The 115343-nt window shown below is 40.6% G+C and carries 105 protein-coding genes, 2 tRNA genes and 2 other annotated features (1 of these 109 running past the window's edge); of the genes, 32 read left to right on the top strand and 75 right to left on the bottom strand.

The genetic code is table 11. The features are described 5' to 3' along the window. The 16 genes from CXF88_RS08195 to CXF88_RS08120 all read right to left on the bottom strand — a co-directional run. Positions 1-277, bottom strand: the 5' end (the start) of a protein-coding gene (locus CXF88_RS08195; RefSeq protein WP_101086422.1) for an exopolysaccharide biosynthesis polyprenyl glycosylphosphotransferase. Its footprint begins 662 nt before the window's first position; the window shows 277 of its 939 coding nt (coding positions 1-277); its start codon is at positions 275-277; its stop codon lies off the left edge, out of view. Positions 278-320: 43 nt separating this feature from the next. Then, positions 321-1289: a Wzz/FepE/Etk N-terminal domain-containing protein gene (locus CXF88_RS08190; protein ID WP_101086421.1), complete on the bottom strand. Its 969-nt coding sequence runs from the start codon at positions 1287-1289 to the stop codon at positions 321-323. 74 nt (positions 1290-1363) lie between these two features. Continuing rightward, positions 1364-4111 carry an SLBB domain-containing protein gene (locus CXF88_RS08185; protein ID WP_101086420.1) on the bottom strand — a complete coding sequence of 916 codons (2748 nt, stop codon included), beginning with the start codon at positions 4109-4111 and terminating at the stop codon, positions 1364-1366. Between the two features lie 462 nt (positions 4112-4573). Further along, positions 4574-5083, bottom strand: a complete 510-nt coding sequence (gene rfaH, locus CXF88_RS08180; RefSeq protein WP_101086419.1) for a transcription/translation regulatory transformer protein RfaH — start codon at positions 5081-5083, stop codon at positions 4574-4576. 670 nt (positions 5084-5753) lie between these two features. Then, a complete protein-coding gene (locus tag CXF88_RS08175; protein WP_101086418.1) occupies positions 5754-6311 on the bottom strand; it encodes a DUF4136 domain-containing protein in 558 nt (185 codons plus the stop codon). 318 nt (positions 6312-6629) lie between these two features. Then, the gene (locus CXF88_RS08170) at positions 6630-8375 is read right to left on the bottom strand and encodes a sugar phosphorylase (RefSeq protein WP_101086417.1); all 1746 of its coding nucleotides are present in this window, start codon (positions 8373-8375) and stop codon (positions 6630-6632) included. A 27-nt stretch (positions 8376-8402) separates the two neighbouring features. Next, on the bottom strand, positions 8403-9623 hold the full coding sequence (locus CXF88_RS08165) for a glycosyl transferase (protein ID WP_101086416.1): 1221 nt from the start codon (positions 9621-9623) through the stop codon (positions 8403-8405). A gap of 1 nt (position 9624) precedes the next feature. Further along, entirely contained in the window at positions 9625-10485 is an 861-nt protein-coding gene (locus tag CXF88_RS08160; protein WP_157822787.1) for an HAD-IIB family hydrolase, read from the bottom strand. Between the two features lie 1984 nt (positions 10486-12469). Then, positions 12470-12889 (bottom strand): Holliday junction resolvase RuvX, encoded by a 420-nt coding sequence (gene ruvX / locus CXF88_RS08155; protein ID WP_059744132.1) that lies wholly within the window; start codon positions 12887-12889, stop codon positions 12470-12472. 230 nt (positions 12890-13119) lie between these two features. Then, complete coding sequence (locus CXF88_RS08150; RefSeq protein ID WP_101086414.1) at positions 13120-13680, bottom strand: YqgE/AlgH family protein; 561 nt, start codon at positions 13678-13680, stop codon at positions 13120-13122. A 33-nt stretch (positions 13681-13713) separates the two neighbouring features. Beyond that, entirely contained in the window at positions 13714-14043 is a 330-nt protein-coding gene (gene yciH / locus CXF88_RS08145) for a stress response translation initiation inhibitor YciH (RefSeq protein WP_059744130.1), read from the bottom strand. Positions 14044-14407: 364 nt separating this feature from the next. Beyond that, positions 14408-15421 carry a ferrochelatase gene (gene hemH / locus CXF88_RS08140; protein ID WP_101086413.1) on the bottom strand — a complete coding sequence of 338 codons (1014 nt, stop codon included), beginning with the start codon at positions 15419-15421 and terminating at the stop codon, positions 14408-14410. A gap of 276 nt (positions 15422-15697) precedes the next feature. Next, positions 15698-16231: a glutathione peroxidase gene (locus tag CXF88_RS08135; RefSeq protein ID WP_101086412.1), complete on the bottom strand. Its 534-nt coding sequence runs from the start codon at positions 16229-16231 to the stop codon at positions 15698-15700. A 127-nt stretch (positions 16232-16358) separates the two neighbouring features. Then, complete coding sequence (locus CXF88_RS08130) at positions 16359-17462, bottom strand: hypothetical protein (protein WP_101086411.1); 1104 nt, start codon at positions 17460-17462, stop codon at positions 16359-16361. A 281-nt stretch (positions 17463-17743) separates the two neighbouring features. Further along, positions 17744-18856: a PilT/PilU family type 4a pilus ATPase gene (locus CXF88_RS08125; protein WP_101086410.1), complete on the bottom strand. Its 1113-nt coding sequence runs from the start codon at positions 18854-18856 to the stop codon at positions 17744-17746. 12 nt (positions 18857-18868) lie between these two features. Beyond that, complete coding sequence (locus CXF88_RS08120; protein WP_059744125.1) at positions 18869-19906, bottom strand: type IV pilus twitching motility protein PilT; 1038 nt, start codon at positions 19904-19906, stop codon at positions 18869-18871. A gap of 27 nt (positions 19907-19933) precedes the next feature. Between CXF88_RS08120 and CXF88_RS08115 the strand changes: the two genes are divergently transcribed. From CXF88_RS08115 to CXF88_RS08080, 8 genes are all read left to right on the top strand, one after another. Then, on the top strand, positions 19934-20620 hold the full coding sequence (locus tag CXF88_RS08115) for a YggS family pyridoxal phosphate-dependent enzyme (protein WP_101086409.1): 687 nt from the start codon (positions 19934-19936) through the stop codon (positions 20618-20620). Positions 20621-20976: 356 nt separating this feature from the next. Beyond that, positions 20977-21795 (top strand): pyrroline-5-carboxylate reductase, encoded by an 819-nt coding sequence (gene proC, locus CXF88_RS08110; protein WP_101086408.1) that lies wholly within the window; start codon positions 20977-20979, stop codon positions 21793-21795. Positions 21796-22030: 235 nt separating this feature from the next. Then, positions 22031-22579: a YggT family protein gene (locus CXF88_RS08105; protein WP_101086407.1), complete on the top strand. Its 549-nt coding sequence runs from the start codon at positions 22031-22033 to the stop codon at positions 22577-22579. Between the two features lie 20 nt (positions 22580-22599). Beyond that, on the top strand, positions 22600-22899 hold the full coding sequence (yggU, locus tag CXF88_RS08100; RefSeq protein WP_101086406.1) for a DUF167 family protein YggU: 300 nt from the start codon (positions 22600-22602) through the stop codon (positions 22897-22899). A 113-nt stretch (positions 22900-23012) separates the two neighbouring features. Continuing rightward, a complete protein-coding gene (locus tag CXF88_RS08095; protein ID WP_242445147.1) occupies positions 23013-23411 on the top strand; it encodes a DUF4426 domain-containing protein in 399 nt (132 codons plus the stop codon). A gap of 408 nt (positions 23412-23819) precedes the next feature. Further along, positions 23820-24506 (top strand): RdgB/HAM1 family non-canonical purine NTP pyrophosphatase, encoded by a 687-nt coding sequence (rdgB, locus tag CXF88_RS08090; protein ID WP_101086404.1) that lies wholly within the window; start codon positions 23820-23822, stop codon positions 24504-24506. After that, a complete protein-coding gene (gene hemW, locus CXF88_RS08085) occupies positions 24507-25646 on the top strand; it encodes a radical SAM family heme chaperone HemW (RefSeq protein ID WP_101086403.1) in 1140 nt (379 codons plus the stop codon). 201 nt (positions 25647-25847) lie between these two features. Beyond that, positions 25848-27704, top strand: coding sequence for a DUF885 domain-containing protein (locus CXF88_RS08080; protein ID WP_101086402.1), 1857 nt, complete (start codon positions 25848-25850; stop codon positions 27702-27704). Positions 27705-28158: 454 nt separating this feature from the next. Here CXF88_RS08080 and CXF88_RS08075 read toward each other — a convergent pair whose 3' ends face one another. The 5 genes from CXF88_RS08075 to trmB all read right to left on the bottom strand — a co-directional run bounded on the left by CXF88_RS08075 (position 28159) and on the right by trmB (position 32797). Beyond that, entirely contained in the window at positions 28159-29100 is a 942-nt protein-coding gene (locus CXF88_RS08075; RefSeq protein ID WP_101086401.1) for a LysR family transcriptional regulator, read from the bottom strand. A gap of 410 nt (positions 29101-29510) precedes the next feature. Beyond that, positions 29511-30323: a YggN family protein gene (locus CXF88_RS08070; protein WP_101086400.1), complete on the bottom strand. Its 813-nt coding sequence runs from the start codon at positions 30321-30323 to the stop codon at positions 29511-29513. A gap of 474 nt (positions 30324-30797) precedes the next feature. Next, the gene (gene glsB / locus CXF88_RS08065) at positions 30798-31712 is read right to left on the bottom strand and encodes a glutaminase B (RefSeq protein ID WP_101086399.1); all 915 of its coding nucleotides are present in this window, start codon (positions 31710-31712) and stop codon (positions 30798-30800) included. 6 nt (positions 31713-31718) lie between these two features. Next, positions 31719-32045 carry a YggL family protein gene (locus CXF88_RS08060; RefSeq protein WP_101086398.1) on the bottom strand — a complete coding sequence of 109 codons (327 nt, stop codon included), beginning with the start codon at positions 32043-32045 and terminating at the stop codon, positions 31719-31721. Positions 32046-32080: 35 nt separating this feature from the next. Then, positions 32081-32797, bottom strand: coding sequence for a tRNA (guanosine(46)-N7)-methyltransferase TrmB (trmB, locus tag CXF88_RS08055; protein ID WP_101086397.1), 717 nt, complete (start codon positions 32795-32797; stop codon positions 32081-32083). Between the two features lie 234 nt (positions 32798-33031). On the opposite strand from trmB, the gene mutY reads away from it, so the two are divergent. Together mutY and CXF88_RS08045 are read left to right on the top strand one after the other, a co-directional pair. Further along, entirely contained in the window at positions 33032-34105 is a 1074-nt protein-coding gene (mutY, locus tag CXF88_RS08050; RefSeq protein ID WP_101086396.1) for an A/G-specific adenine glycosylase, read from the top strand. A gap of 34 nt (positions 34106-34139) precedes the next feature. Then, positions 34140-34418: an oxidative damage protection protein gene (locus CXF88_RS08045; RefSeq protein WP_101086395.1), complete on the top strand. Its 279-nt coding sequence runs from the start codon at positions 34140-34142 to the stop codon at positions 34416-34418. Positions 34419-34508: 90 nt separating this feature from the next. On the opposite strand, the gene CXF88_RS08040 is transcribed toward CXF88_RS08045, so the two are convergent. Both CXF88_RS08040 and CXF88_RS08035 read right to left on the bottom strand, forming a co-directional pair. Further along, entirely contained in the window at positions 34509-35084 is a 576-nt protein-coding gene (locus tag CXF88_RS08040) for a YceI family protein (RefSeq protein ID WP_101086394.1), read from the bottom strand. A gap of 118 nt (positions 35085-35202) precedes the next feature. Further along, entirely contained in the window at positions 35203-35760 is a 558-nt protein-coding gene (locus CXF88_RS08035) for a cytochrome b (RefSeq protein WP_101086393.1), read from the bottom strand. A gap of 956 nt (positions 35761-36716) precedes the next feature. Here CXF88_RS08035 and CXF88_RS08030 point away from each other — a divergent pair. Further along, a tRNA-Phe gene (locus CXF88_RS08030) sits at positions 36717-36792 on the top strand. A 6-nt stretch (positions 36793-36798) separates the two neighbouring features. Next, positions 36799-36874: transfer RNA gene (locus CXF88_RS08025), tRNA-Thr, on the top strand. Between the two features lie 148 nt (positions 36875-37022). Here the strand turns inward: CXF88_RS08025 and CXF88_RS08020 are convergent. From CXF88_RS08020 to glnB, 3 genes are all read right to left on the bottom strand, one after another. Next, positions 37023-37724 (bottom strand): SapC family protein, encoded by a 702-nt coding sequence (locus CXF88_RS08020; protein WP_101086392.1) that lies wholly within the window; start codon positions 37722-37724, stop codon positions 37023-37025. Positions 37725-37964: 240 nt separating this feature from the next. Continuing rightward, positions 37965-39251 (bottom strand): NAD(P)/FAD-dependent oxidoreductase, encoded by a 1287-nt coding sequence (locus CXF88_RS08015; RefSeq protein WP_101086391.1) that lies wholly within the window; start codon positions 39249-39251, stop codon positions 37965-37967. 78 nt (positions 39252-39329) lie between these two features. Continuing rightward, positions 39330-39668 carry a nitrogen regulatory protein P-II gene (glnB, locus tag CXF88_RS08010; protein ID WP_101086390.1) on the bottom strand — a complete coding sequence of 113 codons (339 nt, stop codon included), beginning with the start codon at positions 39666-39668 and terminating at the stop codon, positions 39330-39332. Between the two features lie 228 nt (positions 39669-39896). Between glnB and CXF88_RS08005 the strand changes: the two genes are divergently transcribed. Then, positions 39897-40412: a GspH/FimT family pseudopilin gene (locus CXF88_RS08005; protein ID WP_101086389.1), complete on the top strand. Its 516-nt coding sequence runs from the start codon at positions 39897-39899 to the stop codon at positions 40410-40412. Positions 40413-40528: 116 nt separating this feature from the next. Continuing rightward, positions 40529-41041: a GspH/FimT family pseudopilin gene (locus CXF88_RS08000; RefSeq protein ID WP_101086388.1), complete on the top strand. Its 513-nt coding sequence runs from the start codon at positions 40529-40531 to the stop codon at positions 41039-41041. Positions 41042-41112: 71 nt separating this feature from the next. Here CXF88_RS08000 and CXF88_RS07995 read toward each other — a convergent pair whose 3' ends face one another. The 11 genes from CXF88_RS07995 to murJ form a co-directional block, all read right to left on the bottom strand. Next, complete coding sequence (locus CXF88_RS07995; RefSeq protein WP_101086387.1) at positions 41113-41508, bottom strand: type IV pilin protein; 396 nt, start codon at positions 41506-41508, stop codon at positions 41113-41115. Beyond that, a complete protein-coding gene (locus CXF88_RS07990) occupies positions 41508-45047 on the bottom strand; it encodes a PilC/PilY family type IV pilus protein (RefSeq protein ID WP_101086386.1) in 3540 nt (1179 codons plus the stop codon). The genes CXF88_RS07995 and CXF88_RS07990 overlap by 1 nt, the downstream gene beginning before the upstream one ends. A gap of 2 nt (positions 45048-45049) precedes the next feature. Further along, positions 45050-45499 (bottom strand): PilX N-terminal domain-containing pilus assembly protein, encoded by a 450-nt coding sequence (locus tag CXF88_RS07985; protein ID WP_101086385.1) that lies wholly within the window; start codon positions 45497-45499, stop codon positions 45050-45052. Positions 45500-45525: 26 nt separating this feature from the next. Next, positions 45526-46506 (bottom strand): PilW family protein, encoded by a 981-nt coding sequence (locus CXF88_RS07980; RefSeq protein ID WP_101086384.1) that lies wholly within the window; start codon positions 46504-46506, stop codon positions 45526-45528. Between the two features lie 8 nt (positions 46507-46514). Beyond that, positions 46515-47066 (bottom strand): type IV pilus modification protein PilV, encoded by a 552-nt coding sequence (pilV, locus tag CXF88_RS07975; protein ID WP_101086383.1) that lies wholly within the window; start codon positions 47064-47066, stop codon positions 46515-46517. A 283-nt stretch (positions 47067-47349) separates the two neighbouring features. Further along, a complete protein-coding gene (ispH, locus tag CXF88_RS07970; RefSeq protein ID WP_182744784.1) occupies positions 47350-48279 on the bottom strand; it encodes a 4-hydroxy-3-methylbut-2-enyl diphosphate reductase in 930 nt (309 codons plus the stop codon). Between the two features lie 42 nt (positions 48280-48321). After that, positions 48322-48765, bottom strand: a complete 444-nt coding sequence (fkpB, locus tag CXF88_RS07965; protein WP_101086381.1) for an FKBP-type peptidyl-prolyl cis-trans isomerase — start codon at positions 48763-48765, stop codon at positions 48322-48324. Positions 48766-48767: 2 nt separating this feature from the next. Then, a complete protein-coding gene (lspA, locus tag CXF88_RS07960) occupies positions 48768-49271 on the bottom strand; it encodes a signal peptidase II (protein WP_041413659.1) in 504 nt (167 codons plus the stop codon). Between the two features lie 22 nt (positions 49272-49293). Further along, positions 49294-52116 (bottom strand): isoleucine--tRNA ligase, encoded by a 2823-nt coding sequence (gene ileS, locus CXF88_RS07955; protein ID WP_101086380.1) that lies wholly within the window; start codon positions 52114-52116, stop codon positions 49294-49296. A gap of 33 nt (positions 52117-52149) precedes the next feature. Then, positions 52150-53085, bottom strand: coding sequence for a bifunctional riboflavin kinase/FAD synthetase (gene ribF / locus CXF88_RS07950; RefSeq protein ID WP_101086379.1), 936 nt, complete (start codon positions 53083-53085; stop codon positions 52150-52152). Positions 53086-53220: 135 nt separating this feature from the next. Then, the gene (gene murJ / locus CXF88_RS07945; RefSeq protein ID WP_101086378.1) at positions 53221-54780 is read right to left on the bottom strand and encodes a murein biosynthesis integral membrane protein MurJ; all 1560 of its coding nucleotides are present in this window, start codon (positions 54778-54780) and stop codon (positions 53221-53223) included. A gap of 261 nt (positions 54781-55041) precedes the next feature. Here murJ and rpsT point away from each other — a divergent pair, with 261 nt between their 5' ends. Beyond that, complete coding sequence (gene rpsT, locus CXF88_RS07940) at positions 55042-55308, top strand: 30S ribosomal protein S20 (protein ID WP_059744082.1); 267 nt, start codon at positions 55042-55044, stop codon at positions 55306-55308. A 509-nt stretch (positions 55309-55817) separates the two neighbouring features. Here the strand turns inward: rpsT and CXF88_RS07935 are convergent. Then, positions 55818-56114 carry a metalloregulator ArsR/SmtB family transcription factor gene (locus CXF88_RS07935; protein ID WP_011638342.1) on the bottom strand — a complete coding sequence of 99 codons (297 nt, stop codon included), beginning with the start codon at positions 56112-56114 and terminating at the stop codon, positions 55818-55820. A gap of 132 nt (positions 56115-56246) precedes the next feature. Between CXF88_RS07935 and CXF88_RS07930 the strand changes: the two genes are divergently transcribed. Next, positions 56247-57692 carry a M20/M25/M40 family metallo-hydrolase gene (locus tag CXF88_RS07930; protein WP_101086377.1) on the top strand — a complete coding sequence of 482 codons (1446 nt, stop codon included), beginning with the start codon at positions 56247-56249 and terminating at the stop codon, positions 57690-57692. 92 nt (positions 57693-57784) lie between these two features. Here the strand turns inward: CXF88_RS07930 and yaaA are convergent, their stop codons facing one another. Together yaaA and CXF88_RS07920 are read right to left on the bottom strand one after the other, a co-directional pair. Continuing rightward, positions 57785-58561, bottom strand: a complete 777-nt coding sequence (yaaA, locus tag CXF88_RS07925; protein WP_101086376.1) for a peroxide stress protein YaaA — start codon at positions 58559-58561, stop codon at positions 57785-57787. A 101-nt stretch (positions 58562-58662) separates the two neighbouring features. Then, positions 58663-60099, bottom strand: a complete 1437-nt coding sequence (locus CXF88_RS07920; protein ID WP_101087192.1) for an alanine/glycine:cation symporter family protein — start codon at positions 60097-60099, stop codon at positions 58663-58665. A 522-nt stretch (positions 60100-60621) separates the two neighbouring features. On the opposite strand from CXF88_RS07920, the gene CXF88_RS07915 reads away from it, so the two are divergent. The 5 genes from CXF88_RS07915 to CXF88_RS07895 all read left to right on the top strand — a co-directional run bounded on the left by CXF88_RS07915 (position 60622) and on the right by CXF88_RS07895 (position 67767). Further along, entirely contained in the window at positions 60622-62988 is a 2367-nt protein-coding gene (locus CXF88_RS07915; protein ID WP_101086375.1) for a phosphoketolase family protein, read from the top strand. Between the two features lie 392 nt (positions 62989-63380). Continuing rightward, the gene (locus tag CXF88_RS07910; protein WP_101086374.1) at positions 63381-64499 is read left to right on the top strand and encodes an OmpA family protein; all 1119 of its coding nucleotides are present in this window, start codon (positions 63381-63383) and stop codon (positions 64497-64499) included. A gap of 296 nt (positions 64500-64795) precedes the next feature. Next, complete coding sequence (gene tal / locus CXF88_RS07905) at positions 64796-65749, top strand: transaldolase (protein WP_101086373.1); 954 nt, start codon at positions 64796-64798, stop codon at positions 65747-65749. A 15-nt stretch (positions 65750-65764) separates the two neighbouring features. Beyond that, the gene (pgi, locus tag CXF88_RS07900; protein ID WP_101086372.1) at positions 65765-67402 is read left to right on the top strand and encodes a glucose-6-phosphate isomerase; all 1638 of its coding nucleotides are present in this window, start codon (positions 65765-65767) and stop codon (positions 67400-67402) included. Between the two features lie 179 nt (positions 67403-67581). Further along, positions 67582-67767 (top strand): DUF3545 family protein, encoded by a 186-nt coding sequence (locus tag CXF88_RS07895; protein WP_101086371.1) that lies wholly within the window; start codon positions 67582-67584, stop codon positions 67765-67767. Between the two features lie 132 nt (positions 67768-67899). Here CXF88_RS07895 and CXF88_RS07890 read toward each other — a convergent pair whose 3' ends face one another. The 4 genes from CXF88_RS07890 to thrA all read right to left on the bottom strand — a co-directional run bounded on the left by CXF88_RS07890 (position 67900) and on the right by thrA (position 73381). Continuing rightward, positions 67900-68442 (bottom strand): hemerythrin domain-containing protein, encoded by a 543-nt coding sequence (locus CXF88_RS07890; protein WP_101086370.1) that lies wholly within the window; start codon positions 68440-68442, stop codon positions 67900-67902. Positions 68443-68626: 184 nt separating this feature from the next. Further along, the gene (thrC, locus tag CXF88_RS07885; RefSeq protein ID WP_101086369.1) at positions 68627-69910 is read right to left on the bottom strand and encodes a threonine synthase; all 1284 of its coding nucleotides are present in this window, start codon (positions 69908-69910) and stop codon (positions 68627-68629) included. 46 nt (positions 69911-69956) lie between these two features. Next, the gene (gene thrB, locus CXF88_RS07880; protein WP_101086368.1) at positions 69957-70916 is read right to left on the bottom strand and encodes a homoserine kinase; all 960 of its coding nucleotides are present in this window, start codon (positions 70914-70916) and stop codon (positions 69957-69959) included. Next, positions 70913-73381, bottom strand: a complete 2469-nt coding sequence (gene thrA, locus CXF88_RS07875) for a bifunctional aspartate kinase/homoserine dehydrogenase I (RefSeq protein ID WP_101086367.1) — start codon at positions 73379-73381, stop codon at positions 70913-70915. The genes thrB and thrA overlap by 4 nt, the downstream gene beginning before the upstream one ends. A gap of 62 nt (positions 73382-73443) precedes the next feature. Further along, positions 73444-73566, bottom strand: a sequence feature (Thr leader region). Positions 73567-74109: 543 nt separating this feature from the next. Here thrA and slyD point away from each other — a divergent pair. Next, the gene (gene slyD / locus CXF88_RS07870) at positions 74110-74676 is read left to right on the top strand and encodes a peptidylprolyl isomerase (RefSeq protein ID WP_011638355.1); all 567 of its coding nucleotides are present in this window, start codon (positions 74110-74112) and stop codon (positions 74674-74676) included. Between the two features lie 247 nt (positions 74677-74923). Beyond that, positions 74924-75301 (top strand): hypothetical protein, encoded by a 378-nt coding sequence (locus tag CXF88_RS07865; protein ID WP_101086366.1) that lies wholly within the window; start codon positions 74924-74926, stop codon positions 75299-75301. A gap of 273 nt (positions 75302-75574) precedes the next feature. Here CXF88_RS07865 and trpR read toward each other — a convergent pair whose 3' ends face one another. Next, entirely contained in the window at positions 75575-75853 is a 279-nt protein-coding gene (trpR, locus tag CXF88_RS07860; protein WP_101086365.1) for a trp operon repressor, read from the bottom strand. A gap of 315 nt (positions 75854-76168) precedes the next feature. Here trpR and CXF88_RS07855 point away from each other — a divergent pair, with 315 nt between their 5' ends. Then, entirely contained in the window at positions 76169-76618 is a 450-nt protein-coding gene (locus CXF88_RS07855) for a cytochrome c (RefSeq protein WP_101086364.1), read from the top strand. 103 nt (positions 76619-76721) lie between these two features. Here the strand turns inward: CXF88_RS07855 and CXF88_RS07850 are convergent, their stop codons facing one another. Continuing rightward, the gene (locus CXF88_RS07850; RefSeq protein WP_101086363.1) at positions 76722-77387 is read right to left on the bottom strand and encodes a cytochrome b/b6 domain-containing protein; all 666 of its coding nucleotides are present in this window, start codon (positions 77385-77387) and stop codon (positions 76722-76724) included. Positions 77388-77882: 495 nt separating this feature from the next. Between CXF88_RS07850 and raiA the strand changes: the two genes are divergently transcribed. Together raiA and pheA are read left to right on the top strand one after the other, a co-directional pair. After that, a complete protein-coding gene (gene raiA / locus CXF88_RS07845) occupies positions 77883-78236 on the top strand; it encodes a ribosome-associated translation inhibitor RaiA (protein ID WP_101086362.1) in 354 nt (117 codons plus the stop codon). Between the two features lie 123 nt (positions 78237-78359). Then, positions 78360-78481 (top strand) — a sequence feature (Phe leader region). 58 nt (positions 78482-78539) lie between these two features. After that, positions 78540-80486 carry a prephenate dehydratase gene (gene pheA, locus CXF88_RS07840; RefSeq protein ID WP_101086361.1) on the top strand — a complete coding sequence of 649 codons (1947 nt, stop codon included), beginning with the start codon at positions 78540-78542 and terminating at the stop codon, positions 80484-80486. Between the two features lie 126 nt (positions 80487-80612). Here pheA and CXF88_RS07835 read toward each other — a convergent pair whose 3' ends face one another. The 8 genes from CXF88_RS07835 to ffh form a co-directional block, all read right to left on the bottom strand. Then, complete coding sequence (locus tag CXF88_RS07835) at positions 80613-80957, bottom strand: hypothetical protein (protein ID WP_011638362.1); 345 nt, start codon at positions 80955-80957, stop codon at positions 80613-80615. Positions 80958-81087: 130 nt separating this feature from the next. Then, complete coding sequence (gene tyrA, locus CXF88_RS07830; RefSeq protein ID WP_101086360.1) at positions 81088-82227, bottom strand: bifunctional chorismate mutase/prephenate dehydrogenase; 1140 nt, start codon at positions 82225-82227, stop codon at positions 81088-81090. A gap of 11 nt (positions 82228-82238) precedes the next feature. Continuing rightward, the gene (locus tag CXF88_RS07825; RefSeq protein ID WP_011638364.1) at positions 82239-83330 is read right to left on the bottom strand and encodes a 3-deoxy-7-phosphoheptulonate synthase; all 1092 of its coding nucleotides are present in this window, start codon (positions 83328-83330) and stop codon (positions 82239-82241) included. Positions 83331-83972: 642 nt separating this feature from the next. Continuing rightward, positions 83973-84326, bottom strand: coding sequence for a 50S ribosomal protein L19 (rplS, locus tag CXF88_RS07820; protein ID WP_011638365.1), 354 nt, complete (start codon positions 84324-84326; stop codon positions 83973-83975). A gap of 33 nt (positions 84327-84359) precedes the next feature. Continuing rightward, the gene (trmD, locus tag CXF88_RS07815) at positions 84360-85106 is read right to left on the bottom strand and encodes a tRNA (guanosine(37)-N1)-methyltransferase TrmD (protein ID WP_011638366.1); all 747 of its coding nucleotides are present in this window, start codon (positions 85104-85106) and stop codon (positions 84360-84362) included. A gap of 15 nt (positions 85107-85121) precedes the next feature. Next, positions 85122-85652 carry a ribosome maturation factor RimM gene (gene rimM / locus CXF88_RS07810; RefSeq protein ID WP_011638367.1) on the bottom strand — a complete coding sequence of 177 codons (531 nt, stop codon included), beginning with the start codon at positions 85650-85652 and terminating at the stop codon, positions 85122-85124. A 21-nt stretch (positions 85653-85673) separates the two neighbouring features. Further along, positions 85674-85925, bottom strand: coding sequence for a 30S ribosomal protein S16 (gene rpsP, locus CXF88_RS07805; RefSeq protein ID WP_011638368.1), 252 nt, complete (start codon positions 85923-85925; stop codon positions 85674-85676). A gap of 229 nt (positions 85926-86154) precedes the next feature. Then, entirely contained in the window at positions 86155-87528 is a 1374-nt protein-coding gene (gene ffh / locus CXF88_RS07800; RefSeq protein ID WP_101086359.1) for a signal recognition particle protein, read from the bottom strand. A gap of 281 nt (positions 87529-87809) precedes the next feature. On the opposite strand from ffh, the gene ccsA reads away from it, so the two are divergent. Beyond that, complete coding sequence (gene ccsA, locus CXF88_RS07795) at positions 87810-88598, top strand: cytochrome c biogenesis protein CcsA (RefSeq protein ID WP_101086358.1); 789 nt, start codon at positions 87810-87812, stop codon at positions 88596-88598. Positions 88599-88750: 152 nt separating this feature from the next. Beyond that, on the top strand, positions 88751-90031 hold the full coding sequence (locus CXF88_RS07790) for a CNNM domain-containing protein (RefSeq protein ID WP_101086357.1): 1281 nt from the start codon (positions 88751-88753) through the stop codon (positions 90029-90031). 61 nt (positions 90032-90092) lie between these two features. Here CXF88_RS07790 and CXF88_RS07785 read toward each other — a convergent pair whose 3' ends face one another. From CXF88_RS07785 to rpoE, 12 genes are all read right to left on the bottom strand, one after another. Next, on the bottom strand, positions 90093-90617 hold the full coding sequence (locus CXF88_RS07785) for an Mpo1-like protein (protein ID WP_101086356.1): 525 nt from the start codon (positions 90615-90617) through the stop codon (positions 90093-90095). A 304-nt stretch (positions 90618-90921) separates the two neighbouring features. After that, on the bottom strand, positions 90922-91302 hold the full coding sequence (acpS, locus tag CXF88_RS07780) for a holo-ACP synthase (protein ID WP_101086355.1): 381 nt from the start codon (positions 91300-91302) through the stop codon (positions 90922-90924). Then, positions 91302-92039 (bottom strand): pyridoxine 5'-phosphate synthase, encoded by a 738-nt coding sequence (gene pdxJ, locus CXF88_RS07775; protein ID WP_101086354.1) that lies wholly within the window; start codon positions 92037-92039, stop codon positions 91302-91304. Before pdxJ ends, acpS begins: the two co-directional genes overlap by 1 nt. Before the next feature lie 109 nt (positions 92040-92148). Continuing rightward, on the bottom strand, positions 92149-92862 hold the full coding sequence (gene recO, locus CXF88_RS07770; protein WP_197708423.1) for a DNA repair protein RecO: 714 nt from the start codon (positions 92860-92862) through the stop codon (positions 92149-92151). A gap of 45 nt (positions 92863-92907) precedes the next feature. Further along, positions 92908-93912: a GTPase Era gene (gene era / locus CXF88_RS07765; protein WP_101086352.1), complete on the bottom strand. Its 1005-nt coding sequence runs from the start codon at positions 93910-93912 to the stop codon at positions 92908-92910. Then, positions 93909-94589 (bottom strand): ribonuclease III, encoded by a 681-nt coding sequence (rnc, locus tag CXF88_RS07760; RefSeq protein ID WP_101086351.1) that lies wholly within the window; start codon positions 94587-94589, stop codon positions 93909-93911. Before rnc ends, era begins: the two co-directional genes overlap by 4 nt. Next, complete coding sequence (lepB, locus tag CXF88_RS07755) at positions 94589-95503, bottom strand: signal peptidase I (protein ID WP_101086350.1); 915 nt, start codon at positions 95501-95503, stop codon at positions 94589-94591. The genes rnc and lepB overlap by 1 nt, the downstream gene beginning before the upstream one ends. Positions 95504-95966: 463 nt before the next feature. Beyond that, on the bottom strand, positions 95967-97757 hold the full coding sequence (gene lepA / locus CXF88_RS07745; RefSeq protein WP_101086349.1) for a translation elongation factor 4: 1791 nt from the start codon (positions 97755-97757) through the stop codon (positions 95967-95969). Between the two features lie 417 nt (positions 97758-98174). After that, positions 98175-98645 (bottom strand): SoxR reducing system RseC family protein, encoded by a 471-nt coding sequence (locus CXF88_RS07740; protein WP_197708439.1) that lies wholly within the window; start codon positions 98643-98645, stop codon positions 98175-98177. A gap of 199 nt (positions 98646-98844) precedes the next feature. After that, the gene (locus CXF88_RS07735) at positions 98845-99777 is read right to left on the bottom strand and encodes a MucB/RseB C-terminal domain-containing protein (RefSeq protein WP_101086347.1); all 933 of its coding nucleotides are present in this window, start codon (positions 99775-99777) and stop codon (positions 98845-98847) included. Positions 99778-99817: 40 nt separating this feature from the next. Beyond that, the gene (locus tag CXF88_RS07730; RefSeq protein WP_101086346.1) at positions 99818-100435 is read right to left on the bottom strand and encodes an anti sigma-E factor RseA C-terminal domain-containing protein; all 618 of its coding nucleotides are present in this window, start codon (positions 100433-100435) and stop codon (positions 99818-99820) included. A 26-nt stretch (positions 100436-100461) separates the two neighbouring features. Further along, the gene (gene rpoE, locus CXF88_RS07725) at positions 100462-101040 is read right to left on the bottom strand and encodes an RNA polymerase sigma factor RpoE (RefSeq protein ID WP_011638383.1); all 579 of its coding nucleotides are present in this window, start codon (positions 101038-101040) and stop codon (positions 100462-100464) included. A 234-nt stretch (positions 101041-101274) separates the two neighbouring features. Here rpoE and nadB point away from each other — a divergent pair, with 234 nt between their 5' ends. Next, on the top strand, positions 101275-102891 hold the full coding sequence (gene nadB / locus CXF88_RS07720; RefSeq protein ID WP_101086345.1) for an L-aspartate oxidase: 1617 nt from the start codon (positions 101275-101277) through the stop codon (positions 102889-102891). Between the two features lie 20 nt (positions 102892-102911). On the opposite strand, the gene CXF88_RS07715 is transcribed toward nadB, so the two are convergent. From CXF88_RS07715 to nhaA, 5 genes are all read right to left on the bottom strand, one after another. Then, on the bottom strand, positions 102912-103385 hold the full coding sequence (locus tag CXF88_RS07715; protein WP_101086344.1) for a protein YgfX: 474 nt from the start codon (positions 103383-103385) through the stop codon (positions 102912-102914). Beyond that, on the bottom strand, positions 103366-103614 hold the full coding sequence (locus CXF88_RS07710) for a succinate dehydrogenase assembly factor 2 (RefSeq protein WP_101086343.1): 249 nt from the start codon (positions 103612-103614) through the stop codon (positions 103366-103368). Before CXF88_RS07710 ends, CXF88_RS07715 begins: the two co-directional genes overlap by 20 nt. 31 nt (positions 103615-103645) lie before the next feature. Beyond that, positions 103646-104569: a transcriptional activator NhaR gene (gene nhaR / locus CXF88_RS07705; protein WP_101087191.1), complete on the bottom strand. Its 924-nt coding sequence runs from the start codon at positions 104567-104569 to the stop codon at positions 103646-103648. Positions 104570-104753: 184 nt separating this feature from the next. Then, a complete protein-coding gene (locus CXF88_RS07700) occupies positions 104754-105140 on the bottom strand; it encodes a hypothetical protein (RefSeq protein ID WP_101086342.1) in 387 nt (128 codons plus the stop codon). Next, positions 105137-106312 (bottom strand): Na+/H+ antiporter NhaA, encoded by a 1176-nt coding sequence (nhaA, locus tag CXF88_RS07695; protein WP_101086341.1) that lies wholly within the window; start codon positions 106310-106312, stop codon positions 105137-105139. Before nhaA ends, CXF88_RS07700 begins: the two co-directional genes overlap by 4 nt. A gap of 216 nt (positions 106313-106528) precedes the next feature. Between nhaA and CXF88_RS07690 the strand changes: the two genes are divergently transcribed. After that, positions 106529-107380, top strand: coding sequence for a thymidylate synthase (locus CXF88_RS07690; protein ID WP_101086340.1), 852 nt, complete (start codon positions 106529-106531; stop codon positions 107378-107380). 81 nt (positions 107381-107461) lie between these two features. Here CXF88_RS07690 and CXF88_RS07685 read toward each other — a convergent pair whose 3' ends face one another. The 3 genes from CXF88_RS07685 to rppH all read right to left on the bottom strand — a co-directional run bounded on the left by CXF88_RS07685 (position 107462) and on the right by rppH (position 111133). Beyond that, positions 107462-108262: a sulfite exporter TauE/SafE family protein gene (locus CXF88_RS07685; protein ID WP_101086339.1), complete on the bottom strand. Its 801-nt coding sequence runs from the start codon at positions 108260-108262 to the stop codon at positions 107462-107464. A gap of 87 nt (positions 108263-108349) precedes the next feature. Then, entirely contained in the window at positions 108350-110590 is a 2241-nt protein-coding gene (gene ptsP / locus CXF88_RS07680; RefSeq protein ID WP_101086338.1) for a phosphoenolpyruvate--protein phosphotransferase, read from the bottom strand. A 24-nt stretch (positions 110591-110614) separates the two neighbouring features. Then, a complete protein-coding gene (gene rppH / locus CXF88_RS07675; RefSeq protein ID WP_011638393.1) occupies positions 110615-111133 on the bottom strand; it encodes an RNA pyrophosphohydrolase in 519 nt (172 codons plus the stop codon). 762 nt (positions 111134-111895) lie between these two features. Here rppH and mutH point away from each other — a divergent pair. Both mutH and CXF88_RS07665 read left to right on the top strand, forming a co-directional pair. After that, on the top strand, positions 111896-112564 hold the full coding sequence (mutH, locus tag CXF88_RS07670; RefSeq protein ID WP_101086337.1) for a DNA mismatch repair endonuclease MutH: 669 nt from the start codon (positions 111896-111898) through the stop codon (positions 112562-112564). 520 nt (positions 112565-113084) lie between these two features. After that, on the top strand, positions 113085-114107 hold the full coding sequence (locus CXF88_RS07665) for an adenylate/guanylate cyclase domain-containing protein (RefSeq protein ID WP_220487333.1): 1023 nt from the start codon (positions 113085-113087) through the stop codon (positions 114105-114107). A 201-nt stretch (positions 114108-114308) separates the two neighbouring features. Here the strand turns inward: CXF88_RS07665 and oxyR are convergent, their stop codons facing one another. Further along, a complete protein-coding gene (oxyR, locus tag CXF88_RS07660; protein WP_101086335.1) occupies positions 114309-115226 on the bottom strand; it encodes a hydrogen peroxide-inducible genes transcriptional activator OxyR in 918 nt (305 codons plus the stop codon). Between the last annotated feature and the right edge of the window lie 117 nt (positions 115227-115343).

Genomic DNA, 115343 nt, shown 5'->3' with positions numbered 1-115343 from the left:
GTCCATCTAAATAACTGACAAGCGGTTCAACCCATGCACCTAACTCTGTTGCGACAACCAGAAAGTTTCGCTGCTCTTTGGTTAAGCTGGATGCCTGATAATGACAGATCACTTTTTTGCTGAAGTCTGTAATAGTGAAATCATTGATTATCATATCAAATGAAAAATCGTCGATTATTTGACCTATCGTAATCTCTAATTCGACTGGACAGTAAACATAGATAACCTTCTGTGTTAGAGCCTGACGTCTAGATTTAAATCTGTTTGTTATTAGCATAAATTTGGATACTTCAATTTAATAAGGACTAAATCGCTAAGATTTATTTTTTGAAAAAATAACGAATAATGCTGATAAACAACCCTAGAAAAATACCAGAAAAAACACCTAATAATACAATTAATCCTCTTTTAGGTTTAGCTTTTTCTTGTGTTACTTGCGCTGGGTCAATCGTTTTAAAGACATATTCATTACGAACTTCAGCAAACATAATGGTTTTTGCTTGTTCTTCAACTAGTTTATATAGAATTGAGCGAATATCGGCAACATTGGTTTGTTCGATTTGCTTTTTTAGGAAAGCAATACTGCGCTCAGCTTCATTAACATCACGGTTTTTCATGTCTGCGTTTATGTCAGCAATTAACCATGTTACCCATTTTTGTGCAACGATTGGCGAAACATGCTCGATTGATAATGATGTCATTCCAGTGTCTTTGGATGTTGAAACTATCATCTTAGCCACAAATTCTTTGTATGCTTCTTGTAATGACGGTTTGGCTGCAAATGGTCCAGAGACATCACGAGTCCATGAGTTACTGGCAACGTCGTAATCATCTGAATCATAGTTCAACTCTTTACTATTATAGTCCCATGATTTAGCTGCCATCACATCGGCTAGAATATCGTGCTTTTCAATAAAGTTTTGAATAAAAAAACGTGAGGTTAGCACCTCTATTGCCAGTTTACTTTTATCACTACTTCCAGAATTACCTAAATTGATACCAGCCATGCTAGCCAAACCACCAAATTGACCAGCCAAAGCAGCTAAACCACCGCTACCTTGCTCTGCTTCTGCTGGTGCCAACAATGCATCAGAACGATAAATATTAGGTTGATATAGAGCAAAAATAACTGCTGCTACGGACAATAGTAAAGTTGTGACTGCAATTAACCATTTATCTTTCCATAATGATTTTACTAGCAAGCGAAAGTCAATTGCATCATTTTCTGTTGCTGCAAACGCTTGCTGTTCTGGCTTATAAACATCGTCATATATGTTTAGTTTGTTCATATTATTATCTTTATCTTTTTATTCATTCGAGAGATTCAGTATAAAGCTATTTTTACATACTAGACTGAACGAGATTACAGACCTGAAATTGCGGCAAATGCTACAGCTGAGTTGTAGATGATCTGCGAAACTTGTGACCAGAGAGTTAAGTTATCTTTGTATTCAGTGTCTAAAGGAATGATAACCGTGTCGCCAGCCGAGATTTGAGAGTCGGAACTAAACCAGATGCTCTTTGTTGGCATCATCACTGAACCATTGGCTTTTATAACATAAATTCGGTCTTCGTCTCCGCGCTCTCTAGAGCCACCAGACAGTTGTAAATATTCTTCTAACGTTAAGCCTTCTTTAAATCTATGCGTTGAAGGATGCTGAACCTCACCCATTACTGCAACTGTTTGCTTGGTCGTTGGAACATACAATACGTCACTGTCTTCAAGTTGAAGATCGGCTTCTGGGATACCTAATTTAATTGCATTTAAATCAACAACCAAACGACCTACCGCTTTTATGTTTTCCAAATCAGTTAACATTAACTGTACTTCTGAATAACTACTGGCTAAACCGTCTTTTGATACACCACGAGTCGCAATGTCTCTGCGAAGTTGATCGGCTAACTTCTTAATTTCGAGCTGCTCTTGTAAACGAACGGATTCACGCACAAATACTGACGCTGAAGGATATGCAAATTCAGTAAACCCACCTGCTCTAGCAATCACGTCTGATAGCCTTTCACCACGTCTGATGTTATATGTACCTGGAAACTTAACTTCACCTTTAATTTCAATAACTTTTCTTTCTTGCCACTCTGGAGTCGTCAGAATAGTGACCATATCACGACCTTTTAGCTCGAGATTGTCTTCTTGACTGCCATTAATTGCTGCATGAAGGTTAATGGTTTTATGGATAATATCCGATACTATTGACGTAGTATGTGTGCGTGTTAGTTCTGCTCGCTCAATGTAGGCACCTTCTAACAACCCACCAGCGGCTTTAAGCAAGTCGGTTACGTTAGCGTTATTTGTTAAAGGATAAACACCTGGATGGCGAATTTTACCTGCTATAGCGACAATTCTTATGCCTTGTTGTGCGTTACCCTGAAGAGTCAGTTTGGTTACGATAGGATATAATAACTCTTTTCGCGACATCACATTACTGAGCTTGATTAAGTCGCGGTCTTCAAAAAGATTTGATAGCATTTTGGCGACTTCGCTACTGACTAGCGACTGTTCTTCAGATTCTTTTTCACTTAAGACAACGCCCGCAATTTCGTTGGTATATTTTTTTGCTACTGAATTGTCTAATGTTTCGAACCCTACTTTGAAAAGATCTGCATCCAGTAATGAATCACCTTTCAATGCTTCAACTTTATTCACTCGTTTCTTTACTAACGAGTTTAATTCAAAGCGATTTTGAGTATCGTCATTAAAATTAAATATCATCACTTTATCACGAGGCTGTAAAGCCAGGTTTTGTACAGAATTAGGAGAAGTAATGGCTTCACCAGGGGCAAACTGTAACGTCTCGATATCGCCGTGCTTATTTATTTCTCGAATGATTAAGCCATAATCTAAATCAGCAGATATGAGTAAATCCCCCCAAATTGATGGCATAAGATCGCTAATACGCTGTTGCTTCCATTGATATTTACCAGGGCGAACCACTGCACCAACTACCGTAATGGCATCTTCGTACTGATTAGAGGCATTTTTAACTCGAATGTAATCGCCAGCTTTAGCTAAAGTGTTGTTACCTTTGGCAGAAGTTAAATCGACATTAACTATGGTTTTTAATCCATTAGTATTATAGCGCTCAATACTGCTATTTTTCGGATAGGCACCTTGTTTAATACCAGCAGCCATATTGATCACGTCTGCAATGGTTTCGTTCTTTTTTAGTTCATAAATAGCTGGGCGCTGTACTTCACCAGCAACACTGACTAAACCACCGATTGATGGGATGAATACCACGTCACCAGAACGGAGATTAATGTCTCCAGAAGCATCACCACGAAGTAATAAATCATATAAGTCGAATGAGCCAATAAGCTTACCACTACGCTTAACTTGCACGTTACGAAGACTACCAATTTCATTTACTCCACCAGCAACGAATAACGCCTGAGTGATGGTTGATAAACTTGATACGGTATATGAGCCTGGTTTGTAGGCATCACCAGCGATGAAAATGCGAATTGAACGTAATTCACCCATGGTGATATTTGATTCAATGCCAATCATTTGCTGCTTTATGCGCTTAGACAGTTCTTGACGTAAATCGGAAAAGCTTAATCCGGCAACAGATACAGGGCCTAAATCAGGAATTTGTACTGTACCATCACGATTAATGGTTAAACTGTATTCGTTGCTTTCTTTGCCGTATAACTGAACTTTAATAACATCACCAGGACCGACCATATAATCACTTGGTACAGGAACATCTGTTACTGGTGCAAAAGTTGTTGGTTCACCTTCAAACATTTCGTAACCGAAACGTTTTAGTGCGTCTTTGTCACTGTCTTCTTTAAAATCAAATTCATTCTTTTTATTTTTTTCTGTGTATTGATCTTTATCTTCTTTGTTGCCTTTATCATCACGGGGTTCAACTACGTTAGGATTAGTAACGTTAACAGAATTATTAGAGCTACCTGAAATCATTGATGGATCGATACCATACTGACGGGCGATTCGTTCCTGTTCTGCTTTAGGTAATTGTTTAAACTGTTCAAGCATCTGCGGTGTAGGTGTAACAGCATTTGCTTGTGTTGTTAAAATAATAAGGGCTGATAAGCCAGCTATTAACACGTTTTTGGTTTTATGTAACACCAGGTATCTCCAATATTATTTTTGTAATTAAAATGGTTCTAGGTACTCGCAGGCTCGCCAGAGGACGGACTTCGTCCTACTAGTGTTGCTGCGCTACTAGGGACAGCTTTGCTGTTAAGATTTTATAGCTTCTAGCAGCGAAGCGCTCTCGCATCTAGATTTTTGATTATCGATTTTAAGACACGCTACCGCCCATGGATTACGGCTTCCAACATGCCCTTCGCTGTGCGAAATATATCTTTATCGCCGATATAATCTAAATAATCGGCGCGAAATTATACCTAAACGATAACTTTAATGTTGTAAGTAAATTGTTTTTTACTTACCTACAAATAGTAAAGTATATAAAAACATTAATATTGGTTCTTTTTACCGACCAATTGGTCAAATAACAACCAAAGTTAAATATGTGAATAGACAATATCCTACAAGATCTAGGGCGGAAGTCTTAACATACTACTATTATTCTGTTTTGCTACCAGAAACAGGCGTTAGATTCGTCAACTCAACTAAAATCCTTTTCTGTTGCCCCATGATGTTAAATAACACATGGCAACGTTTATCTGGATTATTCTCGTCGAATATTGCTTCAAGGTCTTTAAACGGTCCATCGACAAATTTGACTTTATCGCCTTTGCCTAACGGTTTTACCTCTTCTGGTACATAACCTTGAACACGTCTTTTAAGCGCTGAAATAATTCTGTCGTCAATGGGAGTCATATCTTCTCGGCAGCCAACAATACGATTAGCACCACGTGTATTGTGGATTTTGCTGACGCTGGTGATAAGAGGATCAAAATAGATAAACAGGTAGCTAGGGAAAAGTGGTGCCGTAACCATTTGTGGTTTATTGCGGACCATTTTTTGCTGGGTGATCACAGGTAAATAACTCTCGACTTCTTGTAAAGCCAAATTTTGCTGTGCACGTACTTCATGACGTGGTTTGCAATACAGTAAATACCAAGATTTCATTATTACTCGCTTGTTTAGATTTGCTCATCAGTTTGAGCAAGTGACATCCCATTCACGACTTGGGATATTAACAAAATTACTTACTTATTTGAATGTGTTTTTGAGCCTTAATGCCTATAAATACAGCGTTTAAATCATTGTCTGGTTTTATATTAAGCAATAACACCATCATTTATTATCTACTTTCAGAAGTAACTAATTGATTTATCATTCTACATTGACTTAACACTTTTAGCGCACAGTACTCGGTTAATTTTGCTTTATGTATAATAAAAAGTGCTTAGTAATGTCAATCTGCTTACGTTGGCGGTTACCAAATGCAAACGCACAGTCTCAAAATCCGTTGATATTTTGTATACCTAAACAGATTTAACAACTAATTGACTGTCTTTTATCATGTTATTTTGCTTCCAGTTATGACAATCCAAATCTGACTTAACCGATTATTAAATGATTTACTCCATCGATACATTATTGATCGACTATCGATCGATAATTTATAAATTCTGTTTGATGTTAGTCATTAATGTCAGTTTAAGGCGCTATAGATATAGATATAGATATAGATATAGATATAGATATAGATATAGATATAGATATTGCTAGCCTACAAAAAAAGAAAGCCTCGATAAACGAGGCTTTCTTTAGATATTTTATGTTGACGTAAAGATTACTTATTCGGCTTGGGTGGATAATTCATCATTACAGTACCAATTGCTTGATTAATAGTGTTAATTCGCTCTTCTGGAGTGCTTTGTTCACGCACAGTATCGGCCACTGTACCACGCCAAATTAACTTACCGGTTTTGTTGTCAACTAAGTCGACCATTAATGTGCCAACATCATATTCACGCACAGTCGTTTCACTATGAAGACTGCCTCCGAATCCCCAACGAGGGCCATAATATGGGTTATAGCCGAAGTTACTGTTAAAGGTGTCGATATTGATTTTTTTATCAACTTTGGTGATGTAGTTAACTAATAAATCGGCATTTTGTTTGTCGGCTTTGCTGATGCCTTTTTGGCTTAATTGAGTTTCGACAGCAGCACGAACACGTTGGTCCATGAGTCCGTCTAAATGATAGCCTGCATCTTCATTTTTTTTCTCTACCCATGAATAGGTTTTATATTGTTCAAATGATACCGATGGATCGAAGTCTGAAGTAGATTTCAAGGTGCTACATGCGCTCAATGCTAATACTGCCGCAGCGATAAATAAGGTTTTCATACAGGCTCCAAAAACAAGATGTTAATTCTTATTAGCTTATAGAGAGCAAAGGCGTTGTCAAGTTAACAAGATTTTATAAAATAAAGAACGCTAGACTCTAGGACGCTTCGCGGCTAGATACTATAAAATCAACAGCCTAGTATCGCAGCGAGTCAATCTGAGCTGCGAAGCTGTTTTAGCAGGACGTAGTCCGCCCTCTCGCGAACCTGCGAGCAACTAGGACGCTCCGCGGCTAGATGCTATAACATCTTAGCCGCAAAGCGGTCCCTAGAAGCGAAGCGCACTATCCGCGTAGCGGCCTAGCGGACATAGTCCGCCCTAGATACGTACATTGCTTATCCACACTGTTTGGTAGGGTTGCAGTGACATTGTTTGGGTGATGTCTTCTATTGGTTGTCCGCTTAATAGATCAACCCAGTTTTCCGCAATAATAAGGTTCAGTTCGTTAATGGGGAGATCGGTGATTTGGTCAGATACGTTACTGATGCAGAAGATACTTTGTTTACGATTACGACTTTGACGCCAAAAACCAAATAGCTGTAACCCTAGATGTAAGGTGAATTGAGTGGCATTGGGATGAAATGCAATTTGTTGAGTACGGATATTGATTAAATTAGTCAGCTCGGTTAGCACTTGGCTATGATCGCTGTTGGCATCATTTAGTTGTTCCGTTAATTGATTGAGATCCCAACGATGACGGTTAATGGCCCGATTATGGGAAGTATTGGCCAGTTTTTCATAGTCGTTGCGGGTTCCCAGTAAACTGTGGATATAAATACCTGGAATTCCTTCGAGCGCTAACATGATGGTATGAGCACATACAAAACGTTGCATTCCCCATAGGTCTTTACCTTTAGTGGTCCCTTGTAACGCATCAAACAAGGCTATGTTCATTTCGTAAGGTTTTTGCAGGCCATCTTCTGTGGTTCTTGATGAAATTTGGCCACCGAACTGCTTCATGGTGTCGACCAGAGTTTCAATCTCATCTTCATCGAGTAAACCCTCTGCCGGGCGCAAACCAATGCCATCGTGAGAAGCAATAAAATTAAAGTAAGTTGTGCCGTCTTGTGCGGGCGGCATACTCATAAGCCAGCGCTTTAAGTATAAGCAACTGCCGGTAATCAGGCTGTTGATCAATAAAGGCGGCAACGAGAAGTTATATATGCAATGTGCCTCGTTTGCATTACCAAAATACGTTAAGTTTTGGGTGTTGGGAATGTTAGTTTCGGTAATGATAATGGCATCTTGTTGGGCGTGTTCAATTAATGTCCGCAATAAACGTACAACTTCATGGGTTTGCGGTAAGTTAATTGATTTATTACCGACTATTTTCCATAAAAAAGCCACCGCATCGAGGCGAAAAATACTCACACCCGCATCTAAATATTGACGAATGATGCGGACAAACTCGATTAATACTTGTGGATTACGAAAATCAAAATCAACTTGATCATGACTAAAGGTACACCACACATGCTGAGTTCCGTTAGGTGTCTCTGTTGGTCTTAATAGTGCTGACGTTCTTGGCCGAACCACCGCACTTAAGTCATCATTTGGATTGGCAGTAAAGAAATAGTCATGTCCTACACCCTCACCTTTACAGAAATTATCAAACCATAAGCTTCGACTAGAACAATGATTGATCACTAAATCTGACATCAATCGTCGTTTACTGGCGATGGCACTGATGTCTGCCCACGACCCAAGCCCTTCGTTAACACTTGAATAGTCGATAACCGAGAAACCATCGTCTGAACTGTAAGGGAAAAACGGTAAAATATGCACAGCATTGATGCAACTTAAATAGCTGTCGATAAATTGTGCCAGCGTGGTGAGTGGCCGCTCACCTTGTTGGATCACACTGTCACCATAAGTGATCATAATAATGTCTTTTTCAGACCAATGATTTACAAAGGGTTCGGGCACTTGACAATACTCGGTGATACGCATGATATCGATGAGCTGATCAGCCAATGCTGGCACACTTATGCTAATGTCGACATCGTTGTAAATACAGCTAAGTTGTTGCTGCAGCTTTTGCTGTAATCCTTCCATTACTGACATAGGGTGTCCTCTTGGTCGATTTTGATATTAGCTAAACTCGGCATTATCGGCTTCTACAGCAGCTTTAAGCTGTTCAAGCACGTCGGGCATGGCACTCACGACTCGGCTCCATGTTGGCATAAACGGGGTTTCCATTGGATTATCTAAAAAGCGTTGCCCTGCCGTGACAATATTTTGGGCAAACATTTCAACCGCTTTTTCTTCTAGATGTATATCGGTGGTTAAGCCATTCATTAATGCATCATTATGATAGGTTTCGACATAATCGAGGGCAATACGGTAATACGTTGCCTTAAGGGTTCGGAAAGATTCGGTGCTAAAAGTATTACCTTGAGTGGCTAATTTTCGGAAAAATGCTTTGGTGATATCAATCGACATTTTAGACAAGCCCGCTTCTTCATTATCCAATGATAAGTCTTGATGTTTATGATCGTAATTGTCGGCAATATCGACCTGACAAATGCGATTATGGGCATAATTACGCTGCATTTCTGATAACACCCCAATTTCTAAGCCCCAGTCACTTGGAATACGTAGGTCGTTGAGCACGTCTCGTCTAAATGAAAACTCACCCGCTAATGGATAACGAAAACTGTCCATGTATTCTAAATATTCGTTGTAACCAACCACTTTTTTAAGCGCTTTAATTAACGGTGTTACTAATAGACGTGACACTCGGCCATTAATTTGCCCATTAGACACACGTGCATAATACCCTTTGCTAAATTCATAGTTAAACTGTGGATTAGCGACCGGATAAAGCAGTCTAGCGAGTAATGATTTTTCATAGGTCACGATGTCACAATCATGCAATGCAACCGATTCTGTTTTGCCTGAAGCCAAAATATAGCCCATGCAGTACCAGACATTTCGACCTTTACCCAGCTCTTTAGGGGCTAAGCCTAACGCTTGCAATTTTGCATCCAGCGCTTGTAAACGTGGGCCGTCATTCCATAGTATTCGGTGATGCTGCGGTAACTCACCAAAAAAGCTTAGCGCGTGTTTGTACTGCTTCAGATCGGCCCTATCTAATCCAATTACAATTTCGGATAAATACGGCACCTGTTTTAATTTACTGACAATATCTTTAAGTGCGGCGCCTTCTAGCTCTGAATACAGAGATGGCAAAATTAATCCTAACGGACGCGTTTTTGAAAACTTGATTAAGTCTTGCTCAAGCTCTTCATGGGTACGTCGGGTTAAATTATGCATTGTGGTGACAATGCCATTTTGATAAAAGTCGGCCATGTTACGCCCCTCCAAATGGTAGTTGGTTTAGCTGCGATTCAGCCGATGAAGACAATAGCGTTTGCTTAATGCATTCGGCCCAACCTTTAGGGCCGCACTCACTGCTTTGAATACTTTGTTTTTGGGTCGTTAATATGGGAAATGGATGAACAGGTGACTTAATTTGTATTGCAAGATCAGCGGCTTCGAGCATGGCATTATCATTACCACTGTCGCCGAGTGCAATGGTAGTCACTGGAGCGCTATATTGCTTGGAATAGATATCGGCTAACCATTTCATTGCCTTGCCTTTATCGCTATCTCCGCCCACATGTAGAAAACGTCCCCCCTGCAGGGTATGTGCACCAACGCTTGTCATCAACTCAATAAAGGCTTGTTTATTAGCTTCATTGCCTTGCCAAAGTACTGGCTCGGCATAATGCCTAATCAAAGCCAATTTGGCATTATCGGGTGACAAATCGGTTATCTCACATAACTCTTCAACTGATAAAGATGAAAAACCAATAAAGTCATCGTTAAATGCCTGTGCATGTTGGTTTAATAATTCAAGCCAGTATTGTCGCGGCTGACAAAACTCTTTTATCCAATAATATCCTTGGGTAAATGTCCCCTCTGGCTGTTGGTCAAAATACCCAATTGGAATATAAACGACTGCACCATTTTCAGATATAAACGGTGAGTTAAACCCGATGGTTTGTTGTAGCTTCACCATTTCAGCAAAGGTTTTACTGGTATTAGCGATAATAGGAATATGGCGTTCATTCAATGCTTCAATCACTTCAATTGCATGACTAAAACTATAGTCAAAATGGTCCAGTAAAGTGCCATCGATGTCGGTAAAGATAAGTGGTCGTGTTGTCATATCGTATCCCTTTTCAATCATTGAACGCTGACTATCAAAAATGTTATCAAGCGGTATAAACGGTGACGAGCGATAACAAGCGATATCAAGCGATATCAAGCGATAGCGAGCGGTGACGAGCGTAAAGCCTAGAAGCTAATTCGCTGCGCGGCTAGATTCTATAAAAGCTGAAAGCCAACGTTCACCCGTTTCCACACCATCCGTTTGTTATCGCCCTCACTTGTTATCGTCTGTCATCACTAAATTCGTAAGCACAGCATTCGCTTGTTATCGCTCGTCATAGATCTATCAGTAAGCGCAGCGTTCGCTTGTTATCGCTTGTTATCGCTCGTCATAGCTCTTCAGTAAGCGCAGCGTTCGCTTGTTATCGTCTCATAGCTCTATCAGTAAGCGCAGCGTTCGCTTGTTATCACCCTTCATAGCTCTATCAGTAAGCGCGGCATTTGCTTGTTATCGCCTGTCATCACTCTATCAGTAAGCGCAGCGTTCGCTCGTTATCGTCTGTCATCACTAAATTCATAAGCACTGCATTCGCTTGTTATCACTAAATTCGTAAGCGCAGTTCGCTTGTTATCACCTGTCATAGCTATTTCTGTTGTTGCTGTTACTCAATTAACTGATTAGGTAGATTCAGGATATGTGCCAAACGTAATAACTTTGCACCTTAATGGCACAAATAGACCTTACCCATTGATATTCTTGATATTATCTTTAGAATAAAAACGATGATGTGAAAAGGTGTATTGACCAGGATAAGAAGATATGTGCAACAATGAATAAAAACTGCACCATTTTAGGGCAGAAAAAGAAGATGATGAGAGGTAACGAGCGATAGAAAGAGATGGCGAGCGATAAAAAGCGATAGAGCCTAGATGCTAGAACGCTACGCTGCTAGATTCTATAAAATCTTAGCAGCGAAGCTGTTCCTAGAAGCGCAGCGCTCTATCCGCGTAGCGGCCTAGTACTTAGAATCTAGATCACTAGAGCGCTACGCTGCTAGATGCTATAAAAGCTAAAAGACCTAGTAACTCGAACGGTACTGGAATCTGGTGACTAAATCTTAGCAGCGAAGCTGTTCCTAGAAGCGAAGCGCACTATCCGCGTAGCTGCCTAGTATTTAGAATCTAGATGACTAGAGCGCTACGCTGCTAGATACTATAAAAGCCAAAAGACCTAGTAAATCGAACGATACTGGAATCTGGTGACTAAATATTAGCAGCGAAGCTGTCCTTAGAAGCGCAGCGCACTATCCGCGTAGCGGCCTAGTATTTAGAATCTAGATCACTAGAGCGCTACGCTGCTAGATGCTATAAAAGCTAAAAGACCTAGTAACTCGAAAAGTACTGGAATCTGGTGATAAAATCTTAGCAGCGAAGCTGTCCTTAGAAGCGAAGCGCTCTATCCGCGTAGCGGCCTAGAATCTAGCATCTAGATGACAAGACCGCTACGCTGCTAGATGCTATAAAAGCAATAGACCTAGTAACTCGAACGGTACTGGAATCTGGTGATTAAATCTTAGCAGCGAAGCTGTTCCTAGAAGCGAAGCGCTCTATCCGCGTAGCGGCGTAGTATTTAGAATCTAGATGACTAGAGCGCTACGCTGCTAGATGCTATAAAAGCTAAAAGACCTAGTAACTCGAACGGTACTTGAGTCTGGTGGCTAAATCTTGGCAGCGAAGCTGTCCTTAGAAGCGCAGCGCACTATCCGCGTAGCGGCCTAGTACTTAGAATCTAGATCACTAGAACGCTACGCTGCTAGATGCTATAAAAGCTAAAATACCTAGTAACTCGAACGGTACTGGAATCTGGTGACTACATCATAGCAGTGAAGCTGTCCCTAGAAGCGCAGCGCTCTATCCGCGTAGCGGCCTAGAATCTAGCATCTAGATTAATACTGGAATCTGGTGACTAAATCTTAGCAGCGAAGCTGTTCCTAGAAGCTAAGCGCTCTAGCCGCGTAGCGGCCTAGAATCTCGGCATTAAGTTAGAATTGGTTTTCGAAATAGCTTTCAATAATTAACACCGCTGACACCGCATCAATTTGACCTTTGGTTAACGCTTTAAAACCACCCAATTCAAATAAGCGGGCTTTAGCATCTGCAGTGGTTAAACGTTCGTCTTGGGTGGCAATTTTAACGCCAAAACGACCGTTAATTCGATTAGCAAATTTTCGAGCCCGTTGAGTCATCTCTTGCTCGGTGCCGTCCATATTTAACGGTAAACCGACGACGACAAGATCTGGTTGCCATTCTTTCAATAATTTGTCGATATCATCCCAATTAGGGATCCCATCAACCGCTTTAATTGATAATAAAGGTGTGGCGCTAGCTGTAATGGCTTGACCTATAGCGACACCAATACTTTTGGTGCCGTAGTCGAACCCTAAAACGGTTTGTGGTTGCATGTTTATCTCTTGGTTTAATCTTTAGAGGACGCTTTAAAAGCAACAGCCTAGAGCGCTACGCTGCGAGGACGCTTCGCGGCTAGAGGCTATAAAATCTTAGCAGCAAAGCAGTTCTTAGCAGGACGTAGTCCGTCCTAGCAGCGCAGCGACCCTAGCAGGACGCAGTCCGCCCTAGCAGCGCAGCGACCCTAGCAGGACGCAGTCCGCCCTAGAAGCGCAGCGACCTATTTTTAAGCATGTCCGACTTGGCTCGACATTTGCCAAATATCAAACCCGAGCTGTTGGGTAGCCATTAGCCACATTTGTTCAGGCTCAACGTTAAATAATAACTCTGGTGTCGCTTTAATCGTTAACCAGGTGTTGTCGGCAATTTCTTGTTCAAGCTGGTCTTTACTCCAACCGGCATAACCTAGCGCAACAATAAAATTTTCGGGTGATTTATCAGAACCAATCGAGGCTAATATATCTCGCGAGGAGGTTAACATAGTCTCTTCGCTAATTTCAGTGCTGTTAACCCAGTGCTTTTGAGGCGTGTGTAATACAAAACCACGTTCGGGGGCGACAGGGCCGCCAATGAGCACTTGACTGTCTAAGGAGAATAAAAACTCTGGCGATAGATAGAGTTCCATTTGTTCAAGCAGATCTTCAACCTCAACACCGATTGGACGGTTAACCATTAAGCCCATGGCACCTTTTTTATCATGCTCACAAATGTATATCACCGAGCGCTCGAAAAATGTGTCATCTAATGATGGCATTGCAATTAAAAAGTGGTCTTTGAAATTATCCATATGCTATCCCCAATAGTGTTTTAGCGTTTTGTATTATCCACCCGCTAATTTCACAGTGAAATTTAACTTTTCTAATATGGATTTTATTTGTTCGCGATTGTCAGTTTGTACTTCAATGCAGAAGTCTTTCACTGTACCACCGCAGCCACATTGTTTCTTCAATTTTTGCGCAAGGTCTTTTAAGGCTTTTTCATCTAATTCGAGCCCTTTGATCACACTTACGCCCTTACCTTTACGCCCTTTACTGTCTTTATGGATCCGCACTATACCGTCGCCAGTGGGTACTTCAGCTTGTGGCTTTGGCTGATCAATACGACCTTTATCAGTGCTATAAACTAATGCGATATTGGGATCTATTCTCATATTATTTCTTTAGCAGTAAAACATTATTTGAGTTTAACAAATCATAAAAGCAGAGGCGAGGATATAAAGCTAAAAGCGTAGGGACTGGGACGCTTCAAAAGCAACAGCCTAGAGCGCTGCGCTGCTAGGACGCTACGCGGCTAGAGGCTATAAAATCAAAATATACAGCAAAGAAAGAGCCGGTAACAAGCGATGACGAGCGAAACGAGTAACAGCCTAGCCGCATAGCGGCCTAGGATCTTAGCAGCGAAGCTGTCCCTAGCAGTGACGAAGTCACGCCCTAGAAGCGCAGCGCACTATCCGCGTAGCGGCCTAAGATCTTAGCAGCGAAGCGCCCTAGCAGTGACAGAGTCACGCCCTATAACTATAGAAAAGGTTTTACCAGATTTGCCATCATATTGATGTGGTCGTCGTTGTCATTTAAACATTCAATGTATCTGAAGTTTTTGCCGCCGGCATCTTCAAATACGTGACGATTTTCGCCTTTGATTTCTTCTAGGGTTTCTAGGCAATCGGCGCTAAATGCTGGGCAGATGACGGCGATGTCGGTAATGCCTTTGGCTGGTAGGCTGGCGATTGTTGCGTCGGTATAAGGTTGTAACCATTTAGCCTTGCCAAAGCGAGACTGGAATGTTGCAACGTAATCGTCTTCACTTAAGCCTAATTTTTCGACCACTAAACGAGTCGTTTTCAAGCAGAAACAGTAATAGGGATCGCCTAAATGCAAATTACGCTCAGGCATACCATGGTAAGACATCACTAGTTTTTGCGGTTTACCGTGCTGATCAAAATCTTTTTGGATAGATGCTGCAAGCGCATCAATAAGATCAGGGTTGTCATGGTAGGTGTTTATAAAATGCAGTGCAGGGATATATCGCCATTTCATTAATTCTTTAGCTAAAGCATCAAATGCTGAACCCGTTGTTGGCGCAGCATACTGCGGATATAAAGGCAGAACAACTAGGTTATCTACGCCTTGTTTATGCATAGCTTGTAAGGTGCTCGACGTTGATGGCGAACCATAACGCATCGCTAAATGTACACTTGCATCGAACCCTTGCGCTTGAAGATGTTTGGCTAGTTTGGCTTGTTGACGTTGGCTGATAGCCAGTAAAGGAGAGCCCTCGTCGGTCCAGACTTGTTTGTATAAGGCTGCTGATTTAGCAGGACGAATACGTAAAATAATCCCATGAAGAATAATCATCCATATCAGCTTTGGAATTTCGACTACTCGAGGATCCGCCAAAAACTCAGCTAAATAGATGCGAACAGCTGATGCAGTAGGTGCATCTGGTGTACCTAGATTCAATAATAATACACCAGTTTTGCCACGAGCTTTGTGGCCGGTGTCTTTATCTAACCCTGAAAATCTAGCCAAAGTATCTTCTCCGTTATTGATATGGATTTATAAATACAGCTCACTTTGGATATCTCATGAGCTTAAATCAAAATTGTATCGCATTCATTTAAAACAAAAAGAGCGCTAGGTATCGATTTTATCATCAAATTAACCCGCACTCGGCAAATATTTATTTACCCTAGCTAACTCGCTTAGGTCATTCTATTTAGTCGCTCTATTAAGTCGCTCTATCTAGTCGCTTTATTTATCCGCTTTATTTAGTCGCTAAGCTAAACGGCCCTGTTTAGCTAACGATTACAAAACTGATTCAATCGCTTTTTTCAATTCTTCGCTATCAGGTTTCACACGAGAACTGAATTGTTGTACGGTTTGGCCATCAGCGGAAACTACGTATTTGTAGAAATTCCATTTAGGTTCGCCAGTTTTGTCGCCTAAGTATTTAAATACTGAGTTAGCCTCACCGCCTCTAACAGGTGATGTTGCCACCATGGTAAACGTAACACCATAATTAATGAAACAAACATCGGCAGTTTTAGCTTCGTCTTTTTCTTCTTGGAAAAAATCATCTGATGGAAAGCCAATCACTACTAAACCTTTGTCGGCATATTGTTTGTGTAATGCTTCAAGTGCTTCAAACTGAGGGGTAAATCCACAATGGGATGCAGTATTAACGATTAATACGGCTTTGCCTTGGGTGAGTTCACATAAATTGACGTTTTCTGTTGAGTGTAATTTACGAGCGTCAACATTGAGATAATCAGGACAATTTGCAGCCACGGAGCCAAAACTTAATCCCAATAAGCCAATTGCCGTTAGGTATTTAATCATTGTTAGTTTGTCCTTTACTCAAAGTTTATAAGAATAGATAGAAATAGGCACCGATAAACGAATTTATCGATGCCTATTAGGTATCACAGGACTGTACGAAGTACTGCTTTTTTCAGATCATAAATGATTAGAAATAAAAACCAATATTAATATTTAAACGTGAATGCCATGATGTATCACCGTTATCGATACCAACACCTGCACCATCAACAAACCACATATTTTTACCGGCAATCCAATCTACATAAGAATAAAATTTACCTGCAGTGATGGCAACACCAGTCACATTCTGGATAGAATCATCAAGTCCTTGACCCGATGCCATTACCTGGCTGTAATCGTTGTAAAAATTCAAATTAGTGATTGGTCCCCAATCAACGTCAAACGATTTAGCAATGTTAACGGTAGCAACATCGGCTTCAGCAGCAATTTCAAATGGATATTGAAATGCACTCAACGCAATACGTTCACTGTTGTCTATATCATAGTCATAATGAATATATTGTAATTGTAATTGCCATTTTTTCCAGTCAAGTTGCCAATGCGCTGCAGCGGCAAGGCCATTGGTGTCTTCACCCACTACGGTAGCTGCATCAGCCATAAAATCTAATTGGCTGTATTGTAATGAACCACCTAACTTATGAGTGACTTCACCAGAAGTAAATTCACGTTCAACTCGAGCGTTGATTTGTCCTGCCTCTTCATATGGTGAATCGGCTGTTGTGGCAGCATCAAATGAGTAACGATCATAATTAGAACCGTCGCCAATTTCGTCATTAACAAAATAAGCTAAATCATAGCGCCAACCATTTTGTTCATTTTTGTAATGAATACCAGCATCGTAATCATCTTCAAAACCAAGATAATAGGTTGCGCCGAACCAAAATGAATGAGCAGCATAAGGCAATAAACCAAATGGGACTTGGGTTACACCCACTTGCACTGATTGGGCGTCATCAAATTGATAACCCATGTAGGCATGATGCACTACGTCCATGTTTTCATACCAACGATACTGAGCTGAGGCGAATAAGCCATCTTTGCTCTTGTAATTAACGTCAGCACGGAACAATTCAAACTCAAGCTTGGCGTTGTCGTCGTAATCTTTCCAACCGTAGTTCACCCGAACTGCACCGCCAATATCAACTTCATCGGTGACAGGTACAGCCGATGCCGAAAGCGGAAGTAAGATTAACGAAGAAAAGACGGTGATTTTTTGCCATAACTGCATGAAACATCCTTGAAAGAACAATGTTATAAAGCGTGATAAAAATGAGTAACGTATAATGTGTTTATACGGATAAGGTTACTGAATAAAGGTTTTAATGTACTTTTGTCATCGAAATGTCCACGACAACAGGAGTAATTATAACAATGATAACGGCCATGATAACAAAAAAAGGCCGTAAGATGTTACTTACGACCTCTCATAACCAATGGTTCGATTGATAATCCACTCATTTATTGGCTCAAAACATCACTAATTCACTCATTTATTGGCTCAAAACATCACTAATCCATGTCGAGAGTAATACCTTCCATTGATCCTGAAGAAGCCGCTTCATTATTTCGCAATTTAATCATTAAACGTAAATCGTTTGGCGAGTCGGCATGATGTAATGCATCGGCGTAACTAATCTCACCCTCTACATATAAATCTAGCAATGCCTGGTCAAAAGTCTGCATGCCTTGCTCGCGTGACTTCCCCATGGTTTCTTTCAGTAAATGCAATTCATTTTTAGCAATCAAACTGGCCACTCGAGGGGTATTAATTAACACCTCAATGGCGGCGCGGCGCCCGGTGCCGTCTGATTTCGGAATAAGCTGTTGCGCTACAATGCCACGTAAATTTAACGACAAATCAAACAACAGTTGATTGTGCTTACTTTCCGGTACTAAATGCATAATGCGATCGAGTGCTTGGTTAGCGTTGTTTGCATGCAAGGTTGCCATGCATAAATGACCCGTTTCGGCAAATGACAACGCAAATTCCATGGTTTCTTGAGTACGGATTTCACCAATCAGAATGACATCTGGCGCTTGACGCAAAGAGCTTTTAAGCGCGGCATCAAATGAGTCGGTATCAATACCCACTTCACGCTGAGTAACAATACTTTTACGATGGTTATGTACAAACTCGACAGGGTCTTCAATGGTCAGAATATGTCCGCGAGCATGAGCATTTCGATATCCCACTAGCGCAGCCAACGAAGTCGACTTACCAGTACCGGTACCACCCACCATAATGATAAGACCACGCTTACTCATGACCAAGTCTTTCAAAATAGGGGGTAGCTTTAGGTCATCAACTTCAGGTATTTGGGTTTCGATACGGCGCATAACACAACCGGCTGATTCGCGTTGCCAAAAGGCACTGACACGAAAACGACCTAAATCTTTGGCTGCAAATGCAAAGTTACACTCACTAGTGTCGTGAAATTCTTTCTTTTGAACGTCACTCATCAACGACTCAACAAACACTAATGATTGCTCTGGTGTTAATCGATTATCGGATAGTTGACGTAGCTCTCCGTCGATTTTGGCACTGGGTGGAAAACCAGCAGTGATAAATAAATCAGACGCCTTTTTTTCCACCATCATATTTAAAAACGGACGAACATCCATGATCCCAGTTCCTTAGAAATTAGCTTGCTTATTCGAACTCTTCTGCATCGCATCTTCACGGGTAATTAACCCACGATTAACTAAGTTTTGCAGACATTGATCAAGGGTTTGCATACCGTGAGACATACCCGTTTGAATAGCTGAATACATTTGTGCGACTTTGTCTTCACGAATAAGATTTCGAATCGCTGGGGTGCCCATCATAATTTCATGAGCAGCCACTCGGCCACCACCAATTTTCTTGATCAATGTTTGTGAAATAACCGCCTGAAGCGACTCTGACAACATGGTACGAACCATGCTCTTTTCACCTTCAGGGAATACATCGACTATACGGTCAATAGTTTTGGCAGCTGAAGTAGTATGCAAAGTACCAAATACTAAGTGACCCGTTTCAGCAGCCGTCATGGCTAAGCGAATGGTTTCGAGGTCGCGCATTTCACCCACAAGAATAACATCTGGATCTTCACGTAATGCACTTCTTAGAGCTGCATTAAAGCTATGTGTGTGTTTGTGAACTTCACGCTGGTTAATAAGGCATTGTTTGTTCTGATGAACGAATTCTATCGGGTCTTCAATGGTTAAAATATGGTCATGTCGGTTTTCATTTACATAATCGACCATCGCAGCCAATGTGGTTGATTTACCCGAACCAGTAGGCCCGGTGACTAATACTAAGCCACGTGGGAAACTGGCAATTTTCTTAAAAATTTCTGGCGCGCCCAATTGCTCAAGCGACAAAATGTCAGACGGAATGGTACGGAATACCGCGCCAGCGCCACGCGACTGATTAAAGGCGTTAACACGAAAACGCGCTAGATTAGGCACTTCGAATGAAAAATCGATTTCTAGATGTTCTTCATAGTCTTTACGTTGTTTATCATTCATGATGTCATAGACAAGACTATGAACGCCTTGATGATCTAACGCAGGTAAATTAATTTTTCTTACCTCACCGTCAACGCGGATCATAGGAGAAACGCCTGCTGAAAGATGTAGATCTGATGCTTTGTGTTTTACACTAAAGGCGAGTAATTCAGTGATTTCCATTGTAGAGACATCCATTTAACCAACATTATGACAACAATAGCAGACAGAATATCAATCGCCCAGAGTAGAATTAGTCAAGCGGCGCAAAAGTGTTCACGTTCATCGGCCGAAATAAGCCTATTAGCAGTGAGTAAAACCAAACCGATCAGTGACATCATTGCTGCTTATCAAGCGGGGCAACGTCTATTTGGTGAAAACTATGTCCAAGAAGGCGAAACTAAAATTACTGCCTTGCAGGCTGATTACCCAGATATCGAGTGGCATTTTATTGGCCCGTTGCAATCGAATAAAAGTAAAATTATTGCCGAACATTTTGATTGGATGCATACCTTAAGTCGTGACAAAATTGCCCAACGTTTGCATGAACAACGTCCAAATAACAAGCCGCCATTAAACGTGTGCATTCAAGTCAATATTAGCCAGGAACAATCAAAGTCGGGTGTTAATCCTGAGGATGTCGCCACGTTAGCACTTACTATCGCCTCCTTAAGCAATCTTAAGCTGCGCGGATTAATGGCTATCCCAACCGCGACTGATGACGTACAACTTCAACAACAAGAATTTAGCCAATTAAAGCAACTTTTTGACCAACTTAAGCAGCAATATCCTAGCGTCGACACCTTATCAATGGGTATGAGCGGCGACATGGACATCGCCATCGCCAACGGATCAACCATGGTACGCATTGGCAGTGCGATCTTTGGTGAAAGATAAAATCAACAGCCTAGAACGCTTCGCTGCTAGGTCGCTATAAAATCTATAGCAACAGCCTAGAACGCTTCGCTGCTAGGTCGCTTCGCGGCTAGATGCTATAAAATCTATAGCAACAGCCTAGAACGCTGCGCTGCTAGGTCGCTTCGCGGCTAGATGCTATAAAATCAACAGCCTAATCGCGAAGCGACTCAATCTTAGCAGCGAAGCTGTTCCTAGAAGCGAAGCGCTCTATTCGCGCAGCGGCCTAGCAGGATGCAGTCCGCCCTAGAATCTAGAAGCGTAGCGTCCTAGGGCTGAATTAGGTAACATACACTGCAATTGGACATAAATTCACTCTTTAATTGGATACAGACTTAATGACTCAAGCAAAAGTATGTTTTATCGGTGCGGGCAATATGACTCGTAGCATTATTAGTGGCTTAGTTAAGCATGGCTATCCTAGTGACCTTATTCATGCAACCAATCCAAGCAAGGGTAAATTGGATGCGTTGCAGCACGATTTTGCGATTCAAGTTTCCCACGATAATCATGCAGCTGCACAAACTGCCGATGTCATCGTGTTAAGCGTAAAACCTCAATTAATGGCAACGGTTTGTGAAGACTTAAGTTCACTGGATTTAGCCAATAAGTTAATCATCACTATCGCTGCAGGTATTCCAGCATCTCGTTATCAAGTCTACTTTAAGCAACCTATTAAACTTATTCGCACCATGCCTAATACTCCGACTCAAATTGGCTATGGTATGACAGGTATTTATGCTGATAACAGTATTTCTGCCGAGCACAAAGGGATTTGTGAAACTTTAATGCAAAGCGGCGGTAAAGTGGTTTGGGTTGATAAAGAAGCGGAATTAGATCAAGTGATAGCCCTTGCAGGCAGCTCTCCTGCTTATTTTTTCTTGTTTATCGAGTCTATGATCGCCTCTGGCGTCAACATGGGTATGGCTGAAGACAAAGCAAGACTCCTTGCTGAGCAAGCTGCCTTGGGTGCTGCGCAGATGGTGATACAAAATCAACAGTTATCAGTAACCGAACTGCGTCAAAATGTTATGTCAAAAGGCGGTACTACGGCTAGAGCTGTAGAAACATTCCAACAAGGCGGTTTAGTCGAATTGGTCGATAAAGCCATGACAAACTGCGTTGCTAGAGCCCAAGAAATGGCTAAAACATTCTAACGTTATGAGATGAACGATTATTTAACTTACGGTTAACCTCTTTGGTGTAAAATAGTTGCGTAAAACTAAGCTTATAAACACCAAATCTGAGTGATAATCCGTTATATTGTTAACTCAGTTAGTCGTACAGTTAAATATTGACGCAGTTAATTTCAGTGCTAATTCACACTCTAATCTGCGATCTAATGTAATTACAAGATTAAGCACTAAATCACATCAACGTAAGGCAACATACATGAATGCAATGAGTTTTTTAGTCAACACTCTGTTTGACTTATACCTAATGATCGTCATTCTTCGTTTTTGGCTACAGCTTGCAAGAGCGGATTTTTATAATCCATTTAGCCAATTTGTGGTTAAAGCGACACAACCGATTATCGCACCAATGCGTCGACTATTACCGTCTGTAGGACGTTTTGATACTTCATCAATGGTACTGGCACTGATTGTCGTGTTGGTCAAAATGTTAGTGCTTACTTTCATTGCAGGGGCAACTGTAGATATTGTTACCTTGTTATTATTCTCAGTGATCTCTGTCGTAAAACAAGCTGGCGTGTTACTTTTTTGGATGTTACTTATCCGCGCAGTATTGAGTTGGTTCAACCAAGGTTATAACCCAATTGTGATGGTGATGACCCAATTAACAGAACCTATTTTAGCGCCAGTACGCAAAGTGCTACCCGCTATTGGTGGCTTAGATCTATCTGTATTAGTGGTATTTATTGCGATGAATTTCATTAATATGTTGTGCGCGCAATATATCCCGTTTTGGTCAATTATTTAGATGTCGAACAAATCTAACTAATGAATCCAGTCAGCTATATTAACGATGAGCAGCAAGGTGACTTGCTGCTTTTTGTGTATGTACAACCCAAAGCCAGCCGCGATCAAATTGTCGGTTTGCACGGTAACGAATTAAAAATAGCTATCACAGCGCCACCGATTGACGGTAAAGCAAATGCTTATCTGTCTAAATACCTTGCAAAAGCCTGTAAAGTGGCTAAAAGTCAGGTTCATATCCTTAAGGGTGAACAAGGTCGTCATAAGCAAATTAAAATATGCCAACCGCAGATTATTCCGCCTGAAATAGCCGCCCTTTTGTGACTGTTTCTCCTATAATAACGTTATAGCTCATGCCCGCTAAGGACTAAATTATGTTCCAATCATTGCGTTTATGTCGCCCATTATTACAAATATTATTGTTGTCACTGATAACGATGACCAGTATCGGCTACGCTCAAGCAGAACAAAAACAACAAGTTGGTAATTTTGATATTCATTACATGGCGCTTAGTAGCACCTTTATTACCCCAGAAATAGCAAAAACCTACGGAATAGAACGCAGTAGTTACAATGGATTGGTGAACATTACCGTGCTCAATACGAATCTAGAAGGACACCCAGCTGTCCCAGTTGAAATTTCAGGAATCGCCAATAACTTAATTGATGCCCGCGTAACTCTGGATTTTAAAGAAATTCGCGAAGGGAAATCCATCTATTACATCGCAGAAGTGCCTTATCGTGATGATCAAGATGTTAATTTTACCATTGCCATTAAGCACGGCAACCAGCTAAACACCTCATTGAAATTCAAACAAAAATTCTATGTAGATTAAATCATCGATAAAAAGCCTAGAGCGCTGCGCTGCTAGGACGCTTCGCGGCTAGATCCTATAAAATCAACAGCCTAGTCGCCCAGCGACTCAATCTTAGCAGTGACGAAGTCACGTCCTAGAAGCGAAGCGCACTATCCGCGTAGCGGCCTAGGATCTTAGCACCAAAGCTGTCCTTAGCAGTGACGAAGTCACGTACTAGAAGCGCAGCGCACTATCCGCGTAGCGGCCTAGGATCTTAGCAGCGAAGCTGTCCTTAGCAGTGACGAAGTCATGCTCTAGAAGCGAAGCGCACTATCCGCGTAGCGGCATAGGATCTTAGCAGCGAAGCTGTCCTTAGCAGTGACGAAGTCACGTCCTAGAAGCGAAGCGCACTATCCGCGTAGCGGCCTAGGGGGTAGTTAGAGTATAATGACGGCAAATTTACCCTCATCTAAAAAACTTATGCATACCTTAGTCAAACAACAAATTGTTCTTGCCAGTGGCAACAAAGGCAAACTTGCCGAATTTGATCAAATGCTGACAGCATTTAATATTGAAGTATTACCACAGAATCAATTTAACGTGACAGAGGTTGCAGAGACAGGCACTACATTTGTAGAAAACGCCATCATTAAAGCTCGCCATGCCGCTGAAATAACCGGTAAAGCTGCAATTGCAGATGACTCAGGTATTGAAGTTGATGCACTACAAGGCCAACCAGGGATTTACTCTGCCCGTTATTCAGGAGCCAATGCAACCGAAACCAGCAATTACCTCAAGCTACTTGATGCATTGCAAGGCGAAACACTTCGAAGTGCCCGTTTCCAATGTGTACTGGTTTATATGCGTCATGCAAAAGATCCTACGCCTATTATTTGCCAGGCTTCATGGGAAGGGACAATCAACCATGCTCCACAAGGCGAGCAAGGCCATGGTTATGATCCCGTATTTATTCCGCAAGGTTTTGAGTGCTCGGCAGCAGAGCTAACTCGTGAACAGAAAAATGCCCATAGCCATCGAGGCAAAGGACTTGAGTTATTAGTGAGTGCCATGAAAGCTCAAGGTATCATTTTATCGAACAGTACATCGAACAATACTTCTGGCGGCCACCAATAAATGATATTGCAATTACCCCCACTTAGCTTGTATATCCATATTCCTTGGTGCGTGCAAAAATGCCCTTATTGCGATTTTAACTCCCACGGCCAAAATGGTGAGTTACCACAGCAACAATATGTCGACGCATTATTAGAAGATTTAAAACAAGACTTGGCGTATGTTCAAGGTCGAAAGGTGCATACCATTTTTATCGGCGGTGGCACGCCATCGTTATTTGATGCTAGTCAAATTCAACGCATACTTGAAGGCGCGCAAGCGTTAATCCCTTTTGAAGATAATATTGAAATCACCATGGAAGCCAATCCTGGCACATTAGAGCACGACGACTTTAGTGCTTACCGCGCAGCGGGTGTCACGCGCTTATCTATTGGGGTGCAAAGTTTTTCAAAAGAAAAACTTAATCTGTTGGGACGCATCCATAATGAGGATGAAGCCAAAGTGGCGGCAGAAAAAGCCAAGCAAGCAGATTATTTAAGTTTTAATCTCGACTTAATGCACGGTTTACCAAACCAAAGCTTTGACGAGGCCATGCATGATATCGACACAGCAACGGCTTTAGCTCCACCGCATCTTTCTTGGTATCAACTCACCATTGAACCCAACACCTTGTTTCATTCAAAACCGCCACAATTACCAGACGATGAAAACCTGTGGCAAATATACGAGCAAGGTCAGCAGCGCTTAGCGGCATTAGGTTATGAGCAATACGAAATATCAGCCTATGCAAAACCTGGATTCCAATGTCGCCATAATCTTAATTATTGGCAATTTGGCGATTACCTTGGCATCGGTTGCGGCGCCCACGGTAAAATCACCCTGCCCGGCTCAAATCGGATTGTACGTACGGTAAAAATAAAGCACCCTAAAGGCTACCTCGCTGCGGATAAATATACCTTTGAAACCACAGATGTCGTTGAAGAAGACCGCCCATTAGAATACTTAATGAACCGTCTAAGGTTGATGACTCCAATCCCTAAAACTGAATTTGAGCAGCGTACAGGCCAATCAGCTGAGGTAGTAAAACAAGGAATGCAAAAATCAATTGAACGGGGATTATTGACAGAAACCACAACGCATTGGCAATTGACGTCTAAAGGCCACATGTTTGTAAATGATTTGCTGTCTCAGTTTATTTAATTTACCAGTCGATTGAATAAAATAATATGACTCGCGGTTTTCTTTTTAAACCGTTAACTGTGAGTCAATAATCAAAAATCTGCTTCTAGCGCCACAATTTACTTACCTTAAATACACACTTTCTAACATTTCTATTCACACATTTAGGCAAAGCTTGATTAGGATATGCGCTTATAACTTAGGTACTTTGGGAAGATATCAATGTCTATTAAAACTAAAACAACTCTCGTTGCTGTCGCGTTATCAAGCTTATTAAGCGCATCAGCCATTGCGAACTTGCACAACATGCCGCAATTGAGCCAACAAGAAAGTACAGCGACATCAAGCCAACAAACTGAATCAGAAAAAGCCAACGTATTGTTTGAAGCCATTTTTATGGAAAATGTGATGGCAAATCCGGTTAACCAAACTTACCTGGGTATCAAACAAGATTACGGCAAGTGGAATGACTTGTCTGATGCTGCTGCAGATGCTGATTTAGCCCGCAGTAAACAGCAACTAATAAGATTAACTCGCCTTGATGCCAATAAACTAAATGAACAAGCTGCGCTCAGTTATGAACTGTTGAAGGCCAGCTTAGAGCACAGTATTAGCGACGATAAATGGCGTTATCACACCTATCCGATTAACCAAATGTATGGCGTCCATTCTGTGGTGGCTTCATTATTGATTAACCAACATCAAATAACCGATGAAAGTGATGCTAAAGCTTATATTAGTCGTTTGAACGGCATACCAACACTACTTGCACAATTAGAGACCTCATTAGAAATTCGCGCTAAAAAGCATATTATCGCGCCAAAATTTGTTTTCCCATATGTAATTTCCGATAGTAAAAACATTATCACTGGCGCCCCATTTACAGATACAGGAAAAGACAGCGCGTTATGGGCTGACGCGAACCGTAAGATAAATAAACTCGATATAACCGATGGCAACAAACAAGCCTTATTAGTCGAAGTAAAACAGGCTCTGCTTACTAAGGTAAAACCTGCCTATGAGCAGTTAATCACCTATACCAAGTCACTTGAAGCTCGAGCCGATACTCAAGATGGAGCTTGGAAACTGCCTGACGGAGAAGCGTTTTACAATAACGCCCTCGCCCGCACCACTACAACCGATATGACCGCAGACACTATCCATGATCTTGGCTTATCTGAAGTTAAGCGTATTCATGATGAAATGCGGGTCATTATGAAAAAGGTACACTTTGCCGGCAGCTTACAAGAGTTTTTTGTGTTCATGCGCGATGATAAGCAATTTTATTACCCAGAAACTGATGAAGGCAAAACGGCATATCTCGCCCAAGCAAAATCGCTGATCGATACTATGGAGTCTCGTTTAGACGAAGTGTTCACGATTAAGCCTAAAGCCGAATTAGTGGTACGAAAGGTAGAAGCGTTTAGAGAAAAGTCCGCAGGTAAAGCATTTTACGACCAACCAGCACCAGATGGTTCTCGCCCTGGAAGCTATTACGCTAATTTATACAAAATGGAAGCGATGCCAAAGTATCAGATGGAAGCGCTTGCTTACCATGAAGGGATCCCAGGACATCACATGCAAATTGCTATTGCACAAGAACTGCAAGGCATTCCAAAATTCCGTAAATTTGGCGGTTACACTGCTTATATTGAAGGTTGGGGACTTTACTCAGAATATTTCCCGAAGGAAATGGGCTTATATGCCGACCCATACTCTGACTTTGGTCGTTTATCGATGGAGCTATGGCGCGCATGCCGTTTAGTGGTTGATACTGGGATACACGCTAAAAAGTGGACTCGTGAGCAGGCTATTGCCTATTACGTTGAGAATACTCCAAACGCGGAGTCTGATGCGATAAAAATGGTCGAACGCCATATTGTTATGCCATCACAAGCGACTGCGTATAAAGTAGGTATGATTAAAATATTACAACTACGTGAGCAGGCTAAAAAGGCGCTAGGAGCCAAGTTTGATATTCGCGAATTTCATACTGTAATCCTTAAAAATGGACCATTGCCATTAGACATACTTGAAGAGCAAGTAAATAAGTGGATTAAGCAGGTTCAATCGCTGTAATTTTAAATCATTAATCCACTCGAAACATAAAACGGCAACCTGAGGTTGCCGTTTTGCTTTATCAATTTCCACAAAAAAATAACCCCAGAACAAAGTCTGGGGTAAACCAAATAAATTAGGATGATGGTTTTAAGGTTGGCATTATTTTAGTTCGAAAACCATTGCCAACACTGACTCAAAATTTGCTACCTTGCCGATTTGTACATCTCACTGAAAAGGGGTCATTTCTCAGAAAAACGTAGGGTTCAAATCATTTCGAATCAACTGAGTACTATTGTATTGATATCAGAACAGAGTTCAACTAGTTAACAAATGTAAATTGCTAAACCCTTGATTAGCAACTTACTAATAAACTAATCAATCAACACCTTAAGCACTTTAAAATCAGCAACTTAATACAAAGCCGCAAGGTAAGTTGCGGCTTTGTTCTAAATTTGAAATAATGTTTCCACTTTTACTTACGAAGTTTATACAAATGATCGAACTTAGCATCCCAATAAGGTGGGCTGCTGATGTGCGTTTTAATAAAATCAATGAACGCACTGACTTTTGGAGCTAGATGTTTACGACGAGGATACACTGCTTGTAATGGAAGATTGTGAGTCAACTGCCAATCAGGTAACAAAGGAATCAATGTCCCTTGAGCGATTTCATCTTCCATTAAGTAACTGGCTAAATAGACAATGCCTAAACCACTTACTGCGGCCGATTTCAATGCTGGCGCATTATCGACACGGAAATTGCCTGATACACCTATTTCGCAATAATCTTCACCCTTTTTAAATTGCCACATGCTGTGCTCATGCCACTCACCTTGATACACCAAACAATTGTGTTCAACCAATTGCTCTGGGCGGCTAATGTTACCATGTTGGGCAATATAACCCGGTGATGCGACTAACAAGAACTGACATTTCATTAACGGTCTTGCCACCATACCCAGCGGCAATTGCTCAGACATGGTTAACAATAGGTCTAAGCCTTCACTGACAACATCGACTTTATGATCAAGTAAGCTCACTTGTAGTTCAAGCTCTGGATGCCTTGCCATAAATGCTGGTAAAGCTGGAATAATGTGCATGGTGCCAAATGATTGTGATATCCCAACTTTTAGTACACCACGAGTTGCATCATTTAAGTTGTGAACACTTGAAACGGCCTGCTCTGCATCACGAAGAAGTTCTTCGCCTTGTAGATACAATAAATTGCCGGCTTCAGTAAGGCTTAAACTGCGGGTTGTTCGCTGAATAAGTTGCACACCAAGTTTATGTTCAAGATCTGCAACTTGAGTACTTACTTTAGATTTAGAAATGCCAAGACGTCTGGCTGCAGCACTAAAACTTCCTGCACGTGCAACATGAGTAAAAATTGCGATAGGTTCTAACAGTTCTAACATGAAAGTCGCCTTAAGCTGGTTACGACATTAATAAAAATTTCAGATATCTGTTAGCCATTGCTGGTAACTAAACCTTGCTTAGCATCAATATCGACACTCAGATATTATGATTGTTGCTGCCAAATGAGCATCAAAACAAACTAATATCTTTAATCAACACTAACAAATGAAGATTCTGAAATATAACCACATCTAAAGTAGAGTGTAATTTTGTAATAATTCTCAAGAGTATAACAAAAAAAGCCTCTATGGCTCTATATTTATAATTGACAATTTTTTTATCAGAACAAAGCAACACGAGCTATAGCGGTAAAGCAGCTAGAATTGGCCCCAAAAAAAAGCCCCTGTGTCTTCAAAAAGAGCACAGGGGAAGGTCAGGTGTCCGGGAAGACAGGTTGAACAAAATAAATTTACTCTTTTAGCTCGCCTAGCTTGGCCAATGTATAAGGTGCAAGTTCTGGTATGGATTTACGCACTTGGCTTTCTAACACTAATAATCCTTCAAAATTATCACAAATTTTATCGGCTCGTTGTTCAAGGCCTTGTGATTGCGACTCAAGTTGTTGCTCGATGTCTTTACCGACATTGTCCATTTTTTGTGAAAAGGTATTCATTTTTTCTTCAAATGAACCGCCTTCAGAAGACATGATCTGGCTACCTAATGTCATCATTAATGATCCCATTGAGTTGGTGACCATTTGTTCTATCTCTTGTTCAAACTCTTCATTAAATGCATGTTCAATTGAAGAGTCTGTTGAACCTAAATAAAACTTATCGCCTTGCTGATACGCCATGGTGTCAATGCGTGTTTGAATCCCTGTCATTAGCTTATCAATTTGGCTACCAGTGGCGTCGCCAAATATTGGGGTTAATGCCATATTGACTGCTTGAGATGCCATTACGACAACATCACCAACCAAATCAATTACCTCAGGTACTTGACGAGATAGCTCATCAGAATATTGAGTGAGTAGCGTTTGTTGTTTAGCGGTTAAGGTGACTTTTTTACCGTCTACATATAGTTGATCGAGTTCAACGCGATATTTCTCGGATCCATTATCACTAATCTGCAATTTTTTTGGTTCAACAGTAACGTCATAGTTTAATGTCACATTGCACTTTTCATCATTAATGGACATTTTTGCCATGGCGGGAGTTAGCGCCCCTACTGTGAATAACATGCTGGTTAACGCTACACTACAAATCAACTTCTGTTTGGTCATGATAAAAATCCTTTTGCTATACATATATCAATAATTAGCTCGTATATGAGCTTTATAAAGCACAAGCTATGCCAATAGTTATAACTACATGACTTTTAATAGATTAATGATAAAATAAGACAATATATAAGCTAATGAATATACAATAGCGGAAGTGTATTCGTAAAATAAACCAATAAATAGTCTATTTTACCAATCTCAATAATAATTAATCTATCTAGGGCCAGCTGAGCTTCAGGATGAATTTTACTGCAGTTTGTATTTTGCTAGACAAGTAAGCGTATACGACGTGTGGTTGTTCTAGATAAGTAAGCAATAACCTAGGCGAAAAGAAGCCACTAAAACTGCCCAAGTGGGCAGTAAAATGACTTTTAAACGTTTTGAGTCAATATTATAGATTCAGATTTGATATACAAAGAGTGAGTACGTTAAGGTCGAACAACGTTAACCGCGAAAGATTAGCCCTTGTATAAACTAAAAAATTGAACGGCCTAACTGTTGGCTTAAATGTTCTAACATGGCTGTGCCCGCAAGCGAGTTACCATTATTGTCTAGCTCAGGTGACCACACACAAATAGACATATCACCAGGAATAACCGCAATAATGCCGCCCCCCACGCCACTTTTACCCGGCATACCTACTCGATAAGCGAACTCTCCTGCGCCATCGTATAATCCAGATGTCGCCAGTAATGCATTGAGTTGTCGAGTTTGCACCGGCGAAACTAAGCTGTCGCCATCGAGTGTCTTACCGCGATTAGCCAAATAGAACATCGCGCGGGACAAGTCAGCGCAATTCATTCTTAATGCACAATAATGAAAATAACTTTTAAGTACGGTATTGACGTCGCCTTCAAAATTACCAAATGACTTCATTAAATAGGCAATAGATGCATTACGTGCACTAAACTGGAACTCAGAATCCGCCACAACTTTATCGTAGGCTAACGTCGGGTTCTGGCTCAATTGACGCACAACCTCAAGCATACGATGCTTAGGCGCCCCTAAACGGGCTTGCAACAAGTCAGCAATAACTAGCGCACCGGCATTAATAAAAGGGTTGCGAGGTTTACCGCGCTCTAATTCGACCTGTACCAGCGAGTTAAATGAATGCCCTGAGGGTTCTTTACCCACACGACTCCAAATTTCATCTTCGGTATATAAATTAAGTGCCTGAGTAAGGCTAAAGACTTTAGAAATACTTTGAATTGAAAAAGGCTCAAGGTAATCACCGGCACCAATTGTTTGGCCATCAAGGGTAGTAACGGCAATCCCTATTTTGTTAGGGTCAACGCAGGCAAGCGCAGGAATATATCCTGCAACCTTGCCTTTACCCAATAGCGATCTTACTTTATCGACGGCTTGTTGAAGTAATAATTGCTCAGGCAATTTAGCTTAACCCCACCAGATATCGTACAAATCACTCACTTCGAGGTTAGAAACAGGCTTGTCTTTCCAGAACGCATTCACTGCAGCGGTATCTTCATCAGTACATTTACCGATAGCTTGGGTAGCAATAATACCTTCCCATTGCTTGTGTCCACCACCGTGGAAACCTAATTGACGAGGTTCAATGACCTCAACAAGAAACTGATCAACTAAGTTATCAATATCTTCTTCAGATACAGACTCATCAAAAGTCCAGTTGATTTCAAAGCCTAATTCTTGAAACTCATCAACTCGTAATTTTTTACGTAAACGACGACTACGATTTTGCGCCATGGTGTATTCTCCGATTGCTGAAAGTGTAGTTGTGATTAAGCAGTACGCTCAAACATGATATCCCATACGCCGTGACCGAGTCTGTGGCCTCTTGCTTCAAACTTGGTAAGCGGACGATGCTCTGGACGTTCGACAACTGTACCAGTTGTTGATTGATTTTTATAACCTTCTGCTGCATTCATTATTTCTAACATATGCTCGCTGTAATTTTCCCAATCGGTTGCCATATGAAATACACCACCGATTTTAAGCTTACGGCGGATAAGTTGTACAAATTCAGCTTGTACAATCCGGCGCTTATGATGACGTTTTTTATGCCATGGGTCAGGGAAAAACAATTGTACGCGCTCGAGTGAACCATCAACAATGCTGTGCTCTAGCACTTCCATTGCATCATGATGATATACACGTAAGTTAGTCACTTCAGCTGCACCGGCATCAGAAAGACACGTACCAATACCAGGTTTATGAACTTCTATGCCAATAAAGTTTTGCTCTGGGGCAGCTTTTGCCATTTGGACTAATGATGCCCCCATACCAAAACCGATTTCTAACACGGTATCAGCATCGCGACCAAACACTTGAGTTAACTCCAATGCTTGTGGAGTATAATCAAGTCCCATTGCTGGCCAATGTGCTTCAATTGCTTGAGATTGGCCTTTGGTTAAACGGCCTTCGCGTAAAACAAAACTTCTGATTTTACGAATATACTTACCGTCTTCGTTAAATTCAGCTGTGGTAACGTCGCTCATCTTTGCCTCATTGTCTGCGTACTTTGTTGTGCTGTGTTACTAAATGTCTAACCGTTAGGCAGCCACTCTTTATCAACACATTACGCATTTGCTATCTGTGATAGATCAATTTTAAAATCAGTTGGGCATTATACCTAAACTCATTGCACATGTTTACGCTAATTTAGTGCAAACGTGTGATTTAAAATAGCAGTGCCACTTGTGTAATAAAATGGCTATGGCTACACTGCGCCCATGAAAAATCTGACTCCATTTTCTGAGCGTATCATCGCTTGGTATGACCTACATGGTCGTAAATCACTGCCTTGGCAGATCAATAAAACGCCTTACCGTGTTTGGGTGTCGGAGATCATGCTCCAGCAAACCCAAGTCGCGACGGTTATTCCCTATTATGAAAAATTTATGGCGCGTTTCCCCAGCGTGGTAGATCTTGCTAATGCTCATCAAGATGAGGTGCTGCATTTGTGGACTGGCCTAGGTTATTACGCCAGAGCACGCAATTTACATAAAGCAGCCCAACATATTCGTGATGCTTTTAATGGCGAGTTTCCTACTCAGTTTGATGATGTGCTCGCGTTATCTGGAATCGGTAAATCAACTGCGGGTGCTGTGTTATCGTTGTCCCTCGGGCAACACCACCCTATTTTAGACGGTAATGTAAAGCGCGTATTAGCCAGACATGGTGCTATTGAAGGTTGGCCAGGACAAAAAAACGTTGAACAACAGTTGTGGCAATTAACCGATACGTTCACACCTGCCAAAAACGTTGAAAAGTTTAACCAGGCAATGATGGATATTGGTTCAAGTGTTTGCACTCGCAGTAAACCTAATTGCGCAGCCTGCCCTGTAGCAATTGATTGTGTGGCTCAACAGACGGGTCATCAAAGTCTATATCCCGGTAAAAAACCTAAGAAAGTGACGCCAGAAAAATCAGCTTTTATGCTGGTATTAGTCGACAACAGCGGAGATTCTGTAAAAGTTCAGCTTATCCAACGCCCACCAGCAGGTATTTGGGGGGGGTTATGGTGTTTTCCGCAATTTGAACAGCAAGCAGAATTAGAAGATTATTTAACGCTGCATAATTTGGCAGAGTCAGAACAAGGGCTTGCAGGGTTTAGGCATACATTCAGTCATTTCCATCTTGATATTCAACCAGTATTAGTTGAACTATCTGTCGATCAAGCAACAGGCATCATGGAACAAACCTCGGCTCTCTGGTATAACATAGAGCAACCTGCGAAAGTCGGGTTGGCAGCCGCCACAGAACGTATTTTGGCTAATTTAGCCGTACTTTTCGCGACATATTAGTTTTTAGTGTAATTAAAGTTAGTAAGGAATCATCATGGCTCGCACAGTTCACTGTCAACACCTAAACAAATCAGCTGACGGCTTAGATTTTCAGCTTTACCCAGGCGAATTAGGTAAGCGTATTTTTGACAATATCAGTAAAGAAGCTTGGGGCTTATGGCAAAAGAAACAAACCATGCTCATTAATGAGAAAAAGCTCAATATGATGAATGTTGATGACCGCAAATTTCTTGAAGAGCAAATGACTCACTTTTTATTTGAAGGTAAAGACGTTGAAATTGAAGGCTATGTTCCACCTGCTGAAGATGAATAACCTAGTAATATAATAGATAACTATATTAAACAACAAAGCCGCTTAACTTAGCGGCTTTGTTTTTGGTTATCAATGACTAAATCCGACAGATTATTGTTTAACGCCTTCCACTACCAATGCTAATTCAACGTTAGCAGAAGCTGGACCTAAATCCATTTTGACACCAAAATCTTTCATCGCAAAAGTGGTTGTGCCGCTAAAACCAGCACGATATCCACCCCATGGATCTTTACCTTCACCAATAGCAACGGCATCAATGGTTAACGGCTTTGTCACACCATTTAAGGTAAAGTCACCATTAATCACAAACTGGTTATTGCCTTTATCAACAATCGAGGTTGATGAAAAAGAGGCTTCAGGGAATTTACTGGTATTTAAAAAGTCTTCGCTGCGTAAATGCTTGTCACGCTCGGCATGATTAGAATCAACACTGTTAGTATTAATTTTAACATTCACTTTGCCATCTGCGACTTTGTCAGCATCGAAACTGAAGTCGCCAGAAAACTCATTAAAGCGCCCAACCACAAAGCTATAACCCAAATGGCTTACACTAAATTGAATTGATGCATGCGCACCTTGAGTGTCGATAACATAGTCGGCAGCATTAACAGCTACAGGTAACATAAACGTTGCACTGATAAGTGCTGCTATAAGGTGTTTTTTCATGGTTTTTTATTCCTTTAAGTTAATAACAAGTAGATATATAAAGAGGTATTGATATATTCATCAAACATAACGGTTAATATATTCAACGGTTAAACAATTCAACGGTTAAACAATTCGATTATTTGCTAATACGATTTGGCATCAGCATTCTTTTAAGGGTGTTATCTTTATCAATAAAATGATGCTTAATCGCACCAGCTGCATGCAACACAACCAAGCCAATTAAGCTATAGGCAAGGTATTGATGTATTAACCCCGCTATATCAGCTTGATCATCAATAAAAGCATTAGGAAATGGCACGGCAAACCAGTCAAAAATCCAAATATCTCGACCATCGGCTGTCGAAATCATAATTCCTGAACTCATAATGAGTAACATTAGCGTATAAAGAACAGTATGAGCCCACTTTGCCAAGCGTTTTTCCCAAGGCTGATGATTCGATAATGGGCTAGGAGTGTGTGATATCCCTCGCCAAGCTAGCCTTAATAGCGTTAACCCAAGTAAAAGCAAACCGACACTTTTATGCAGATGCGGCGCAGTTTGGTACCAACTACTGTAGTAGGTAAGATCTACCATCCAATAACCAGCACTAAATAGACCAATAACTGCGATGGCGGACAACCAATGGAAAAAAATGGTTACTAAGCCATAGCCAGCTGAAGTGTTTTTTAACATGTCTTACTTTCCTCTAAAAAAGTCACAACATTTTAACGTTAATTTTAGGAAAGAAAATCAGTAAAAATAGCCGAAATCGTTCTATAAAATAGAAGTAACAGGTATTAAAATAGAGAACAACCAAATAATTAAGCAACTACTCATTAAACATGTCTCAATTGTAGTCACTAATTATCAAATAGCATCTAGGATGTGTTGATCTTTCTTGGCTAAATATTTTCAAAATAAACGGCTTAGTTTTTTATATTAAAAGACGGCGCAGTGTTAGACATTAAGTCTCTCACTACGCTTATGCACTGTAACAAACATATTCTATAAAGATTAAGCTGAACTCTTCGGGCAGCGTTTGTGGCTTCTTTCTACTGCGTTATAGCCTGCGCATTTAAAATCACTGCATCTAATAAACTCTGCCTTTATAAAATCGTCACAAATATCCGCACTATTCATCTTTAAAGTTCAATCGATTTTAAGCTTGCCTTACAGAATCGATTCTATTGTGCTAAATAGATGTCTTGGTTACTCAGTTAACGTTAACTAAGATAATTCACTCGACCGAAAGTTCACTCATTTACATGTAAATGAGTATTTATCAGCGCAAAAAACTTGAACTTACTTTTAAAACGAAGACACCAATCATATGTTAAAAATAAAACCAACCCAATATCGCTCAAAAAACAAACAAAAACTCAATTATCGAACTACTCTTTAGTTATTTAGCTAATCATCAGTAAGATTCTATGACTTTATTTTTGTCGATTAGCGCTTATAAACGACTTTTAATGATGAAAATAGATAAAAAACCACCAGTTTGCACATTAACTAGCCGAACGAGTAAAAACATTTAAAAACCACTTGCACGATAAAAACCATCACTATATTATGTGCGCACTCCAGACGAGACAGGCATTGATTACCAAGTTAATACCTAGTCTGCAGTAACTAACAGTTAGTTAGTTGCCCGAATAGCTCAGTCGGTAGAGCAGAGGATTGAAAATCCTCGTGTCCCTGGTTCGATTCCGGGTTCGGGCACCATATTTAGCCGGCATAGCTCAGTTGGTAGAGCAACTGACTTGTAATCAGTAGGTCCCGAGTTCGACTCTTGGTGCCGGCACCATAAAAACAAAAAAGCCACTCAATGAGTGGCTTTTTTGCATCTGCTATCTAGTAAAATCTAAACATCTCAATTCAGATATTGTATTTAGCCTCCCCAAACAAAACAGGCACTCAATTGAGTGCCTGTTTTGTTTGGGGAGGCCCGAAGATTATCTACCGAGTACTTCAACACGGGCTAAACGATTAACTTGGTTTAAAGAACCCAAATGACCATAAATTGGGCCTAGTAGACCGCGCTTTTTAAGCTCGATAAACTCTTCGTCGCTTAGTGCATTTAATTTAGCTTCATCAATAAGGTATAAACCATTGATATTACGCTTCTCACCCGCTACATCAACAGTGAGAGTCTGATTAATCAACAGCCCTTTTTCATCTAGAAACCCTAAAATACCGCGAGTAGCTTGATCTTGTTCATAGTGGCTAATCAAAGCATGCTTACGCGCTTCTAAAAATGGAGTTTCTTTACCATCTTCAAATAATGCTTGGCCGTCTGTTTTAGTCACTTCTTTGGCATCTTCGCGTATACCAATCCATACTTTATCTTTAACGTCTGGATTAACCACTAAACCAAGGGGATAGTCACGAACAACAGCTGGAATATACAAACCTTGCCACTTACCATCTTTCACACTTAGATTTTGACCTGGTTTTAGGCCTAACATCGCAACTGATTGAAATTCGTTAGTGTCACTGTTTTTAACAAATACGATTGGATACTCAGTGGCAGCACGGTTAATTTCATGCAAGGTAACCGGCACGATGTGCTGCTCCGCCACGTGAGAAAAATCACTTGGAGTCAGTTTTAAATCACCATGCTTGGTTTGTTCTAATAATGTAATCTGGTTAGGCATCTTGGCTCCTTGAAGCACTGATTATCTTTTATGGTATAAGTACAACATCATTGTCATACGTTGTGTTAACAAATAATTAATAACTGAAACTACCAAGTTAAATCTTAAATTCAAGTAGATTTAAGTTAAATTGCGTCAATAAACGTCAAATGACCAATTCTTGAGCAAAATAGGCTTTGTGTTTAACAAAGCCTATTCGTTTATATTGATAGTAGCTCAACTCTCTATGTGATTACTCGCCTAGTGTAACTTGAGCTTAGGGCGTTGCCAGCGCAGTAGCTTTTGGGCAATACGATATACAGAAGCCGAGAACCAGCCATACAAGCTGGCTAAATGACGCTGATACAGAGAGATGTACATCAAACGAGCAATGTGTCCTTCAACAAAAAAATCTCCTGAGCGAAGGCTTCCCATTAAGTTCCCAACCGCCGAAAAACGACTCAGTGATACTAGTGATCCATAGTCTTTATAAACGAAAGGCTTTTCTGGCTGCTGTTTCATCTTCAAACAAATATTGGCATAGAGACGATCTGCCATTTGAGCCGCTGCTTGGGCTCTTGGTGGTACCGGCTTACCTGATGGTAAGATTAATTGAGCACAGTCGCCTAAAGCATAAATATCATCAATGCCTTTTACACGCATGCAATCATCTACATCAATTTGATTACGTGGAGTGACGGGAAGTTGAGTGAAATTTTCAAATACTTTGGGACCTTTAACACCTGCCGCCCACACTTTGATATTGGCTTTTATCGTCTCGCCCGTCGCAGTAACAAAGCCTTCTTTGGTTACTTCTTTAACCTGCACACCTAAATGCAATTTAACCCCTAACTTAGACAGTACAGTTTGCGCTCTTGTACTGACTTGCTCTGGCAATTGAGGGAGTATTTTTGGGGATGCTTCTATTAAATTTATATCTAAATGATCTTTAGAGATGTTTTGATAACCGTACTCTCTTACTGATTCAATAACATGATGGAGCTCAGCGGCAAGCTCGACACCTGTAGCACCCGCACCAACAATGCCGATACCTAATTGATCTTGGGTTTCATTAAGCTGTAACAGTGCATCCATCAGCTTATGATGAAACAGATTAGCACTGTCTAGACTGTCTAAAAAAATACAGTGTTTTTCGGCTCCTGGTGTATTAAAGCTGTTTGATACGCCCCCTAAGGCTAGAACAAGAGTATCGTATTCAATATTGCGCGCGGCAATGATCATCTCGCCTTCATCGTTATACACAGGAGCAAGTTGAATTTTCTTAGTAGTCGGATCGCATTGCTCAATGGCACCTCGAATATACCGGTAACCATTCTTTAATCCGTGATCTCGATATTGTAGGCCTTCGATTGATTGATCAATTACACCAACAGCGACTTCATGTAATTTAGGTTTCCATATGTGGACGGTATTTTTATCAATCAAACTAATGTCGATTAACGGATTTTTACCAAATTTCCGGCCCAATTTTGAAGCCAATGCTAGCCCTGCAGCCCCACCACCCACGATAACAATTCGTTGCACCATACACTACCTCGGAATTACCTTATACCAACAACATAATCACACAATATTTACAGTTATAAAAAAAGGCCCTTATGGGCCTTATACTGCTTCTTCATTTTCTTCGCCAGTGCGAATACGAATCACGCGTTCGATATCAGTTACAAATATTTTACCGTCACCAATTTTACCTGTTCTGGCTATATCAACGATAACATCAATCGCACGTTCCAGAATGTCATCTTGGATCACTAATTCAATTTTTACCTTAGGTAAAAAATCAACCATATATTCTGCACCACGATAAAGCTCTGTGTGGCCTTTCTGACGCCCAAAGCCTTTAACCTCTGATACCGTCATACCCGTAATGCCAATTTCAGCAAGTGCCTCACGCACGTCATCAAGTTTAAACGGTTTAATAATCGCTTCGACTTTTTTCATTAAATACTCCAGGGCTTATTTATAAAATTCGCATTAAACAAGTAATAATTGAGCATAAATTATCGTTTCATACTTTTATGTAAATATATTACTAGAAAGTGTAGCAACTTACTGCTGCTATTTATGACTTTTTCAAAATAGTCCCTTTTGTGCACAATTGAAAACATCAACTACAATTGATTAAATAATACACAATTAGATTAACTGTATTTAATCAAGGATGATGTAATGAATAATGCTAAAGGCTTTAATCTTATCGAGTTAATGACTACCCTTTCAATTTTTAGCTTGCTAACGCTGATAGCCCTACCCTCAATGTTAGCGATAAACCAAAACGTACGAGCTAACAGCAATATTAGATTAATTCAAAATACTTTATCTTTTGCAAGAAATACTGCCATAAACTACGGCACAAGAGTAACAGTTTGCCCGATATCGTCAGGTAAATGCAATACAGATTGGTCTATTGGTTTAACGGTATTTATTGATTCTGGACAGAAAAATGTAATAGATGGAAATGATATTTTATTACGTGAAACGAATGAATTTAATGAAAATGATATAATACAGTACAACCGTAAATCGATAAGGTTCCAACCAGACGGGCTAGCATCAGGTACCAATGGTACACTCGTATACTGTCCTGATGACATTAACAATCAATACTCTAAAGCTGTAATAATCAATCAAGCGGGAAGAATACGCTTTTCTAAGAAAAAAAATATTGTATGCAAACCTGAATAACCAAGACTTAATTGATAAGTACATGATGCTAAGTAAAAAACATCAGGTATTTAACCTAATCCTTAGTTATACTTAGTGATGTTAAACTAACCAAGTATCGCTATAGGGTGAACAGTATGAAGCGTTTAGAAAATGGATTTACTCTTATAGAACTAATGGTAACCGTTACCATTGCGGTTGTACTCGTAACAGTGGCAATACCTTCGTTAAGTTCAGTATACGATAAAGTAAGATCATCTAATTCGATAGATTCAATCGAGAACTCGTTCACTTTCGCTCGCTCTCAAGCTGTCAGTTTAGGAGTTCGGGTTACAGTTTGTCCTTTATCTGGCTCTACATGTAACACTAATTGGATAAATGGATACAGTATTTTTATTGATAACGCCCCATTCGGATCAAAAGAGAGCACTGACACGGTATTAAAAGAAATTGGCGCGTTCAACACGAATGACTTTATAAAATCCAGTTTCTTGAGCTTCAGCTACACTCCCGATGGAATGTCGACTAACTCCGCAAGTAACACTATAAACTATTGCCCAACATCTAAAACAAGCAACGATTCAAAAGGTTTTTCTCTCAGTGTTTCAGGGAGGCTTCAAACCATAACAACCTCGGTAAATTGCTCATAAAACAGTGGAAGTAAAGCATATACTTTACTTCCATCTATCATTTCATATTATCATTGATTTTTGACTAATAATCACCAACAAGCTGCAGGCGTTTTAGCTCCTGTTGAGCTTAATGTAATAGAAGCACATGCAGTATCCCTTGTTGCCTGAACACCTATAGCTGTAGCAATAATAGAATAACCACCAACAGTTAAAGTAGTATCTATTTCAAAAAAGCCATTTTCAACTTTCCAAGGATCTGCATTTAATCCTAATTTAGTCATGTCATTAGTAAATACACGATGATCTATATAATATTGCTCTTGAAGATTAGCGACATGCATTGAACCCGCAAGCGCATCTGCTCGCGCACCTTTAGCCACAAACTGTGTGTAAGAAGGATATGCAATTGCAGCTAAAATACCAACTATTGCAACTGATATCATTAATTCAATAAGTGTAAAACCTTTTTTTGCTGAATGATTCATTATTGATTCTCATTAACATGATAATAAATTCGGTTAACACCTAGACCACCACCTATACATTTTTCATCACCTGCGGCACAGCCATCGTTTTTATATTCATCTTTTTTAATCATGTCATTGGCTGCATCACCAATCCCGATTAAATACATATAACTTTCGTTTGTTCCATTGTTAGGAATTACTAGCGTTGGCGTATCAGGAACTTGCTCACCGGTTTCAAAATAATCCTCCGTATGCACATAGGTACGAGTACCTTTATGTAAATCATAAGGATACAAACGGCCTTGACCTGGCACAATACAAGCGTTAGCTGTCGCGCCTGTTTCCGGTACGTATGAGGTAAAAAACACTTTTCCGTTTGCAATGGTTGAAGCTGATAACGATTTCTCACCCACAGATTTAAAATTATAGTACCAGCCCCGTTTTTCACCAAAAGCAAGATTTTCGGTATCTGTTACTGGTGAACTAGTGGTGACATCGTAAAGATTGCTTAACTGTAATGTTGTTGGTGCCGTATTACCTGCAGCACTACTAAATGATTTAGACACAATATTTCGGTCTTGTAATACAAAGAAACGGTCTTTTCTAACCTTATCTAACGGATGAGGTCTGTGTCCAGAACCAATCGTTACCGCATCATACGGCACGTTTTGATACTCATAAGTTGTCGTACCAGTTTGTGCACCTGTTGTATGAGTATATGCTTGTACATTGCTAAACGCAGTTTGAGCTATGACAGGTTCGGAGAAAAATCGTATATCAGTTTCAGTTGACCCCTTACTACCTAAGCTAGCAAATTTAAATGCACTCCAAGGACTTGATGAAGAAGTCGGTAAACTTGGCATATCAATTCGCCATACATTAGCGCCGGTATCTGTAGCATAAATACGGTCTGTCAACTGATCGCTATTGCTATCTAATACTGCAACTGAGTTAGGTATGCTATCAGCTAAACCTGACATTACCGTATTAGTTCCAGATGCACCAAAGCTATGAACCCTGACGCCCGTGTCTGCATCGATAATATATAATCCTGCACCAGAGCCAACACCACTATCAATTGCACCAACACCTGGACCATCTTTTGTTGTCGGATTATATCCAGCGCCCACAATCAAAACTGGTTTTGCGCTGTTTGCAGTTACAGCTCCTGACGGCCAACCTGGCACTTTTGTTACCACAGGTTTAGACCAAGATTGCCCCATTAATGGGAAGTCTGCACTTTGTGATATCCATTTCAAAATTGGAGCATCGGGAGCAGAAATATCAAGTGCATAATAAGATGAGCCACCACGTCTCATACCAAAAAACAACCAAGCTTTTGTTATCAACCCGCTAGAGTTTCTCTCAATATACGGTACAGGCGTACCATCAAAACCATAAATGGAATGGACACCCGTTTTTGGGTTATCTCTTAATCCTTTGATATTTTTTAAAAGCTCTGTGGGTAAGAATGCCCAAGACTCAACAACACTATCACTTTTACCATCAGCACTTTCTATGTCTTTAAACATATGCAAATAGCCATGATTTGTTCCAACAATTACTCTATTATTGGGGGATAAAACCGTACCAAAATTAATCACTAAAGGCCTAGAGTGTAAAGGGTCTCCCATAATATCATGGCGAATATAAGGTGCGGTTGTGTCATTAGGGTCTATTTTCTCTTGATCAATGTTTACCCCTTTGGCCCAATCCAACGTGCTTTCAATATTGCCATCTGTGACACCCATTAGTGTTGCAAGTTTAGTATCTGTGTTTACAGCACTGTTTAGTTGGATGTTACTTTTTGATAATGGGACTAAAGCACCTGTAGAACCGATATTAGTCAATACCTTACGTGTTGATACAGAAGAATTATAAGTCGATCTTAACTTGGCAGCGACACCACCAACTGACGCATCGGCAGCATTATATGTTGTTGCAGAACATACTGTTGGGTCTGTCCAAAGTGAACAAGCTGTCTTAGATATAGCACCTGTATCATCAATAGCTCTTGCACCATTTCGATCAACTATCGAGCCATCAGCCTCTACCTTAAATTTTTTAATATTACCAGACCATCGAGGCCCAGTTGTGGGTAGAAACATGGCAAAATATGCTGCATTACCCGTTTGAGTTTTATCTAAAACAACCGATGGCGATGAGAAACTAGCACTGTCCTCTTGAATCGCAGCAAGAGCAGAAAGAAGGGAAACTTGTAATGCTGCAGCCGAGTTAGCTTCATAAAATTTCCCTCCGCCTAACAATGCCGTTTTTTCAAGCAGCGGTTTCGCTTCAGTGGCTCCCTCACTAAACCCAATGGTATAAGTCGTTACAGTTTGATCACCTGATATATTAGGATTAACGTCATTTCTATACATCCACCCAGCCAAAGCTGGCAATAAGTTCGTTGTGGTACGTCTATTCCAAACAACATCTATACCATCGGTCACTTTGATCCCAGGCAGTAAACCAATGTCCGAATCAGCAGCCACATCATTATTGGGTATACCATCAGTTACATAAATAATAGAAGCTTTAGACTGACATTTTTTATCGACAAACGGCGAGATATATTTAGTGTTGTTATTATTTTCAATACTGGTATCAAAGGTTGGATTACCCGTTGAGCCACCGGTTTGTCGACTAAACTTTATATTTTTTCCATAAAGGTAACTATAGGCTTCAAATAAAGTTTCACACAGCGGTGTGTAATTACCGTTGATTGATATTGAATCTTTTACTTTATCGATTAAACTATTCTTATTTGCAATAGTTCCTGCCTTGATACCAGAAATAATGCGGCCTCCGTTTTTACTATTATCACTATTTTTATTAAAAATAGCTAAACCAAAATCTACTCCTGGCGTATTGACTATCATTTCTTCAATAACGCGCTTCGCCACATCCATTCGAGTATAAGATAAACGATTACTCACACCATTCGGCTTACTCGTATCGTGATACCAATCAATATAGTCTTTGGTGTAAATATATATGGGTTTGCCTAAACCTAACTCGGTTAATTTAGCTTTTTCAATGTCGGTATCATATGGCGATGTTAAACCATCGACAGGAAAACCATTGGAATAAGAGGATGCATTACTATTATTGTTTTCTGCAATATCCTCATAACAATCAATTGCTGTCATTCCGGTTCCATCGGTCAACGGAAATAAACTCCATTTCGAGCTATTATATTGACGAAAATACCCTGTATAAACCCCATAATCGGCTAAAAAACCTTTCGAAGAAGCACATCCATTCTTAGAGTATTCAAAATATTGAGTGCTCGAAGCTAAAGGCACATCAGCTGCATTGTAGGAGTAATAAATCTTTGTATTGTTCTTGATATTACCTTGGGCGTGAAATCGAGGAGCTGTAAAGTCGTTATCACCCATACTCCCAGAAGTATCTAAAATAACCAGTACTTGGGGGTTGTCTTGGCTTCTAATAGATGCCTCCAAAACATACAACTCAGTGTCGTCTGCCAAACTGTTAGCAGAGGCGCCAATAAAAGCAAATCCAATTGCGAAACATATATGCTTAATTAACATAATTAACTCCCTGCGAGCACTTCTTGCTCAATACCTGATGTAACTGTTAGTTGGCCTAAACCACTGCGGCCAAAAGTTGCTGAACTGGATATTTCTAAACGACGGCAATTAACTAAATTAGCAGCGGTCGCTTTTTCTGAGCGCTGACAATTAACTTCAATACCTGGATTGCTTATTGGTAAGGCTGTTATCACTTGTGTCCCCGTTAATTCAGCACTATTTGTAAAAACTGTATCCGTTGCAAACTTTTTCGCCACGCTTTGTGAAATAACTAGATCCAACGCACCGTTAGCTTGTGACATAGCCGCTAAACGATCTGTTCCAGCACCCGCCATTCGTAGTGATTGAGTCGAATTAACAGCCAATGCGACGCCTATAATGGTCATTAATACCAAAACAATTAGTGAAAAAAACAACACTATTCCATGTTGCTTCTTTAAAGATCTAATCATTATATTTACCTTTCAGGTGAGTAAAATTAACTATTTATTAAAACTGGGTTTTCCAATACTACTGTCGTTGACATAACTTTTCGACGATAATGGTCATTCAAGGGTCCTATGGTTTTATCACCTAATTTGTAGATTATTTTATTATCATAGCTTTTATCTTCTTGGCTTGTTCGAACCATTACAAACAGTTTTAATGCAACTAACCTTTGGAAACCCTGGTTATCCCACATAAACGTACTTACAGCACTAGCGGGTATAAATCGATCCGGAGATGAATCACCATTATTATCGAAACCATAAAGAATTCTTATATTCTCGATACCTTCAACTAATTGATCTTCATTATTCATTCCATTTGTAATCGTCAGTGTTTTTCGTCTTAAAACAGGGATCGAACCATCGTTTTTGATGAAATAAACATGATGCTGATATTCCCACAGCCTACTGTTTAACATATTGGGTACAGCACCATTGCCGTCAAAAAAATTAATTGCGTTTGATGTCACAGCCGCATAATATCGGGTAGCTTGTCTATTTGCTGCAAGCACTGAAGGGCCAACAAGTCTTTTTATTTGAATAACATCTGTATTATCTTGAGGGGTAAAAGAACTGCCACAACTCAGCGCTGGACCTGAAGCTATTTTCTCATATCCCCATAATCGTCTGAAATGTGCAGGGACGTTTAGTGGAAACGTTGAATTATTTAACCCTGCACCGATACAATCATTAGTTATAGCGGTTGCACTAACTGCTGCGTTCACGTTAAAGATCAAATCAGTTCCCGTGATGTCTCCCATAAAACCGAGTTGGCTAATATCTTTTTCCATTAACACAAGCGCAATACGACCGTTTTCTTGAAGTTCACTAAACTGGCTCGTTGTTGTAACATTACTCGAAGACATATTAAACATGGTAAAAAGACCAGCAGTTAAAAATAAACTGATCAGCATGGCTACCATCAACTCGACCAGTGACATACCGCTATGTTTATAAATATTTAATTGCATTTAATCACCTAAATTATAGCCGTTTTTACTTCGAACACTCGACGTTTTTTATCACTTGTTCCACAACTAATCGCTTCAGAACTATGTCCTGTGCTATCGGTAGACATATCTCTAATCCCTTTCCATGTGAAGACAACAATAACTTCTCTAGGTTTTACAAAAATACAAGCGACGGGAGTGTCTAAACCGCCAACATTTACACCTGAATATTTCTCATATGAACCAATAAATTCTGTTTGCCAATCATACACATCCCATACTTTCAATTCTGCTGGTGAACATAAACTAGCGCCAGTACAGAGTTTAGAAGGCACTGTTAATGATGTACCAGAATAACTGATGCCACTTGCTGTACCATAGGAACTTAACTGACTTCGATTCAATCGCATTCGGTTAATAATGTCATTAGCATAATACGAGGCTTGAGTTTGCTGAAAAGACTCAAAACTGCCTTGCTTTGATATAATATGAAGATTAAAAATGCCAATAAGGCCTATCACCAGAATAACCAGTGAGACCATAACTTCAATCAAGGAAAATCCATTCCTTTTAGGTGACATAAGCGTCAAACCCCCTGCAAAGATCAATATTAGAGAATACGACCTTAAATTTTGTTACGCCAAGCTAGTATTACTTAATATATAGATGATAGCTGAGTTAAATGTAATCAGATAGTATCAATTTTGTATATTAAGCATGATTAATAGCTCAAAACAATTTATCGGTATTATACTCGGTTTATTTTTCAAGTACAAAAAACCCGCAACCTAAATTAAGTTGCGGGTTAATATCTTTAACATATTGAAATAAAACAAATAACTAACGTGATTGTGAACGTAACAATTAACGTAATTCAGCTGGAACTGCAAATACAGTGTCTTCTTTACGGCCTTCAACTTCAGTAATAATACTCGGTGCAAGTTTAGCTATCGCGTTAACAACTTGTTGCACTAACACCTCAGGCGCTGAAGCACCAGCAGTTACTGCTACTTTTTTCACACCATCAAACCACACAGCCTCAACGTCAGCAGCGGTATCAACGAGATAAGATTGCGTACCTGTTTTTTCAGCCAGCTCACGTAATCGATTTGAGTTAGAGCTATTTTTAGAACCGACAACAATCAATAAATCGACTTCGGAAGACATACTACGTACAGCATCTTGTCGATTTTGCGTCGCGTAGCAAATATCATCTTTACGCGGCCCCTCAATTGAAGGAAAGCGCTTTTGCAATGCAGTAATAATATCTAAGGTGTCATCAACAGAAAGTGTTGTTTGAGTGACAAAGCATAAGTTGTCTGGGTTATTGACCTGAAGATTATTAACATCCTCTGGAGACTCAATAAGATAAACACCACCTTTAGGATTATCATATTGTCCCATGGTGCCTTCAACTTCTGGATGGCCTTCATGACCAATCAAAATGCACTCAATACCTTTACGACTTGCACGAGTCACTTGTAAATGTACTTTTGTCACTAAAGGACATGTCGCATCGAAGACTTTTAAACCACGATTTTTAGCTTCTTTACGCACAGCTTGTGATACACCGTGAGCACTAAAAATAACAATACTGTTGTCTGGTACTTGGTCAAGTTCATCAATAAAAAGAGCACCACGCTGTTTTAGGTTTTCAACCACATATCGGTTATGTACCACTTCATGGCGTACATAAATTGGTGGTTCAAATAACTCTAAAGCACGCTCAACAATACTGATAGCACGGTCAACACCGGCACAAAAACCACGAGGGTTGGCCAATAAAATACTCAGTTCTGGAGACGTCGGATCAACTTTTAGCATGTGATACCTTTTTTACTCAGCTATGACACTAATAACTTCAAGTTCAAACGTAAGCGTGCGTCCTGCGAGTGGATGGTTTAAGTCGACGGTAATTGAATCACCAGCAGTATCGCGAACGATACCCGGTATTTCACTGCCACCAGGACCCGCAAAACTCACAATAACACCGTCTTCAAGCTTCATATCTGCAGGAAATCGACTTCTGTCCATATAGTGAATCGCATCAGGGTTTGACTCACCAAAAGCGTCTTTTGCCGCTAAGGTAAATGTGTGCTTATCACCTTCTTTCAAGTCTTTCAGTTCGTCTTCAAAAGCCGGACTTAGGCTACCGTCACCAATATTTAAACGTGAAGGCTTGCCAGATGATTTTGTACTGTCGGCTGTGGACCCGTCTTCCAGTACAATATTCATATGACATATTAATGAATGACTGTCTTGCTTATTTAAATCTGTCACAGTTAATCTTGCTCCTTCGATGGCTTTGCGTCGGGTCTAAATGATTCCCAAATGATCAGTACCGCACCAATAAAGATGCCTGCATCGGCAATATTAAATGCAGGGTAATGGCTGGTATTCCAGTAAAAATCGACAAAATCAATTACAAAACCATGCATTAAACGATCAACCAAATTACCTAATGCGCCGCCAATAACTAAGGTAAAGGCTAAATTACTGCGCCATAACGAATAAGATTGTTTACGCAACCATATTGTTAACAAGGTACTAAAACCGACCGCAATAATGGTAAACAACCAACGTTGCCACCCACCAGCTTCACTTAAAAAACTGAATGCTGCACCGTAATTTCGCACGTAAGTGAAATTAAAAAACGGCAAAAGCTGTATAGACTCATACAATTCAAAATTGCTCAGGACCCATTGTTTAGATAGCTGATCGGCTAAAAACACCAATGCAGCTACCCAATACCAACGCAAGCCACTGTCTTTCCAAGTTAATGGCACAGTACTCATTATCAATGTTTCCTTAAGCGAATTCGCGTTTCTCGCCTTCACCTTCAATATTGGTCACACAGCGTTGACACAATGTTGGGTGAGCTTCAATGGTGCCAACCTCTTCACGATAGTGCCAGCAACGCTCACACTTCTCGGCGCTACTTTTGGCTACCACTAGTTTAAGCGAACTTAGTTCAGTTTCGATGGCATCACTACCCGCTTGTGACATATCCGCAACAGCTGCTTTAGAGGTAATAAGGATAAATCGTAACTCATCACCCACTTTAGCTAACTCAGCCGCTAAATCGGCATCAGCGAATAATGTCACTTCAGCTTCTAATGAACCACCAATACGTTTATCACGACGCGCTTGTTCGAGTACTTTATTAACTTCATTACGGACAGTTAATAGTTTTTCCCAATAATCATCGCTTAAATCACTTTCAAGAGTGACGGCTTCTAAGCCTTGATACCATTCTTGGGTAAACACATACTTTTCACGTTTACCTGGTAATAATTGCCACACTTCATCAGCGGTAAAGCTTAAAATTGGCGTCATCCACCGAACCATTGCCTCGGCAATATGATAAAGCGCAGATTGACAGCTACGACGTGCATGCCCTTCTTGCTTAGCGGTGTACTGGCGATCTTTAATAATATCAAGATAGAAACTGCCTAGCTCTACAGAACAAAACTGCATCAGTTTTTGAGTCACTAAATGGAAGTTGTATTGATCATACGCTTCGATGATTTCTTGTTGCAGTACTGCTGCACGGCGAACAACCCAACGATCTAACGCGACCATGTCTTCAGATGCGATCATGTCCGTTTCTGGGTTAAAGCCATTCAAGTTAGCAAGCAAGAAACGGGCAGTATTACGAATACGACGATATGCATCAGCACTACGATTTAAAATCTCGTCAGATACCGTCATTTCGCCACTATAATCAGTTGCAGCAACCCACAGGCGTAAAATATCAGCACCTAGCTTATTGATTACTTGTAATGGAGCTATCACGTTACCAACAGATTTTGACATCTTACGGCCTTTACCATCAACGGTAAAACCATGAGTCAACACTTGCTTATAAGGTGCTTTACCATTCATAGCGGTTGAGATCATCAATGATGACATAAACCAACCACGATGCTGATCGCTTCCTTCTAGATACAAGTCAATGTCATGCCCATGAAACTCTGGACGCGCTGCGACAACAGATGAGAATGATGAACCTGAGTCAAACCATACATCCAATGTATCAGTCACTTTGCGGTATTGATCTGCCTCATCACCTAACAATTCACTGGCATCTAAATCCCACCAAGCTTGAATGCCTTGTTGTTCAATGCGATGCGCTACACGTTCCATTAATGAAACACTGTCTGGATGTAATTCATCCGTTTCACGATGTACAAACAACGTAATAGGCACGCCCCAAGTACGCTGACGTGAAATACACCAGTCTGGACGGTTTTCTACCATTTTTTCAATACGGCTTTGGCCCCAATCAGGGATCCACTTCGTTTGTTCAATTTCTTTTAACGCTTGTGAACGCAAACCATGATTATCCATAGAGATAAACCATTGTGGCGTGGCACGGAAAATAATTGGTGTTTTGTGGCGCCAGCAATGTGGATAGCTATGGCGTATAGCAACATGCAGAAGTAATGCGCCCTTTTCTTCTAACAGCGCAACCACATTGGCGTTGGCTTTAAATACATGCTGACCAGCAAAAAACTCAGTGTCTGGCTTATAAACACCATTGTCGCCAACAGGGTTAGCGACTTCCAAACCGTATTTTTGGCCGACAATAAAATCGTCCTGACCGTGGCCTGGTGCTGTATGTACAATACCGGTACCTGCGTCAGTAGTAACGTGATCGGCTAAAATAGCAGGCACGTCAAACGCATAAAATGGGTGATTAAAACGCATTAACTCAAGTTCTGCGCCTTTTACTTCACCTAAAATAGTGTGTGACTCTGCACTGTAACGCTCAAGACATGACTCAACCAGAACTTGAGCTAATATCAAGGTAGTCGTTTCACCATTCTTAACAAATTCAACCAGGCTGTAATCTAACTCAGGGCTTAACGCTAATGCACGATTTGCAGGAATCGTCCATGGGGTCGTGGTCCAAATTGCCATTGCTACTGGTTTAGCATAATTTTCTACGCCAAATTTAGCTGCAACGGCTTGGCTATCAACCGCCACAAAAGCGACATCGATGGCTGGAGATGTTTTATCTTCGTATTCCACTTCAGCTTCAGCAAGTGCTGAACCACAGTCGGTACACCAATGCACAGGTTTAACACCTTTGTGTAAATGACCGCTTTCAATTACTTTTGCCAATGAACGGACAATATTCGCTTCGGTTGAAAAGTCCATGGTTAGGTAAGGGTTTTGCCAATCACCTAATACACCTAAACGAATGAAGTCATCACGTTGGCCATCAACTTGGATAGCGGCATATTTACGACATTCTTCACGAAACTCTGCCGCAGAAATTTTGACACCTGGCTTACCGACTTTTTGCTCAACTTTAAGCTCAATCGGTAATCCATGACAATCCCAGCCTGGAATATAAGGCGCGTCAAAACCTGACATGGTTTTAGACTTAATAATGATGTCTTTAAGGATTTTGTTTACCGAGTGACCAATATGAATGCTGCCATTGGCGTATGGAGGGCCATCATGAAGAATGAAAGGTTTACGGCCAGCACGGCTATCACGGATCTGTTGATACAGTCCGTCTTGCGTCCAGCTATTTAACATTTCTGGCTCGCGATTTGCCAAATTACCGCGCATCGGAAACTCTGTTTCCGGCAAGTTCAAAGTAAATTTATAGTCGCTCATTGATCCCATACCATTATTTAAAGCTGATTCATTTCAGCTAGCATCGTTGCTAAATAAAGCGCGAGCTTCATTTGCATCATTTAAAATCTGTTTTTTTAGCGCGTCCAATGACTCAAAAGGTTGTTCATCACGGATCTTTGCTACTAATTCTACTTCCACTCGTTTGCCGTATAAATCACCGCTAAAATCAAACAAATGGACTTCTAATCTGCAAGTTTGACCATTTACAGTGGGTCTAAAACCCACATTAGCCACACCGTCATAAATATCGCTGCCATCCCAGTACAAACGAACCGCAAACACCCCTCTTACAGGTACTACGTGTCGTTTTAAGGCAATATTTGCTGTTGGAAAACCAATTGTACGGCCTAATTTTTGCCCGTGTGCAACCTTACCACTTAAAATGAAAGGATGACCCAATAACCGCCTTGCTTGCTCTAAGTGCCCTAACGCTAGTTGTTCTCTCACTGCAGTAGAGCTTACTCGCAACGAACCAACAACAAAGCTTTGTGTACTGACCACAGTAAAGCCAAATTCTTTACCCGCAGCAACGAGCATATCGAAGTTGCCTAAGCGACCTTTACCAAAACAAAAATCATCTCCAACAACGAGATATTTAACCCCGAGTTTTTTAACCAGTAACTCTTCAATAAACGCTTCAGCAGGTTGACTAGCAAAGGCTTCAGTAAAATTGATACAAAGTAGCTGATCAATTTTAAGCTCATCTAACAATCTAATTTTATCACGTAGAAGACTCAAACGTGCCGGCGCATCTGTACCACGAAAACGTTCTTGCGGTTGCGGTTCAAAGGTCATTAACATTGCAGGCAGTTGAAAATGATGCGCTTTATTAACCAAGCTGCTGATCACCTGTGCATGGCCACGATGGACACCATCAAAATTCCCAATGGTCAAAACGCAACCATGATGAGAAGGTAAAATATTGTGTATACCGCGGATTAATTCCATTACGCTCAATACTGCCTATTGCAAATCGGCAGATTATATACCCAAACCAATGTCAGATGCGAGTTTCAACCTCAGATTATTACAGCGAATTTTGGATAATCAGCCGATATGCCTAAGTCTCTCACGTAGGATAAATTATCCCTGACGTTTAATTTTCCAAGGCCGTACACCCAATGCGAGTAAACTCAACAAATAAATAACCGCGCCACCAACAATGAGCTCAATCAACATAAACATCCGTTCAAAGGTGTGCCATTCGAGCCATGTACTTTGTTGCGGCATAAAATAAACAATGCCAATGGCCATTAAGGCTGTAGAAATAATCACTTTAAACGAGAAAAATAACGTTTGTCGGCTCATTTGATAAACGCCCGCTTTATGCAAACCTCGATATAACAAACCCGCATTTAATAGCGCAGACATTGAGGTCGCAATGGCTAAGCCCACATAACCAAATGGAATGGCAAAAATAAGGTTAAACACCATATTACTAACCATGGCAATAATGCCATATTTAACCGGAGTTTTAGTGTCTTGACGCGAATAATATCCTGGAGCTAACACTTTAATCATCATGAAACTTAACAAACCACAGCCATAAGCAACCAAGCTATACGAAGCCATTTCAACGTCATTTAGGCTAAATGCACCACGCATAAACAACACCATCAGCATTGGTTTAGCAAGAATAATCAGTCCTAACATAGCCGGTGTGCCTAAGAGTAAAATGGCTTTTACTCCCCAATCCATCGTTTGGTTAAAGCCACTGCCTTGGGCATTAACATGTTTTTGCGATAATGCAGGCAAAATCACTGTCGCGATGGCAATACCAAATAATCCTAAAGGGAACTCCAATAGGCGGTCTGCGTAATACAACCAACTAATCGATCCGGTCATCAGGAAACTGGCTATAAAAGTGTCGAACAATAAATTAATTTGCGACACAGACACACCAAATAAAGCTGGGATCATCAAGGTTCTAATTTTTACCACACCAGGGTGATGCCATCCCCACGTAGGCATAACAAGTGCTTTCTCACGAATTAAGAAAGGTATTTGGAATAAAAACTGAATCAATCCACCAACAAATACCCCCCAAGCCAAACCAATTTCAGGGTTTTCTAATGTGTGCGCATACCATAAAGCCACGGCAATAATCGCCACATTCAAAAATACTGGCGTAAAGGCTGAAACTGCAAAGCGTCCACGAGTATTAAGGATTGATCCTGCTAGGGCTGTGAAGGTGATAAACCATAAGTACGGAAAGGTAATTTTTAACATGACAGAAGCCAGTTCAAATTTTTCTGCATTAGGCCCGTCATTTAACCAATCGACAAACCAGCCACCACCAAAAAGAGCAGCTAATACTGGAGAACCAACAACACCAACCAAAGTAACAATTGTCACTAGTACACCTAAGGTACCAGCGACTTTACTTAATAACTCGCGTGTATCTTCTGGGGTCATTTTTTCCTGGTACTCGGTCAGTACCGGCACAAATGCCTGCGCAAAAGCCCCTTCGGCAAATAAACGCCTTAAAAAATTAGGTATCTTATTTGCAAAAAAGAACACGTCAGCACTACTGCCTGCTCCCATTAGGTTCGCAATCACTACATCTCGAACTAAACCTAATACTCGTGAAATCAGCGTCATAACGCTGACAATCAAGCCTGATTTAAATAATTTTTTGCTCAAACAGCCCCCCAGGCACAAACACACTTCAACGAAAATTAATGGGATATATTAATAAATATTCTATTATGGCCCTGTCACACAGACCAAAGAGCTGGTAGAATTGCGCCACATATTACACGAGTGGGTTGAAGTTAGGCATGTTAGGTTGGATTAATTTATCTTTATGATGATTATTCAACTGTAGTCGTTGACAAGACGACAAAAAGCAGGCATATTCCTCGGCCTTTAAAAGTATCAAATCCAGTTTTTAGGAGTTGCACCTTGGCTAATAGCAAGTCTGCAAAGAAGCGCGCGCTTCAGTCTGAAAAGCGTCGTCAGCATAATGCTAGTCGTCGCTCTATGTTACGTACATACGTTAAAAAAGTCATCGCTGCTATCAAAAGTGGTGACCATAAAGCGGCTACAGAAGCGTTCGCTATTGCACAACCAATTGTTGACCGTATGGCGACTAAAGGTCTTATTCATAAGAATAAAGCCGGTCGTCAGAAGGCTCGCTTAAATGCAAAAATCAAAGCTATCGCAGCTTAAGTTTTTGTAGATTAAGATTCAAAAAACCGGCTTAGGCCGGTTTTTTTATTACTAAATTTTACCTATCTATCTTTTTCATCTGCAACTTCCCCTATCTCAGCTCAACTCAACTCAACTCAACTCAACAGATTAGTATCAATATAATAATGTCAAAATTATTAATGATCTGACCCTGAAAAATAGTCTGATTAAAAGCAAGTTGCGCTTGAGAGCTGTTTTAACGGTTAATTTAATACTATTAATATTGGCGACTAACTAAGCCTGTAGAAAGACAGTATGAAAGCTTTCACTCATTTCAACGGGAGAACGATCAATTTTATGAAAGTTGAAAGTTGAAAGTTGATTGTTGGTGGTTTTGAAAATATTGATACATTGCAGGTTTGTGGTTTGAAGTGTCTTAATTGCGGCCAGTAAGCGGCATATGGCGTGTATATAATTTACAGAACTAAACGTCTTAACTTAAGACATCATCAATGAGATGCATCAGTTAAGACGTTTGTGGAGTCAATTTAATAACAATACATATTATTTAATACTTGAATTAACTCTTTTACCTCATTACTTTTTAATGAATAAAAAACGGTTTGTGCTTCTTTTCTAGTACAGACTAAATTGTCTTTACGAAGCCATGCCAAATGTTGAGATAATGCCGATTGACTCAACCCCAACTTCTTATTCATTTCACCAACACACATTTCACCTTCATTAAGAAGATGACACAAAATAAACAATCTACGTTCATTTGCTAATGCTTTTAGCAATACGACCGCATGATCTGCTTGCTGCTGCATTTTTTCTATATTCATCACGCGCTCTTCTCCTCATCTAACCCCGCTCTAATATAGCGTTCCCTTACAAATAGAGTCGGGACATAAAGCACACTTTTTGGTAGATTGTTGTAAAAAATGAGACTTAGCTAAAATAATCAAAGGAAACTCATGAAAAACTATCAAAGAGCCACTCTCGTCGGTGCCATTTTTGCAGCACTTATTGGCTGTCAAACAACGTCACCAACTAAAGCCACTGCACCACAATTAGTGATTAATGATTCTGATGATGCAAAAATCAGTCAACAATTAGCTAAACAAGCTTTATCGTCTCGCTTAAGTTATGACATAGTCGAATCACTCACCGTTGAAGTTGGACCAAGATTAGCTGGCACGGATAAAGATATAGTTGCGGTTGATTGGGCAATGGAAAAATTGTGGCTGCTCGGATTTGATAAAGTGTACAAGGAGTCTGTTCAAGTTCCTGCATGGTCAAGAGGTAGCGCCCACGCAAGTATCGTGGCGCCTTATGATCAGCCATTAGTCGTTACCGCCTTAGGTGGAAGCGTGGCAACACCGGTTAACGGTATTCAAGCATTAATTGTACGCTTTGACAGCTTAGAAGAGTTATCTAATGCATCACCTGGACGCATCGAAGGCAAAATTGTATTCATCGACCACAAAACTGAACGCCATATTACAGGTAAAGGTTATGGCGAAGCTGTAGGTGGTCGCTCTCAAGGAGCTATAGTTGCTGCACAAAAAGGAGCGGTTGCCATCGTTATCCGCTCTATTGGGACGGATCATGACAGAATGGCCCATACTGGTATGATGCGATATGAAGAAGGAACGCCTAAAATTCCTGCGGCAGCAATGTCGAATCCAGATGCCGATTTAATTAATGCGATGTTAAAGCGCGATCCAAACATCACACTATCATTAAATTTGACCTCAGAAAATCTAGGGATAGCCACATCTTATAATGTCATTGCAGAAGTCACAGGTAGCAGTAAGCCTGACGAAATCGTCCTTATTGGTGCTCATCTTGATTCGTGGGATGAAGGTACAGGTGCGATTGATGATGGCGCTGGTGTGGCGATTGTCACCACCGCTGCTAAACTTATCCAAGACTTACCACAAAAGCCAGCACGCACTATTCGAGTGGTATTATACGCTGCAGAAGAAGTCGGTTTAGTTGGCGGTAAAGCCTATGCGGCACAACATGCTGATGAATTAGATAAACACTATATTGCCGCAGAATCTGATTTTGGTGCAGGACCCGTATATAAAATTGATTTTAACGTTAATGCCGCGACATTTGAGCAGGTCAAACAAGAACATTCAGCTATGAGCTTAAACGGCGTTGAGCTAGGCAATAATGAAGCGTCTGGTGGCCCAGATGTTTCAATTCTACCAGCATTAGGCGTTCCAGTTGCGTCGTTAAATCAAGATGGTTCAGATTATTTTGATTATCACCACACTCCTAACGACACCTTGGATAAAATTGATCCCAAGAAACTAGCGCAAAGTGCCGCTGCTTATGCACAATTTGCTTATATGATGGCGCAATCAGAAATCGATTTAAGGCCTGTTACTCAGCAAAAAGAACAACACTAATCGGTTTATCTCAATCGAGCTTAACACTCAGACATTAAAAAGCCCTTATTCAAGGGCTTTTTATCAAGCTGGTTTTATTATTTCAGAGAGCGTTATTTTTGTTCGTCTCGTAAAAACACTGGCGCTGTAGGGGTCGATTGCACTTCGTTATAATAATAACCTTCAAGATCAAACTCGGTTAATTGTTCAACACTAGTAGGTTTAGTATCCACAATGTAACGAGCCATCAATCCGCGCGCTTTTTTAGCATAAAAGCTAATCACTTTAAATTGACCTTTTTTACAGTCTTTAAATACTGGTGTAATCAACTGTCCTTCAAGCTGCTTAACGTTGACCGATTTAAAGTATTCATTCGACGCTAAATTGACAATGATATCGTCACCCTGCTCTTTCAAGGCCTTATTCACTTCAGCAGTGATAGTCTCGCCCCAAAAAGCATATAAATTGCTACCCTGTGAGTTTGTTAGTTTGGTACCCATTTCTAACCGGTACGGTTGAATTAAATCCAACGGTTTAAGTAAACCATACAAACCAGACAAAATACGCAGATGCTTTTGACTAGAAGCTATTTGTGACTCAGATAAATGATCGGCATCAAAACCGGTGTAGACATCACCTCGAAATGCGAATATAGCTTGTTTAGCATTATCAAGGCTAAACGGTGGCTGCCAGTCAGCAAAACGAGCAGCATTAAGCCCGGCAATTTTATCGCTTACTTTCATTAAACTGGCAATATCCATTGGTGTTAATTCACGGCATACATCAATCAATGCTTGGCTTTGTTTAAGTAAACACGGCTGAGAATGGGTGTTAGTTATAGGTGGATTTTCGAAATCTAATGTTTTCGCGGGTGAAACTAAAACCAGCATAAGTACGCTCCAAGTAAAATCATAATGTCATCATACTGAACTGATAAAAAAAAACCATGCTGCTGTAGCATGGTTTTTTCGATTACCCTAATAGGTAAATGCTATTTTTTTACAGGCTCTGCTGAGTTAGGCCAAATTTTTTCTTCTAATTGATCGGCTAACTCCGGAAACTTACTAGTATCAAATACCGGATCAATACCAGCGTCTATCTGTTCACGGTAGTCATTGATCACTCTAACCGCCAAACCAGACAACAAGACTAATGCCACTAAGTTAACAATGGCCATTAGCCCCATCGACACATCTGCTAAATCCCAAACCAAACTAATTTTAGCGAGAGAACCAAACATAACCATACCTAAAACCACTAAACGAAATAAAGGTAAGGCTTTTTTACTATTGCCAGACAAGAACATTACATTGGTTTCTGCATAAGAATAGTTGGCAATAATAGACGTAAAGCAGAAGAGTAAAATGGCAAAAGCAATAAATGCTCCACCCCAATCACCCACATGACTGGTTAATGCACTAATGGTTTTGGCAATACCATCCGAGCTAGAAGCTGCATCTCCAGATAATAAAATAATCGCTGCGGTTGCGGTACAAATAACAATGGTATCAACAAACACGCCCATCATTTGCACAAAACCTTGCGATGCTGGATGGTTAGGATTTGGAGATGCACTTGCAGCAACATTTGCGGCACTCCCCATACCCGCTTCGTTTGAAAATAATCCTCGGGCAATACCAGCTTGCATTGCTTGCGAAACACTAAATGCAACACCACCAGCAGCAGCTTCTTGCCAACCAAATGCACTATTGATAACCAACATGAATATGTCGGGTAATTTTTCAATGTTCATACCCACAACGACAAAAGCAATGGCAATATAAGCAATAGCCATCACGGGCACAATTAACTCAGACGCTTTAGCAACCTTTTTAAGGCCTCCAACGATCACAAAGGCACTGCAAATAACAATACCAATTCCAATATAGACAGGCTCAAAACCAAACACCTGAGTCATAGCACCAGTTATGGTGTTAGCCTGGACTGCATTAAACACTAAACCAAAGGCTATAATTAAAAATATCGAGAACAGCACACCCATCCAGCGTTGACCAAGACCTTTCTCCATATAATAAGCAGGCCCGCCACGGTACTGACCATCACCATCTTTCACTTTATAAACTTGGGCAAGGGTCGACTCAATCATTGCGGTAGCCATACCAAGTACCGCAATAGCCCACATCCAGAACACGGCACCTGGTCCTGCGGTACCAATTGCAACAGCCACACCAGCCATGTTACCAGCACCTACACGTGCTGCCATACTGGTACAAAAAACCTGAAATGATGATAAGCCATGCTTACCTGGACGACGGCTAATAGCCAATACTTTAATGCCATGAACAAAATGAGTGGCTTGAATAAAACCGAGACGAATGGTGAAAAATAACCCAGCGCCTACTAGTCCATAAACTAATAGCTTGCCCCAAAGTAGGCTATTCATAAAATTAATAATCGTTTCTAACATTGCCATATTGTCTAATCTTCCCCGTTATAAGGTTATTTTTTTGTATCAGGCTATTGCGCTGAATGTTAAAGCACATAATGGACAGACCTGGCACTTCATATGCAAGCTGCTATGTGTCAAACGGTAAAACAAATAAAAGTGCCAAATAAAGGCGCCATTATAAAAGCTAATGATGGTGGATTAATAGGTATAGATCACCAAGGGCTGTGAATGCTAAAACAACGTTACCTACCTGATACATTGCCTAAGTAAATAACACGTTGAAGCAACACAAATAAAACAAAAAGCAACAAGTGACATCCATCACACTTTATCACTTCTATTATTAATGCTCTATGCTTAAAGCACTGGCAAATCGTTATTAAATTTCAAGTAATTATCGACATATCAACCAAAAATGCGATCTGAACTAAAAGTGACTCGTCAAAAATCAGATAAAGGCCACATTATTGTAATAAAATTACAGATACAGTGTTCTCAAAGAAAGTTAAATAATTATTTTCACTTTTAATCGAGGTCACAATGACTAACTCAAATGAAATAACTGCACTAAAAAAATACGTACGAGCGACTAACTTCTTGGCGACATCGCAAATTTATCTGAAGCAAAACGTACTTTTTAAGCGTCCTTTACAACATACTGATATCAAGCCTCGTTTACTTGGTCACTGGGGAACGTGTCCTGGTATCAACTTTGTCTACGCTAACGTTAACCGTCTTATTGTTAAGCATAATCGTGAATTCATTTACCTTGTTGGCCCTGGCCACGGTTTCCCAGCAGTACAAGCTAACTTATTTGTAGAAGGTTCATTAAGCCATTTCTACCCAGAGACCATACCTTATACAGAAACGGGTATCGAAGATATCTGTAAAAAATTCTCAGCAGCTTACGGTTATCCATCACATGCGAATCCTGAAGCACCAGGTCAAATATTAGAAGGTGGTGAGCTTGGTTATTCACTTTCAGTTGCTTGGGGCTCTGTATTAGATAACCCAAATCTTATTGCCGCCTGTTTAATTGGTGACGGTGAAGCAGAAACAGGTCCATTAGCTGCATCTTGGTATGCCAACCGTTTAGTCTCACCAGATAACAACGGTGCAGTGCTACCAATCGTACATATTAACGGTTACAAAATTTCAGGCCCTACTCGTATGGGCCGAATGAGCCATGAAGAGCTAGATTTAGAATTCCGTGGTCTTGGTTATCACCCAATCATCGTTGATGATGAAATGGAAACCGATATTTTTGAACAAATGACCGCAGCAATGGACTTGTCATATGACATGATCAATGACATTCAACGTCGCGCACGTTCAGGTGAAGATGTCGTTAAACCACGCTGGCCAGTTATTTTAATGAGAACCGCAAAAGGTTGGACTGGTACTTCTGAATACGATGGTAAGAAACTTGCTGGTAACTGTGAATCTCATCAAGTAATAGTGAGCAACTGCGCCAAAGATAAAGGCCATCTTGAAGCACTTGATAAGTGGTTGGCTAGCTATAAGTTTGACGAATTAGTGCAAACCACTGAAAGCGGTGAATTGATATTTGATAAAGACATTATGTCTTTGATGCCGCCAAAAGAGTTATGTTGTGGTCGTCAACGTCTGAGTTACGGCGGTGAAGTTGTACGTGCTTTAGCAAATCCAGATTTAAACAAATTGGGTTACGGTTCAGAAACAGCTCGTGGTCAACGTGGTTTCTCAATGTTGAAAATGGGTGAGTGGATGCGTGATGCTTTCAAACTAAACCGCGATCAACGTAACTTACGTATCTTCAGCCCTGATGAAACATACTCAAACCAACTACAAGCTGTGTTTGAAGAAACCGACCGCGCATGGCAGTGGCCAATCGAAAGCTGGGATCAAGATATGTCTCGCGATGGCCGCGTGATTGAGCTCCTATCTGAAAATTTACTTTTCGGTATGTTACACGGTTACACAGTAACAGGTCGTCACGGCATGTTCCCTACCTACGAATCTTTCTCTCAGGTAGTGTCATCAATGGCAGATCAATATTGTAAATATGTTCATGCAAGCCAAGGCATCCATTTCCGTAAGCCTATCCCTGCATGTAACGTCGTATTGTCTTCACTATTAGAACGCCAAGATCACAACGGCTATTCTCACCAGAATCCGTCTTTCCTAGGCGCTATGTTAGAGAAACATCCGAACATTATTTCTGCTTATTTACCTGCAGATGCTAACAGTACCTTGGTTTACACTGAACGTGCTTACGCTGATCGCGATAAACTGAACATTATTGTTGCGGGTAAAAAGTCGTTACCACAGTGGTTATCACTTGATGAAGCCCGTAAGCAAGCTAAAGACGGTATCATGGTGTGGGATTTCGCCTCTGATGACAAACCAGATGTAGTACTTGCAGGTTGTGGTGACTACGCGACGCAAGAATGTATGGCCTCACTGGTATTAATTCGTGAGATTTTACCAAGAGTGCGCATCCGCTTTGTAAGTGTCTCAGAACTTCACAGCAGCGGTTTAGGTAGTCTTAAGTTTCAAAGCAAGCCTTGGATGATGGATGAAGTCTTCACTGAAGATAAAGGTGTGGTATTCAACTACCATGGCTACCCAAACACCATCAAAAAGCTTGTATTTGATTATAAAGGTAACCGTCGCTTCCGTATTAAAGGTTATGAAGAAGAAGGTTCAACGACTACACCATTTGATATGGGTGTGCGTAACGGTACTTCTCGCTACCATTTAGTTATCGATATGGCATACAAGTTGTTCCAGCAAGGCGTAATTGATGAATCACAACATGTGACCATCACGACCGATATGTTACAACGCTTGGTAGACCACAAAAACTACATCAAAGCAAACGGTGTCGACCCTGAAGAGATCGAAAACTGGGTGTGGACACGTTAACAGAGCTACCACTCACGTAAAATACGTCCTAATTGGACGTATTTTTGTTTTTAACCCTCAAAAAAAATAACTAACCATGTTTCTTGAGTAACTCATTAAAAATATTAACAATATTTTTATAATAAATCTAATCGTTCAGAGCGTCAAACAATTAACATTACCTTCTGTTTTTATTCATATTTTTAAGATTTCACTTATATGGCAACGAGGTAGCATAGTGAACTATTACAAAATATTAATCCTTTTTACTATGGAAAAACATCTAATTACCGACCATAATTGCGCCGCTGACTAAAATACAAAGAAACACCACATTAAGCGTCAGTAATGCATGAAAATAACAACTCCGTTACATGCATATTTGGTGGAGTAAAATAACAATGGATGTATATATGATGAAGAACACATTAAAAGTAGTATTACTCACCTCTATGTTGCCTTTTGCTGCATCAGCTGCAGAAGAACTAACACCTTGGTATATCGGTGGTGGTGTAGGCGTCAATAACTATGAACCTAGCTGCGACCAAAAAACCATGAAAGTATGTGGTGAAGATGACCCATATGCTTGGGACTTGTTCGGCGGTTATTTATTCAACGAATACATTGGTATCGAATTAGGTTATCGTGACCTAGGCCGTGCTGAATGGACTAATTACGATACTAAAAGCTACGATGTCGGAGCTACCGGCGTTAGTCTAGGTTTAGTTGGTTTTTACCCACTTGCTGACAAGTGGAGCTTATCATCAGAAATAGGTACTTATAGTTACCTATTAGAAAACCAACAAACAGTTAATGGTCAGAAATTAAGTGATTCTGGCGTAGGATTATTTGCTGGCGCTGGTGTTGGTTATAACTTTACCGACAATCTTAAGTTAGAAGCGAAATATCGTCGTTACGAAAATTTAGACGCTGACGCATTAAACAACTTAAAAATGGAAAGTAACTATTGGGGTCTAGCTCTAAGCTACCGTTTTGGTACGATTACTCCAGCTCCAGTTGCTGCTCCAGTTGTTGTTGCACCCGTTGTTGTTGCTCTAGGTGATGATGACAAAGATGGCGTAACAAACAACATCGACAAATGTCCAGACACACCATCAACTCACAAAGTTGATGCGACTGGTTGTAGTGTTTATGAAAACGTTACAACTAAGTATGACTTAGGTGGTATTTTATTTGCTAATGATTCAGCTGAAATCCGTGCTGGTTCGTTTGCTGATTTAGAAAAACTTGCTGACCACTTAACTAAATACCCACAACACACTGTATCTGTTCAAGGCCATGCGTCTAACGTAGGTAAAGCAGAATACAACATGAAGCTTTCTGAGCGTCGTGCGATTTCTGTTGCTAGTGCACTAAATAAAAAGTATGGCATTAGCATGAGCCGTATCAATTCTGTTGGTTACGGTGTCACTAAACCAGTTATGCAAGGTAGCTCAGCTGAAGCTAACCGTGTTAACCGTCGTATCGAAGCTATCGTGACGGGTACTGAAAAGCGCGTAGTATTACGTTAATTGTAATATAGATACGCTATACTTTAGAAGTCGCTGCTTGCAGCGACTTTTTTATTTTCAGAACAACGTAAAAACTAGTACACCAGTGGCTGCCACTGACGTAGCGGTAATAGAATTGGAAGTATGTACCGTATAAACTGACCAATTCTGTCTATTTAGCAACAATAATGGCTTTAAATAAGCGAAAACAGCGGATAATTTCGTAATTTTTTTACAAATAAAGTTGGAATAATTCCTAAAATCGCTTCTAATAAAGGCATTGATCTATATTCATTGCTTAACGAGAGGAAATTTCCATGGCCAATGCACTCGCGCAACTCAAATCATTCACGACCATCGTTGCTGATACCGGCGACATAGAAGCTATTAAGCGTTACCAGCCTGAAGATGCAACAACCAATCCATCACTCATTTTAAAAGCTTCTCAGATCCCTGAATATGCTTTTCTTATCGAGAATGCAATTGAATGGGCTAAAACTCAAAGCCAAAGTATTGAACAACAGATTGAAGATGCAGGCGACAAACTTGCAGTCAATATTGGCGTAGAAATTTTAAAGCTAGTACCAGGTCGTATCTCAACAGAAGTCGATGCTCGCTTATCATTTGACAAGCAACGCTCAATCGACAAAGCTCATAAGCTAATCAAATTATATAAAGAAGCCGGAATTGATAAATCACGAATTTTGATCAAACTAGCTTCGACTTGGGAAGGTATTTGCGCAGCAAAAGTACTTGAACAAGAAGGCATCAACTGTAACCTAACATTGCTATTTAGCTTTGCTCAAGCAAGAGCCTGTGCAGAAGCTGGCGTATACCTTATTTCGCCTTTTGTGGGTCGCATCCTAGATTGGTATAAAAAAGACACAGGCCAAGATTACACTGCAGAAACCGATCCTGGTGTGGTCTCTGTTACTGAGATTTACAACTACTATAAGCAACATGGTTATAACACTGTTGTAATGGGTGCGAGTTTCAGAAATATTGGTGAGATTATTGAATTATCAGGTTGCGACCGTCTAACGATTGGCCCTGCATTACTAGAAGAATTAGCCAATACTGATGTAGAAATCATTCAGAAATTGGTTGCGACACCAGCAACACAGTCGGCTCCAACAGCACTCACTGAAGAACAATTCCGCTGGGCATTTAACGAAGACCCAATGGCAGTAGATAAGTTGGCAGAAGGCATTCGTAATTTTGCCATCGATCAAGGCAAACTAGAAGTTATGCTAAAAACAAACTTAAGCTAGTTGGAGGCTTTACTCGTGACTACACTGACTCAAAGCACGACTTGGAAGGCGCTACAAACCCATTCAAGTCAACTACCTCACATGCGCGAATTATTTGCCCAAAACCCACAACGTTTTGAGCAAATGAGCGTTGCGGCTTGTGGTCTGTTTTTAGATTACTCTAAAAACCGTGTGAACGATGAAACACTTAAGCTGCTATTCTCTCTCGCTAAAGAAGCAAAACTGAGTGAAAAAATTACTGCAATGTTTAATGGTGATGTGATTAACAACACCGAACAGCGCTCAGTATTGCACACTGCATTACGCAGTAAAGCAACTCAAACGATTATTGCTGAAGGAGCGAATATCGTTCCTGAAGTGCAACAAACATTAGCTAAAATGGCTAAGTTTGTTGGCACGGTGCAATCAGGCGAGTGGAAAGGTTATACCGGTAAAGCGATTACAGATATCGTCAGTATCGGCATTGGAGGTTCATTTCTTGGACCTAAAATTGTTTCACAAGCGCTTAGACCATATTGGCAAGCAGGGCTTAATTGCCATTTTGTCGCCAACGTTGATGCAACTTCAATCTGTGAAAAATTAAAAAATCTCAATGCTGAGACCACATTGTTTGTGATGTCGTCAAAATCATTCAGTACTCAAGAGACTCTTACCAATACCCTTAGCGCTAAAGATTGGTTTTTAGGCCAAGGTGCAAGTCAACAAGATGTGGCGAAACACTTTGTTGCTGTAACATCAAATGTGGCTAAGGCAACTGAGTTTGGTATGGACGCTAACAACATATTCCCAATGTGGGATTGGGTTGGCGGACGCTACTCATTATGGTCAGCCATTGGTTTACCAATCGCGCTACTTATTGGTATGGATAACTTTAAAGACTTGTTAGATGGCGCGCATCAAATGGATGAGCATTTTACTAACACGCTTATCGAACAAAATATGCCCGTCATCATGGCTATGTTGTCTGTATTGTATGGTAATTTTCATGGTGCTCAATCACATGTCATTTTAACCTACGATCATTACTTACGTGGTCTTCCGGCTTATTTTCAACAACTCGACATGGAAAGTAATGGTAAATCAGTGACACTCGATGGCACTGACGTCGATTACAGCACCGGTCCCGTCATTTGGGGCGGTGAAGGTACCAACGGTCAACATGCCTATCATCAGTTGCTACATCAAGGCACAGCACTTATTCCTGCCGACTTTATTATGCCGTTGCAAAGCCACAATCCGTTGGGTGAACATCATGACCAACTTGCATCAAACTGCTTTGGGCAAACCCAAGCCTTAATGCAAGGTCGTACCTACGATGAAGCACTGGCTGAACTAAGCAATAGCCAGCTTGATGAGCAACAAAAACCGCTTATAGCAAAACATAAGGTAATGGTTGGTAACAAGCCAAGTAATACCTTATTGATGGATAAGCTAACGCCAACAACATTAGGTGCGTTAATCGCGCTATATGAGCACAGAACCTTTGTTCAGGGTGCTATATGGCAGATAAACTCATTTGATCAATGGGGTGTAGAGCTAGGTAAGCAATTAGGCAATGATGTGCTTGAACGAATTGGTGCCGACCAAGATGCTACCGATTTAGATGCATCGAGCAATGCATTAGTGAACCTGTATCGTAAAGGTAAGCTATAGAACAAATACTAGCCTTAAATAAAAACCTCAGCTTGCTGAGGTTTTTTTATGCGTTTTTGATATCAAATTCACTAAACTGTGATTTATTAGTAACGTAAATGCAACACAACTATTGCACCCTATAGCTGAAATATGGTACTTATTTGTGCAGAGACATCATAATAACAAGGGAGGTTACCATGGATCGATTAGACTATGGTGGTGCGCTAGACGAAGTTGTTGAAAGACCAACCCGCTCAAAAAGCTCGTCAAAAAAACGCAAATGGCGTGAAATTGAAACCATTAAGGATAAACAGCGTTTACTCAAGGAATTGCAAGATATTGATGATTCATTCGATTTTGATGTTAATACATTAGTGCTTTAATTGAATCCCACCACATTTAACACTTAACGATAAAATCGATTAAAAGAGCGCATAGAGCGCTCTTTTTGTTTGCCAAAATTTATAGGTTGGTTATGAATGTACATCACAACCCTCTAGCCCAGAATAATCACATCATTTGTTATCTGAATGTTCAATATAGGTCCGTAAATCTTCAAAAATCGTTTTATCATTATCATTAAATAACGGATCTTCAATTAAGCGATTTTGACATAACACGTTGATTTTTTGCCAATCGTTATTGTCTAATGCCTTAACAAAATTAGGAAATACTTCCCGTTCTTCATACTGCATATGCAATTGTTGTAGGTCAATATATTCTTGCAGATCGTTAATCAACTTGTCGCGCGAGATAACCACATCCGAAAGAATCATATTCAAGCTATAAACTAAAGCACCCGATGCCTCAGCCAAACGATGATGTTCATTATAAAGTTGGCCACAATTCGCTAAACCCGTTTTATTACTGTAATAATCGAAAATAATATCTTCCAACGGGTGATGACTATGCTCAGCATAGCCTTGCATATACTCAACGATATCCCTAACCAGATTAAAATTAACTCCGTTACCTTCAGCCAATCGAGTCAATTTATTCGAAAGGATATTCAACAAAATGGCAATATGCTTATGATCGCGCATTAAACGTTGCAACATAACCTTCTCCCGTCATCTATCTACAAAACACCAATGTATAAATAATAGCCAATAATGCGTCTTTTACTAATCTACACTGTGATAAGCATTATGAGGTATGACCAAGATCATAATATTGAAATATAAAAAAACACCTAATGCCAATCTCATTGATATTAGGTGTTAGATATTTGAAGCTAAGGGGTTACTTTAACACAGCAAACATATGAGCCTTAAGCTGACCAAAATCAGCATCTAATTCTGCTGACAGAATCGTTTTGTGTGCCACTGCAGCTAATTCAGGAGGTAACGGCAAATTAATGGCCAACTCACGGTCAACCACATCTTTAAACTTCGCAGGATGCGCTGTACCTAGAAATACACCAGTTTCGTTACCTCTTAGGCCAAGCGTTAATGCATGAGCTGCAATCGCCGCATGAGGCTCTGATTGATAACCCAACTGATAAAGTTCTGCTAAAGCGCCAGCGGTATCATCTTCAGAAAGAGCCACGCCAGCTACCAATGATAACGGCCAGCCCATTTGCTCACAAATCGCTTCAACACGAGGCCAATTACTTGGCTCTGACACATCCATAGCATTTGACATAGTCGCTACCGTTTTATGTGGCTGCCATTCTCCACCAGTGAGATAACGCGGTACAGTGTCATTGCTATTGGTTGCTGCAATAAAACGTTTAATAGGTAACCCCATGGCTTTAGCAAATAACCCGGCCGTTAAGTTACCAAAATTACCGCTGGGTACAGACATCACAAGCTCATTATGTCCAGCTTGCTTTGCTTGCGCTACCGCTTCAAAGTAATAACATATCTGAGCTAATAAACGGCTGATATTAATCGAATTAGCAGAATTTAACGCTAAGCCATCGCGAACATCACTGTCATCAAAAGCTTGTTTTACCAGATGCTGACACGCATCAAAGTCAGACGTTACTGCCACAGTATGAATATTTTTACCTAAGGTGGTAAACATCTTCTCTTGTAGTTCGCTAATTTTACCTTTTGGGTATAACACCATTACATTAACGTTATCTAAACCATAGAATGCATCCGCTACTGCAGCGCCAGTATCACCCGATGTTGCGGTTAAAATGGTCAGTTTTTTATTGCCAGCAAGTAAATCAACACATTGGGCCATAAACCGTGCGCCAAAATCTTTAAACGCTAATGTAGGGCCATGAAAAAGCTCTAAACAAGCGCGTTTATCATCAACCTTAACGAGTGGTACATCGAAGGTAAATGCCTTATCAACGAGCTTATCAACACTTTCCTGCCCTAGTTCATCCGCTAACCAAGCACCCAAGACTTTTTTGCTTCGCTCAGCAAAGGGTAATGCCAGCAATGCATCTATATTGGATAGTACAGGAATGGACTTTGGGAAAAACAATCCTCTATCTTTACCTAAACCCAGCTGAACCGCTTGACTGAAGTTAACTACCTGCGATGGGTGTTTTAAGTTATATAATTCCATTGCGACTGCCTTTTAAATTTCAATATCAATAATGTGAAAGAGAGCGTTACACGCAGCGCGTGCCTAGTTTATCTAATTTACAAACGTGTGCAAAACCACCTTGCTCCGAAATATAATGCTGCATCAACCAGTTTTTGGCTTTTTCTGCAGTGGCTAAATCGTCGGTTACACTAAACAATGTTGGGCCGCTGCCAGAAATACCACTAGTCAGCATGCCTAATTCAGCTAATGCTGATCGCGCTTCGGTATAACCAGGAATTGCGGATGCACGATAAGGTTCAGCCAAAACATCTTTTAGCATCTCAATCGCTAATGCGGCATCTTGCTGATAACTCGCGTGAACAAATGCACTTAAGTAACGTCCAAAATCGATGGCTACAGACTTATCATATTGCTGCGGCAGCAATTCGCGCATTTTGGCAGTAGATAATGAAATTCCCGGGTAAGCGATAACCCAATACCAGCTATCAAAACTTGGAATAGCAGCGCATGCTTTGTTGCTGGCATTAAGCATTAGCTGCATGCCGCCTAAATAGCATGGCGCTACATTGTCATAATGCACGCTGCCAGATATCTTCCCTTCAAACTCGCCCATCAATGCTAATAAGGCTTGCTGGTTAAAAGGCTGTCCAAAATGTTCATTTAAGGCATATAACGCAGCGACTACAGAGCTGGCACTAGAGCCTAACCCACTGCCGACTGGCAGGTTTTTCTCTAGACAAACAGTGACACCATCTTGTCGTTGTAATTTATTTAAAAAAAACTCAGCACATTGGTAAACAATATTATCCTTACCATCGCTCGGTAATTTATGTGCCCATTCACCTGTTTGGCTATATTCAACCCCGCTGGCAGCAGCGCTAATCATCACTCTATCGCCCAATAATGAGCCATCAATTGGCGCTAATGCTGCGCCAAGCAAATCAAAGCCAACACCAACATTGCCCATAGACGCTGGAGCATACACAGTAAGCGTGTCTTGGCTTACTTTTAACGTTTGATTCATAACCCAACCTCACGAGTCCAGTTTAAGGTTCTTAATACGTCAGCAAAGGCCCCAGCAGCAGTAACATCGGTACCGGCACCATAGCCTCTTAATACAAAGGGAATTGGTTGATAATATCGGCTATAGAATGCCAGCGCATTCTCGCCACCTTTTACGCTGTATAATGGATCAGTTGCATCGACTTCAATAATTCTGACATGGCATTGCCCCTCTTCAATTTGGCCAACATAACGCAGTACTTTACCTTCGGTTTTAGCCGCCGCTACTCGAGCTGAGATAACCTCATCTAATGAAGCAAGATTGGCCATAAATTGATTAACATCGCCAGAGTCATCAAAATCAGCAGGCAATACCGATTCCACATTAATGTCGTCTAACTCCAAAGGTAAACCCACTTCGCGAGCAAGAATTAAGACTTTACGGGCGACATCCATACCACTTAAATCATCACGAGGATCAGGCTCAGTAAAACACTTATCACGGGCAATTGCTGTCGCTTGCGATAAACTCATACCGTCATCTAACATACCAAAAATGTAAGATAATGACCCAGATAAAATACCATTAAACTTATGTAGCTTATCACCGGCATACATTAATTTTTTCAAGTTATCGATAACCGGTAAACCAGCTCCTACCGTCGTTTCATACAAAAACTGTCGACGCTGAGTTAAAGCCGTTTTACGCAATGCTTGATAGTAAGCATAATCACGAGTGTTCGATTTTTTGTTTGGGGTGACGACATGGAAACCGGCATTCATCACATCAAGGTAACGGTCTGACACTAACTCGCTTGATGTACAATCAACCAGTACAGGATTAAGTAATTGCTGCTCTTGCCCCCACTCAAGTAGCTTAGCTAAATCATACGCTTGACCCTTCTCGGCCAACAATGACTGCCACTCACTAAGTTCAATGCCTTCACTATTCAACAACATTTGGCGTGAATTGGCGATACCACAAACTCTGACACTAATGTGCTGCTCTTTTAACATCGCACTTTGCTGCTTGATTTGATCGAGTAATCCAGCCCCCACATTACCGCTACCGACTAAAAAAACATCAAGATACTGCTGAACATCGAAAAATGCTTGATGGCATGCTCCAATAGCATGTTTGGTTTTTTTCTGTTGAATAACAGTAGAAATAGAACGCTCAGATGACCCTTGCGCAATGGCAACGATGTTGACACTGGCTTTAGCTAGCGCAGTAAAAAACTTAGCCGCTACGCCCTTGTGGGTTTTCATGCCATCACCGATCAAAGACACAATCGACAGGTCATGACGTAACTCAATCGGTTCAAGTAATTCACTCTTAATTTCTAGCTCGAACTCCTGCTCTAATGCCCATTTCGCTTTATTGGCATCTAAAGTTGCCACACAAAAACTGATACTGTACTCAGATGAGCTTTGCGTAATAAGAGAAACCGAGATGCCACAGCGAGAGATAACCGCTAATGTTCGGCTTGCCATACCGACCATGCCTTTCATACCAGGGCCCGATACGTTAAACATGGTTTGATTATCAAGATTGGAAATTGCTTTAACTTGTAAACCAGTTTTATCATCGTCATTAGACACTAGCGTGCCGGGAGCGGATGGATTAAAACTGTTTTTGATATAACAAGGAATTTGATATTGAGCAATTGGCGCAATCGTTTTAGGATGCAACACTTTGGCGCCAAAATATGAGAGTTCCATCGCTTCTTGATAGCTTAATTGTGACAATAATTTAGCGTCGGCCACAACACGTGGATCAGTGTTATAAACTCCATCCACATCAGTCCAAATTTCACAACTAGAAGCGTCTAAACAAGCGGCCAACACTGCGGCAGAATAATCAGAACCATTACGACCTAATGTTACGACTTTGCCTTGAGCATCTGCAGCAGTAAAACCAGGCATCACCCATACTCGATATTGATCAAGCGGTAATAAGGTAAAGCGAGGTTTGCTCACCGCAATATCAACGACCGACTCCAACGGCTGACCATGCGCTAAAAATAACGCCACTGGATCTAATTGTGCTGAAGTGATGTCTTTCGCTAACATAACTTGTTCCATTAATGCCGCAGATAAACGCTCACCCGTCACCACTATTTCAGCACGAACACTATCAGGGCATTCGCCTAGCAGTTTAATACCGTAAAGTTTATCTTTCCAAACTTGCATTTGTGCCGTTAATTTCCCAATCAGCAGCTCATGTTGAAGAGCCGTAATAAGTGATGCCGCCGCGTCAGAAAACAGCCCGCTATAGACCAAATGAATATGATCTAATACCGGTTGATAATCATGTTGTTCAACTGCTATATCTACCATTTCTAAAAGCGCATTGGTCACTGTGGCAGGAGCTGAAAGCACTGTAGCAACAGATTCTGTCAAAGCCGTATCAGCAATAATATCTGCCGCCATCGAAAAACGAGGCCAATTCGCTAGCGATGTTCCACCAAATTTCATTACTTTCATGTCGCTCTCCTTGTCACTCATAAAGTGACAACATTAAATTAAAATCAAATGATTAGAATAAAAACAAAAAAGCCCGCTTCAGTTGTTAGAAGCGGGCTTTTTATGCAAAATCTTTTAGGGTGTAATCAGCCCGCCCCCACTATTGTAATAGTGGTGGTTGTAATGGTTGTAATTACAACGAGCATGAGGGTAAACATTTGATGATTCTCTTCGTTAAGTTAAATGTTAACTGCCGATAATATTTAATTAGATTAAATAGCTGATCCACGTTGGCTAACAGAATTGCTTTTTTAACCTAAGGTTGTCAACCCCTCATTACAGTTTATTTACTAGTTATTTTTTAAGTTGAGTTGATTTTTTTAATAATTAAGTTGTTAAAAATCGATAATGAGTAGTGATAACCATTATTGATTGCCTTATCCAACGTTAACGTAGACGTAAGAGTAATAAACAAAGTTAAGTAAATACAACAATTTCATAATGATAGAAGTAGTAACTTAATATGTATTCATAAAAAGATTGCCAATAAATGTGTAACCAAGATGATTTATCCGCCTTAGCTATTTCCTACACCAATTAAATGATTTATTTTCACCATCAGTCGATGTAAAACATGCAGCATAAGACAAAACAAAAAAAGCTGTGATTCAATAACCAAAAACTGATGTTAGTCATCGCAGCCTTATATCAAAATACGGTATGATACTCACATCACAATTGGAGGCGATATGAAAATTACAAAACATGCGGCGGTCACTATTCATTACCGCTTATCTGATGAGCAAGGTCTATTAGTAGAAAGTTCATTTGAAAGTGAACCAATGGTTTACTTACATGGCACTGAAAATTTAATTCCTGGACTTGAATCAGTTTTGGAAGGTAAAACTGTTGGTGAAAATATCGAGGCAAAGATCCCTGCGGAACAAGCCTATGGCGAATATCACCCAGGTTTAAAGCAAGAAGTTCCTGTCAGTGCATTTGGTGATGTCGAAGATATCGTTCCAGGTATGCGTTTTATCGCTGAAACTGAAATGGGTCAACGCCCTGTTCAAGTAATTGAAGTGAAAGATGATGTCATCGTTGTTGATGGTAATCACCCTCTAGCGGGTCAGTCACTGCATTTTAGTGTCGAAGTTATTGCTGTAAGAGAAGCAACAGCAGAAGAGCTATCTCATGGACATATCCATGCAGAAGGCGGCTGTGGTAGCCATGGACACGATCACGGACACGACCATGAATCATGTGGCACAGAGAAACCTGGCTGTGATGGAAATGGCGGCTGTGGCTGTCGTTAATTCATTATTGATTAAATAGATAAGTGACTCATTCTATCTTTCATGTCTATTTGTCAGTAGAAAGGTTGAAATATCATAAGGTATTGTCTATTCACTAGGCGATACCTTTTTCTTTAGGTTAATCTTAACCAGTTAATTACATCAATTAGTCAGATTTATTGTATCGACCGTTAAGGATAACTTGGGTGATGCAATCCTCACTAATTGACACCCAATATAATAATTAATAACTAGCGACGGAGTGCTTATGTTAATTAAACCGCTGTATGAATTACTGCCGTTCACTTACATGCTTGTAGGCAGTGTCAGTATTTTTCTTCTTGAACCTAATTATGCACTTATTGCTTCAATTGTAGTGTATTTATATGGTGCACATATTTACAACTTACGTTCCAAGAACCGTAGAACCGATCCCAAACGTAAACGCAAATCAGGATTAATCCCCGAAACGATTTATGGTCTATTACCCTTTATTTACGTATTAAGTGCCGTGAGCCTTTATCGTTTTTACCCTAGAGATTCGAGCACACTTTTTGCTCTGTGCCTAACCACGTATGGTGGATACCTATTTTTAAGACGTTTAAGTTATCGTCATCACAGATTACCGCGGGGAGTTAGCCAATAGTCAGATTTATTATTGCAATGAGGATCAAAAAGGTTAACTGAACAAAACAGCATAATGAATTGATTAGCAAGTGTTAATAGTGAACCTAATGTAATTAAAATCGATGGGTGTCTATTTGATTTTATGAGCAATGCTTTAGGCTCGATAGGTAATAAAAGACACCTATCGAGTCAGTTATATTGGTGATTTATCAGCACTGAATTATCAGCATTGAGGACTGAAATATTGTGTCGATGCGAATCGATGACCAATTACTTAGCTTAGAATCAATTGTTAATCTAGAATCAATTTTTTAACTAAGTCTCTTTGATTTACTGGCATATTTTTTAAATAATTTGAACACCGTGTAATCGTTGCAATACTCACTTGATGTTCTGCAGCAATTTGTCTCTGACTCAATTCCCCTGCTAATAACGTTTGGAACACCTGTAAACGCCCAGAAACTGCACTTCGCTCTTCTTCGGTTAATAATAAATGAAACAACACCGACAAATCATCTTCATTTGCATGGGTTAATATTTTTTCTACCACTAAATTCCAATTGGCACGCATTGTTTTTTCTCTTTTTAGTAATGCCCAGACATTACAAGTGTACCAAGGAAAGACGTCGATTAGCAAAATTGCTACCGATAAACTTGTAATGAAAAATGAAAAATAACTGCGGGATGCTATTGATGAAAGATATCGCAAAATGCTTATAAAATTGTGTAGAATGAGATGTAATACCCTCATAACTAAGCGCTAAAAACTCGACTAAGCAGTAGGCTGAACACTTAATGGTTAGCACTTTAGTTAAAATTTAGCATAATTATGTGGATATCTGTGCTTATGGAACCGGTACCACCCACAAAAAAGTGAAGGATGACGATGAAAAAGATATTACTAACGGTTGCGGCAACCGCAATGATGATCCCTGCTGTGTTTGCGAATAATTTTGAAGAACCTGCAGATGCCATTGAATACCGCCAAGCTGCTTTCGGCTTAATTGCTTATAACTTTGGTGATATGGGCGCTATGCTAAAAGGTAAAAAACCTTTTGATGCTGCTGTATTTAGTGCTCGTGCAGATAATGTTGCAGCGCTATCAAAAATACCACATGAAGGTTTTATTGCTGGTTCAGATAAAGGTGATACCGAAGCACTAGCTAAAATTTGGCAAGATAAAGCCGATTTTGATAGCAAAATGACTGCATTTCAAGATAATGCCGCGGCATTAGCTGTTGCAGCTAAATCAAGCGATAAAAATAGCATTAAACAAGCTTTTGCTAACACTGGTAAAAGCTGTAAAGGTTGTCACGACGTTTACAAAAAAGACTAATTTGATTAGTTAGCTCTGGTGAGTATAAGTAGCTCTACTCAATAGTGAAAATGATAAAAGCCCATCTTTATGGGCTTTTATATTGGCTTTAATTAACCTGGAATTATAAAAAACTGACCACAGGTTCGAGTAACAACCACCAAATAGCAGCAAAAATAACTGACACGATAACTAACGCCATCCAAGGCGAACGCAACATAGGTGAAGTGACCTGCTCGGTAACTTGTTTATAACCGCTGAACATGGCTTTAAGTACATTGTCACCCTTAAAAACATGCACTAACACGGCAATAATATGTACCGCAGCCAAAACCAAAATAAGATTGAAATTAATTTTATGCAGCCAGGTTAGCCACCCCGCAGTATCTGACGAAACGAGATATATCAGCGGACCTTCAGTAAAAATATCATCTGTTGCAAATAAACCGGTACTTAACTGCAACACAAGCGATCCCAGCAACACAATCACCATATAACCACCTAGTGGATTATGCCCAAGTGACGAAGGTTTAGGCTGGGCTTTCGCGTAAGCGATAACTTTTTTAGGTGCAACAAAAAAATGTGTAAACTTAGCGGTGTCACTTCCGATAAAGCCCCAAATTAATCTAAATGTAATCAGAGTCATCAATAGATACGCCAATATCTGATGCCACTGCATTTCACCTATTTCGGCTGTCCACCATAATCCGCCAATTAAACACACCATAGCCCAATGGAAAAAACGTGTTGGAAAATCCCATACCTTTATTTTTTGTTGTTCTATACTCATTAATAACCTGCTTATTACTATTCTTTACTGACAAATTATAAACTCATCAGTAATAAATAAAACAAGAAGGTTTACAAACTAATACAAATAAACATGCTTACGCAGCTAAAAAAGACAACCAAAGAAGCTTTGCTTTATAAAGAGGATGAACCTAACGAGAAGTAATAAATCAATGTCAGCTAAGTAACCAGTAACATAGGATAAAGGAGCATGCTTGTAGAGCGTTTATGAATAAGACAACCCCATACAAAATCGTGCTTGAAATTGTATGAAAAAACCTCAGAAAGGCTAATTAAGTATTAACTTATCCATACAAATATGAGCCTATATTGACAGCATTACAAGCATATTTAATGGCTTTTTTGTTCAAAACGTCTAAGAGATCAAATATGCAGCACTCGATATATAAAGTCGGTAAAAGTGTGATATAGATCACGAATTTTATGGTTAACCTTGGTAATCTGGAGTTAAGCAAACAACAAGAAGGTTCTAAATATGCTGAAAATCACTAGCAAACAACTTGAAGTCACTGCCCTTATCCGTGAACGTATTGAAGGACGATTAGAAAAATTAAGTCGACATGATATTCAATTAATTAACCCGCACGTCATTATTACTCAAGAAAAGCAGTTGTTTAAAATAGAGGCATCAGTTGGATTACCTAGTGGAGATTTATTCGCCCAGGCAAAAAGTGAAAACCTATACGCAGCAATTACTGCAATGGGACAAAAGCTGGAAAAACAGCTAAATCGCCTGACCCACAAACCCCAGGCTCAACGCCATGTATCATTACCAAATGACACAGAAAGCGAATTTGAGTATGTTTATAAGGAGGAAAACGCCGCTTGATATTATTTATCTCTCACCAGCGCACCTTCGGGTGCGCTTTCTTTTGTCTATAATCCAATACTCAAGCCTTGATGAGTAAATTTACGTTGACAGTCGCCTGTCAGAGCTTTAGTTTTACTCCATGAACAAAAAAATATTCAGCCTTTTTATTTTCTTTTTTATTCAGCCCACCTCTGGAGGCGGATTTTCTGTGTAAAAACGAAAATGAAAATTCTAAAGCCTCCCAACTGGGAGGCTTTTTTGTCTTATAAACTCTGCCGTATCTAGTCATGCGCCAGTATGTAGCGTCACATTGAGGTCAATATGCAAAAACCACCTGAGTTAAGTCAAACTCGTGAACAGATAACTGCCTTGGATAAATCCTTATTAGCGTTATTATCTCAGCGCCGCCAATTGAGCCTAAATGTTGCACGCAGCAAAGAAGTTGATGTTAGACCTATACGAGATACACAACGAGAAAAAGAACTACTTGAAAGACTGGTACAGCAAGGGCGCGACCAAGGACTTGATGCACATTTTGTGATATCACTTTATCAAAGCATTATTGAAGACTCGGTTTTATTTCAACAAACGTATCTTCATGGTAGAGCTAACCCAGACACTCAAAAGCAGCAATATACTGTGGCTTATTTGGGTGCTAGGGGTTCTTACTCTTACTTAGCTGCAAGCCGTTACTGTTCACGCCGTCAAGTCGAAATGCTTGATTTCGGCTGCAAAAGTTTTGATGAAATTGTTAATGCCGTTGAATCTGGTCATGCCGATTATGGTTTTTTACCGATTGAAAATACCTCTTCAGGATCTATCAATGAAGTGTATGACGTACTGCAACATACAACGCTGTCAATTGTTGGCGAAACAACTATTGAAGTGAGTCATTGTTTACTCACTAAACCCAACAGTAAACTATCTGATATCAAGACTATTTACGCTCACCCGCAGCCGATCAGTCAATGCAGTCGCTATTTAAGTCAACATCCTCATATCAAACTTGAATATTGTTCTAGTAGTGCTGAAGCCATGACAAAAGTTGTCGAGGCGGACAGCAATACTGTCGCAGCCATAGGCAGTGCTGAAGGCGGAGCCCTGTATCAGTTAATTGCGATGGAGCAAGGTTTAGCTAACCAAAAAATCAATCAGAGTCGTTTTATTGTTGTCGCTAGAAAAGCCTCTGCGGTGCCTTCTCAGCTGCCAGCAAAAACCACCTTGATCATGGCGACAGGACAGAAGCCAGGAGCATTAGTAGAAGCATTATTGGTACTTAAAGCTCATAATTTGAATATGAGTAAGTTAGAATCTCGTCCAATACCTGGAACACCATGGGAGGAGATGTTTTACCTCGATATTGATGGCAACTTGGCTACTACCGAAGTACAACAAGCGATTAAAGAGTTAGAGCGCCTTACTCGTTTTATCAAAGTATTAGGCTGTTATCCATGTGAAACCGTTAAACCTACACAACTATCGCAAGCTCAATTATTAATTGAACCCGGTAGCTCTAAACAAGAGCTAATCAAACCTATACCAAATAGCCAAGCTAAGCATTCACGCGACTATAAATCACAAGATACTCAATTGTTCTGTCAGCACTTACAAATAGGCGCCGGACAATTTAGCGCATTACAGCAAATTAACTTACCGATAGATAATACCGAACTGGCTACGCAAGCAAAGCACATCAAAGAATCAGGCTTTCAAGCCATTGTGCTCAATGATTTAAAACAACAACTCAATGAACAACAATTAAAACAGCATGCACAGGTCATCGAACAAGCTGGTTTATTATGTGTAATGCAAATAGATCAAGAACAAGAGTTTATCGTTGCTAGCCAATTAGCAGATATGCTGATATTAAGTGGTAAACAAATGTACAACCCGGACATGTTAACCTTAATTGGTTCCGTCAATTTGCCGGTAATATTAGAAAGAAATACCATGGCTAGTATCGATGATTGGCTACAAGCTGCCGATGCAGTCCTTAGTCACGGTAATCAACAACTCGGGCTATGCGAATCAGGTGTACGTAGTTTCACGCACCCAGAGCAGTTAAGCCTCGATTTAGCCGGATTGGTTGAAGTGAAATCCCGCAGTCATTTACCTGTAATCGTTAACACGAGCTTCTGTATTAATGCTGCACTGTTAACTACTCATGCAAATGCCGTTAAGCAACTTAATGCTGACGGAATTATATTGTTACATCAAGATGGTGTATCGCAAGCTGATATTATTCATGGTTTATACCAAGCAAAGTAACGATTAAATAACCGGGAATGACACACATAAAAATGCCGAGAATATTCTCGGCATTTTATTACTCGTAATTGTAAAAGGTAATTAGTTATTCAAGGCTATTCAAGGCTATTCAAGGCTATTCAATAATCATACTGCTAGGCCATCATTTAAACTTATCCAGCCTTTAAAAATACGATAACTGAACCAACTAACACCCAGTAAGTACATGGGTAAACTCAGCCATAAAGGACTAAGCCAATATCCTGCAATAAAAAATGGGCATAGGCCAATAATACTCATACGTTGCCAACGTAGATGACTACCCAACACAGAGTCTGGATTGACGTTCTTTTGGATCAAATTAAGCCAAAAACTCAATAATACAGGCACAAAAAATAATGGAAAAGCACTCATTAAGCCGTAAAGAAAATGCCCTAAGGAATTATCTTCAACCTGTTGAACAGGTAGCATATTCGATGGCATCATCGACATGGGGTATCCTCCAAAGGTAACTAAGTTTACTGAGCTAACACAGCGTTATTTGGCTACCGTATTAACTAAACATAAGCTTTGTGTCACTATTTCGCAATAATTAGTTCAATTAATAATGCTTCATTTAGCGTTATCCAGCTTTCATATCATTAACAGATTGCAACATGGCGCGACTTTCATGTTGGAACTGCGGCGCAAAGTCACCAAACCATTTAGCGACACGCTGGAACTGCTCCACAAAGGCTTGCCTATTACCGGTTTGCAACATTGTTAATGCACCACGATAATTATCTAGATAATCACTAATCGCGTGTTGGCTGCCAGGTTGGGCAAAAATAATATCGGCATAAAGCTCGGGATCTTGAGCAAATAAACGACCAACCATGGCTAACTCTAAACGATAAATCGGTGAGCTAAACTGTAATAAGTTACCAATATCAGCTTCTTCTTTGCACAAGTTGACGCCATATACGAATGTTGAAAAGTGACGCATAGCCTGTACAAGTTGCATCGCTTTATCATGACGCTCTGCTTCAGCTTCAACTATTCGCGCCCCCCAAATTTCAATCTGTTGTAGTAACCATTGATACGCTTCTTGATGACGGCCATGACACACCACCACCACCTGTTTAGCGAGACTACCAACATCTGGGCCAAACATAGGATGCAGACCCACTACAGGGCCTTTATGCGCAGCTAACATTGCCGCTAAAGGTGCTTCTTTAATCGAGGTGAGATCAGCTAGAATACAATTTTCAGGTAGCTGGGTTAACTTGTCACGGATCACTTCGCAGGTCACATTTATGGGTACGGTAACAATCACTAATCCTGCACCATCAAAAATGGCAGCGGCATCTTGCCAATCATTTTTATCTATACTTTTAACTTCATAGCCAGAAAGAACCAACATTTGACTAAATAACTGTCCCAGCTTGCCCTGACCACCCACAACGACCACATGACCCAGATCTTGCTTAATCTGCTTAAACCCAACATCTTTTTCATTTAAGTAAGATTCGCGCATAAGTCGACGTAAAATATCTTCGATTAACTGTGGTGAGACATTCATTTTTTGTGCTTCGTCTCGACGTTTAGCTAACATCGATGCTTCACGTTGTGGGGCATAAATAGGTACTCCAGCCGCATGTTTTACGGCACCAACTTGCGCCACTAAATCGAGACGTTTACGTAATAAATGCAGTAATTGTTGATCCACGCCATCAATTAAATCACGAAGATGCTCTAAGCCTGCTGTGGTTTTTTCATTCATCTGTTTATCCATTAACCGTTAACAACCTGCAGCGTCTCAAAACGCGTTGGTAATACTGCAGACAACTGGTTAGCGCCTTGTCTTAAAATGGTTTCAGTAGTTTCCCAATCAATGCATGCGTCAGTGACAGAAACACCATATTTTAGCTCTGCTAACGGTTTATCTGAACTCTGATTACCTTCATTGAGGTTACTTTCAAGCATAACACCGATGATAGATTTATTACCTGCTTCAATTTGGTTAAATACATCTTCGCAAACGTTTTTTTGACGTTGATGATCTTTTGATGAATTACCATGACTGCAGTCAACGACTAAACGAGCACTGAGTTTCGCCTTATGAATTTGGGCTTCACTCTGAGCAACACTGTCTGCATCATAGTTAGGTGCTAAACCGCCACGTAAAATAATGTGTCCATCTGGATTACCGGCCGTTTGCAACAAAGAAACTTGACCTTCTTGGTTAATGCCCATAAAGCGGTGGCTGCTGGCAGCTGATTTTAATGCATTAATAGCCACTTCCAACTTACCATCTGTGCCATTTTTAAAACCAACAGGCATCGACAAACCTGAAGCCATTTCTCGATGAGTTTGCGATTCTGTGGTTCTTGCGCCAATTGCAGACCAAGTAACTAGCTCGGACAAATATTGCGGACTGATCGGATCCAGCGCTTCTGTCGCGATAGGTAATTCAAGTTCAGCAAGCCAAATCATGAGTTCTCGAGCCATTCTGAGTCCTTTCTCGACATCAAATGACTCATCCATATCAGGGTCATTAATCAACCCTTTCCAACCGACAGTTGTGCGAGGCTTTTCAAAATACACGCGCATTAAAATGTAGAAATCATCACTGAGTTCATCATGTAACTTTTTCAGCTTTAATGCATACTCTTTTGCCGCGGCAATATCATGAATAGAACATGGCCCCGTCACCACAAGCACCCGATTATCACGTTTATGGACTATATCTGAGACTTGCTTACGAGCATTTAGAATATATTGATAAGCATGAGTTGATAATGGAAGTTCTTGCTTTAACTCTGCAGGAGTCACTAGCACTTGTTCTGAACTGATGTGCACATTATTAATGGTATCTTGTTGCATACTTATCACTCTCTTTTGACGACAGACCAAAGGTCACTAATAGATTTATTTTTTAGGTATTGGATAGTACAATCTGTATTTTTGTAACGCTACACCATTACACCTTAAAAGCAACTATGCCTGCGCAAAGGTCCTAGAGCAAGGCTTATTTACACAAAGTGTAAAAAATCATATAACCGATGATATTTCGTACAAAAAAATAACCCCAGTCATACATCTTGTACGCGCTCTGCTCACTGTTACCGCTCTACTCGTCGTTACCGCTCTACTCGTCGTTACCGCTCTACTCGTCGTTACCGCTCTACTCGTCGTTACCGCTCTACTCGTCGTTACCGCTCTACTCGTCTTTACCGCTCTATTAGCTATTACCGCTATACTCGTCGTTACCGCTCTACTCGTCGTTACCGCTCTACTCGTCGTTACCGCTCTACTCGTCGTTATCGCTCTACTCGTCGTTATCGCTCTACTCGTCGTTATCGCTCTACTCGTCGTTATCGCTCTACTCGTCGTTACCGCTCTACTCGCTATTACCGCTCTATTCGCTGTTATCCCTTTATTATTTTTAAAAGCCCCACAAACAAAAACCCGCCTTTCGGCGGGTTGTTGTGCGAACACTGCATCTTTATTCTGTATTGGTAACTATTACTTAGTTGCCAATTTTTCACGGATACGTGCAGACTTACCTGAACGCTCACGTAAATAGTACAGTTTAGCACGACGTACACGACCGCGACGCTTAACTTCGATGCTAGCAATTAGCGGGCTATGCGTCTGGAAAGCACGCTCAACACCTTCGCCATTAGAGATTTTACGTACTGTGAATGCAGAATGCAGACCACGGTTACGCTTAGCAATTACCAAACCTTCAAAAGCTTGAAGACGCTCTTTTTCGCCTTCCTTAACACGTACTTGAACTACTACTGTATCACCAGCACCAAAATCAGGCACATCTGTTTTCATTTGCTCATCGTTGAGCATTTTAATGATGTTGTTCATAATTACTCCATCCTAGTAATAACTGAGCGTTGACTATGCGGACTTGTCCGTTTCATTCACGAACTGCGCTAATAAAGTCGTTTGTTCGTCAGTCAGAGCTAGATTTTCAAATAATTCTGGTCGTCTCAAAAAAGTTCTTCCGATACTTTGTTGTAAACGCCAGAGTCTAATTTTTTCGTGGTCACCGCTTAGCAGCACTGCGGGTACGTCAAGACCATCCAATTGTTCAGGGCGCGTATAATGAGGACAATCCAGTAAACCATCAGAGAAAGAATCTTGCTCTGCTGACGCTTGCTTGCCCAGTACACCAGGTACTAAACGAGCCACTGAATCGATTAACGTCATTGCCGGTAACTCACCACCCGAAAGTACGTAATCACCGATAGACCATTCTTCATCAACTTCTGTTTGAATAATGCGTTCATCAACACCTTCGTATCGACCACACACTAAAATCAAACACTCTGATTTAGCTAACTCAGTAACGCCATGCTGATCCAGCTTGCGTCCCTGAGGAGATAGATAAATCACTTTTGCCCTATCACCTGCAGCTGCTTTAGCTGCATGGATAGCATCACGCAGAGGTTGCACCATCATTAACATACCGGGCCCACCACCATAAGGTCGGTCGTCCACAGTATTATGTCTATCATGGGTGAAATCTCGAGGATTCCACGTTTGCACCTCTAGCAGGCCGTTTTTCACGGCTCGACCCGTAACCCCAAAGTCTGTAACAGCACGAAACATCTCTGGAAACAGGGTGATTACCCCTAACCACATATGTTGTACCTCGACTTAGAAGTCAGGATCCCAATCCACTAAAATCTGTTTCCCTTGCAAGTCCACCTGTTTGATGAACTGCTCAGGGACAAAGGGGATCATACGTTCCGCTTTGCCGAAGGCATCTTTGGCATTAGCTTTAATCAGTAGTACGTCGTTTGATCCTGTTTCCACGATCTGGTCAACAATACCCATGTTATAGCCGTTTATATTGGTCACTTCGCAGCCGATAAGATCACGATGATAGAATTCACTATCATCCAAATCTTTCATTTGCTCAGGCATGATCGCAATTTCACAATTTGTGAGCATTTGCGCATGTTCTCTGGTAGCGACACCTTCTAGTTCAGCCACGACAGCTTTACCTTGAAAACGCCACTGAGCGACCTTAACTTCACGCCAAACGCCTTGTTCTTTTATCAGCCAAGGCGAATAATCGAAAATACCTTCAACAGAATCGGTATAGGAAGTGATTTTTAGCCAACCTTTAATACCATGACTGGAACCTAACTTACCCAGTACAACTAGCTCTTGGTTACTACTCATCTATCTATACCTTATACGCAATTAAGCAACAGCTTTACGCGCGTCTTTAATCAGTTTTGCAACACGCTCAGATGTTGCAGCGCCAGTAGCAACCCAGTGCTCAACACGATCAAGATCTAAACGTAAAGTTTCTTCTTGGCCACGGGCCAATGGATTGAAGAAACCTACACGTTCGATGAAACGACCGTCACGAGCATTGCGGCTATCAGCAACAACGATATTGTAAAATGGACGCTTTTTTGCGCCGCCACGAGCTAAACGAATGGTAACCATGCGTTTTATTCCTCTAATGATTTGCTAGAAGCAAAAATAAAAACTGGAACTCCGTGTTCGCGAAGAGTCCCAGAAAGAAAGCCGGAAGATTTTACCTGACTTTTGAACTATTGCAACCAAATCTGATGATTTTTAGCTCACCCATTTTGTTGCAATAAAGTCAAAAATATAACCTAACCAACTGATTGAATTTAAAAATTACTAGTTTTGCTCTTGAAAGATGCTGTTATTATCGACCAGGAAACTTCATTCCTGGTGGTAACATTCCGCCCATTCCGCGCATCATCTTCTTCATTCCACCCTTGCCAGACATCTTTTTCATCATTTTCTGCATTTGGGTAAATTGCTTCAATAAGCGGTTTACATCTTGAATTTGGGTACCTGAACCGCCAGCGATTCTACGTTTACGAGATCCTTTAATCAAATCTGGATTCTTACGTTCTTTAGAGGTCATTGAATTAATAATGGCTTCCATTTGTCCGGTCATTTTACCGTCTTGAACCTGGGCCAATGCTTCTGGTGGTAATTGTCCTACACCTGGAAGCTTCTCAAGCATGTTCATCATTCCGCCCATGTTTTTCATTTGCTGCAATTGCTCACGAAAATCTTCTAGGTCGAAACTGCCGCCGGATTTAACTTTTGAAGCCAGCTTCATCGCTTTGTCTTTATCGACGCCACGTTCAACTTCTTCAATTAATGACAACACATCACCCATACCGAGGATACGCGAAGCAATACGGTCTGGATGGAAAGGCTCTAACGCATCGGTTTTCTCACCAACACCTAGAAATTTAATTGGCTTACCTGTGATACTGCGAATAGATAACGCAGCACCACCGCGAGCATCACCATCAACTTTGGTTAAAATAACACCCGTCAAAGGTAACGCTTCATTGAATGCTTTAGCTGTGTTGGCCGCATCTTGCCCCGTCATCGCGTCAACAACGAATAAGGTCTCAATCGGATTTACAGTAGCATGCAGCTGCTTGATTTCATCCATCATAGCTTCATCAACGTGCAGGCGACCTGCTGTATCGACAATCACCACATCAATGAATTTTAATTTTGCATAGCTTATTGCGGCTTTAGCAATATCAACTGGCTTTTGGCTCACGTCAGACGGAAAGAATTCAACCTCAACTTCTGCAGCCAATGTTTCAAGTTGTTTAATTGCCGCAGGACGGTATACATCCGCACTGACGACAAGGACTGATTTTTTATGACGTGTGCGTAAAAATTTACCTAATTTGGCTACCGAGGTTGTTTTACCCGCGCCTTGAAGACCCGCCATCATGATCACAGCCGGAGGTATTGCCGCTAAGTCGAGGGCTTCATTCGCCTCACCCATGGCTTTTTCAAGTTCGTTTTGGACAATTTTGATAAAGGCTTGCCCTGGGCTTAAGCTTTTTGACACCTCTTGACCCACAGCGCGTTCTTTTACGCTGTTAACGAAGTCTCTAACAACAGGTAAAGCTACATCCGCCTCAAGCAGCGCCATACGCACTTCACGCAGGGTTTCTTTAATGTTGTCTTCTGTTAAGCGACCACGGCCACTAATGTTTTTTAGTGTGCGTGAAAGTCTGTCAGATAAATTTTCAAACATTGAGCGGCTCTTTTAAGCATATCGATAATTGAGCCCATTATACCCAAGCCACTCTAAATTACGATACTTGCAACGCGAAGAACGTAAACACTGACTCATTTTGAGTAAATTATTGTAGCTAAAGGTAGGAAATTGTTAAATTTTGGGTCTTAGGTCACTGCCATATTAGGCCCTGATCATGTTAATCTAATAAAATAATGAAAATGTGATGCTTTGATAGTATTGTTCAACACTCACAGCGCAGTTTTTCAGCATTAATTACTATGATAGGTTGAGTCTCAATGGTTATTTTTTCAGCGGCAGCCATGCTGTTTTATTGTTTAGCTTTGGTTTTAGTAACAAGCAGACTTTTTCATGTTGAAGGGCCTAATCGTAAAGCCGTTATGCTGGCTTCTGGTATTGCCGTCATCATGCACGGGTTTGCACTTTCGAATGCGGTTTTTACTGTCGATGGACAAAACTTTAGTTTAACCAACGTAATTTCATTGGTTAACTGGATTATTGCATTAACGTTCACGATTACAATGCCTCGACTTAAAGTCATCATTGTAGTGCCCGTTGTGTATGCCTGCTCAATATTGTCAGTAGCACTTCTATGGTTAGTGCCGCCGCAGTTTATTACTCATTTTGAAATACACCCTGAACTTCTGGCACATGTAGTGTTATCACTCATGGCCTATAGTGCATTGATGATAGCGGCTATGTACGCCATTCAATTATGGTTTATCCAGAATAAACTGAAGAAAAAGCAAATGATGATGAGCCCAGCAATGCCGCCATTAATGACGGTTGAAAAGCAACTTTATCACCTCATCATTATTGGATTTATTTTACTGAGTTTATCGCTCGTAACTGGATTTGTATTTTTAGAAGATATGTTTGGCGACGGTAAAGGCCATAAGGCAATATTATCAATAATAGCTTGGGTGGTTTACGCTGCGATGTTGTGGCAACAATATACTGTTGGCTGTAGAATCCGTACCGCAGTGATTTATAGCTTATCGGGTGCAGGCTTACTATCTCTCGCATATTTTGGTGCTAGAGTTGTTAAGGAATTGATATTAAACTAATTTTAATATCTTTACGCTGAATATGCTTTTCTATTCTGTTGAAAAATAACCAAGATTACTTGACACTAACGGCCAATAATAAATAATGGCCGTTAAATTTATGACAATTTGGCCAATAGGTCAATTTCACACCACTTTATGGGGCCCCTTTTTTGGACGCTATATCTACCAGCGCACTCCTTATTTTCCTTTTGGTTTTAATCGTGATTTCTGCTTATTTTTCTGGTTCAGAAACCGCAATGATGAGCCTCAATCGATACCGCTTACGACATCTTGCATCCAATGACCACAAAGGTGCACAGCGCGCCTTAAAGTTACTCGACCGCCCAGATCGACTCATTGGCTTGATTCTCATCGGTAATAATCTGGTTAACATTCTTGCATCTGCAATTGCGACTATTATCGGTATGCGCTTGTTTGGTGATATGGGTGTTGCTATTGCAACCGGTGTTCTGACTATAGTGGTGTTAGTGTTTGCTGAGGTCACACCAAAAACGTTTGCGGCTTTGCACCCTGAACGTATTGCATTTCCATCGAGTATTTTATTAGGTTGGTTATTAATATTGCTGTCGCCATTAGTGAAAGCAATCAACTTAATTACCTCAATGTTTTTACGTTTAATGGGCATTAAAACGGTCAAAACAAGTGACGCGTTAAGCCAAGAAGAACTGCGCACAGTTGTTCATGAAGCTGGAGCACTAATCCCACAGCGTCACCAAGAAATGTTATTGTCGATTTTAGATTTAGAAAAAGTCACAGTCGAAGACATTATGATTTCGCGCTCAGATATTTATGCTATTAACGTCAATGACGATTTTAAATTGATAAATAAGCAAGTGGTTCAAAGTCCTCATACTCGAGTGTTAGTCTATCGCGACAACATCGATGATGCTGTCGGGTTTATTCACTTACGTGATGCTTTGCGCTTACAATCCAAAGAGCAATTCAGTAAGTCATCATTATTAAGGGCTGTTAAGGAGTTATACTTTATTCCTGAAGGCACACCACTAAACGTTCAATTGACTAATTTCCAGCAAAATAAAGAACGCATAGGGTTAGTTGTTGATGAGTACGGTGATATTCAGGGCTTAGTCACACTTGAAGATATTTTAGAAGAGATTGTCGGTGACTTCACAACCTCAATGCTGACCACGGCAAGTGAAGACATTAATATCCAACAAGATGGTAGTTTCTTAATTGATGCCACGATTAACATTCGTGATCTTAATAAAGAAATGAAATGGAATCTTCCGATTGATGGCCCTAAAACCTTAAATGGCCTGATCATTGAATTTCTGGAAGATATTCCTGCAGCAAACACCAGTTTACGCATCGTTGATTATCAAATAGAAGTCATCGATGTTGCAGATAATATGATTAAAACAGTCAGAGTTTTACCCAGCAATTTAACGTTAATTGATGATAACGAGTAAATTTTTACACATAAAAAAGGCGCTGCAAGCGCCTTTTTTATTGCCATGAATTAGTCATTCATTACGATGCTCGACGCTTAGCCTCTAAAGCACGGCGTTTATCACGTGCTATTGGGGTAATTTCTGCGGCTAAGTCTTTTTCCAAACCTAATATGAAATACAACTCTGCCATCAAGAAGAATGGCCCAATCAGAAGCTGATTGAGATCATCCATAAAAGCAGGTTTAGCCTTTTCATATTTATGGCCAATAAACTGAATAACCCAGCCAATAATAAAAATACTAGTGGCAATGATAAAGGGATGTGAGGTATGAACAACAAGCTCTGTGGTGTATAACACCGGCACAATGAACAATACTAATCCAAACGCTAGGCGCATATGAAGTGCCATATAGTAGCCCAATACCACCACAGCTAATATCATTGCAACACTCACTTGATAATCTTGCCATGCAAAGCGAAGAGTCCCCAGCATCAAAAATGCCGACCAAATAATCATAGGAACGCCGACAAAATGCGTCTTTATATTTTGTGGATTTAAGTGCACGCTTTTATAAGTTGAAAGTTGTTCTACTGCCGATTTCATTTTTAATTCTCTCTAGTTAACCTCAGCTCAAAAGAAGGAATGAGGTAGGTAAACTGGCATAATGATATTCGATCTAATTCATATCTAATGGATCATTTTTGCTAACAATCCGTATTGATTTACCAATATTAATCTAGTGTGATGTCGTCGTATTAGTATAGAAAAAGACTGTTTGATGTCAGTTATCATCTCGTTCTGAGATGAGTTGTTGATATCTTGTTAATCTACCCCACTTACGGCAATTTTAAAAGCTCACAAAAAAGGCGCTAATGCGCCTTTAATAAATAGCCTAATATGGTTCTCATCAACTTTCTAACACCACAGTGGCTACAGCATAATGTTTTTCATCTGCAATACTGATAAAACCATGCTTGCCCGCTAATTGTTCAAGCCGTGCTAGCGCGCCATCGGTAAAACGTACCTGGGGCGCGCCATTATCATCATTGTCGATATGGATATGTTGAAACGACACACCTCTGCCAATTCCTGTGCCTAAGGCTTTTGCTGCAGCTTCTTTGGCGGCAAAACGCTTAGCTAAAAATCGCTCAGGCTGTTTTGATTGCAAGTAAGTAGTAAGCTCAGACTCGGTCAGCACTCTTCTGGCTAACCTGTCACCTAGGCGCTCTCGCTGCTCACTGATGCGGGCAATCTCAACAATGTCTGTTCCGATCCCTACAATCGCCATTATTCGCCTCTGCGGCCTTCAAGCATCAACGTCTTCATATCCCGTACTGCAGTGTCCAAACCATCAATAGCGGCTCGAGCAATCACAGCATGACCAATATTAAGCTCATAAAGCTCAGGAATAGCCGCGATAGCCTTAACATTGTGATAATGCAATCCATGCCCAGCATTAACCACTAAACCTTTACTGTGAGCATATTGTGCCATTTCAGTAATACGAGCTAATTCATTTGCCTGCTCAGCATCGGTGATGGCATCAGCATAACAACCAGTATGGATCTCAATATAAGGTGCGCCAGATAACACTGCGGCATCAATTTGAGTTTTATCAGCATCAATAAACAATGACACTTTAATACCTTCTGCAGCCAAACGTGTGACGGCTGAGCGGATTTTTTCTAACTGGCCTGCGACATCAAGACCGCCTTCAGTTGTTAGCTCTTCACGCTTCTCTGGGACTAAACATGCATACGCTGGTTTGATATCACAGGCGATAGCGATCATTTCTTCAGTGACAGCAAACTCGAAGTTCATTCTGGTCTTCAATGTCTTTGCCAATAAATACACATCACGATCTTGAATGTGGCGACGATCTTCACGTAAATGTATGGTGATACCATCGGCGCCGGCATGCTCTGCTACTGCAGCTGCGTGTACGGGATCAGGATAATGAGTACCGCGGGCCTGACGCAATGTCGCGATATGATCGATGTTAATGCCTAATAGTATTCCGCTCACATCGAGCTCCTTAAGATAATAAATAACACAATGAGGCACACGATAACCAAAGTTATGCACTAATTTATAAGTGTTTGGTCCATGTGTTGGGTTTAAAATAGATTATATGCTAATCCGATTTGTTACTGAATAACTGCCTACTTAATAACGGCTTATTACCCAACAATGGTGTGAGTAAATAACGCATTAATCCTTTAGCTTGATTAAACTGTTCAGGTTGCAGGTTTTGTGATGCCAATGCTAGCAACATTGCCCCCGATAAACAGCCTTTACCATGAGAAAAAGAGCTTTCTTGAGTGGTTGCTACAGGGATAAAACCACTCTCTGCCATAAACCGATAGTGGCAACTGTCATCTAACGAGTCACCTTGGGTGTCATAAGCAAGAGACGGCAACGCACCTAACTCGAGTAATAAAGCCATTTCAAAATAACGCAGGTGGCTTGAACAAAACTGTTTAGCTAACGCCAGTAGTGCACGATGATAATCGAGAAAGAGACCTTCAGCTTGGTGATCGACTGACAATAGGCGAACTAATATTTCGTTTAGGTAAAAACCAGAATAAAGACTATTACCGCTCAGCGGCATAGCAGGTGCAGCGGCTTCAATTTGGGTAATATTTTTCAATCCTAAATTTCTGGCTTCGGATTGGGCACTAAATTGGATAATCAGCGGCTGAAAAGGTTGTAAGATACTTTTAATCGACCGTTTACCAGAACCGACTCGAGTAATGGCATCAACACGCCCAACACCTTCTATCAGCAAATTAACGATCACGCTCGATTCACGAAATTGTCGATGATGAAGCACATAGCCACGTTTCATAGTGGCCATGCCTATAAATACTTAATCAATAACGCTAAAGCCAATTTAGCTTTCGCCATAGCCTAAACTTCTCAATGCACGTTCATCATCAGCCCAACCTGATTTCACTTTCACCCACACTTCAAGAAATACTTTATTGTCAAATAAGGTTTCCATGTCTAGACGAGATTGCGTTGCAATCGTTCTAATTCGCTCACCCTTATTGCCAATCACCATCCGTTTTTGGCCTTCACGCTCAACCAGAATTAACGCATTAATTTGATAGACGCCATTTTCCATCATTTTAAACTGTTCAATCTCTACCGTTGCGTCGTAAGGAAGTTCATCCCCAAGGAAGCGCATTAGCTTTTCACGGACAATTTCAGATGCCATAAAGCGTTGTGAGCGATCGGTAACATAATCTTCTGGGAAATAAAATGGTGCTTCTGGCAATGATTCACGTGCCATATCCAAAATGCGTTGCACATTGGTGCCTTTACTGGCTGATATTGGCAAAATCTCATCAAAATCAAACTTTTTAGCCAATTCCGTTAAATAAGGGAACAATGATTCCTTATCTTTAATGTTATCAACTTTGTTAATGGCTAAAATGATTTTTCGATCGTCATTTCGATGTTGAATTTTTTGGAGCACCATCTCATCATCGGCAGTCCACGTCATACCATCAACAACAAAAATAACCATAGCAACATCAGCTAATGAACTGGCAGCCGCACGGTTCATCAAGCGGTTTATCGCACGCTTTTCTTCGATGTGTAAACCAGGAGTATCAATAAATATAATCTGGCTTGGACCATCGGTATGAATACCCATGATACGGTGACGAGTTGTTTGTGGTTTTTTTGAGGTAATACTCACCTTTTGACCAAGTAACTTGTTCAAAAGCGTTGATTTACCCACATTGGGACGACCGACAATAGCCACCATGCCACAATAAGTTACATCGTATTTGGCTGTAGCCGTTGGTGCTGCTTGGTTCATCCTTGCCAGCAGTTCATCTAAGCTAGGCTCTTGGTTATCACCTGCTGGCAAGTCTGTTTTTTTGGTCATTTATTCAGTAGCTCCAATACCTGAGCAGCAGCAAGCTGTTCAGCTTTTCTTCTTGAACTTGCCACACCGGTGACAACTTTATCTAATTCACTAATTTTACATTCTACGGTGAAGGTTTGATCATGCGCTTCACCTTCTACCGCAACAACTTGGTAATCTGGCAATGGCTTTTTAAAACCTTGCAGGTATTCTTGCAAAATTGTCTTCGGATCTTTTTGATTAATACCCGGTTTTATCTCAGCTAAACGCTCTTGATACCATGATAATAATAGCTTACGGCACACTTCAATATCGGCATCAAGGTAAACTGCACCAATAATAGCCTCTACGGCATCCGCTAAAATAGATTCGCGTCTAAAGCCACCGCTTTTGAGTTCACCAGGGCCTAAATACAAATAATCACCTAGCTTGAATTCTTGAGCGATGATTGTCAGTGTGTCACCTTTGACTAAAGTAGCGCGCATACGGCTTAAATCACCTTCAGTCGCCTTTGGAAACTGATGATATAAGGCATCTGAAATAGCTATCGATAAAATCGAATCGCCTAAAAACTCTAAACGCTCATTATGTTTATTTGCTGCGCTGCGATGTGTTAAGGCCTGAATGAGTAATTCAATATTATTAAACTCATACCCTAAAGTACGGCACAAACGCGGCAAATTTTTAATGGGTTCCATCAATGTATTCCACCTACTCTATCAAAACGTACTCCGGTCGGTACCCACGTTGGTAACACATCACTCGGTTTACGATCAAATTCAAAACTAATCCAAATTGCAACGGCTTTACCGACAAGATTCTCTTCCGGTACAAAGCCCCAGAATCGACTATCGGTACTATTATCACGGTTATCACCCATGGCAAAATACATTCCTTGAGGGACAACGAACTCACCAGCAGGAAGACCCGCTTGAGGATAAAAGTGCTGTCTGAAATCAGGGCGCGATGGATTAAGCAAAATATCGTGTTCTACATCGCCTAATTGCTCACTCAAACGAATTAATGGCACGTCATTTTGGCTAAACTCACCACGATTAATTTCTACATGCTCAATCGTATGAGCAGCTGGGCAGTCAGATTTATTGACACACGCTTCTTGGATCATCAGTTGTTTATTACGATAAAATATCTTGTCACCTGGTAAACCAACCACACGCTTTATATAGTCAATTTTTGGGTTTTCAGGGTATTTAAATACAAATACGTCTCCGCGCTCAGGTTCACCGGTTTCAACTAGTTTGCTGCGCCATACAGGATCGCGTAACCCGTAACTAAACTTTTCAACCAGAATGAAATCACCCACTAAGAGTGTCGGCATCATCGAACCAGATGGAATTTGAAATGGCTCATAAATAAAAGAACGTAAAATCATCACAAAGGCGATAACCGGAAAAATCGAATGTGCAGTTTCAACTAACACAGGCTCACGAATGATTTTATCTATCGCATCTGCACTTAACTGAGTTGAGTTAGCTTGTGCTGCTAATAAGCTTTCACGGCGTTTAGGCGCAAAAAATACCACATCAATTAACCAAATAAGTCCACTGACTAAGGTTACGAGCACTAAAATGAGCGAAAAATAGGCTGCCATTATTGATTTATCTCCTGCTAGGTGTGTTGGATCCATATGGCTTGAGCAAAGGCTCAGAATAACTCAATCCAGTATGGTGATTAACGAATAAACATTCACCCAGTTGAGTGTTACAAAATATATAGTAAAAATAACGATAACGCCGCAATACGCGGCGTTTAGTGTCGGTTAATCTTTCAAGGTTTTTTGCAGCGAATTGTTGGTCATTTATACAAGGCAGAGGCTTTGTAGTGTAGTTATTCTACATAAAAAGCCGATAACGCAGTAAAAATGGCCAACAAACGCTGCCCGAAGGGTTCGGCTAAAAACGTTTTACTCTTTGTTGAGTGATTCTTTGTGAATCAAGTGGTGCTTAGATTACTAGGCAGCAATCCACTCGCCTCGATTAAAACGTTTTTATCTCGAACAAAATTTAACCAGCAAAGATCAACAGGCACTAGCAAACTAAAACAATTAATTATAATTAATCGTTAAGTTTCAATACCGCTAAGAATGCCTCTTGTGGCACTTCAACGTTACCGACTTGCTTCATGCGTTTTTTACCTTCTTTCTGCTTGTTAAGTAGTTTCTTCTTACGTGAAACGTCACCACCATAACACTTAGCGGTTACATCTTTACGTAATGCTTTAATACTTGAACGAGCAATAATCTGACTACCAACAGCAGCCTGAATAGCAATATCAAACATTTGGCGAGGGATCAGTTCTTTCATCTTTTCAACCAATGCCAAACCACGATGACGAATATTACTGCGATGAATAATCATCGCTAATGCATCAACTCTGTCGCCATTGATTAAAATGTCCAGTCGCACCATATCAGCAGGATCAAAACGAATAAAGTTATACTCTAATGACGCATAACCCCGACTCGTTGACTTAAGACGGTCAAAGAAATCCATAACCACTTCAGCCATCGGCAAATGATAAGTCACGGCCACTTGATTACCGTGATAAACCATATTGGTTTGCGAACCGCGCTTTTCAATACACAAGGTAATCACGTTACCTAAGTATTCTTTTGGCACTAATATATTGGCTTCAACAATCGGTTCACGAATTTCTTCGATATTATTCAGCGCAGGTAAGCCTGAAGGATTATCGACATAAATCGTTTCACCATTGTTCATGATAACTTCGTACACCACTGTGGGTGCCGTCGTGATCAAATCTAGATTATATTCGCGCTCTAAACGCTCCTGGACAATCTCCATGTGCAGAAGGCCGAGAAAACCTATACGGAAACCAAAACCTAACGCTGATGAAGTTTCAGGTTCAAAAAACAGTGATGCATCATTCAAACTTAATTTATTTAACGCATCACGGAAGCTTTCATATTCATCGGTAGAAATTGGGAATACACCGGCATAAACCTGAGGCTTAACACGTTTAAAGCCTGGAAGAGGTTTGTCCGCGCCATTTTTTGCATGGGTCAAGGTATCACCTACTGGCGCACCGTGAATTTCTTTAATACCAGAAATCACATAACCCACTTCACCGGCACGAAGCTCTGTTTTGTCTTTTTCTTTTGGGGTAAAAATGCCTACGCGATCGGCGTTATAGTTTTGTCCAGTGGACATCACTTTAAATTTTTCACCTTTCTTAAGTATGCCATTCTTAATACGTACTAAAGAAACAACACCAAGGTATGCATCAAACCATGAGTCAATAATCAACGCTTGTAAAGGCGCAGACTCATCGCCCACTGGCGGAGGAATTTTTGCGATAATTTCCTCTAGTACTAAATCAACGCCAACACCTGTCTTTGCTGAACAACGCACAGCATCCATGGCATCAATGCCAACGATATCTTCAATCTCTGCTGCTACACGGTCTGGTTCAGCCTGAGGTAAGTCAATTTTATTTAATACAGGAACTACGTCTAAATTCATTTCTAGTGCGGTATAGCAGTTTGCTAATGTCTGAGCTTCTACGCCTTGACCAGCATCAACTACTAATAGTGCACCTTCACATGCAGCCAAAGAACGTGATACTTCATAAGAGAAGTCAACGTGGCCTGGTGTATCAATGAAGTTGAGTAGATAAGTGTTACCATCTTTTGCATGGTAATCTAAGGTGACACTTTGGGCTTTGATCGTAATGCCACGCTCACGTTCTAGATCCATTGAATCTAAAACCTGTGCAGCCATTTCACGGTCAGTTAAGCCGCCACATACCTGAATCAGGCGATCGGATAAAGTTGATTTACCATGGTCGATATGGGCAATAATCGAGAAGTTTCTAATGTGTTTCATTATGCTGCAATGACTACTACTAAAATGATGAAAATTAAGGTGGCAAATTGTACCTGATTGGGGGGGTAATACCAATCAGATTAAACAATAGTATCCATTTTGGGGCGATTATTAACCATTACAGGAGGTTTTCGAGGCTCTGTACACACATTTTCAGGTTAAAAGAGATGGTTAAACATGTTACACGGCATCATAGGTCATCAGCATAAATGTGGAAAATATTCACTAACCTGAATTCGGGATAAGAGATGAGAATATGATTATAAAGATCATGAACTTAGAAGTTAACCACTATCAAAATTGTCATTTTTTACTAACAAGGCCAATTGACGCGCGTATATCTGGCTTATTGCAAGTTCATTCAACGCAGTTAGTAAAACAAAGGGCGAGCAGTTTGTTATCCCGAGAGCAGGCTAACTAATGACTGGCACTGATAATGCCCACTTCTTGGCCTAAATAGGTAATGATAACGGGTGCGGCGTGAGCCTCTAGTTCAGTGGCGAAGTGCTTACCAATAAACCAGGCAACCAATGCGCCTAATGCACCAAAAGCCATAGCAAAACCATTGGTACTCAATCCTATTCCAGCAGCCAGCATATGCCCTATCATTGCCGATAAAAACAACCCAATTAACGGCAATAAATACACCAATGCAGCCGCTTTAATGATGACGCTTTCAGGTAAACCTATTTTAAGCAAATCACCGCTATGGCAAGGTCTTTCACTCGGTAATGAAAAACGTTGTGTATGAACCGAAAAAGCTTTAGCGATCGTCGATGTGCCACAATTTTCACTGCTAGCACAATGGTTACATGCACTTTTTAATTCAACCTCAACAGTTACCCAGCCTTGTTGATAATCAACCACGCGGGCAATTTCTTCCATCATAGTGGATGTGGATGACTCGGACATGTGGCTATTCATTTAATCAGCTCAAACCATAAATAAGGATTCAATTTTAGCACAATGCCGCTCATTGGCTAAGCAAGTTTACCGCTAAGCTATATCATTTCTAATTTGCCACTAGAAACACGAAAGCCGTGACACAAAATATTGTTGTCACGGCTTGCTTGTTAACGAGCATTGTTTATTTTAATACTAAACTATTGGCTATCCTGTCTAACGTTTCAGAAGGCACCTTACCGATAGCTACAACCTCAAGCGTACCCACTTTAACAACTACCATAGATAAACCATTACGAATAAGCAGCTCATTGGGCATCGGATTTTCTCCCGCTCGCGCGACATAAACAGAAATATTGGCTAATCCATCCGTTAACGCCACATATTCAACCGGCTCGTGAATACCTATCAAACGATGATGATCGCGAACAACCACATCAAATCCTTCTGGTAACCAAGTAAATTGCCAGTTTTTACCATCCGTGCGTTCCGCTTGGTTCATCACTGCTGGCCACTCTTGCTTTGCGGCTTCAATTAAAATGTTCGCAGGTTCGGTTAATTCAATCAGCTCAATGACCATGGTTTGTTCAAGTAATTGTTTTTCTTTATTGAGGGAGTCAAAACGTAATGGCAAATAAGTGTCCATATCAATCCACACTTGAGCATCATAACGATTGTCATCATTGGCGAGTAAACGGATCATTTGTCCAGGACGTCCAGCAATACGCCCTCGACCACCAATAACAAACTGATAGCCTTTTTCAAGCTGGCTTAAATCTCCCGCTAAAGCTGCTGGCCAAATTCCCTGAATACGAGGCGCTACCACACTGTAAGCCGGTTGGTCATGTTCTATAAACGTAACCGTATTACCCACTCGCACTGCATTTTTCGGCGGACCATTAAGGTATTCAAGTAAAGCGACTTCTTTATTATCGACAATGCCATGAATGTAAACAAGCGGACGGATATGGTCGGCTTGTAGCTGAATAATAGAGGTTTTGTATTGTTTATCGTGCATTGCTTGGCTCATATTCTTAAGCCAAGCTTTAGCAGATAAATCTTCTTCAGCGTGTGTTGGAAAGGTTAACACTAACAGTGCTAGCAGGATAAGGCGCAAGCTAACTCCTAACATGGTAAGACAAGGTTCTGCCGGCGGATTATGGATTTACCGCGGCATCTTGCACGCTATTATCATCAACAGCAACACCTGGATTCAAGCGTTGTTGTAACATGTGATCTTGGATATAAGCATTAATACGGCGACGCTGTTCTATAACTTGCTCATTAGAATAGCTTTGTTGATTTTGTACCGCACCAGTCTGATAGCTTACCGGTGACACACTCCCCACTAAAGGACGAGTCATTAATACCGGTAACGGTGACTCTGCATCACTGGTTTGGTTATAATTTTGCACCCCAACAATGGCCACCATAGCAACTGTTGCTGCAATAGCATATTGGCCAAACTGTTTGAAAAATGGCACCACGTTTGAACCCACTGCAACTTGCTGTGGAGTGCTAATTGGCTCGACTAATTCACTTTGCTTGGCTTGAGGCATAATAATTGTCGGTTCAAGCTCAATTGCTGCAGTGATGCTAGCAAAAAGGTCTAAGTCAATGGCTGTCGGCAACTCGCCGCGCATTGCATCGCCTATCATGTGATAGCGTTGCCATTCATCATGTGAATCAACGTCGGCAGAAAGCTGCGCCAATGTTTTATCATCGGCTTCACCATCAACTGCTGCAGATACCCACTCTTGACTTGATTTAAGCATTATTCACCTATCTAAGGTTAAGGCTGTTACTTTTCCAGCAAAGGCTGGAGCTGTTTGTCGATTGCTTCTCGAGCACGAAAGATACGCGATCTTACCGTGCCAACAGGGCAATCCATTATATTAGCAATATCTTCATAACTCATTCCTTCTAGCTCTCTGAGCGATATTGCCATTTTTAACTCTTCAGGCAGAGTGTCGAGCGTATCAAAGATCACTTTACTCATTTGATCTTTCATTAATAATCGCTCTGGTGATGCAAACTCTTTTAACGCATCACTGCCTTCATAATATTCTGCATCTTCTATATCAACATCGTTTGCAGGTGCTCTGCGCCCTTGCGATGTAAGATGGTTTTTTGCGGTGTTTACCGCAATACGATACAACCAAGTATAAAATGCACTTTCACCACGAAAATTTGCTAATGCTCTATATGCTTTAATAAAGGCTTCTTGTGTCACATCCGCTACATCCGCTTGATTGCGTACATACCTAGAAATCAAACTCATCACTTTATTTTGATACTTCAGCACTAACAGGTTAAATGCATTTTTATCGCCTTGCTGTACTCGCTCAACTAATTGTTGATCACTATATTGTCCACTCATCCGAGCCGACTACTCCTAAATCTGTAATACTGATTTCTCAGTCGCTCGAATCCTGTTCATATAAGTAGACCTACTGATATGAAAAAAGTTCGATATTGAATTAAAAAAAATTAATTTATTTTACATATAAACAAAATATCTAAGCAAAATCACAATAAAATACGCTGTAAAAGTACCCTGTCGTAGTAATTTGATTTACTATGATCAAACCACATAGCCACACCATGATACCTGATGAAACAAGCAGTTGAACACCAATCTGACATTTTGGTCATCGGCAGCGGTGCTGCAGGACTAACTTTAGCACTACATCTTGCTGAAAAATCAAAAGTAATTCTTCTTTCTAAAGGCCCATTATCAGAAGGGTCAACATTATACGCTCAAGGTGGAATCGCCTCTGTTTTCGATGAAGGCGACACAATTGAGTCCCACGTCAACGATACCTTAATCGCTGGCGCCGGATTATGCGATAAATCAGTTGTGACCTACACCGCAGAAAATGCCAAAAGTGCAATGCAATGGTTAATTAATTGTGGCGTGGCATTTGATAAAGAAGAAACCTTAGCTGGAGTCGATAATAGTACAGCCCCCTACCACCTAACCCGTGAAGGTGGACATAGCCATCGTCGTATTCTGCATTCTGCCGATGCTACCGGTAAAGCGGTACAAACTACATTACAAGAACGTGCAATCGCTCACCCAAACATACAAGTGCTTGAACGTTACAATGCGATTGATTTAATCACCACGCGTAAATTGCATCGACCGGGTAACCGCGTGCTTGGTGCTTATGTGTGGAATCGCGATGAGGAACATGTAGAAACCGTCAGAGCCAAATTTGTTGCGTTAGCAACTGGCGGCAGCTCAAAAGTGTACCAATACACCTCGAATCCTGATATTGCCAGTGGCGATGGTATTGCAATGGCATGGCGCGCAGGTTGTCGAATTGCCAATATGGAATTTAATCAATTCCATCCAACGTGTTTATTTCACCCTAATGCCAGAAACTTCTTGTTAACGGAAGCATTACGCGGTGAAGGAGCTTATTTACGTCGTCCTGATGGCAGCCGTTTTATGCCCGATTTCGACGAAAGAGCTGAACTCGCTCCTCGCGATATTGTTGCTCGCGCCATTGATTATGAAATGAAACGTTTAGGTGTTGATTGTGTGTATTTAGATATCAGCCATAAACCTGCTGACTTTATCATTAAACACTTTCCAACCATTTATCAACGTTGTCTTGAATTGGGTATTGATATCACCAAAGACCCAATTCCAGCGGTTCCAGCGGCACACTATACATGTGGTGGTGTGATGACTGACCTTCATGGTCAAACCGATATTAATGGCTTATATGCTATTGGCGAAGTGGCTTACACAGGCTTACATGGCGCTAATAGACTGGCGAGCAATTCACTACTGGAGTGTTTAGTATTTGCCCGTGCGGCCTCACAAGATATTGAAGGTTTGTTGCATAAAATACCGATGCCTTGCCCAATACCTTTATGGGACGAGAGCAAAGTAACTAACTCTGATGAAGAAGTCGTTATTGCCCATAATTGGCACGAACTGCGCCTATTTATGTGGGATTACGTCGGTATTGTCAGAACAGATAAACGATTAGAACGAGCACTACGAAGATGTTTGATGCTTCAACAAGAGATTGAAGAGTACTATTCAAACTTCCGTGTCAGTAACAATTTATTAGAGCTGCGTAATTTGGTGCAAGTTGCAGAATTAATTATTCGATGTGCAATGGAACGTAAAGAAAGTCGAGGCCTTCATTATAATATTGATTATCCTGAACAAATCGACAATCCTAAACCAACCATTTTACAACCGAGCAGTTAAACGCTGTCAACTTCACATCATTAATGGCTTAATAATAGACGACACAGATTACGATATGCTGTGTCGTCTAACATATCACTCCATACCAGCAATACTCTGTTCTCGCCCGTTTGAAGATGTTGTAAATAAATAATGCACATTAATGGACTGATAAAGGGTTTTTTAGTGAGTGTTATTTTATTGAGACTTCCATTTTCACCTTGCAATAATGTACCAGCCCCCTTGTCACCTAAAGTAAGCAAACAACGCCAACTAGATACTCTGCGCCAGCTGTAAAAAAAAATGAAGATAATGGTAACGAATAACAACATTTGAATGGCGTGGTATATCAAGGAAGGATAATAAGGCCAAGCTAAAAAGCTCGTTAATACAACAGCAAACGATACCACTAAGGCACCACGCTGCAAAAATGAAGCACTCAATGCAAATTGTTGCATATGAGTGCTAGTACTGACCAATACATCAACAGGCGGGTTAAGGTGCTGCTCTTCCACGGACTTTGACTATCATATTGGCGAACAATGGATCTGAACATTGTTCATGGCCCATAAACCAAGCAAATAGCTCCGGATCTTCACACTCTAATAAACGAATAAAAGTGTTTTTATCATCATCGCTCATGGCTTCGTATTGGGCTTCGACAAAGGGTTGAAACAATATATCTAATTCTAACATTCCGCGACGGCATGCCCAGCGTACACGAGCTATATTCATTAATTCCAACACAAATCTCCTGATGTCTATATCACAAGCTCTAGCTTATACGGTTTTCAAAATCTTGTACTTGTAGATCTCGTCCTGCAAATAAATCACTAAAATCCGTTGCCAGTAATGATTTTACCGCCGGATGTTGGATCATTCGCTCAGCGAACATCACATGGTACTCTTCTTTAATATCGGTGGTTTCACCAAGTAACACCATACCTTGAGAGAGTATATCATGACGATAAATAGACGGTGCGACAAAAATTCCCTGATTAAAATAGCCGAATGCTTTCATCATTTCGGCATCGTCAAATTCACCCAAGATACTAACATTAAGACTTTTTTCAGCAAACCAACCGTGTAACTGTTGTCCTAATGATGTCCGCTTACCCGGTATGAGTAATTTACGCTGCTCAAGACAAGCGGGAAAAGGGACTGGAATCGCTTCAGCCGAGAAGAAACTGACACCACATTCACCAAGCTTTTTCGATAAAATTTCAGGGAATTTCAACGAGCCGCCAGCGCAATCAGATAAAATCATGTCAAGCTTATGCTCACGTAAACGCTCAATAAGGCTATCGTGAGTTGATTCATAACACGCCAAATGAACCGAACCATCATCTGGAATAACAGTTAACAACACTCTACTCACTAAAGCTTTAGATAAAGCATCAGCAATACCTACCTCAAACAGCAGTGAATCATCTTTTTGATAATTAAGTATATCGAGCATTTCATAGCTCAAGCTAAACATTTTATCGGCATAACGAAATACTAATTCGCCCAACTCTGTAGCAACTAAGTTACGACCGACACGCTTAAATAACGTGCCTTTTAATCGCTCTTCTAATGCACGAATTTGCCCCGTTATGGTTTGCGGGGCCAAACACAATGCTTCAGCCGCTTTAGTCACTGAGCCTTTTTTTTGTACCATCCAAAAATAATATAAATGGTTATAATTTAAATGCTGCATATCAATCATTAACCTAACAAAATTTACTCACACTACTATAGCAAATAAACCACTACTTCTATTGCTCATTAATCTATACCAATCAACGACAATATTAGTTCACCATAGATAGTTCACCATATTGATTAGCCAAGATTAGTCATAAAAAAACGCAGCCAAATGGCTGCGTTAAGTAAAGACGTAGTTACTGACTCCGTCGGCAATCCATCAAACTAGTGATCACTGACTCAAGCTCATCACTGTTATTGACATTGTTCAACGACACCTGCTCTGTGAGTGCTGATACAATTTCAGATTTCACCGGTATATGACTAGCGCAATAATTCAAATTCGCCGATTGATAACGTTTTCCTGCTCGGTATTTTAGTGCTCTAGACTCGTAATCGTTAGGATCTATTCTTTTCTTTGCCAAATCATCACGATACATTAGTGCACCATCTACCACACCTTCTAGATAACTTTGGCAAGTCGGTGAATCAGATGATTCTAAACAAACATTAAATGATTCAGCCGATACAGGAATAACAAAACTGGTCAGTAGTATTCCAAAGGTTAATTTATTCAATTTCATGATTTTACTCCATTTTCAGGCAGTACCTTGGCCAACCAAAAGTAGCCAATCACAGCCGCAAATAACGATCCTGTTAAAATACCTAGTCTTGCATAATCACCAAATGCAGCGGGTGAGTTCTCAAATGCTAACGAAGCAATAAACACCGACATGGTAAAGCCGATACCACACATAACAGCAACCGGTATGATATGCCTCCAACCAATCCCAGGTGGTAGTTCAGCTAACTTAAGTTTTACTGCTAAATAACTGAATAACAGCACCCCAATCGGCTTACCCAACAACAGACCCATAATGATACCTAGGGTGATAGGTTCAGCAAATGTATCAAATGACATATTAGTTAATGACAGACCAGCGTTGGCAAAAGCAAATACCGGCAGGATCATAAAGGTGCTCCAAGGGTGCAACTTATGCTCTAAATGCTCAGATGGCGAGGAACCATCTTTTGCTCTAAGTGGAATACAAAATGCAATAATCACTCCGGCCAATGTCGCATGTACTCCAGACTTCAATACTGCAACCCAAAGAATAAAACCGAGTAAACCGTAAGGCAGAATTGAACTGACTCCTTTCCTGTTCAGTGCGACCATCAGCACGATCGATACCGCGGCAATAACCAAACTAAGCATTGATAAATCAGTGCTGTAAAACAGAGCAATAATAACAATGACTCCTAGATCGTCAATAATTGCCAGTGCTAACAAAAACACTTTTAACGCCACGGGCACACGACTACCGAGCAGTGCCATAATACCTAGCGCAAAGGCGATATCAGTAGCAGCAGGAATAGCCCATCCGATCTGAGTTTCTGGGTTTGAGTAATTAAATGCTAAGTAAAATAATGCCGGAAACACCATGCCACCAATCGCAGCAAAGCTGGGCAATGATGCCTTAGCTACGCTCGATAGCGCACCTTCAAGTAATTCACGCTTTACTTCTAAACCGATTAATAAAAAGAATAATGCCATCAAGCCATCATTGATCCACAGTAAAAGCGGCTTATCGATATCAAGATCACCTACTCTAAGCTGCACTTCGGTGCCTAAGAAATCTTGATATACACCCGCTAACGGTGAATTGGCTAAAATCATCGCCAATGCGACGGCAACGATTAATAAAATGCCACCCGCAGACTCTTGGCTTAAGAAGTTCTTAATTGCTCGTTCCATATAACACTCCTAAAAAAACAATGGGATCAGTCTATCTGATATGTTCAAACAATAATAATCGATTGTTTCTTGATGTTAACTCGGCTTAACCGAGGTGTCGATCGTAAAGTTAGCTCTAAAAGTAAAAATAATTAATTGAAACTGCATTTCATTTGGCAATGATTTGCCGGCCTTGATTAGGTATAATCGATAAAAGCAAAAAAGGAATTGGGACCAATGAAACAGTATTTAGACCTGTGTAAACGCATTGTCGAAGAAGGCGAATGGGTTAATAATGCACGAACAAACAAAAAGTGCCTAACTGTCATTAATGCCGACTTAGTTTATGATGTTGGTAACAATCAATTCCCTTTGGTGACCACACGTAAAAGCTTCTGGAAGTCTGCCATAGCGGAGATCCTCGGTTATTTACGTGGCTACCAAAATGCGGCCGATTTTAGGGCATTAGGCACTAAAACATGGGACGCTAACGCCAATGAAAACCAAGCATGGCTAGATAACCCAAACCGTAAAGGGCCCGATGATATGGGACTGATATACGGAGCGTTAGGGCGTGCATTTCCAAAGCCTGATGGTGGTCATGTCGATTTACTGCAACAAATCGTCGATGATCTCAGTAATGGTATAGATAATCGTGGTGAAATTTTAACCTTCTTGCACCCTGGCGCATTTGACTTAGGCTGCTTACGACCATGTATGTACGAGCACCATTTTTCATTACTCGGTGATACTTTATACCTTAACAGCACACAACGCAGTTGTGATGTGCCACTAGGGTTAAACTTTAATATGGTACAAGTATATGTATTGCTTGCGTTAATGGCTCAGATTACTGGCCATAAACCGGGTAAGGCATACCATAAGATAGTCAATGCTCATATTTACGAAGATCAACTCGAACCAATGCGAGATGTTCAGCTCGCGCGTGAACCCTTTGCATCGCCTAAGTTAATCATCAATCCAAAGATTAAAACCCTAAAAGACATCGAAACCTGGGTAACCTTGGATGACTTTAGCGTTGAAGACTATCAACATCACGATGCGATTAAGTATCCTTTCGCTGTGTAATAGCGGTTAGGTTAACTAAAAACGCCTTTGTTCAACTACTTGAACAAAGGCGTTTTTGTAATCATTTAGAACAATTTAGAATTAACTTAATAGTAGTTTTAGCCCTACCACAACAAGCAAACAAGCAAATATTTTTTTCAATACTGGTGTCGGCCAAGAACTCGCCGCTTTTACGCCAATAGGCGCACACAACATGGAACTAATGATAATGCCGATTAATGCCGGCAAATAAATAAACCCAACCGAGCCCTCGGGTAAATTGGGTACATCGAAACCTGCGATAATATAACCAATGGTACCGGATACTGCGATAAGCATCCCGGTTGCCGACGAAAACCCAACAGCTTGACGCATTTGCAAACCGCAATAACTTAAAAATGGCACCAGCAGAACCCCGCCACCAATGCCCATTAAACCAGCAATTAACGCTATCGCTGTCGATATCACCAGTAACACGGCAAAATTTGGCATACTGCCACCCGTTTTGACTTTAAACGGAAATGCCATTTGTACAGCCATTAACACCACAAAAATAGCAAAAGCCTGTTGCAAATCATCTGATGCAATTTGCTCAGACACAAAAGCTGATGCTAACGACCCTATTACAATACCCGGAAATATAGGCTTAAATAGCTCCCAAGGTATATTTCCACGTTTGTGATGCGCGGTGGCTGATGACATAGACGTTAAAATAATCGATGCCAGTGACGTAGCGATAGCGACATGAGTAATTTGGGTTGAACTGATACCTACAGAAGGTAAAATATACAATAGCGCAGGCACAATAATTAACCCACCACCAATACCTAACAGCCCAGCCAAAAAACCCACGACAGAACCTAAAACAAGGCAAATTAAAAATACCTGCAGTAAACTATCCACGATGACATCCTTAAAATGACGCTTGATTATGTTACGAACCACTAGGGAAATCATTTAAGGTTTTCCGAAGCAGATTCAATCGTACTGCTAATCGATGTTGATTAAATCTAAAAGGTTATGTTTTCGCAAGAAACTGGCTAACAAACCGCGAACCTGGTTTCCATTTGACTGTTGTAAAATAGATTCTAATAACTCAGTGAGCTCTTGCTTTGATACACGCCTGAGTAAAAAATTGATTCTGGCTAAGCTGCCTTGGTTCATACTAAGTTTGTTATAGCCCATTGCGACTAAAAGCAGTGCACCATAAGGTTCACCCGCAAGTTCACCACAAACACTCACATCTAAATCATACAATTTACACTCATCGACAGCTCGTTTAAGTGCCCTAAGAATACCTGGATGATAACTATCAAATAACGAACTCACACTCGGATTATTACGATCGACGGCCAGTAAATATTGCGTTAAATCGTTACTGCCCACCGACACAAAGTCGACCCGTTTTGCCACATCTTGCAATTGATACAACAATGCAGGAACTTCAAGCATAACGCCGACCTTCGGCCTCACTAAAATAGTCTTTAGTTCTTGGCTTAGTTCGGTAAACGCTTGCTCTAAATATTTTAATGTTTGATCTATCTCATCCAGATTACTCACCATTGGTAGTAATATTTGCAATTGATTGCCGTTACCAGCAGCTTGCAGCATCGCGCGCAATTGCACTAAAAACAACTCAGGATGATCAAGCGATAAACGAATGCCACGCCAACCTAAAAACGGATTGTCTTCTTTAATTGGAAAATACGGTAACGGTTTGTCGCCGCCAACATCCAATGTACGCATCACAACAGGTCTATCACCAGCGGCACTCAATACCTGACGATATACATTGATTTGTTCGCTTTCGCTCGGAAAGCGTTGATGGAGCATAAAGGGAATTTCAGTTCGATACAGCCCAATACCATCTGCGCATTCAGCAATTTCAGAAGCGATACCACTCAATAAACCTGCATTTAAATACAAATGGATCCGCTGGCCGTCAGTAGTCACTGATGGTAGGTTTAATTCGGCAGAAAATTGCTTTTGCTTTTCCACATCGGCATCAATCAGTAATTGGTACTCTTCAATCACTGCTGGCGATGGCGATACCAATAGCTGGCCACGATTCGCATTGAGGACTAATAGTTTTTGATCGATGTCGATTGATAACACATCATCAACGCCAACAATGGCAGGTACACCCAAAGCACGCGCTAAAATAGCCGCATGAGCATTAACCCCACCACGTTCAGTGACAATACCAGCGAGTTTTTGCCGTGGAAACTCAGCCAATAAAGTGGCATCCACTTCTTTAGCGACTAAAATAACCGGTTTATCCGGCTCTAACTCTAATCGACCGGGCTCAATAAGCTGTCGAAGTAGTTTTTGCCCAAGCTCACGAATATCACTGGCGCGCTCTTTTAGATATGGATCTTCCATTTCTAAAAACTGTTTGATATAGCGCAATGACACTCGGCTTACCGCAGACTCAGCCTGCCAGCCTAAAGCGACTTCACGGGCATATTCACCACCAAGGCTAGAGTCGTCTAGCAATAATTGAAATGCGGTAAAGATAGAGGCCACATCAGCAGACTTTTCACGCTCAAAACGTTGCGATATAGACGACAACATGTCTTTACAACGCTGCATGGCCAACTTTAAGCGCTGAATTTCAACATCTATATCGAAGCAGCTGACCTCGGGTTGTTCCAGAGAAATAACACCGCCTAATACCAGGCCATGAGCAATCGCAATACCACTTGATGCATTAACACCACTGAAAACCACTTGCTGTTGCACATTAGTAACAGCCGCTTTGTGTTTCAAGCTGCGCACAACCACCGCCAACTGAGCGGCTAAGGTCATTAAAAATGCTTCTTCACTTTCACTGAACTGACGGGCTTCTGGCTGTTGCACCACAATAACGCCCACAACCTGTTTTTGAAAAATAATCGGCACAGCCAAAAATGCACGATATTCTTCTTCTTCAGCTTCGGGAAATAATTTAAAACGAGGATGAATACGGGCATCGGCAAGATTAACGGCTTCTTCACGCTCAGCAACTAAGCCTACTAAACCTTGCGATAATGGCATGCTCACTCGGCCAACGGCAGATTGCTGTAAACCTTCGGTAGCGGATAACACTAGATGTTGTTGTTCAAGGATATAAATAGAACAGCAATGGGTAGCCATCGCTAATCGAGTTTGTGACACTAATATATTTAATGCACTTTCAAGGCTGCTGGCTCTGGCAACAGCTTGAGTGATATCCCTGAGCATATTTAACACTGTTTCAATCCTCTTTGAAATCAGTTAACTCCGTTGTTTGCTTCGTTTTTTACTAAACTCGCGCGTTTGCAGCGCTAATGTCGTCGATGCGAACTCTTTCATTACCTTTCTATATACGTCGCGCTTAAAAGACACAACCTGACGAACAGGATACCAATAACTCACCCAACGCCAATCATCAAACTCAGGATGACCAGAAGAATTCAAGTTAATAGTATTATCGTGACCTTTCAATTGTAGTAAAAACCATTTCTGTTTTTGGCCAATGCAAACAGGTTTGCTTTCTTGGCGTACCAAACGCTTGGGTAACCGATAACGTAACCAAGATCGAGTGGATGTTAAAATTTGAACATGCTCAGGTCTGAGTCCCACTTCTTCGTAAAGTTCGCGATACATGGCTTCTTCTACTGATTCGCCATCATCTAACCCACCTTGTGGAAACTGCCATGAATGTTGACCAAAACGTCTGGCCCACATAACTTGTCCAAATTTATTACAGATAATGATGCCCACATTTGCGCGAAAGCCGTCGCTATCAATCACATGGACTCCAAAAATAACAAATTTTATATCGTCTGATTGTTTCACAAAGCATGCCTATCGGCAAACCTCTATTTACTGTGGATAATTGAATAACAATGTTAATAAATCAAAATTATCAACAATTAAACCAAGCTACCCTGTGGATTATCCACAAAATCTGTGGATATCTCTGTTCGAAACTTTGCTAAAGCTTGATAACAGGCTAAAATTTAGTTGCACCCTTTCTAAGGTAAACTGCTTTTTATTATAATATACTGCAATATAATTAGTAACTTAAAAAAAATTATAAATTAACATTATAGCAAATCGCCGCTATCGTACAAAAAACAAACAACACCAATTAAGATAGCCAATCACTCATTTAGCAACTTAAGTTATACACAAATAACAAGGCTTATTTTAAATTAAACCCGCTAAAAAGCTGTTTTATTGCGTTGACTTGGTGTTTTTAATCAGTTAAAGACAGGTTTTATTACACTTATCCATTAAATCTGTGGATAAGTATGTGTGAAATGTAGGGGAAAAACGAGTGTAACTCGGGACAAGTATAATATAAAAACAACCACAACCTAAAAAAAACTTTTAAAACAACCAATTACAAAGGAATTCAATCAAATAACTTTAACCAACTAAAACATGGTCGTTTTTCAACCACATCGCAAATAACTAACTAAACTTGTTCTCGACGAATATTACTTGATAGCATAGCCTGTTGATTTTGATCGTCTATTCATTCTTTTTTCCAGAGGAAAATACTCATCCATGGCTAAATCATCGCCATTAAATATAAGCGAATTAATGCAAAGAGCGCACAATATGGCTGGCATTCGTTTAGCTGATATTGCGGCCGATAATGACATCATTGTACCAGCCGATTTACGCCGAGATAAAGGTTGGGTAGGCCAACTGATTGAATCTGAATTAGGCGCGCTGGCAGGATCAAAGCCTGAACAAGACTTTTTACATTTAGGAATTGAACTCAAAACGATCCCGATTGATCGCAAAGGCAAACCGCTTGAGACCACTTATGTCACCGTGGCACCGCTGACAAACATTCAGGGTATGACTTGGGAAAACAGTTTGGTTTATCATAAATTGCAGAGAGTGTTATGGGTTCCTATTGAAGGCGAACGTAGTATCCCAGTCGGTGATCGTCGTATAGGCACCCCCATATTGTGGCAACCGAATACGGCACAAGCCAGACAGTTGCAACAAGATTGGGAAGAGATAATGGAGTTAATTGCACTAGGTCAAGTTGATAAAATTACTGCACGTCATGGTGAAGTACTGCAATTACGTCCAAAAGCAGCTAATAGCAAAATACTCACCGAAAGCATCGCCGAAGACGGCAGCATTCAGTTATCTAATCCCAGAGGCTTTTACCTTAAAATTGATTTTACTCAACAGATATTAACCAATGCCTTTTCATAATCTGCCGTTGTTACATTGCTTGCTATCTAGGGTCTGTTGATCATTAACATCAATTTTTCAGTGGTACGTGGCAATGTTTTACAAAGCAGAGCTTACGACATCTCGTGATACAACATGAGTAAGCGATAACACACAGAAAAAAGCCAAAAATGCAGCTCAAACGAACCAGCTAAAAGGTGTTTTTAATCTTTATCGAATAAATTGGTGACAAACCGTTAGCCTAATTGAAAACTTCGTCTCTAATATTTATGCCGCCTAGTTAAATAACAAGCCGTTTATCTCGAACAAATTTCAGCCACTAAAGTTCAACAAGCCCTAGTAATGTTGAAAAAACTTTGCGTTAGTGCACATATTTCTTCACTTCTATTGATCTAAATCACAAATAAACTATCACATGTAAGCAAATTTTCTATAGACTACCCCCCTTATATACTAAGTCATTTGGGCAACCACATCCTCCGTGAAAGCACGCCGTCAAACTCAAAAATTATTGTTCGCTATTTTTGCCTGGTGTGTAGCAATGGCTTCTTTCGTTTTTTTTCGCTACTCACAATCATCGCAACTGCCTGAATGGGCTGTTGGCAATGCCGATCTCGCCACGCTTGCCATAATGATGGGTGTTGTATTTGGCGGCTTGCATTGGATGTCCAATCTCATTGCAGATTTTAGCGCCATCAGCCGTTTACCTTATTTATTTTCAGTGGTGTTTAAAGGATTGTTTTTGCTCCTTGGGGCAACAACCTTGGCGTATGTGACACAATTTTTAAACATGTGGGCCATAGAGAACCACATGGTGACATTACGACAAATGCTCACAGTACAGATTATTTATAGCCCATCGTTTCAGGCATTAGTGGTTTATCTTGTTGTGGTAAGGGTCAGCTTAGCTTTTATCGAACAAATGTCACTGTTGGTTGGCCCTAAAGTCTTGCTCAATATAGGCCTTGGCAAATACCACAAACCACGTTACGAGCAACAATTATTCTTATTTATCGATATGGTCTCATCAACAGCTCATGCAGAAACCTTAGGTGATTATCGCTTTAGCCGCCTAATTCAAGATAGCTTTAGCATGTTAGCGGACACAGTAACCGATAATGAAGCTGAAATTTATCGTTACATGGGTGATGCCGTACTTATCCACTGGCCATTAGAGCAAGGTATTAAACAAGACCGTTGTATGAATATCTATTTCGAATTTTGCCAGCAATTGCAGTGGCAAAGGCAATATTTTGAACAACAATATGGTTTTGTGCCAAAATTCAAGGCTGCAGCGCATTGTGGCCAAGTTGTAGCTGCGGTAGTCGGCGTACATAAACAAGAGATTAGTTTTTTCAGTGATGTATTAAATACCTTGGCACGGCTACAAGACCAATGTAATCCGCTCGGTCAACGAATGTTGCTATCTGGAGATGTTGTGCATCGACTTGAGCAGCAAAATAGTCAATATGACCTGACTGATTTAGGCCCAATCATGCTTAAAGGTAAAAAACATCCGACTGAAGTGTATGGCGTTGCACCGATAAAACTGACCAACGCCTAAAACTGAGGTTAATTGAGTTTAGTTAAGCTCAATTTCAATCATAAACATGCCTGAAACGCACAGTGCTACGCGACAGATAACAATAAGGCTATTGACGCTTCATTAGCCTTATTAACGACACAAATCGCACCTTTGATATTGCTAACCGGAAATAAACCATTTTATCGATTCATCCCATCTCTCATTTATCCCAAGTTGCGGTTAACCTGGTAACGATTGTGCTAGCAGCTTTTGTTGAATCGCTAAGCCTAAGGTTCTAAACGTTGAAATACGGCTGGTAGTTTGACGCCAAACTAAGCCAATATCACGATAAGGAGCTTCACCCGGCGGATCCATTGCAACAAGATCAGTATCAGTTAAAATACCGGTATCAATGGCCATTTGGGGTAAAAATGTGGTGCCTAATTTACTGTTTACCATCTGCACCAAGGTATGCAAACTGGTTGCAGCAAATGGATTGATTTTGGCACTATCACCCAATTGGCATGCTGTTATCGCGTGACCGGTAATGCAATGTTCAGCTTGGAGTAAAAAGATGCTTTCGTCTGGCATTTTTTGATAGTCAATGGGTTGCAAAAATTGTTGCGATACCTCTTTATGCATCACCATTTTAAACGGATCGATGCCGACTTTCATGCTATGAAAACCACTGGTGTCGACAGGTAACGCTAATATTAATAAATCCAACTCACCTTTTGCTAAGGCATCTAATAGACGCTCGGTCGTGTCTTCTTTTAATAACAAACTGAGTTTGGGGTAGTCTTGCTGGCATAACTTAACGACTCGGCTAAGTAAGAAAGGCGCGATAGTGGGAATACAGCCTAAACGAATTTCTCCGGTCATCGGTTCGCCTTGATTTTTCACTAATTCAACTAAGTCATCAACATTAGTTAAAATATTTCGAGCACGCTCAACCACTTCTTCACCGATAGCGGTAAACATAAATGATTTATGATCACGTTCAATCAACTGATAACCCAGTTGTTCTTCAAGGTTTTGGATACCACTAGATAAAGTCGATTGACTCACAAAGCACATCTTAGCAGCACGATTAAAATTTTGCTCTTGATGTAAATGAACCAAATAATAAAGGTTCTTGAGGCTAGGAAGATTTTTCATATAAACGATTACCCTTATCCATATTAATTCAAATAATGAATTAATTTAGCCAAAATAACAAGACACTGATGGTCAATATTGAACAAACGGCCATAAAAAATGCCTCTTCAATAAAGA

It is taken from the genome of Shewanella sp. ALD9 (assembly GCF_002836315.1).
Lineage (GTDB): Bacteria > Pseudomonadota > Gammaproteobacteria > Enterobacterales > Shewanellaceae > Shewanella.
The sequence above is the reverse complement of the archived record's forward strand: the minus strand, read 5'-3'. Positions and strand labels throughout refer to the sequence as shown.

What these genes read in the sequence shown, in the direction of transcription:
- CXF88_RS08190 (WP_101086421.1), bottom strand. Translation starts at nt 1,289, where the DNA reads ATGAACAAACTAAACATATATGACGATGTTTATAAGCCAGAACAGCAA.
- rfaH (WP_101086419.1), bottom strand. Translation starts at nt 5,083, where the DNA reads ATGAAATCTTGGTATTTACTGTATTGCAAACCACGTCATGAAGTACGT.
- CXF88_RS08175 (WP_101086418.1), bottom strand. Translation starts at nt 6,311, where the DNA reads ATGAAAACCTTATTTATCGCTGCGGCAGTATTAGCATTGAGCGCATGT.
- CXF88_RS08170 (WP_101086417.1), bottom strand. Translation starts at nt 8,375, where the DNA reads ATGTCAGTAATGGAAGGATTACAGCAAAAGCTGCAGCAACAACTTAGC.
- CXF88_RS08165 (WP_101086416.1), bottom strand. Translation starts at nt 9,623, where the DNA reads ATGGCCGACTTTTATCAAAATGGCATTGTCACCACAATGCATAATTTA.
- CXF88_RS08160 (WP_157822787.1), bottom strand. Translation starts at nt 10,485, where the DNA reads ATGACAACACGACCACTTATCTTTACCGACATCGATGGCACTTTACTG.
- ruvX (WP_059744132.1), bottom strand. Translation starts at nt 12,889, where the DNA reads ATGCAACCACAAACCGTTTTAGGGTTCGACTACGGCACCAAAAGTATT.
- CXF88_RS08150 (WP_101086414.1), bottom strand. Translation starts at nt 13,680, where the DNA reads ATGGATAATTTCAAAGACCACTTTTTAATTGCAATGCCATCATTAGAT.
- yciH (WP_059744130.1), bottom strand. Translation starts at nt 14,043, where the DNA reads ATGAGAATAGATCCCAATATCGCATTAGTTTATAGCACTGATAAAGGT.
- CXF88_RS08135 (WP_101086412.1), bottom strand. Translation starts at nt 16,231, where the DNA reads ATGATTAAATACCTAACGGCAATTGGCTTATTGGGATTAAGTTTTGGC.
- CXF88_RS08130 (WP_101086411.1), bottom strand. Translation starts at nt 17,462, where the DNA reads ATGCAGTTATGGCAAAAAATCACCGTCTTTTCTTCGTTAATCTTACTT.
- CXF88_RS08125 (WP_101086410.1), bottom strand. Translation starts at nt 18,856, where the DNA reads ATGGATGTTCGTCCGTTTTTAAATATGATGGTGGAAAAAAAGGCGTCT.
- CXF88_RS08120 (WP_059744125.1), bottom strand. Translation starts at nt 19,906, where the DNA reads ATGGAAATCACTGAATTACTCGCCTTTAGTGTAAAACACAAAGCATCA.
- CXF88_RS08115 (WP_101086409.1), top strand. Translation starts at nt 19,934, where the DNA reads ATGACAACAATAGCAGACAGAATATCAATCGCCCAGAGTAGAATTAGT.
- proC (WP_101086408.1), top strand. Translation starts at nt 20,977, where the DNA reads ATGACTCAAGCAAAAGTATGTTTTATCGGTGCGGGCAATATGACTCGT.
- CXF88_RS08105 (WP_101086407.1), top strand. Translation starts at nt 22,031, where the DNA reads ATGAATGCAATGAGTTTTTTAGTCAACACTCTGTTTGACTTATACCTA.
- yggU (WP_101086406.1), top strand. Translation starts at nt 22,600, where the DNA reads ATGAATCCAGTCAGCTATATTAACGATGAGCAGCAAGGTGACTTGCTG.
- CXF88_RS08095 (WP_242445147.1), top strand. Translation starts at nt 23,013, where the DNA reads ATGACCAGTATCGGCTACGCTCAAGCAGAACAAAAACAACAAGTTGGT.
- rdgB (WP_101086404.1), top strand. Translation starts at nt 23,820, where the DNA reads ATGACGGCAAATTTACCCTCATCTAAAAAACTTATGCATACCTTAGTC.
- hemW (WP_101086403.1), top strand. Translation starts at nt 24,507, where the DNA reads ATGATATTGCAATTACCCCCACTTAGCTTGTATATCCATATTCCTTGG.
- CXF88_RS08080 (WP_101086402.1), top strand. Translation starts at nt 25,848, where the DNA reads ATGTCTATTAAAACTAAAACAACTCTCGTTGCTGTCGCGTTATCAAGC.
- CXF88_RS08075 (WP_101086401.1), bottom strand. Translation starts at nt 29,100, where the DNA reads ATGTTAGAACTGTTAGAACCTATCGCAATTTTTACTCATGTTGCACGT.
- CXF88_RS08070 (WP_101086400.1), bottom strand. Translation starts at nt 30,323, where the DNA reads ATGACCAAACAGAAGTTGATTTGTAGTGTAGCGTTAACCAGCATGTTA.
- CXF88_RS08060 (WP_101086398.1), bottom strand. Translation starts at nt 32,045, where the DNA reads ATGGCGCAAAATCGTAGTCGTCGTTTACGTAAAAAATTACGAGTTGAT.
- trmB (WP_101086397.1), bottom strand. Translation starts at nt 32,797, where the DNA reads ATGAGCGACGTTACCACAGCTGAATTTAACGAAGACGGTAAGTATATT.
- mutY (WP_101086396.1), top strand. Translation starts at nt 33,032, where the DNA reads ATGAAAAATCTGACTCCATTTTCTGAGCGTATCATCGCTTGGTATGAC.
- CXF88_RS08045 (WP_101086395.1), top strand. Translation starts at nt 34,140, where the DNA reads ATGGCTCGCACAGTTCACTGTCAACACCTAAACAAATCAGCTGACGGC.
- CXF88_RS08040 (WP_101086394.1), bottom strand. Translation starts at nt 35,084, where the DNA reads ATGAAAAAACACCTTATAGCAGCACTTATCAGTGCAACGTTTATGTTA.
- CXF88_RS08035 (WP_101086393.1), bottom strand. Translation starts at nt 35,760, where the DNA reads ATGTTAAAAAACACTTCAGCTGGCTATGGCTTAGTAACCATTTTTTTC.
- CXF88_RS08020 (WP_101086392.1), bottom strand. Translation starts at nt 37,724, where the DNA reads ATGCCTAACCAGATTACATTATTAGAACAAACCAAGCATGGTGATTTA.
- CXF88_RS08015 (WP_101086391.1), bottom strand. Translation starts at nt 39,251, where the DNA reads ATGGTGCAACGAATTGTTATCGTGGGTGGTGGGGCTGCAGGGCTAGCA.
- glnB (WP_101086390.1), bottom strand. Translation starts at nt 39,668, where the DNA reads ATGAAAAAAGTCGAAGCGATTATTAAACCGTTTAAACTTGATGACGTG.
- CXF88_RS08005 (WP_101086389.1), top strand. Translation starts at nt 39,897, where the DNA reads ATGAATAATGCTAAAGGCTTTAATCTTATCGAGTTAATGACTACCCTT.
- CXF88_RS08000 (WP_101086388.1), top strand. Translation starts at nt 40,529, where the DNA reads ATGAAGCGTTTAGAAAATGGATTTACTCTTATAGAACTAATGGTAACC.
- CXF88_RS07995 (WP_101086387.1), bottom strand. Translation starts at nt 41,508, where the DNA reads ATGAATCATTCAGCAAAAAAAGGTTTTACACTTATTGAATTAATGATA.
- CXF88_RS07990 (WP_101086386.1), bottom strand. Translation starts at nt 45,047, where the DNA reads ATGTTAATTAAGCATATATGTTTCGCAATTGGATTTGCTTTTATTGGC.
- CXF88_RS07985 (WP_101086385.1), bottom strand. Translation starts at nt 45,499, where the DNA reads ATGATTAGATCTTTAAAGAAGCAACATGGAATAGTGTTGTTTTTTTCA.
- CXF88_RS07980 (WP_101086384.1), bottom strand. Translation starts at nt 46,506, where the DNA reads ATGCAATTAAATATTTATAAACATAGCGGTATGTCACTGGTCGAGTTG.
- pilV (WP_101086383.1), bottom strand. Translation starts at nt 47,066, where the DNA reads ATGTCACCTAAAAGGAATGGATTTTCCTTGATTGAAGTTATGGTCTCA.
- ileS (WP_101086380.1), bottom strand. Translation starts at nt 52,116, where the DNA reads ATGAGCGACTATAAATTTACTTTGAACTTGCCGGAAACAGAGTTTCCG.
- ribF (WP_101086379.1), bottom strand. Translation starts at nt 53,085, where the DNA reads ATGGAATTAATCCGCGGTATACACAATATTTTACCTTCTCATCATGGT.
- CXF88_RS07935 (WP_011638342.1), bottom strand. Translation starts at nt 56,114, where the DNA reads ATGAATATAGAAAAAATGCAGCAGCAAGCAGATCATGCGGTCGTATTG.
- CXF88_RS07930 (WP_101086377.1), top strand. Translation starts at nt 56,247, where the DNA reads ATGAAAAACTATCAAAGAGCCACTCTCGTCGGTGCCATTTTTGCAGCA.
- yaaA (WP_101086376.1), bottom strand. Translation starts at nt 58,561, where the DNA reads ATGCTGGTTTTAGTTTCACCCGCGAAAACATTAGATTTCGAAAATCCA.
- CXF88_RS07920 (WP_101087192.1), bottom strand. Translation starts at nt 60,099, where the DNA reads ATGTTAGAAACGATTATTAATTTTATGAATAGCCTACTTTGGGGCAAG.
- CXF88_RS07915 (WP_101086375.1), top strand. Translation starts at nt 60,622, where the DNA reads ATGACTAACTCAAATGAAATAACTGCACTAAAAAAATACGTACGAGCG.
- CXF88_RS07910 (WP_101086374.1), top strand. Translation starts at nt 63,381, where the DNA reads ATGATGAAGAACACATTAAAAGTAGTATTACTCACCTCTATGTTGCCT.
- tal (WP_101086373.1), top strand. Translation starts at nt 64,796, where the DNA reads ATGGCCAATGCACTCGCGCAACTCAAATCATTCACGACCATCGTTGCT.
- CXF88_RS07895 (WP_101086371.1), top strand. Translation starts at nt 67,582, where the DNA reads ATGGATCGATTAGACTATGGTGGTGCGCTAGACGAAGTTGTTGAAAGA.
- CXF88_RS07890 (WP_101086370.1), bottom strand. Translation starts at nt 68,442, where the DNA reads ATGTTGCAACGTTTAATGCGCGATCATAAGCATATTGCCATTTTGTTG.
- thrC (WP_101086369.1), bottom strand. Translation starts at nt 69,910, where the DNA reads ATGGAATTATATAACTTAAAACACCCATCGCAGGTAGTTAACTTCAGT.
- thrB (WP_101086368.1), bottom strand. Translation starts at nt 70,916, where the DNA reads ATGAATCAAACGTTAAAAGTAAGCCAAGACACGCTTACTGTGTATGCT.
- thrA (WP_101086367.1), bottom strand. Translation starts at nt 73,381, where the DNA reads ATGAAAGTAATGAAATTTGGTGGAACATCGCTAGCGAATTGGCCTCGT.
- slyD (WP_011638355.1), top strand. Translation starts at nt 74,110, where the DNA reads ATGAAAATTACAAAACATGCGGCGGTCACTATTCATTACCGCTTATCT.
- CXF88_RS07865 (WP_101086366.1), top strand. Translation starts at nt 74,924, where the DNA reads ATGTTAATTAAACCGCTGTATGAATTACTGCCGTTCACTTACATGCTT.
- trpR (WP_101086365.1), bottom strand. Translation starts at nt 75,853, where the DNA reads ATGCGTGCCAATTGGAATTTAGTGGTAGAAAAAATATTAACCCATGCA.
- CXF88_RS07855 (WP_101086364.1), top strand. Translation starts at nt 76,169, where the DNA reads ATGAAAAAGATATTACTAACGGTTGCGGCAACCGCAATGATGATCCCT.
- CXF88_RS07850 (WP_101086363.1), bottom strand. Translation starts at nt 77,387, where the DNA reads ATGAGTATAGAACAACAAAAAATAAAGGTATGGGATTTTCCAACACGT.
- raiA (WP_101086362.1), top strand. Translation starts at nt 77,883, where the DNA reads ATGCTGAAAATCACTAGCAAACAACTTGAAGTCACTGCCCTTATCCGT.
- pheA (WP_101086361.1), top strand. Translation starts at nt 78,540, where the DNA reads ATGCAAAAACCACCTGAGTTAAGTCAAACTCGTGAACAGATAACTGCC.
- CXF88_RS07835 (WP_011638362.1), bottom strand. Translation starts at nt 80,957, where the DNA reads ATGTCGATGATGCCATCGAATATGCTACCTGTTCAACAGGTTGAAGAT.
- tyrA (WP_101086360.1), bottom strand. Translation starts at nt 82,227, where the DNA reads ATGAATGAAAAAACCACAGCAGGCTTAGAGCATCTTCGTGATTTAATT.
- CXF88_RS07825 (WP_011638364.1), bottom strand. Translation starts at nt 83,330, where the DNA reads ATGCAACAAGATACCATTAATAATGTGCACATCAGTTCAGAACAAGTG.
- rplS (WP_011638365.1), bottom strand. Translation starts at nt 84,326, where the DNA reads ATGAACAACATCATTAAAATGCTCAACGATGAGCAAATGAAAACAGAT.
- trmD (WP_011638366.1), bottom strand. Translation starts at nt 85,106, where the DNA reads ATGTGGTTAGGGGTAATCACCCTGTTTCCAGAGATGTTTCGTGCTGTT.
- rimM (WP_011638367.1), bottom strand. Translation starts at nt 85,652, where the DNA reads ATGAGTAGTAACCAAGAGCTAGTTGTACTGGGTAAGTTAGGTTCCAGT.
- rpsP (WP_011638368.1), bottom strand. Translation starts at nt 85,925, where the DNA reads ATGGTTACCATTCGTTTAGCTCGTGGCGGCGCAAAAAAGCGTCCATTT.
- ffh (WP_101086359.1), bottom strand. Translation starts at nt 87,528, where the DNA reads ATGTTTGAAAATTTATCTGACAGACTTTCACGCACACTAAAAAACATT.
- ccsA (WP_101086358.1), top strand. Translation starts at nt 87,810, where the DNA reads ATGGTTATTTTTTCAGCGGCAGCCATGCTGTTTTATTGTTTAGCTTTG.
- CXF88_RS07785 (WP_101086356.1), bottom strand. Translation starts at nt 90,617, where the DNA reads ATGAAATCGGCAGTAGAACAACTTTCAACTTATAAAAGCGTGCACTTA.
- acpS (WP_101086355.1), bottom strand. Translation starts at nt 91,302, where the DNA reads ATGGCGATTGTAGGGATCGGAACAGACATTGTTGAGATTGCCCGCATC.
- recO (WP_197708423.1), bottom strand. Translation starts at nt 92,862, where the DNA reads ATGAAACGTGGCTATGTGCTTCATCATCGACAATTTCGTGAATCGAGC.
- era (WP_101086352.1), bottom strand. Translation starts at nt 93,912, where the DNA reads ATGACCAAAAAAACAGACTTGCCAGCAGGTGATAACCAAGAGCCTAGC.
- rnc (WP_101086351.1), bottom strand. Translation starts at nt 94,589, where the DNA reads ATGGAACCCATTAAAAATTTGCCGCGTTTGTGCCGTACTTTAGGGTAT.
- lepB (WP_101086350.1), bottom strand. Translation starts at nt 95,503, where the DNA reads ATGGCAGCCTATTTTTCGCTCATTTTAGTGCTCGTAACCTTAGTCAGT.
- lepA (WP_101086349.1), bottom strand. Translation starts at nt 97,757, where the DNA reads ATGAAACACATTAGAAACTTCTCGATTATTGCCCATATCGACCATGGT.
- CXF88_RS07740 (WP_197708439.1), bottom strand. Translation starts at nt 98,645, where the DNA reads ATGATGGAAGAAATTGCCCGCGTGGTTGATTATCAACAAGGCTGGGTA.
- CXF88_RS07730 (WP_101086346.1), bottom strand. Translation starts at nt 100,435, where the DNA reads ATGCTTAAATCAAGTCAAGAGTGGGTATCTGCAGCAGTTGATGGTGAA.
- rpoE (WP_011638383.1), bottom strand. Translation starts at nt 101,040, where the DNA reads ATGAGTGGACAATATAGTGATCAACAATTAGTTGAGCGAGTACAGCAA.
- nadB (WP_101086345.1), top strand. Translation starts at nt 101,275, where the DNA reads ATGAAACAAGCAGTTGAACACCAATCTGACATTTTGGTCATCGGCAGC.
- nhaR (WP_101087191.1), bottom strand. Translation starts at nt 104,569, where the DNA reads ATGCAGCATTTAAATTATAACCATTTATATTATTTTTGGATGGTACAA.
- CXF88_RS07700 (WP_101086342.1), bottom strand. Translation starts at nt 105,140, where the DNA reads ATGAAATTGAATAAATTAACCTTTGGAATACTACTGACCAGTTTTGTT.
- nhaA (WP_101086341.1), bottom strand. Translation starts at nt 106,312, where the DNA reads ATGGAACGAGCAATTAAGAACTTCTTAAGCCAAGAGTCTGCGGGTGGC.
- CXF88_RS07690 (WP_101086340.1), top strand. Translation starts at nt 106,529, where the DNA reads ATGAAACAGTATTTAGACCTGTGTAAACGCATTGTCGAAGAAGGCGAA.
- mutH (WP_101086337.1), top strand. Translation starts at nt 111,896, where the DNA reads ATGGCTAAATCATCGCCATTAAATATAAGCGAATTAATGCAAAGAGCG.
- CXF88_RS07665 (WP_220487333.1), top strand. Translation starts at nt 113,085, where the DNA reads ATGGCTTCTTTCGTTTTTTTTCGCTACTCACAATCATCGCAACTGCCT.
- oxyR (WP_101086335.1), bottom strand. Translation starts at nt 115,226, where the DNA reads ATGAAAAATCTTCCTAGCCTCAAGAACCTTTATTATTTGGTTCATTTA.